At 30.8% G+C, this 115,343-nt stretch carries 105 protein-coding genes, 5 pseudogenes and 1 riboswitch (2 of these 111 only partly in view); of the genes and pseudogenes, 53 read left to right on the forward strand and 57 right to left on the reverse strand.

The annotated features are described in order from the left end of the window. The 13 genes and pseudogenes from PG912_RS05505 to metF form a co-directional block, all read left to right on the forward strand. Positions 1-1,784: the 3' portion of a nitrite reductase gene (locus PG912_RS05505; RefSeq protein WP_275688784.1), read on the forward strand. The gene continues 322 nt to the left of window position 1, outside the view; the window shows 1,784 of its 2,106 coding nt (coding positions 323-2,106); its start codon lies beyond the left edge, outside the window; the stop codon is at positions 1,782-1,784. After that, positions 1,777-2,553, forward strand: coding sequence for a uroporphyrinogen-III C-methyltransferase (cobA, locus tag PG912_RS05510; RefSeq protein ID WP_260585826.1), 777 nt, complete (start codon positions 1,777-1,779; stop codon positions 2,551-2,553). The genes PG912_RS05505 and cobA overlap by 8 nt, the downstream gene beginning before the upstream one ends. A 14-nt stretch (positions 2,554-2,567) precedes the next feature. After that, positions 2,568-3,152, forward strand: a complete 585-nt coding sequence (locus PG912_RS05515; protein ID WP_260585825.1) for an HPP family protein — start codon at positions 2,568-2,570, stop codon at positions 3,150-3,152. Positions 3,153-3,170: 18 nt separating this feature from the next. Next, entirely contained in the window at positions 3,171-3,749 is a 579-nt protein-coding gene (locus PG912_RS05520; RefSeq protein ID WP_275688785.1) for a precorrin-2 dehydrogenase/sirohydrochlorin ferrochelatase family protein, read from the forward strand. A gap of 94 nt (positions 3,750-3,843) precedes the next feature. Continuing rightward, a pseudogene (locus PG912_RS05525) lies at positions 3,844-4,898 on the forward strand (NAD(P)/FAD-dependent oxidoreductase). 20 nt (positions 4,899-4,918) lie between these two features. Continuing rightward, positions 4,919-5,248: a 2Fe-2S iron-sulfur cluster-binding family protein gene (locus PG912_RS05530; protein WP_260585822.1), complete on the forward strand. Its 330-nt coding sequence runs from the start codon at positions 4,919-4,921 to the stop codon at positions 5,246-5,248. 2 nt (positions 5,249-5,250) lie between these two features. Continuing rightward, a complete protein-coding gene (epsC, locus tag PG912_RS05535) occupies positions 5,251-5,997 on the forward strand; it encodes a serine O-acetyltransferase EpsC (protein WP_275688786.1) in 747 nt (248 codons plus the stop codon). Beyond that, on the forward strand, positions 5,994-6,884 hold the full coding sequence (cysM, locus tag PG912_RS05540; RefSeq protein WP_260585820.1) for a cysteine synthase CysM: 891 nt from the start codon (positions 5,994-5,996) through the stop codon (positions 6,882-6,884). The genes epsC and cysM overlap by 4 nt, the downstream gene beginning before the upstream one ends. A gap of 64 nt (positions 6,885-6,948) precedes the next feature. Next, positions 6,949-7,071: riboswitch (SAM riboswitch) on the forward strand. Between the two features lie 48 nt (positions 7,072-7,119). After that, a complete protein-coding gene (locus PG912_RS05545) occupies positions 7,120-8,118 on the forward strand; it encodes a homocysteine S-methyltransferase family protein (protein WP_275688787.1) in 999 nt (332 codons plus the stop codon). Between the two features lie 101 nt (positions 8,119-8,219). Beyond that, entirely contained in the window at positions 8,220-8,579 is a 360-nt protein-coding gene (locus tag PG912_RS05550; RefSeq protein ID WP_275688788.1) for a hypothetical protein, read from the forward strand. A gap of 16 nt (positions 8,580-8,595) precedes the next feature. After that, complete coding sequence (metH, locus tag PG912_RS05555) at positions 8,596-11,274, forward strand: methionine synthase (RefSeq protein WP_275688789.1); 2,679 nt, start codon at positions 8,596-8,598, stop codon at positions 11,272-11,274. A gap of 8 nt (positions 11,275-11,282) precedes the next feature. Then, positions 11,283-11,531, forward strand: a complete 249-nt coding sequence (locus tag PG912_RS05560; protein WP_260585816.1) for a hypothetical protein — start codon at positions 11,283-11,285, stop codon at positions 11,529-11,531. Between the two features lie 222 nt (positions 11,532-11,753). Further along, positions 11,754-12,710, forward strand: coding sequence for a methylenetetrahydrofolate reductase [NAD(P)H] (metF, locus tag PG912_RS05565; protein ID WP_275688790.1), 957 nt, complete (start codon positions 11,754-11,756; stop codon positions 12,708-12,710). A 2-nt stretch (positions 12,711-12,712) separates the two neighbouring features. Here metF and PG912_RS05570 read toward each other — a convergent pair whose 3' ends face one another. After that, entirely contained in the window at positions 12,713-14,275 is a 1,563-nt protein-coding gene (locus PG912_RS05570; RefSeq protein WP_275688791.1) for a hypothetical protein, read from the reverse strand. A 130-nt stretch (positions 14,276-14,405) separates the two neighbouring features. Between PG912_RS05570 and PG912_RS05575 the strand changes: the two genes are divergently transcribed. From PG912_RS05575 to PG912_RS05600, 6 genes and pseudogenes are all read left to right on the forward strand, one after another. Continuing rightward, complete coding sequence (locus PG912_RS05575) at positions 14,406-15,581, forward strand: 2-isopropylmalate synthase (protein ID WP_275688792.1); 1,176 nt, start codon at positions 14,406-14,408, stop codon at positions 15,579-15,581. Then, positions 15,581-16,963, forward strand: a complete 1,383-nt coding sequence (gene leuC, locus PG912_RS05580) for a 3-isopropylmalate dehydratase large subunit (protein WP_275688793.1) — start codon at positions 15,581-15,583, stop codon at positions 16,961-16,963. The genes PG912_RS05575 and leuC overlap by 1 nt, the downstream gene beginning before the upstream one ends. A 1-nt stretch (position 16,964) precedes the next feature. Continuing rightward, on the forward strand, positions 16,965-17,543 hold the full coding sequence (gene leuD, locus PG912_RS05585; RefSeq protein ID WP_275688794.1) for a 3-isopropylmalate dehydratase small subunit: 579 nt from the start codon (positions 16,965-16,967) through the stop codon (positions 17,541-17,543). Between the two features lie 11 nt (positions 17,544-17,554). Beyond that, a pseudogene (gene leuB / locus PG912_RS05590) lies at positions 17,555-18,669 on the forward strand (3-isopropylmalate dehydrogenase). 249 nt (positions 18,670-18,918) lie between these two features. Beyond that, positions 18,919-23,431 (forward strand): annotated as a pseudogene (gene gltB, locus PG912_RS05595) (glutamate synthase large subunit). A gap of 4 nt (positions 23,432-23,435) precedes the next feature. After that, positions 23,436-24,899 carry a glutamate synthase subunit beta gene (locus tag PG912_RS05600; RefSeq protein WP_275688795.1) on the forward strand — a complete coding sequence of 488 codons (1,464 nt, stop codon included), beginning with the start codon at positions 23,436-23,438 and terminating at the stop codon, positions 24,897-24,899. A gap of 71 nt (positions 24,900-24,970) precedes the next feature. Here PG912_RS05600 and argH read toward each other — a convergent pair whose 3' ends face one another. The 9 genes from argH to PG912_RS05645 all read right to left on the reverse strand — a co-directional run bounded on the left by argH (position 24,971) and on the right by PG912_RS05645 (position 34,028). Further along, on the reverse strand, positions 24,971-26,245 hold the full coding sequence (argH, locus tag PG912_RS05605) for an argininosuccinate lyase (protein ID WP_275688796.1): 1,275 nt from the start codon (positions 26,243-26,245) through the stop codon (positions 24,971-24,973). Positions 26,246-26,258: 13 nt separating this feature from the next. Then, the gene (locus PG912_RS05610) at positions 26,259-27,329 is read right to left on the reverse strand and encodes a M20 family metallo-hydrolase (RefSeq protein ID WP_275688797.1); all 1,071 of its coding nucleotides are present in this window, start codon (positions 27,327-27,329) and stop codon (positions 26,259-26,261) included. After that, on the reverse strand, positions 27,329-28,105 hold the full coding sequence (argB, locus tag PG912_RS05615) for an acetylglutamate kinase (RefSeq protein ID WP_275688798.1): 777 nt from the start codon (positions 28,103-28,105) through the stop codon (positions 27,329-27,331). Before argB ends, PG912_RS05610 begins: the two co-directional genes overlap by 1 nt. A 92-nt stretch (positions 28,106-28,197) precedes the next feature. After that, positions 28,198-29,133, reverse strand: a complete 936-nt coding sequence (locus PG912_RS05620) for a Rossmann-fold NAD(P)-binding domain-containing protein (RefSeq protein ID WP_275688799.1) — start codon at positions 29,131-29,133, stop codon at positions 28,198-28,200. A gap of 118 nt (positions 29,134-29,251) precedes the next feature. Beyond that, the gene (locus tag PG912_RS05625) at positions 29,252-30,382 is read right to left on the reverse strand and encodes an aspartate aminotransferase family protein (protein ID WP_275688800.1); all 1,131 of its coding nucleotides are present in this window, start codon (positions 30,380-30,382) and stop codon (positions 29,252-29,254) included. Then, positions 30,379-31,179, reverse strand: coding sequence for a pyrroline-5-carboxylate reductase (gene proC, locus PG912_RS05630; RefSeq protein WP_275688801.1), 801 nt, complete (start codon positions 31,177-31,179; stop codon positions 30,379-30,381). The genes PG912_RS05625 and proC overlap by 4 nt, the downstream gene beginning before the upstream one ends. A 72-nt stretch (positions 31,180-31,251) precedes the next feature. Then, complete coding sequence (gene argC / locus PG912_RS05635; protein ID WP_275688802.1) at positions 31,252-32,229, reverse strand: N-acetyl-gamma-glutamyl-phosphate reductase; 978 nt, start codon at positions 32,227-32,229, stop codon at positions 31,252-31,254. A 3-nt stretch (positions 32,230-32,232) separates the two neighbouring features. Further along, the gene (locus PG912_RS05640; protein WP_275688803.1) at positions 32,233-33,411 is read right to left on the reverse strand and encodes an argininosuccinate synthase; all 1,179 of its coding nucleotides are present in this window, start codon (positions 33,409-33,411) and stop codon (positions 32,233-32,235) included. Continuing rightward, positions 33,408-34,028: a GNAT family N-acetyltransferase gene (locus tag PG912_RS05645; protein WP_275688804.1), complete on the reverse strand. Its 621-nt coding sequence runs from the start codon at positions 34,026-34,028 to the stop codon at positions 33,408-33,410. The genes PG912_RS05640 and PG912_RS05645 overlap by 4 nt, the downstream gene beginning before the upstream one ends. An 870-nt stretch (positions 34,029-34,898) precedes the next feature. On the opposite strand from PG912_RS05645, the gene PG912_RS05650 reads away from it, so the two are divergent. From PG912_RS05650 to ilvA, 6 genes are read left to right on the forward strand one after another with little or no spacing between them, the layout of a single operon-like run. Continuing rightward, positions 34,899-35,786, forward strand: a complete 888-nt coding sequence (locus PG912_RS05650; protein WP_275688805.1) for a branched-chain amino acid transaminase — start codon at positions 34,899-34,901, stop codon at positions 35,784-35,786. Between the two features lies 1 nt (position 35,787). After that, entirely contained in the window at positions 35,788-37,467 is a 1,680-nt protein-coding gene (gene ilvD, locus PG912_RS05655) for a dihydroxy-acid dehydratase (RefSeq protein ID WP_275688806.1), read from the forward strand. An 11-nt stretch (positions 37,468-37,478) separates the two neighbouring features. Beyond that, positions 37,479-39,212, forward strand: a complete 1,734-nt coding sequence (ilvB, locus tag PG912_RS05660) for a biosynthetic-type acetolactate synthase large subunit (RefSeq protein ID WP_275688807.1) — start codon at positions 37,479-37,481, stop codon at positions 39,210-39,212. 2 nt (positions 39,213-39,214) lie between these two features. After that, positions 39,215-39,739 (forward strand): acetolactate synthase small subunit, encoded by a 525-nt coding sequence (gene ilvN, locus PG912_RS05665; protein WP_064966386.1) that lies wholly within the window; start codon positions 39,215-39,217, stop codon positions 39,737-39,739. Between the two features lie 3 nt (positions 39,740-39,742). Further along, complete coding sequence (gene ilvC / locus PG912_RS05670; protein WP_275688808.1) at positions 39,743-41,248, forward strand: ketol-acid reductoisomerase; 1,506 nt, start codon at positions 39,743-39,745, stop codon at positions 41,246-41,248. Positions 41,249-41,252: 4 nt separating this feature from the next. Further along, a complete protein-coding gene (ilvA, locus tag PG912_RS05675) occupies positions 41,253-42,515 on the forward strand; it encodes a threonine ammonia-lyase IlvA (RefSeq protein WP_275688809.1) in 1,263 nt (420 codons plus the stop codon). Here the strand turns inward: ilvA and PG912_RS05680 are convergent. Further along, positions 42,512-43,690 (reverse strand): aspartate aminotransferase family protein, encoded by a 1,179-nt coding sequence (locus PG912_RS05680; RefSeq protein WP_275688810.1) that lies wholly within the window; start codon positions 43,688-43,690, stop codon positions 42,512-42,514. The genes ilvA and PG912_RS05680 overlap by 4 nt on opposite strands. A 9-nt stretch (positions 43,691-43,699) precedes the next feature. Then, positions 43,700-45,358: an OstA-like protein gene (locus PG912_RS05685; protein ID WP_275688811.1), complete on the reverse strand. Its 1,659-nt coding sequence runs from the start codon at positions 45,356-45,358 to the stop codon at positions 43,700-43,702. A gap of 137 nt (positions 45,359-45,495) precedes the next feature. On the opposite strand from PG912_RS05685, the gene PG912_RS05690 reads away from it, so the two are divergent. After that, complete coding sequence (locus PG912_RS05690; RefSeq protein ID WP_275688812.1) at positions 45,496-46,923, forward strand: pyridoxal phosphate-dependent decarboxylase family protein; 1,428 nt, start codon at positions 45,496-45,498, stop codon at positions 46,921-46,923. Positions 46,924-46,938: 15 nt separating this feature from the next. Here the strand turns inward: PG912_RS05690 and PG912_RS05695 are convergent, their stop codons facing one another. The 4 genes from PG912_RS05695 to PG912_RS05710 all read right to left on the reverse strand — a co-directional run bounded on the left by PG912_RS05695 (position 46,939) and on the right by PG912_RS05710 (position 51,570). After that, positions 46,939-47,487: a DUF1572 family protein gene (locus tag PG912_RS05695; protein WP_275688813.1), complete on the reverse strand. Its 549-nt coding sequence runs from the start codon at positions 47,485-47,487 to the stop codon at positions 46,939-46,941. 42 nt (positions 47,488-47,529) lie between these two features. Then, a complete protein-coding gene (locus PG912_RS05700; protein WP_275688814.1) occupies positions 47,530-48,801 on the reverse strand; it encodes an adenylosuccinate synthase in 1,272 nt (423 codons plus the stop codon). A gap of 30 nt (positions 48,802-48,831) precedes the next feature. Then, a complete protein-coding gene (locus PG912_RS05705) occupies positions 48,832-49,281 on the reverse strand; it encodes a Fur family transcriptional regulator (RefSeq protein ID WP_218772295.1) in 450 nt (149 codons plus the stop codon). Between the two features lie 75 nt (positions 49,282-49,356). Beyond that, positions 49,357-51,570, reverse strand: coding sequence for a RelA/SpoT family protein (locus PG912_RS05710; protein ID WP_275688815.1), 2,214 nt, complete (start codon positions 51,568-51,570; stop codon positions 49,357-49,359). Between the two features lie 426 nt (positions 51,571-51,996). On the opposite strand from PG912_RS05710, the gene PG912_RS05715 reads away from it, so the two are divergent. The 3 genes from PG912_RS05715 to PG912_RS05725 all read left to right on the forward strand — a co-directional run bounded on the left by PG912_RS05715 (position 51,997) and on the right by PG912_RS05725 (position 54,459). After that, entirely contained in the window at positions 51,997-52,557 is a 561-nt protein-coding gene (locus PG912_RS05715; protein WP_275688816.1) for an RNA polymerase sigma factor, read from the forward strand. Continuing rightward, the gene (locus PG912_RS05720) at positions 52,538-53,332 is read left to right on the forward strand and encodes a hypothetical protein (RefSeq protein WP_275688817.1); all 795 of its coding nucleotides are present in this window, start codon (positions 52,538-52,540) and stop codon (positions 53,330-53,332) included. The genes PG912_RS05715 and PG912_RS05720 overlap by 20 nt, the downstream gene beginning before the upstream one ends. 65 nt (positions 53,333-53,397) lie before the next feature. Then, a complete protein-coding gene (locus PG912_RS05725; protein ID WP_275688818.1) occupies positions 53,398-54,459 on the forward strand; it encodes a hypothetical protein in 1,062 nt (353 codons plus the stop codon). A 17-nt stretch (positions 54,460-54,476) separates the two neighbouring features. Here the strand turns inward: PG912_RS05725 and PG912_RS05730 are convergent, their stop codons facing one another. Beyond that, positions 54,477-55,373 carry a sterol desaturase family protein gene (locus PG912_RS05730; RefSeq protein WP_275688819.1) on the reverse strand — a complete coding sequence of 299 codons (897 nt, stop codon included), beginning with the start codon at positions 55,371-55,373 and terminating at the stop codon, positions 54,477-54,479. A 122-nt stretch (positions 55,374-55,495) separates the two neighbouring features. Between PG912_RS05730 and rpsF the strand changes: the two genes are divergently transcribed. From rpsF to rplI, 3 genes are read left to right on the forward strand one after another with little or no spacing between them, the layout of a single operon-like run. Beyond that, positions 55,496-55,837 (forward strand): 30S ribosomal protein S6, encoded by a 342-nt coding sequence (rpsF, locus tag PG912_RS05735; protein WP_218772301.1) that lies wholly within the window; start codon positions 55,496-55,498, stop codon positions 55,835-55,837. Between the two features lie 3 nt (positions 55,838-55,840). Then, the gene (gene rpsR / locus PG912_RS05740) at positions 55,841-56,143 is read left to right on the forward strand and encodes a 30S ribosomal protein S18 (RefSeq protein ID WP_218772302.1); all 303 of its coding nucleotides are present in this window, start codon (positions 55,841-55,843) and stop codon (positions 56,141-56,143) included. 15 nt (positions 56,144-56,158) lie between these two features. Further along, entirely contained in the window at positions 56,159-56,608 is a 450-nt protein-coding gene (gene rplI / locus PG912_RS05745; RefSeq protein ID WP_260585782.1) for a 50S ribosomal protein L9, read from the forward strand. 254 nt (positions 56,609-56,862) lie between these two features. Here the strand turns inward: rplI and lysA are convergent, their stop codons facing one another. From lysA to PG912_RS05775, 6 genes are all read right to left on the reverse strand, one after another. Next, a complete protein-coding gene (gene lysA / locus PG912_RS05750) occupies positions 56,863-58,068 on the reverse strand; it encodes a diaminopimelate decarboxylase (RefSeq protein ID WP_275688820.1) in 1,206 nt (401 codons plus the stop codon). Positions 58,069-58,536: 468 nt separating this feature from the next. Further along, the gene (locus PG912_RS05755) at positions 58,537-59,307 is read right to left on the reverse strand and encodes a pentapeptide repeat-containing protein (RefSeq protein WP_275688821.1); all 771 of its coding nucleotides are present in this window, start codon (positions 59,305-59,307) and stop codon (positions 58,537-58,539) included. A 119-nt stretch (positions 59,308-59,426) separates the two neighbouring features. Further along, positions 59,427-59,702, reverse strand: a complete 276-nt coding sequence (locus PG912_RS05760) for an HU family DNA-binding protein (protein ID WP_218772720.1) — start codon at positions 59,700-59,702, stop codon at positions 59,427-59,429. 186 nt (positions 59,703-59,888) lie between these two features. Then, complete coding sequence (gene fmt, locus PG912_RS05765; protein ID WP_275688822.1) at positions 59,889-60,833, reverse strand: methionyl-tRNA formyltransferase; 945 nt, start codon at positions 60,831-60,833, stop codon at positions 59,889-59,891. Further along, the gene (locus PG912_RS05770) at positions 60,834-62,717 is read right to left on the reverse strand and encodes a RecQ family ATP-dependent DNA helicase (RefSeq protein WP_275688823.1); all 1,884 of its coding nucleotides are present in this window, start codon (positions 62,715-62,717) and stop codon (positions 60,834-60,836) included. A gap of 4 nt (positions 62,718-62,721) precedes the next feature. Beyond that, positions 62,722-63,252, reverse strand: a complete 531-nt coding sequence (locus PG912_RS05775) for an ATP-binding protein (RefSeq protein ID WP_275688824.1) — start codon at positions 63,250-63,252, stop codon at positions 62,722-62,724. 121 nt (positions 63,253-63,373) lie between these two features. Here PG912_RS05775 and PG912_RS05780 point away from each other — a divergent pair, with 121 nt between their 5' ends. The 6 genes from PG912_RS05780 (at position 63,374) to PG912_RS05805 (ending at position 68,418) form a co-directional block, all read left to right on the forward strand. Then, on the forward strand, positions 63,374-63,655 hold the full coding sequence (locus PG912_RS05780) for a DUF493 family protein (RefSeq protein WP_275688825.1): 282 nt from the start codon (positions 63,374-63,376) through the stop codon (positions 63,653-63,655). 46 nt (positions 63,656-63,701) lie between these two features. Further along, positions 63,702-64,559 (forward strand): hypothetical protein, encoded by an 858-nt coding sequence (locus tag PG912_RS05785; protein ID WP_260585775.1) that lies wholly within the window; start codon positions 63,702-63,704, stop codon positions 64,557-64,559. Then, complete coding sequence (locus PG912_RS05790; protein ID WP_260585774.1) at positions 64,522-65,901, forward strand: peptidylprolyl isomerase; 1,380 nt, start codon at positions 64,522-64,524, stop codon at positions 65,899-65,901. Before PG912_RS05785 ends, PG912_RS05790 begins: the two co-directional genes overlap by 38 nt. 106 nt (positions 65,902-66,007) lie before the next feature. Then, entirely contained in the window at positions 66,008-66,961 is a 954-nt protein-coding gene (locus PG912_RS05795; RefSeq protein WP_275688826.1) for an AAA family ATPase, read from the forward strand. After that, positions 66,961-67,413, forward strand: coding sequence for a YybH family protein (locus tag PG912_RS05800; protein ID WP_275688827.1), 453 nt, complete (start codon positions 66,961-66,963; stop codon positions 67,411-67,413). Before PG912_RS05795 ends, PG912_RS05800 begins: the two co-directional genes overlap by 1 nt. 12 nt (positions 67,414-67,425) lie before the next feature. Then, on the forward strand, positions 67,426-68,418 hold the full coding sequence (locus tag PG912_RS05805; protein WP_275688828.1) for a TlpA disulfide reductase family protein: 993 nt from the start codon (positions 67,426-67,428) through the stop codon (positions 68,416-68,418). 75 nt (positions 68,419-68,493) lie between these two features. Here PG912_RS05805 and PG912_RS05810 read toward each other — a convergent pair whose 3' ends face one another. Together PG912_RS05810 and PG912_RS05815 are read right to left on the reverse strand one after the other, a co-directional pair. Beyond that, the gene (locus tag PG912_RS05810; protein WP_260585770.1) at positions 68,494-69,381 is read right to left on the reverse strand and encodes a 3-hydroxybutyryl-CoA dehydrogenase; all 888 of its coding nucleotides are present in this window, start codon (positions 69,379-69,381) and stop codon (positions 68,494-68,496) included. 15 nt (positions 69,382-69,396) lie between these two features. Beyond that, entirely contained in the window at positions 69,397-70,362 is a 966-nt protein-coding gene (locus PG912_RS05815; protein ID WP_275688829.1) for a Gfo/Idh/MocA family protein, read from the reverse strand. 178 nt (positions 70,363-70,540) lie between these two features. On the opposite strand from PG912_RS05815, the gene PG912_RS05820 reads away from it, so the two are divergent. Next, on the forward strand, positions 70,541-71,182 hold the full coding sequence (locus tag PG912_RS05820; protein WP_275688830.1) for a protein-L-isoaspartate(D-aspartate) O-methyltransferase: 642 nt from the start codon (positions 70,541-70,543) through the stop codon (positions 71,180-71,182). 54 nt (positions 71,183-71,236) lie between these two features. Here PG912_RS05820 and PG912_RS05825 read toward each other — a convergent pair whose 3' ends face one another. From PG912_RS05825 to rlmD, 9 genes are all read right to left on the reverse strand, one after another. Further along, positions 71,237-71,398 carry a hypothetical protein gene (locus PG912_RS05825; RefSeq protein ID WP_260585767.1) on the reverse strand — a complete coding sequence of 54 codons (162 nt, stop codon included), beginning with the start codon at positions 71,396-71,398 and terminating at the stop codon, positions 71,237-71,239. Positions 71,399-71,416: 18 nt separating this feature from the next. After that, on the reverse strand, positions 71,417-72,277 hold the full coding sequence (locus tag PG912_RS05830) for a substrate-binding domain-containing protein (protein ID WP_275688831.1): 861 nt from the start codon (positions 72,275-72,277) through the stop codon (positions 71,417-71,419). Next, a complete protein-coding gene (locus tag PG912_RS05835) occupies positions 72,278-73,147 on the reverse strand; it encodes a nucleoside phosphorylase (RefSeq protein WP_275688832.1) in 870 nt (289 codons plus the stop codon). After that, entirely contained in the window at positions 73,148-74,092 is a 945-nt protein-coding gene (locus PG912_RS05840; RefSeq protein ID WP_275688833.1) for a DUF1835 domain-containing protein, read from the reverse strand. It lies immediately after the preceding gene. A gap of 144 nt (positions 74,093-74,236) precedes the next feature. After that, positions 74,237-74,560 (reverse strand): translation initiation factor, encoded by a 324-nt coding sequence (locus tag PG912_RS05845; protein ID WP_260585762.1) that lies wholly within the window; start codon positions 74,558-74,560, stop codon positions 74,237-74,239. Positions 74,561-74,564: 4 nt separating this feature from the next. Next, positions 74,565-75,512 (reverse strand): isopenicillin N synthase family dioxygenase, encoded by a 948-nt coding sequence (locus PG912_RS05850; protein WP_260585761.1) that lies wholly within the window; start codon positions 75,510-75,512, stop codon positions 74,565-74,567. Positions 75,513-75,572: 60 nt separating this feature from the next. Continuing rightward, on the reverse strand, positions 75,573-76,247 hold the full coding sequence (locus tag PG912_RS05855; RefSeq protein ID WP_333780700.1) for a DUF6048 family protein: 675 nt from the start codon (positions 76,245-76,247) through the stop codon (positions 75,573-75,575). Between the two features lie 3 nt (positions 76,248-76,250). Continuing rightward, positions 76,251-76,730, reverse strand: a complete 480-nt coding sequence (locus PG912_RS05860) for a DUF6452 family protein (RefSeq protein ID WP_275688834.1) — start codon at positions 76,728-76,730, stop codon at positions 76,251-76,253. 6 nt (positions 76,731-76,736) lie between these two features. Then, positions 76,737-78,188 (reverse strand): 23S rRNA (uracil(1939)-C(5))-methyltransferase RlmD, encoded by a 1,452-nt coding sequence (gene rlmD / locus PG912_RS05865; protein WP_275689016.1) that lies wholly within the window; start codon positions 78,186-78,188, stop codon positions 76,737-76,739. A gap of 172 nt (positions 78,189-78,360) precedes the next feature. Between rlmD and rocD the strand changes: the two genes are divergently transcribed. Further along, complete coding sequence (rocD, locus tag PG912_RS05870; protein ID WP_275688835.1) at positions 78,361-79,605, forward strand: ornithine--oxo-acid transaminase; 1,245 nt, start codon at positions 78,361-78,363, stop codon at positions 79,603-79,605. A 198-nt stretch (positions 79,606-79,803) separates the two neighbouring features. On the opposite strand, the gene PG912_RS05875 is transcribed toward rocD, so the two are convergent. The 3 genes from PG912_RS05875 to PG912_RS05885 all read right to left on the reverse strand — a co-directional run bounded on the left by PG912_RS05875 (position 79,804) and on the right by PG912_RS05885 (position 83,783). Further along, positions 79,804-81,063: a DEAD/DEAH box helicase gene (locus PG912_RS05875; protein WP_275688836.1), complete on the reverse strand. Its 1,260-nt coding sequence runs from the start codon at positions 81,061-81,063 to the stop codon at positions 79,804-79,806. Continuing rightward, positions 81,041-82,777: an AAA domain-containing protein gene (locus tag PG912_RS05880; RefSeq protein ID WP_275688837.1), complete on the reverse strand. Its 1,737-nt coding sequence runs from the start codon at positions 82,775-82,777 to the stop codon at positions 81,041-81,043. Before PG912_RS05880 ends, PG912_RS05875 begins: the two co-directional genes overlap by 23 nt. A gap of 289 nt (positions 82,778-83,066) precedes the next feature. Beyond that, positions 83,067-83,783, reverse strand: a complete 717-nt coding sequence (locus tag PG912_RS05885) for an RDD family protein (protein WP_275688838.1) — start codon at positions 83,781-83,783, stop codon at positions 83,067-83,069. A gap of 118 nt (positions 83,784-83,901) precedes the next feature. Here PG912_RS05885 and PG912_RS05890 point away from each other — a divergent pair, with 118 nt between their 5' ends. From PG912_RS05890 to PG912_RS05920, 7 genes are read left to right on the forward strand one after another with little or no spacing between them, the layout of a single operon-like run. Then, positions 83,902-84,879 (forward strand): stage II sporulation protein M, encoded by a 978-nt coding sequence (locus tag PG912_RS05890; RefSeq protein WP_275688839.1) that lies wholly within the window; start codon positions 83,902-83,904, stop codon positions 84,877-84,879. Next, positions 84,872-85,723 (forward strand): hypothetical protein, encoded by an 852-nt coding sequence (locus tag PG912_RS05895; protein WP_275688840.1) that lies wholly within the window; start codon positions 84,872-84,874, stop codon positions 85,721-85,723. The genes PG912_RS05890 and PG912_RS05895 overlap by 8 nt, the downstream gene beginning before the upstream one ends. A gap of 52 nt (positions 85,724-85,775) precedes the next feature. Beyond that, positions 85,776-86,462: a DUF4129 domain-containing protein gene (locus PG912_RS05900; protein WP_275688841.1), complete on the forward strand. Its 687-nt coding sequence runs from the start codon at positions 85,776-85,778 to the stop codon at positions 86,460-86,462. Between the two features lie 4 nt (positions 86,463-86,466). After that, positions 86,467-87,306, forward strand: a complete 840-nt coding sequence (locus PG912_RS05905) for a DUF4350 domain-containing protein (protein ID WP_275688842.1) — start codon at positions 86,467-86,469, stop codon at positions 87,304-87,306. Between the two features lie 36 nt (positions 87,307-87,342). Continuing rightward, a complete protein-coding gene (locus PG912_RS05910; protein ID WP_275688843.1) occupies positions 87,343-87,696 on the forward strand; it encodes a hypothetical protein in 354 nt (117 codons plus the stop codon). Positions 87,697-87,707: 11 nt separating this feature from the next. After that, positions 87,708-88,709 (forward strand): AAA family ATPase, encoded by a 1,002-nt coding sequence (locus PG912_RS05915; protein ID WP_275688844.1) that lies wholly within the window; start codon positions 87,708-87,710, stop codon positions 88,707-88,709. 2 nt (positions 88,710-88,711) lie between these two features. Beyond that, entirely contained in the window at positions 88,712-90,043 is a 1,332-nt protein-coding gene (locus PG912_RS05920; protein WP_275689017.1) for a DUF58 domain-containing protein, read from the forward strand. A gap of 2 nt (positions 90,044-90,045) precedes the next feature. On the opposite strand, the gene PG912_RS05925 is transcribed toward PG912_RS05920, so the two are convergent. The 4 genes from PG912_RS05925 to PG912_RS05940 form a co-directional block, all read right to left on the reverse strand. Beyond that, positions 90,046-90,735, reverse strand: a complete 690-nt coding sequence (locus tag PG912_RS05925) for a hypothetical protein (RefSeq protein ID WP_275688845.1) — start codon at positions 90,733-90,735, stop codon at positions 90,046-90,048. A gap of 80 nt (positions 90,736-90,815) precedes the next feature. Continuing rightward, the gene (locus tag PG912_RS05930; protein WP_275688846.1) at positions 90,816-91,142 is read right to left on the reverse strand and encodes a CCC motif membrane protein; all 327 of its coding nucleotides are present in this window, start codon (positions 91,140-91,142) and stop codon (positions 90,816-90,818) included. Between the two features lie 18 nt (positions 91,143-91,160). Further along, positions 91,161-91,454, reverse strand: coding sequence for a DUF2752 domain-containing protein (locus tag PG912_RS05935; RefSeq protein ID WP_275688847.1), 294 nt, complete (start codon positions 91,452-91,454; stop codon positions 91,161-91,163). Between the two features lie 7 nt (positions 91,455-91,461). Further along, the gene (locus PG912_RS05940) at positions 91,462-91,785 is read right to left on the reverse strand and encodes a YbaB/EbfC family nucleoid-associated protein (RefSeq protein ID WP_275689018.1); all 324 of its coding nucleotides are present in this window, start codon (positions 91,783-91,785) and stop codon (positions 91,462-91,464) included. A gap of 130 nt (positions 91,786-91,915) precedes the next feature. On the opposite strand from PG912_RS05940, the gene PG912_RS05945 reads away from it, so the two are divergent. The 3 genes from PG912_RS05945 to PG912_RS05955 all read left to right on the forward strand — a co-directional run bounded on the left by PG912_RS05945 (position 91,916) and on the right by PG912_RS05955 (position 95,686). Beyond that, positions 91,916-94,012 carry a S9 family peptidase gene (locus PG912_RS05945; protein ID WP_275688848.1) on the forward strand — a complete coding sequence of 699 codons (2,097 nt, stop codon included), beginning with the start codon at positions 91,916-91,918 and terminating at the stop codon, positions 94,010-94,012. A gap of 112 nt (positions 94,013-94,124) precedes the next feature. Further along, a complete protein-coding gene (locus PG912_RS05950) occupies positions 94,125-95,123 on the forward strand; it encodes a PLP-dependent cysteine synthase family protein (protein ID WP_275689019.1) in 999 nt (332 codons plus the stop codon). A gap of 128 nt (positions 95,124-95,251) precedes the next feature. Next, entirely contained in the window at positions 95,252-95,686 is a 435-nt protein-coding gene (locus PG912_RS05955; protein WP_260585742.1) for a hypothetical protein, read from the forward strand. A 71-nt stretch (positions 95,687-95,757) separates the two neighbouring features. Here the strand turns inward: PG912_RS05955 and PG912_RS05960 are convergent. The 6 genes and pseudogenes from PG912_RS05960 to PG912_RS05985 form a co-directional block, all read right to left on the reverse strand. After that, positions 95,758-97,987: pseudogene (locus tag PG912_RS05960) on the reverse strand (M1 family metallopeptidase). Between the two features lie 157 nt (positions 97,988-98,144). Further along, the gene (locus PG912_RS05965; RefSeq protein WP_275688849.1) at positions 98,145-100,265 is read right to left on the reverse strand and encodes a M1 family metallopeptidase; all 2,121 of its coding nucleotides are present in this window, start codon (positions 100,263-100,265) and stop codon (positions 98,145-98,147) included. A 66-nt stretch (positions 100,266-100,331) separates the two neighbouring features. Further along, positions 100,332-100,811, reverse strand: a complete 480-nt coding sequence (locus PG912_RS05970; protein WP_275688850.1) for a DUF6702 family protein — start codon at positions 100,809-100,811, stop codon at positions 100,332-100,334. Positions 100,812-100,843: 32 nt separating this feature from the next. Further along, positions 100,844-101,620 (reverse strand): carboxypeptidase-like regulatory domain-containing protein, encoded by a 777-nt coding sequence (locus tag PG912_RS05975; protein ID WP_275688851.1) that lies wholly within the window; start codon positions 101,618-101,620, stop codon positions 100,844-100,846. Continuing rightward, complete coding sequence (locus PG912_RS05980) at positions 101,613-102,440, reverse strand: carboxypeptidase-like regulatory domain-containing protein (RefSeq protein ID WP_275688852.1); 828 nt, start codon at positions 102,438-102,440, stop codon at positions 101,613-101,615. Before PG912_RS05980 ends, PG912_RS05975 begins: the two co-directional genes overlap by 8 nt. A gap of 4 nt (positions 102,441-102,444) precedes the next feature. Next, complete coding sequence (locus PG912_RS05985) at positions 102,445-103,224, reverse strand: carboxypeptidase-like regulatory domain-containing protein (protein WP_275688853.1); 780 nt, start codon at positions 103,222-103,224, stop codon at positions 102,445-102,447. A 70-nt stretch (positions 103,225-103,294) separates the two neighbouring features. Between PG912_RS05985 and pepE the strand changes: the two genes are divergently transcribed. After that, the gene (pepE, locus tag PG912_RS05990) at positions 103,295-104,002 is read left to right on the forward strand and encodes a dipeptidase PepE (RefSeq protein ID WP_260585735.1); all 708 of its coding nucleotides are present in this window, start codon (positions 103,295-103,297) and stop codon (positions 104,000-104,002) included. A gap of 38 nt (positions 104,003-104,040) precedes the next feature. On the opposite strand, the gene folD is transcribed toward pepE, so the two are convergent. The 7 genes and pseudogenes from folD to PG912_RS06025 form a co-directional block, all read right to left on the reverse strand. Further along, complete coding sequence (gene folD / locus PG912_RS05995) at positions 104,041-104,919, reverse strand: bifunctional methylenetetrahydrofolate dehydrogenase/methenyltetrahydrofolate cyclohydrolase FolD (protein ID WP_275688854.1); 879 nt, start codon at positions 104,917-104,919, stop codon at positions 104,041-104,043. A gap of 71 nt (positions 104,920-104,990) precedes the next feature. Beyond that, positions 104,991-106,319 (reverse strand): signal recognition particle protein, encoded by a 1,329-nt coding sequence (ffh, locus tag PG912_RS06000; RefSeq protein WP_260585733.1) that lies wholly within the window; start codon positions 106,317-106,319, stop codon positions 104,991-104,993. 163 nt (positions 106,320-106,482) lie between these two features. Continuing rightward, a complete protein-coding gene (locus tag PG912_RS06005) occupies positions 106,483-107,058 on the reverse strand; it encodes a DinB family protein (protein ID WP_275688855.1) in 576 nt (191 codons plus the stop codon). Beyond that, the gene (locus tag PG912_RS06010; protein WP_275688856.1) at positions 107,006-107,560 is read right to left on the reverse strand and encodes a DUF1572 family protein; all 555 of its coding nucleotides are present in this window, start codon (positions 107,558-107,560) and stop codon (positions 107,006-107,008) included. The genes PG912_RS06005 and PG912_RS06010 overlap by 53 nt, the downstream gene beginning before the upstream one ends. A 48-nt stretch (positions 107,561-107,608) precedes the next feature. Then, positions 107,609-108,075, reverse strand: a pseudogene (gene msrB / locus PG912_RS06015) (peptide-methionine (R)-S-oxide reductase MsrB). A 2-nt stretch (positions 108,076-108,077) separates the two neighbouring features. Next, a complete protein-coding gene (locus tag PG912_RS06020; protein WP_275688857.1) occupies positions 108,078-108,467 on the reverse strand; it encodes an alpha/beta fold hydrolase in 390 nt (129 codons plus the stop codon). Positions 108,468-108,542: 75 nt separating this feature from the next. Then, complete coding sequence (locus PG912_RS06025; protein WP_275688858.1) at positions 108,543-108,944, reverse strand: hypothetical protein; 402 nt, start codon at positions 108,942-108,944, stop codon at positions 108,543-108,545. Positions 108,945-109,074: 130 nt separating this feature from the next. Here PG912_RS06025 and PG912_RS06030 point away from each other — a divergent pair, with 130 nt between their 5' ends. Together PG912_RS06030 and PG912_RS06035 are read left to right on the forward strand one after the other, a co-directional pair. Next, entirely contained in the window at positions 109,075-109,884 is an 810-nt protein-coding gene (locus PG912_RS06030; protein WP_275688859.1) for a M48 family metallopeptidase, read from the forward strand. Positions 109,885-109,962: 78 nt separating this feature from the next. Beyond that, positions 109,963-111,258 (forward strand): MFS transporter, encoded by a 1,296-nt coding sequence (locus PG912_RS06035; protein WP_275688860.1) that lies wholly within the window; start codon positions 109,963-109,965, stop codon positions 111,256-111,258. Positions 111,259-111,260: 2 nt separating this feature from the next. Here the strand turns inward: PG912_RS06035 and PG912_RS06040 are convergent, their stop codons facing one another. The 3 genes from PG912_RS06040 to PG912_RS06050 all read right to left on the reverse strand — a co-directional run. Beyond that, a complete protein-coding gene (locus PG912_RS06040; protein ID WP_275688861.1) occupies positions 111,261-112,889 on the reverse strand; it encodes an RluA family pseudouridine synthase in 1,629 nt (542 codons plus the stop codon). A gap of 42 nt (positions 112,890-112,931) precedes the next feature. Further along, positions 112,932-114,704: an AMP-dependent synthetase/ligase gene (locus tag PG912_RS06045; RefSeq protein WP_275688862.1), complete on the reverse strand. Its 1,773-nt coding sequence runs from the start codon at positions 114,702-114,704 to the stop codon at positions 112,932-112,934. A 73-nt stretch (positions 114,705-114,777) separates the two neighbouring features. Continuing rightward, on the reverse strand, positions 114,778-115,343 hold the end of the coding sequence (locus tag PG912_RS06050) for an AMP-dependent synthetase/ligase (RefSeq protein ID WP_275688863.1). The gene runs 1,207 nt beyond the window's last position; only the last 566 of its 1,773 coding nucleotides appear in the window; its start codon lies off the right edge, out of view; its stop codon occupies positions 114,778-114,780.

Genomic DNA, 115,343 nt, shown 5'->3' on the forward strand with positions numbered 1-115,343 from the left:
GGGCGCAACTAGAAAAAGATGATATTACTTTAAGAGAAGCTTGTGGTAATGCAGTAAGAAATATTACAGCATCAGAAACAGCAGGGATTGATGTAAATGAGTCTTTTGATGTTTCACCATATGCAGATGCTACGTTTAAGTTCTTTTTAAGAAATCCTATATGTCAAGAAATGGGACGTAAGTTTAAAATGTCTTTTTCAGGAACAGATGATGATACTGCTATTAGTTTTATTCATGATCTAGGATTTATTGCAAAAATAAAAACTGAAAACGGAGTAACTAAAAAAGGATTTAAGGTTTTATTAGGTGGTGGTTTAGGATCACAGCCAAGACATGCAGATGTTATTTACGACTTTTTAGAAGAAGATGTTTTAATACCAACAATTGAAGGTGTTTTAAGAATTTTTGATCGATTTGGAGAGCGTGCAAAAAGAGCAAAAGCAAGATTAAAGTTTTTAGTTAAAGAATTAGGTGTTGAAGCTTTTTTACAATTAGTTTCTGACGAAGTTAATGCTTTAGAGAATAAAACATTTAAGGTAGATACAACTGAATTTGAGAAACCTACACTTTTTCAAGAAATAACAATTCCTTCAGTAAAAATTGAAGATGAGGAAGCGTATGATAAATGGAAAGAAACGAATGTAATTAAACAAAAACAAGAAGGTTTATTTGCAATTGGAATTAAAGTTCATTTAGGAGATTTTTACACTCCAAAAGCAAGGTTATTGGCTGATTTAGTTAAGAAATATGCAGCAAATGAAATTCGTTTAACATTACGTCAAAATATTTTAATTCGCCATATTAAAGAAGAATTGTTACCTTTTTTCTATGTAGAATTACAAAAATTAGGTTTTGCAAAAGCAGGTTATAATTCTACAGCTGATATTACAGCATGTCCTGGAACAGATACTTGTAATTTAGGTATTTCTAGTAGTACAGGAATTGCTGTTGAATTAGAGAAGGTATTAGAAGAAGAATATCCAGCATATTTAAACAATAAAGAAATAGCTATTAAAATTAGTGGATGTATGAATGCATGTGGGCAGCATAATATGGCACACATTGGTTTTCAAGGAATGTCTATAAAAGTAGGTAATTTACAAGTACCAGCGTTACAAATTTTAATAGGAGGAGGTATATTAGGTGATGGAAAAGGTCGTTTTTCTGATAAATTAGTTAAAATTCCAAGTAAAAAAGGACCAGAAGCATTACGTGTTTTGTTAAATAATGTTGCTGAAAATCAACAAGAAAAAGAAACTTTTTTAGAATATTACGACAGACAAGGAAAAACGTATTTCTACGATTTATTAAAAAAATTATCTGATACAAGCGATTTAGTGCCAAGTGATTTTATAGATTGGGGACATTCAGAAAACTACGTAAAAGCAATTGGAGTAGGAGAATGTGCAGGTGTTGTAATTGATTTAATAGCTACACTTTTATTTGAAAGTGAAGAGAAAATAACCAATTCAGAAGAAGCATTAAAAGAAGGTTTATTTTCTGATAGTATTTATCATTCATATACATCTTTAGTTAATACAGCAAAAGCATTATTAATTGCAGAAAATGTAAAAACAAATACACAAGCAGGTATTATTACTAGTTTTCAAGAGCATTTTATAGCTACAGATAAAGTTAGTTTAGAGACCAGTTTTGAAGATTTTGTATATCAAATAAAGAAAGAAGCACCAACAAAAATATTTGCAGAGAGCTATTTAAACGATGCGAAAGCATTTTATAAAAAGATTGATGCTTATAGAAAAACAGCCGTAAGTAATGTATAATAAGATTCCGAAATTAACCGTTGTTGGCGCTGGTCCAGGAGATGTAGATTTAATTACGCTAAAAGCTATTAAAGTTTTAAAAACTGCAGATGTTGTTTTATATGACGCCTTGGTTAATGAAGAGTTATTAGATTTTATAAATCCAAATGCAGAATTAATTTTTGTAGGAAAACGTAGAGGTTGTTATAAATATCAACAAGAACAAATAAACGAGTTGATTGTTGAAAGAGCAAAAACTTATGGACATGTAGTTCGTTTAAAAGGTGGTGATCCTTTTATTTTTGGAAGAGGTGCTGAAGAAATGGAATTTGCAGCAGGTTTTGGAATAGAAACAGCAATGGTTCCAGGTATTTCATCTTCTTTAGCGGTTCCAGCATATCAAAATATTCCTGTTACAAAACGTGGAAGTGCAGAAAGTTTTTGGGTAATTACAGGTACAACAAAAGAGCATAAATTATCTAACGATGTGGCTTTGGCAGCAAAATCTAATGCTACAGTAGTAGTATTGATGGGAATGGGAAAACTAGCTGAAATTGTAACACTATTTAAAAAAGAGGGTAAAAACGAATTACCTGTTGCTATAATTCAAGATGGAACAACTTCTAGAGAAAAGGTTGGTATTGGAACTGTAAATACTATTTTAGAGGTTGTAAATAAAAAAGAGTTAAGTAACCCTGCAATTATTGTTTTAGGAGAAGTTGTAAAACATAGAGAGGCTTTAAAAAAGGCGCAAAAAGAAGTCAATTTTAAAGAATTGTTGCAGTTGTAAAGATAATTTAGAGAATGGTAAAGCATAAAATTAATAGATCTATAAGAATAACAAAATATATTCTTTATAAAGAAACTACATTAGATTTTAAAGAAGGTTTTTGGTCTTTTATTGGTGCTTTTATCGGAATAGGAATTATTGCTTTTATACAATCTTTTTATTTGTCAAAAGTTGAGAATATTTTTTTAATAGGTTCTTTTGGAGCAACTTGCGTGTTAATTTACGGCGCAATTCAGAGTCCGTTAGCACAACCAAGAAATTTAATTGGTGGGCATGTTTTATCAGCTATAATTGGTGTTACAATAGCTAAATTTATGCCAGATGTTATTTGGATTACCGCACCATTAGCAGTTTCTGTATCAATTATATTAATGCAATACACAAAAACATTGCATCCACCAGGTGGCGCAACGGCTTTAATTGCAATAATAGGAACAGAAAAAATAAAATTATTAGGGTATATGTATGTTTTTTCGCCAGTTTTAAGTGGTGTACTTATTTTATTTGTGGTGGCTTTAATAACAAATAATATGACTAAAAATAGAAGTTACCCGACGAATAAAAAATATACAAGAATATTTAGAAAAGTTAAGCGTTGATTTTTTAAAAAGAAGAAAATGAGTGAGGGGAAAAATAGTTTATATCCAATTTTTTTAAAAACTGAACAGTTAGAAATTTTAATTGTTGGTGGAGGTTTTGTGGCTTTAGAAAAATTATCTTTTTTATTAAAATCGAGTCCAGATGCTAAAGTAACTATGGTTGCTCCTTTTTTTAGAGAAGAAACAAAAGAATTGGCAAAAGAGTTTACGGTAAATATGATTGTTGATAGCTACAATGAATCGTATTTAAATAACCAGAATATAGTTATAGCTACAACCGATAATGTAGAGGTAAATATACAGGTTTATAAAGATTGTAAGCAAAATAATATTTTAGTAAACGTTGCAGATAATCCACCATATTGCGATTTTTATATGGGCGGAATTGTAACCAAAGGAAATGTGAAAATTGCAATTTCTACCAATGGAAAATCACCAACAACAGCTAAAAGATTACGTCAGTTTTTTGAAGAAGTAATTCCGGAAGATATTAATGAATTGGTAGAGAATTTAAATAAATATAGAAAAACTATTAAAGGGAATTTCGAAAAAAAAGTAGAAACATTAAACAAACTCACCGCGAGTTTAGTGAAATAAATTAAAAAACGTCATTTAGAACAACATAAGTTATCTAATAAACTATAAAAAGATTGCTTTGTTACTTTTCTTTGTAATGACAAAAATGAAGAATATGATTACAACAGATATATTAATTATAGGCGCAGGATCTACAGGATTATTTACCATTTTTGAAGCAGGATTGTTAAAATTAAAATGTCATTTAATTGATGCTTTGCCACAACCAGGAGGGCAATGTTCAGAAATATATCCGAAGAAACCTATTTATGATATTCCTGCATATCCAGAAATTTTAGCAGGTGATTTAACCGATAAATTAATTGAACAAACTAAGCAGTTTGAACCTGGTTTTACTTTAGGAGAGCGCGCAAATACGATTGAAAAACAAGAAGACGGAACTTTTATAGTAACTACTAATAAAGGAACAAAACACCAAGCGCCCGTTGTAGCTATTGCAGGAGGTTTAGGAAGTTTTGAACCACGTAAACCGCCGATTCCTAATATTGCTGATTTTGAAGATAAAGGAGTGGAATATATTATTCGTGATCCTGAGTTATATAGAGATAAAAAAGTGGTGATTTCAGGAGGTGGAGATTCTGCTTTAGATTGGGCAATTTTTTTATCAGATGTAGCATCCGAAGTAACATTAATACACCGAAGAAATGAGTTTAGAGGAGCTTTAGATAGTGTAGATAGAGTACAAGAGTTAAAAAATTTAGGAAAAATTAATTTAATTACTCCAGCTGAAGTAAAAGGGATTTTAGGTAAAGAGCATGTAACAGGAGTTGCTGTTGAGAAAAAAGGAGAAGCTCCTTTTATTATAGATACAGATCATTTTATACCGTTATTTGGGTTGTCACCAAAATTAGGCCTATTGCCGATTGGGGATTGGAAATAGAAAAAAATGCCATTAAAGTTAACAATGCTTTAGATTATCAAACAAATATTCCTGGTATATTTGCAATTGGAGATGTAAATACATATCCAGGGAAATTAAAACTAATTTTATGTGGTTTCCACGAGGCAACTTTAATGTGTCAGAGTGCTTATAAAATAATTCATCCAAATAAAAAGTATGTAATGAAATATACTACAGTAGGAGGAGTTGAAGGTTTTGATGGTACTAAAAAAGAGGCACCAAAAGCAGTTGTAAAAGCAATTCAATAAAACAATTTAATAAGAATAGAATGTCAGATATCAACATAAAAATAACAGATAGAGAAGGAGTACTTCATGAAATTTTAGCGCCAACAGATATGGCAATGAATTTAATGGAAGTAATTCGTTCGTACGAACTAGCAGAAGAAGGTACTATTGGTGTTTGTGGTGGTATGGCAATGTGTGCTTCTTGCCAATGTTATGTAAAATCTGAACATGAATTACCTGAAATGGGAGTTGATGAAGATATGATGTTAGCAGAAGCTTTTCATGTTGAGGATAATAGTCGTTTAGGGTGTCAAATTCAAATGAAACCAGAGTTAGAAGGATTAGAAGTACAATTAGCGCCTGAAATGTAATTATGCCATTAAAAAATTACACACTCACATTAAAAGATACGGTAGAAACGTTTACAAAAAAACTATTTTACGCTCTTTTTGATGAGCAGTATTATAAAGAGAATATAAAAATAATAGAAAGTTTATTTATTGAAGTAACCCAAAAATTGCAGGTAAAAGAGTCAATAATTATTTGGGAACTTTATAAAGTAAGGTTTAACGAAATTCGTGTAAAACTAGATTTAGATGCTATTGCTTTTGAAGAAACTGATCCTGCAGCTAAAAGTTTAGCTGAGGTATATTTAGCATATCCAGGGTTTCATGCGATAGCAGTATATCGATTAAGTCATGAGTTAGTAAAATTACATGTACCTACTTTACCAAGAATGATGAGTGAATATGCACATGGAATAACAGGTACAGATATTCATCCAGGAGCAACAATTGGGAATTCATTTTTTATAGATCATGCTACCGGAATTGTTATCGGAGAAACGACATTGATCAAAGAAAATGTAAAAATTTATCAAGGAGTTACCTTAGGAGGAATTCAGGTTAAAAAAAGTTTAGCAGAAACAAAAAGGCATCCAACGATAGAAAATAACGTAACTATTTATGCAAATGCTACTATTTTAGGAGGTGACGTTGTAATTGGTGAAAACAGTATTATTGGAGCTAATGTATGTGTTACAGAATCAGTGCCATCTGAATCGTTAGTAATTTATCAATCAGAAAATAAAATTGTTTCAATAGAAAAAAATAAATTATGAAGGCAAAAAAAATAACAGACTTTGTTGGAAATACACCACTTATAGAAGTGAGTAATATTCTTAATAAAGAGGGCGTACGTTTGTTTTTAAAGTTAGAAGGAAACAACCCAGGAGGAAGTGTAAAAGATAGGGCTGCATATAATATGATTTTAGAGGCTTTAAATCGAAGAAATATAAAAAAGGGTGATCATTTAGTTGAAGCAACTAGTGGAAATACAGGAATAGCACTTGCTTTTATATCAAAAGTATTAGGATTGCATATGACTTTGGTAATGCCCGAAAATGCTACCGAAGAGCGTGTAAAAACAATGAGAGCTTACGGAGCAGAGGTATTGTTAACGCCGAAAGAAGAAGGTATAGAAGGTGCCAGAGATTTAGCACAAAAATTACGCTATAAGGAAGGTTATTTTATGTTAAATCAATTTGAAAATAACGACAATTGGAAAGCACATTATAAAACTACTGGACCAGAAATATGGAAAGATACTGAAGGAGAAGTAACTCATTTTGTATCTGCCATGGGAACTACAGGTACCATTATGGGAGTTTCTACCTATTTAAAAGAACAAAATTCAAAAGTTCAAATAATTGGAGCGCAACCAACTGATGGATCAAGTATTCCAGGAATAAGAAAATGGTCGAAAGAATATTTACCAAAGATTTTTGATAAATCAAAAGTTGATGAAATTATTGAAGTAAGTGAAAATCAAGCACGAAACATGACACGTAAATTAGCTAGTCAAGAAGGTGTTTTTGGAGGAATGAGTAGTGGTGGAGCGGTGCATGTAGCATTACAAGTCGCTGAAAAAATAGAAAAAGGAATTATTGTAGCAGTTATTTGCGATATAGGAGATAGATATTTATCATCTAACTTATATAATTATTAATAAAGATGTTGTAAAAACAAAAAAAGTTTGTTTATTTGTACTTTAGTTCATTAACTTAATACGAATGTTATCAAGAAAGGCGGAGGGATTAGACCCTGTGAAACCTTAGCAACCCTATGTGCAAACAAAGAAGGTGCTAAATTCTACTTAAATATTGTGATGAAACAATTTTTAAGAGAGATAACGGAAAGACTTTCCTCTTTTCCTGATAACTTCTACTTATAAAATATCAGGAATGTCAAACATTTATACAGAAATACAAAAAAGAATACTCGTACTCGATGGAGCAATGGGAACTATGCTTCAGGCTTATAAATTTACTGAAGAAGATTTTCGAGGAGAACGTTTTAAAGAATATCCAACTCCGTTACAAGGAAACAACGATTTACTGTCTATAACACAGCCAGAAGCCATCAAAACAATTCATGCAAAGTATTTTGAGGCTGGAGCAGATATTATAGAAACCAATACTTTTTCGGCAACTACCATTGCAATGGCAGATTACCAAATGGAAGATTTGGTGTACGAGTTAAATTATCAATCGGCAAAAATAGCCAAAGAAGTTGCTGATGAGTTTACAGCAAGAGAACCTCATAAACCACGATTTGTTGCAGGATCAATTGGACCAACGAACAGAACAGCAAGTATGTCGCCAGATGTAAATGATCCTGGTTATAGAGCGGTTACTTTTGATGAATTACGTATTGCTTATAAACTACAAGTAGAAGCTTTATTAGATGGCGGTTCAGATATTTTATTAGTTGAAACTGTTTTTGATACCTTAAATGCAAAAGCTGCATTATTTGCCATAGAAGAAGTAAAAGACGAACGTAAAATTGAGGTTCCAATAATGTTAAGCGGTACAATTACCGATGCAAGTGGAAGAACTTTATCTGGGCAAACTGCCGAGGCTTTTTTAATATCCGTATCTCACATTCCGTTATTATCTGTTGGATTTAACTGCGCTTTAGGAGCCAATTTATTACAACCTCATTTAGAAGCGATTGCCTCGAAAACTGAGTTTGCTATTTCGGCACACCCAAATGCCGGTTTACCAAATGCATTTGGTGAGTATGATGAAACAGCCGAAGAAACAGCCGAACAAATTGAAGAGTATTTAAAGAAAAACTTAATAAACATTGTAGGTGGTTGTTGTGGTACTACTCCAAAGCATATTAAAGCAATTGCTGATTTAGCGCTAAAATATTCACCTAGGCAGTTAAAAACGATATAAGTAATGAAAAGTATAATTCAATTAATCTTGGTTGTAGTTCTATTAATTTCTTGTAATAAAACTACCGATTCTGTAAAAGAAGAAAAAAAGAAACTCCAAAATTGGCTTTGCAAGGTACTTGGAAACTTATTTATGGTGAGGTTAAAGAAAATGATTCGGTAAAAGTTAAAGATTTATCTAAAGCAGAATTTATTAAAATTATAAACAAGAGTCATTTTGCTTTTTTTAATCAACCAAAAGCAAGAGCAGAAGGGTTTTATGGAGGCGGAGGTAGTTATACGTTAAAAGGTAATAATTACAAAGAAACGTTAAACTATATTTCGGTTGATGCTGTTAGAGGTCACGTGTTTCCTTTTACTGTAAAAATAGTAGGAGATACACTAATTCAATACGGATTAGAAGAGGTAAAAGAAGCAGGAATTCATAGAGATATTATTGAAAAATATATCAGAATTAAATAAGTAGCATTATTAAAAGATGAGTATAAAAAACAAAAAATACATGAAACTTTCAGGTTTAGAGCCTTTAGTTTTAAGTGAACATACTAACTTTATTAATGTTGGAGAGCGTACAAACGTTGCGGGATCTCGTAAGTTTTTACGGTTAATAAAAGAAGAGAAATTTGATGAAGCATTAGCAATAGCAAGACATCAGGTTGAAGGAGGAGCTCAAATTATCGACATAAATATGGATGATGGTTTGATTGATGGAAAAGAAGCCATGGTTCGTTTTTTAAACTTAATTGCAGCCGAACCTGATATATGTAGAGTTCCGCTAATGATAGATAGCTCTAAATGGGAAATCATTGAAGCCGGATTACAAGTTGTACAAGGAAAATCGGTTGTAAATTCAATATCATTAAAAGAAGGAGAAGAAAAATTTATTTGGGAAGCTACTCAAATTAAAAGATATGGAGCTGCAGTAATTGTAATGGCTTTTGATGAGGTTGGGCAAGCCGATACTTACGAAAGAAGAATTGAAATTGCAGAACGTTCGTACAGAGTTTTAGTAGATAAAGTATGTTTTGCATCCGAAGATATTATTTTCGATTTAAATATTTTTCCTGTTGCAACCGGAATGGATGAGCACAGAAAAAATGCCATCGATTTTATTGAAGCAACACGTTGGGTACGAGAAAACTTACCAAATGTAAGTGTAAGTGGAGGTGTAAGTAATGTATCTTTTTCATTTAGAGGAAACAATACGGTTAGAGAGGCAATGCACTCTGTTTTCTTGTATTATGCAATTCAGGCAGGAATGAATATGGGAATTGTAAATCCGGCAATGTTAGAGATTTACGATGATATACCGAAAGATTTATTAGAGCATATTGAAGATGTTGTTTTAGATAGAAGGGACGACGCAACAGAACGTTTGTTAGATTTTGCAGAAACCGTAAAAGGTGTTAAAAAGCAAGATGAAACAAAAGTATTAGAATGGAGAAGTTTGCCTTTACAAGAAAGAATTACACATTCTTTAGTAAAAGGAATAGATATGTTTATTATTGAAGATGTAGAACAAGCAAGGCAAGAATCAGCAAAACCAATTCAAGTAATAGAAGGTCATTTAATGATTGGAATGAACGTTGTTGGAGATTTATTTGGAGCCGGAAAAATGTTTTTACCTCAAGTAGTAAAATCTGCTCGTGTAATGAAAAAAGCTGTAGCTTATTTAAATCCATTTGTTGAAGCAGAAAAAGGAGAAAAACAACAAGCTTTAGGTAAAGTTTTAATGGCAACCGTAAAAGGAGATGTACATGATATTGGTAAAAATATAGTGAGTGTTGTATTAGGTTGTAATAATTACGAGATTGTTGATTTAGGTGTTATGGTAGCTCCAGAAAAAATTATTGAAGCTGCTAAAAAAGAGAAAGTAGATATTATTGGGTTATCAGGTTTAATAACGCCTTCGTTAGATGAAATGGTGTATTTGGCTAAAGAAATGGAACGTCAAGATTTTACTGTACCATTATTAATTGGTGGCGCAACAACTTCAAAAGCACATACGGCTGTAAAAATAGATCCTCAATATAAAAATGCTGTGGTTCATGTAAACGATGCATCAAGAGCGGTAACTGTTGTAAGTGATTTATTAAATAAAGAAACTAGCAACGCTTATGTAGCAAAGTTGAAAAAAGACTACGATAAGTTTCGTGAAAAATTCTTAAAAAGAGGTAAAACAAAAGCCTATATTTCTATTGAAGAAGCCCGAGAACGTAAGTTTAAAATTGATTGGGAAACAAGTTCAATCTTTAAACCAAAAGAGTTAGGAATTCAAACTTTAGAACAAGTAAGTTTAAAAGAATTATTACCATTTATTGATTGGAGTCCATTTTTTAGAAGTTGGGATTTACACGGTAGATATCCAGATATTTTAACTGATGAGGTAGTTGGAGAGCAAGCAACACAGTTATATGAAGATTCTAAAGTGATTTTAGATGAAATTATTACCAAACAATTACTAAAGCCAAAAGGAATATTTGGTTTGTTTGAAGCAAACACCGTTAATGATGATGATATTTCAATTCAGAAAAAGGGAGAAGAAATAGCCATTTTTAGAACCTTACGTCAGCAATTAAAAAAGCGAGCAGGAAAACCAAGTTTTGCTTTGTCAGATTTTATAGCGCCAAAAGAAGCTAAAAAACAAGATTATATGGGGGCATTTTGTACGGCTATTTATGGCGCCGATGAATTAGCCAAAAAATATAAAGAAAAAGAAGACGATTATAATGCAATTATGGTACAAGCAATTGCCGATCGTTTTGCCGAAGCTTTTGCAGAATATTTACACCACAGAGTAAGAACCAAACATTGGGGATATGCATTTGATGAAACATTATCTAATGAAGACTTAATTAAGGAAACCTATAAAGGAATTCGTCCGGCACCAGGATATCCAGCATGCCCAGATCATTTAGAAAAAGAAACGATTTGGAGTTTACTAAATGTTGAAGAAAAAATAGGCGTAACGTTAACAGAAAGTTTAGCAATGTGGCCAGCAGCTGCAGTTTCTGGATATTATTTTGGAAACGAAGAAGCTAAATATTTTGGATTAGGAAAAATTACAGACGATCAGGTGCGTGATTTTGCTAACAGAAAAGGAATAACATTAGATAAAGCTCGTAAATGGTTGCATCCAGCGATAGCTGATAATTAAAAAATAGAATGAGTCAGAAATTTATAGAATTACATCTTAAAAATCATATTATTTCTCATGGTTATGATGAAAATAATGAGGAAATAACGGTTGAGGTTATTGCTGAAAATTTTTCTCCTAAAACAATTGCCGTTAGTAGAATTAAATCTTTGAGTGATAAATATATTTTAACCGATTATATAGAAGGTAGATGGATTTATTGGGAATATAAAGAGTCGTACGAATCGGTTAAAAATCAATTATTAAAACAACTATAAAACATAAAAAAAAGTGCGTATTTAATTAACAATAAATTATCTTTTAGGTAAAATGTAAACTTAAAAACGATTGTAATTTTGAACTGTAAAAATTCATAAAAACTGTAACAAGTGAAAAAGTATCGTTTAGAAATTAAGTTTATAATTCAATTACTGGTAATGTTTACAATATCATTATTAATAGCATCATTTATATAATTAAATATGCCTTTGTAGTAACTTATGAAGGTAACAGATCACATTAAAAAAGCAAACGGAAAAACATTGTTTTCGTTTGAAATCATTCCGCCAAAAAAAGGAAATAATATTCAAGATTTATATAACAATATAGATCCTTTAATGGAATTTAATCCGCCTTTTATTGATGTAACCACATCAAGAGAAGAACATTTATATATTGATAAAGGAAATGGATTATTAGATAGAAAAATAACCAGAATGCGACCAGGAACGGTTGGTATTTGTGCAGCAATAAAGCACAAATATGATGTAGATACGGTTCCGCATGTTTTATGTGGTGGTTTTACCAAAGAAGAAACAGAGTATTTATTGGTAGATTGCCATTATTTAGGCATTGAAAATGTAATGGCTTTGAGAGGTGATGCGATGAGTCATCAAAAATATTTCGAACCTACAAAAGGAGGTCATCAATATGCAACAGAATTGGTAAGTCAAATTCAGGGTTTAAATACTGGAAAGTATTTACACGATGTAATTGAAGCCAACCATAAAGCTGATTTTTGTATTGGAGTTGCTGGTTATCCTGAAAAACATTTAGAATCACCATCTTTACAAACAGATTTAAAGCGATTGAAAGAAAAAATAGATGCAGGTGCTGATTATGTGGTAACTCAAATGTTTTTTAACAATCAAAAATATTTTGAATTTGTAGATGCAGCAAGAAAAATAGGAATTACAGTACCTATTATTCCAGGAATTAAGCCAATCTCGGTTAAACGTCATTTACAATTATTACCACAAGTCTTTAAAATAGATTTACCAGAAACTTTAATAAAATCAATAGATAGTTGTAAAAATAATAAAGAAGTAAGACAAATAGGAGTAGAATGGTGTATTGAGCAATCTAAAGAGTTACTTGCTGCAGGAGTACCTTTATTGCATTATTACTCTATGGGAAAAAGCGATAATGTTAAAGCGATTGCAAAGGCATTATTTTAAAATTAGCGTTTGTTTTTAGCTATTTTTTCTTTTATAATTAGTGCAACTGGCTTGTTTTCTATTTTAGATTCTAGCCACGACAATATGTCTAAATATAAAAAAGCTCTTTTTTCATAAGGGTGATTTTCGTAAATTTTTAAACGGTCATATATTTTTTTAAATTCCTTTTTAATTTGATGAGGAAATACGTCACCTAGCGCTTTTATTGATGAAATAAATTCTTTCTGAACTTCCTGAAGGTTTTCCATTTTTAATAAAAAGCGATAGGTGTCTTTAAATTGTCGCTCAAAATCATAATCTAAACCACATTCATAATGCGCAATTAAACTTAAAATTCGGGCAAAGCATTGTAAGTCTTCTGCAACATGAATTATTTTAGATTTAATAATTTTATCTAAATATAAAATACATTCTTTGTTTTTACCCATACCAAAGTATAAACAAGCAATTTTATAATACATAACCACAATATGATGGTTGTCTAATCGGTCTTTATAAACATTAATTTTATTATTGATGGTTTCTACCAAATATTCACCTTCAGAAAAACTACCATTTAAAAAATGCAAGTGTAATTTATTTGCATAATAATATTGAAAAATTAAAATTTCAGTATTACTATTTTGTGGAATTACGTTGTTTTTAATCTCTTCATCAAAAAGAGTCAGTTCTTTTTTAAATAAGGTATAATGTTTAATGAAAAATAAACTTTCTAATAAGTAATTTTTCCCTTTTAAGTAAAAAACAGGGTGAATTTGGATGTTTTTAGGTTCGTTTTTAAATAAATCAACCCATTTATTGGCGTATTTATAACTTTGTAAAAAATCTTGTGTTAAAAAACTATGCCATAAATTGGCTTTATATAACCAAAGTTTTTCTCTAAAACCTAAATTTCCGTATTCATAATTAGGTAATTTTAAGTTAAAATAAGAGTTTACTTTTTTTAATTCAGTGTCATTTTTTACATAGCCAGTTTTTAATAAAGTACCGTATAATTGTAATGATAAATTAGATAATTTACTAGTAATTACATTCTGCTGACTTAATTCTTTAGCTTGAATTGTTAACTCATCAGCTCTAGTGCTAATACTTCTGGTAATGTATTGACTTTCAATAACTTTTTCTAGTTCAACAATTTCATAAGCAATATTTTTTTCCTGATTATCAATTGCCGTATTTTTTGCTTTATCAAGTAATTTTAAACTTTGTTTATACAAGCCTTTTTGATATAAAATTGTAGCAAAATCTAATAATTCTCGTATTTGAATTCGAATATTTTTATGCGCAGGATTCATTCGTAAACTAATTAAAATTTGTTTGTACAAATGCGCTTTTAAATTTGATAATTGTTGTTTACTTACAATACCTGTTTTTATAATACCTTTTTCGTCGTACTTCTTTTGCTTTTCTAAAAATTTAAAAAGAGAAAAAAATTTAGCATCATTATTACCGTCTAAACGACCAACATAAAGGTTAAATTGACGTTTTTCAGACTTAGATAAAGACTTTATCAAAACAAACAGCATATCGTTTTGTTGATTGGATGATGTAATTGATTTATTCATAATTAGCTGTTTTTTAGTCTTTTGTGTTTTTTTTACACCTTTTTAATATCGTAAGTAACAAATAGAATAAAGCGTGTAAAGAAAACCAATATATACATTTGATTTATATAATGACAATTATTTTAAATTAATGAATAACGATAAAGTCCAAATTTTCGACACCACTTTACGAGACGGAGAGCAAGTTCCTGGATGTAAATTAGATACAACGCAAAAACTAATTATAGCTGAAAGACTTGATTTTTTAGGTGTTGATGTTATTGAAGCTGGTTTTCCGGTTTCTAGCCCAGGAGATTTTACTTCGGTAAACGAAATTGCAAAAATTGTAAAAAACGCAACCGTTTGTGGTTTAACAAGAGCCGTTAAAAAAGATATAGAAGTAGCAGCTCAAGCTTTAAAATACGCTGTAAAACCAAGAATTCATACAGGAATTGGAACAAGTGACTCACATATAAAGTATAAATTTAATTCATCACAAGATGAAGTAATAAGAAGAGGTAAAGAAGCAGTTTCTTATGCTAAAAATTTTGTAGATGACGTAGAGTTTTATGCAGAAGACGCAGGAAGAACAGATAATGTTTTTTTAGCCAAAGTTTGTGAAGAAATGATAAAAGCTGGCGCTACTGTTTTAAATATTCCAGATACAACAGGTTATTGTTTACCTGAAGAATACGGAGCAAAAATTAAGTATTTAAAAGAGCATGTAAAAGGAATTGAAAATGTTATAATTTCTTGTCACTGTCATAACGATTTAGGATTAGCAACCGCAAACTCTATTGCAGGTGCAATTAACGGAGCAAGACAAATAGAATGTACGATTAACGGAATAGGAGAGCGTGCAGGAAATACTGCTTTAGAAGAGGTTGTAATGATTTTAAAACAACACCCGTATTTAAATTTACAAACCGATATAAATACTCAATTGTTATACGATACAAGTATCATGGTTCGTGAAAGTATGGGAATGCCAGTACAACCAAATAAGGCAATTGTTGGTGCAAATGCATTTGCACACAGTTCTGGAATTCATCAAGATGGTGTAATTAAAAACCGTGAAACTTACGAAATTATGAATCCTGCCGATGTAGGAGTTACCGAAAGTGCCATTGTACTAACCGCAAGAAGTGGTAGAGCAGCATTGGCTTATAGAGCAAAAAAAATAGGGTATGAGTTAACCAAAATACAATTAGATTCAGCCTATAAAACTTTTTTAAATTTTGCTGATAAACAAAAAGAAATAATAGACGACGATTTGCATTTAATAATGAAAAAAGTAAACAAAATATCTAAAATAGCAATTGCCTAATGGGAAAAACATTATTTGACAAAGTATGGGATGCTCATGTGGTAGATACAGTTAAAGACGGACCACAAGTTTTATATATAGATAAACATTTAATTCACGAAGTTACCAGTCCGCAAGCTTTTAATGAGTTAAAAGAACGTAACATTCCTGTTGCGCGACCAAATAAAATTGTTGCAACGGCAGATCATAATACACCAACAGTAAATCAACATTTACCTGTTAAAGATGAGTTGTCTAGAAATCAGTTAGAACAGTTAACAAAAAACTGTAAAGAAAACGATATTACTTTATATGAGTTAGGACATGAAAATAACGGAATTGTACACGTTATTGCTCCTGAATTAGGAATTACACAACCAGGAATGACCATGGTTTGTGGAGATAGTCATACCTCTACTCACGGTGCTTTTGGTACCATCGCTTTTGGTATTGGTACCAGTCAAGTAGCACAAGTATTTGCAAGTCAATGTTTATTGTTACAAAAACCTAAAAGTTTACGAGTTTCTGTAAATGGAAAATTAAAAAATGGGGTATCTCCTAAAGACGTTATATTATACATTATTGCTCAATTAGGAACCAATTCGGGCACAGGATATTTTTGTGAATATGCAGGAAATGTATTTGAAGAAATGTCTATGGAAGGCCGTATGACCGTTTGTAATATGAGTATTGAAATGGGTGCAAGAGGCGGAATGATTGCTCCTGATGAAACTACTTTTAATTATGTAAAAGATAGAGAGTTTGCACCAAAAGAGAGTGAATTTGATAAAAAAGTAGCTTATTGGAAAACATTACCATCAGATGCTGATGCTAAGTTTGATCAAGAATATAGTTTTAATGCAGAAGACATTGAACCAATGCTTACCTATGGTACAAACCCAGGAATGGGAATTAAAATATCTGAAAATATTCCTACAGATAATGACGCATCGTTCGAAAAATCATTAGCCTACATGAACTTTAAAAAAGGAGAAAGTCTTATTAACAAAGAAGTTAATTATGTGTTTATAGGTAGTTGTACTAATTCTAGAATAGAAGATTTTAGAGAAGTAGCTAATTATGTAAAAGGAAAGCAAAAAGCAGGAAATGTAAATGCTTGGTTAGTACCTGGCTCACAAAAAGTAGCGCAACAGATTCAAAAAGAAGGCTTGCAAACTATTTTTGAAGCAGCAGGATTTGAATTACGTCAACCAGGTTGTTCAGCTTGTTTAGCAATGAATGATGATAAAATTCCTGAAGGAGAATATTGTGTTTCTACGTCTAACAGAAATTTTGAAGGAAGACAAGGACAAGGGGCAAGAACCATTTTAGCGAGTCCGTTAATGGCAGCAGCAACAGCAGTAGAAGGGAAAATTATTGACATAACGAAACACTTAAATTAAGATGGAAAAATTTGTAAAATTAATTGATACAGCGGTTCCATTAACAACTGAAAATGTAGATACAGATCAGATTATTCCAGCTCGTTTTTTAAAGGCAACCGATAAAAAAGGGTTTGGCGATAATGTGTTTAGAGATTGGCGTTATCATAAAGATGGAAGTGTAAATGAGAGTTTTATTTTAAATAATAAAAATTATAAAGGAAGCATATTAATTGCTGGCGATAATTTTGGCTGCGGATCAAGTAGAGAACATGCAGCGTGGGCATTAGCTGGTTACGGTTTTAAAGTAGTAATCAGTAGTTTTTTTGCCGATATATTTAAAGGAAACGCATTAAATAATGGCATTTTACCAGTGCAAGTATCTGAAGAGTTTTTAAATAAGTTACTTGAAAGAGTGGCACAACAACCAGATACGATTATAATTATCGATTTAGAAAACCAAATAATTAAAACACCAGTAGGAACCAGCGAATTTGAAATTAATTCCTATAAAAAGCTATGCTTAATTAATGGGTATGATGATATTGATTTTTTAGTAAGTAAAAAAGATAAAATAGAAGCTTTTGAAGCGTCATTATAAAAGATAAAAAAATGAAATTTAATATAGCAGTTATCCCCGGAGATGGTATTGGCCAGAAGTAACCCTACAAGCGCAAAAAGTTTTAAATGCAATTGCAAATGTATATGAACATACATTTATATTTAAAGAAGCCTTAATGGGTGCCTGTGCTATTGATAAAACAGGTAATCCGTTACCAGATAAAACAATTTCTTTATGTAAAAAAAGTGATGCTATTTTATTTGGTGCAATTGGCCATCCTAAATATGATAATGATCCAACGGCTAAAGTGCGTCCAGAACAAGGATTGTTAAAATTAAGAAAAGAATTAGGATTGTTTTGTAACGAACGCCCTGTAAAAGCATATCAGCAATTAATAGAAAATTCTCCTTTAAAAAGAGAAATTATTGAAGGAACTGATATTACAATTTACAGAGAGTTAACTGGCGGAATTTACTTTGGTATTAAAGAACTTAGTGATGATAAACAAATTGCTTTTGATGGATGCTCTTATTCAGTAGAAGAAATAGAACGTATTGCTCATTTAGCATTTAAAGCAGCACAAAAGAGACGTAAAAAACTAACATTGGTTGATAAAGCAAATGTTTTAGAAACATCTAGATTATGGAGAAAAACAGTTACTGCTTTGGCTAGTAATTATCCTGATGTAACGTTAAATTTTATATTTGTAGATAATGCTGCAATGCAGTTAATTTTAAACCCAAAACAGTTTGATGTAATTCTTACCGAAAATTTATTTGGCGATATTTTATCAGACGAAGCAAGCGTTATTGGTGGTTCTATAGGTTTATTAGCATCCTCATCAATAGGAAAAGAAAACGCATTGTTTGAGCCAATTCACGGTTCTTTTCCGCAAGCAACAGGTAAAGACATCGCAAATCCTTTAGCCTCTATCTTATCAGCAGCAATGCTATTAAATCATTTAGGTTTAGATGAAGAAGCAATAGTTATAGAAAAAGCAGTAGAAAAATCATTAGAATTAGGCATTACCACAGAAGATATTAATTCTGATAAAAACTTCGGAACAAGCAAAGTGGGAGATTTTATTGCAGATTATATATACAATCAAGAAGATAGTGACATGAATTTTAATAATATTCACGCAGGTCAGAGCACAATTATCTAGCCTAAATTCACATATTTATAAAACACCATTGTAGTTTCTTTACCAAAAGAAATTACAATGGTGTTTTTTGTTGATTCTTTTTAAGTTTATAAAAGTGTTTTGTTTTTACTAAAGAAGTACTTTGATTATTGATTTGTTATTAAAATTCAATAAAAACAAGTTGTTCGTATGTTTAATTGTGTTTTTTATCCATTTTGTTGATTTATTTTTATTAAAAAAGCTATTTTAGTAAATATAATATAATTAACAATGAAAAAACAAGGCTTATACTTACCCGAATTTGAACATGAAAATTGCGGTGCAGGTTTTATCTGTAATTTGAATGGAGAAAGAACGAATAAAATTATACATGATGCGTTAGAAATATTAGTAAAATTAGAGCATAGAGGAGGTGTTAGTTCTGATGGAAAAACGGGAGATGGTGCAGGTTTGTTAATCGATATTCCGCATGCTTATTTTAAACGAGTTTGTGATTTTTCTATTCCAAATCAAAGAGAATATGCAGTAGGAATGGTGTTTTTACCTAAAAATTTAAATCAATATATTTTTTGTAAAACAACTTTCGAAAAAGAGCTAGTATCTCAAGGGCTTTCTATTTTAGGGTGGAGAGAAGTACCTGTAGATTCTACCCAATTAGGTGAAATAGCATTAGCATCAGAACCTAATATTGAACAACTTTTTATTCATAAAACAAAAGGGATAACAGAAGCCGATTTTAAAGCAAAATTATATGTGGCACGTAAAATAGCAGAGCATATTATCAGAAAATCTAAAATTTCTGAAAGTGCCTATTTTTATGTTCCAAGTTTATCAATAACTACTATTATTTATAAAGGTGTTATTATGCCTGAAGATATTGGGCCTTATTATAAAGATTTACAAGAAACAGATTTAGTTACGCGTTTAGCCTTAGTACACCAGCGTTTTTCTACCAATACAATGCCAACTTGGGAACTAGCACAGCCTTTTAGGCATATGTGTCAAAACGGAGAAATAAACACTTTACGTGGTAATGTAAGTAGAATGCGAGTTCGAGAAGAAATTATGAAAAGTGATGTTTTCGATCCGCAAATAGACAAATTATTCCCTATAATTTTACCAGGAAAATCTGATTCTGCTTCTATGGATATGGTGGTAGAATTATTAACGCACACAGCGCGTTCTTTACCAGAAATTATGATGATGATGATTCCTGAAGCTTGGGAAAAACACAAAACCATGTCAGAAGAAAGAAAAGCTTTTTACGAATATAATGGTTGTATTATGGAGCCTTGGGATGAAGCCAGCATCAGTACCTTTTACGGATGGAGATTATATTGGCGCTTTGTTAGATAGAAACGGATTAAGACCTTCAAGGTATACAGTAACAAAGAGTGGAAACTTAATTATGTCTTCAGAAATTGGTGTGGTTGATGTAGCGCCAGAAGATGTAAAAGAGCATGGAAGATTAGAGCCAGGAAAAATGTTTTTGGTGGATATGAATGAAGGTAGAATTATTGAAGATGAAGAAATAAAAAGTAAAATTGTTTCAGAAAGACCTTATCAAGAATGGTTAAATAAAACACGTTTACATTTAAAAGATGTTCCTTATACAAGCGAAACTTGTCCGATAGAATCTATCGATATAAAAACACGTCAGCGTTTATTTAATTATACTTTCGAAGATATTCAAGAAGTAATAACACCAATGGCAATTGTAGGTAAAGAAGCGTTAGGGTCGATGGGAATTGATACACCGTTAGCAGTTTTATCAGACCAACCTCAATTAATTTCAAGTTATTTTAAGCAATTATTTGCACAAGTAACCAATCCGCCTTTAGATGGTATTCGTGAAGAAATTGTAACAGACATTAGTTTAAATTTAGGAAAAGACAGAAATATTTTTAGCATTACCGAAAGACAATGTAGAAAATTAGAAATCCAAAATCCTGTAATATCTAACGATGATTTAGAAAAAATAAGAAACATATCGGTAGAAAGTTTTAAAGCTGAAACGATAGAGATTTTATACAAAAAATCAGAAGGACTTAACGGGTTAGAAGATGCTTTAGAAGCTATTATTGTTCAGGTTGAAAAAGCATTAACAAGAAAAACAAACATTATTATACTTTCTGATAGAGGTGTAAATAAAGAGTTTGCACCCATACCAGCTTTATTAGCGTGTTCGTTTGTAAATCACCAATTAAACAGATTACGTAAGCGTTCTTTTTTCGATATTATTATTGAATCGGCAGAACCGCGTGAGCCACATCATTTTGCCACTTTATTTGGGTATGGTGCAAGTGCTATTAATCCGTATATGGTAAATGAAATTATCCGTTCTCAGGTAAAAGAAGGTTTTATTACTGGAATGGATGAGCAAAAAGCAGTTGATAATTTTAATACCGCTATCGGAAAAGGGATTTTAAAGGTGATGAATAAAATAGGAATCTCAACTTTACATTCGTACAGAGGTTCTCAAATTTTTGAAATTGTTGGTTTTAACTCACAATTTGTTGAAAAATATTTTCCATATACCGCCTCAAGAATTGAAGGTATAGGTTTGTATGAAATAGAAAAAGAAATAGATAAACGTTATAAACAAGCGTATCCAGATAAAGAAATAGATAAAAATTTAAGTTTAAATATTGGAGGTAATTACCGATGGAGAAGAAATGGAGAGCGTCATTTATTTAACCCAACTACAGTTGCAAAATTACAACAAGCTGTAAGGTTAAGCGACCCGGATAGTTATAATGTATATGCAAAAGCGATTAACGAGCAGTCAGAAAGTTTAATGACCATTCGTGGTTTGTTTGAATTTAATAATTTAGATCCAATTCCTTTAGATGAAGTAGAACCTTGGACAGAGATTGTGAAACGTTTTAAAACAGGAGCCATGTCTTACGGATCTATTTCTCGTGAAGCTCATGAAAACTTAGCCATTGCTATGAACAGAATTGGCGGAAAATCTAATTCAGGAGAAGGTGGTGAAGACAGAAAACGTTTTCAAAAAGATGTAAATGGTGATAGCAGGAACTCAGCAATTAAACAAGTTGCATCTGGGCGTTTTGGAGTAACTTCTCATTATTTATCAAGCGCAAAAGAGATTCAAATAAAAATGGCACAAGGCGCAAAACCAGGAGAAGGAGGTCAGTTGCCTGGTGAAAAAGTATTGCCATTGATAGCTGCAGCAAGAAATTCAACTCCTTTTGTAGGATTGATTTCTCCGCCGCCACACCACGATATTTACTCAATTGAAGATTTAGCACAATTAATTTATGATTTAAAAAATGCTAATAGAGATGCAAGAATAAATGTAAAATTAGTATCAGAAGTAGGTATAGGTACCATTGCAGCAGGTGTTGCAAAAGCAAAAGCTGATGTAGTTTTAATTTCTGGTTACGATGGTGGTACAGGAGCTTCACCGCTTACCTCATTAAAACACGCTGGTTTACCTTGGGAACTTGGTTTGGCAGAAGCACAACAAACACTGGTTTTAAATAAATTAAGAAGTAGAATCGTTGTTGAGTGTGACGGACAGTTAAAAACAGGTAGAGATGTAGCAATTGCTGCCTTATTAGGAGCCGAAGAATTTGGTTTTGCAACTGCACCATTGGTGGCATCTGGGTGTATTATGATGCGTAAATGTCATTTAAATACGTGTCCGGTTGGTATTGCTACGCAAGACAAAGAGTTGCGTAAAAACTTTAAAGGAACTCCAGAGCATGTAATTAATTTCTTTTATTATATAGCTGAAGAATTAAGACAAATAATGGCGCAACTTGGTTTTAGAACTTTAGCCGAAATGGTTGGTCAAACAGATAAAATAAACGCAAATAAAGCAATTAAGCACTACAAAGCTAAAGGATTAGATTTGTCAAGTATTTTGTACAGACCTGCTACTTATAAGAGTATGGTGCTTAAAAATACAGAAACTCAAGAGCATAATTTAGAAAACGTATTAGATTTTATGATCCTTAAAGATTCTCACAGAGCTTTATATCGAAAAGAAAAAATGAATCTTACGTATCCGATAAAAAATACAAATCGTACTGTCGGGGCAATAGTGAGTCATGAAGTGTCAAAAATTTATGGGCATTTAGGTTTACCAGAAGATACATTGAATCTTAATTTTACCGGTTCTGCAGGGCAAAGTTTTGGTGCCTTTGGTGCACATGGATTAACTTTTACAGTGGATGGTAATACGAATGATTATTTAGGAAAAGGTTTATCTGGAGCTAAATTAATCGTAAAAAAACCAGATAAAGCCGATTTTATAGCAGAAAATAACATCATTGTAGGTAATGTTTGTTTATTCGGTGCTGTAGAAGGGCAAGCTTATATAAACGGAATTGCAGGCGAGCGTTTTGCGGTTCGTAACTCTGGTGCAACAGCGGTTGTAGAAGGTGTTGGAGATCATTGTTGTGAGTATATGACAGGAGGTAGAGTTGTTGTTTTAGGTAAAACAGGAAGAAATTTTGCCGCTGGTATGAGTGGAGGAATTGCGTATGTTTTTGATGCGAAAAATAAATTTACAAATGGATTATGTAACACAGAAACAATCGATTTTGAAGCGGTTTTAAATGAAGATGCTGTAGAATTAAAAACGATTATTGAAAAACATGTTTTATATACTGGTAGTAAAAAAGGTGCTGCTTTATTAGCCGATTGGGATGCGAGTTTAAAAAACTTTGTAAAAGTAATGCCAACGGAATACAAGCGTGCTTTAGAGCGTATAAAAACAGCAAAACCAATGTTTGAAGAATTAACAATAGCATAATGTCATGGGAAAAGTAACAGGATTTAAAGAGTTTGAAAGACAAGATGAAACGTACACAGCTGTAAAAGATCGTGTAAAAAATTACAAAGAGTTTACCGTTGCGCTTTCAGAAAAAGATTTAGAAAAACAGGGTTCTCGCTGTATGGATTGTGGTATTCCTTTTTGTCATAGTGGTTGCCCGCTAGGAAATTTAATTCCAGATTTTAATCATATGATACATCAGGGAGAATGGAAAAAAGCTTCGTGGTTATTACATTCAACAAATAATTTTCCTGAGTTTACAGGACGGTTATGCCCTGCTCCATGTGAAAAAGCATGTGTATTGGGTATTATTGAAGATCCAATTTCTATCGAAAATATTGAAAAAAATATAGTTGAACGTGCATTTAAAGAGGGATGGATAAAACCACAGCCACCAAAAAATAGAACTCAGAAAACGGTTGCCGTTGTAGGTTCTGGACCTGCTGGTTTAGCAACAGCGCAACAATTAAATAGAGCCGGCCATACGGTTACTGTTTTTGAAAGAGATGATGAGGTAGGAGGATTATTACGTTACGGAATACCTAATTTTAAATTAGAAAAAGGAATTATTGATCGTCGTGTAGCAATTTTAAAAGCTGAAGGTATTTTATTTAAAACCAATGTAAATGTTGGTGTTAATTATAATGTAGAAGATTTAAAAGATTTTGATGCAGTGGTTTTATGTGGTGGTGCTACCGAAAGACGTAGTTTACCAACAACAGGTATCGAGGCAAATGGCGTTGTACAAGCCATGGATTTTTTAACCCAACAAACTAAAGTAGTTTTAGGAAAAGATGTTGAAAACCAAGTTTTAGCTACTGATAAAAATGTAATTGTTATTGGAGGTGGAGATACAGGATCTGATTGTATTGGTACTTCAAATCGTCAAGGTGCAAAATCGGTTGTAAATTTCGAAATTATGCCAAAACCACCAGGGCACCGTTCACCAACTACACCATGGCCTTATTGGCCTTTACAATTAAAAACATCTACTTCTCATAAAGAAGGTGTAGAAAGAAATTGGTTAATAAATACCAAAGAGTTTGTTAAAGATAAAAACGGAAATTTAACTGCTTTAAAAACAGTAAATGTAGAATGGAAAATGGTTCATGGACAACGACCTCAGCTTATTGAAATTGAAGGGACAGAAAAAACATGGCCTTGTGATTTGGCTTTGTTAGCGTTAGGTTTTACAGGTCCGGAAAGTACTTTAGCGGATAAATTAGGTATTGAAAAAGATGTTCGTTCTAATTATAAAGCAACTTATGGAAAATACCAAACCAACATTCCGAATATTTTTGCGGCAGGAGATATGCGTCGAGGGCAATCATTAATTGTTTGGGCAATTTCAGAAGGTCGAGAAGCAGCAAGACAAGTTGATATTTATTTAATGGGAAAATCAGAATTACCTTCTAAAAATGCGAGTGGAGATTTAGTAGGGATTTAATAAAGAATTGAATTTTTTTGAAAAAGGGAAGTTTTGAGAGTATGATTTTGGCAAAATCATACTCTTATTTTTTACTTCGGAAACTTGGCTTTAATTTTATCTAAACTTAAATTATGAATACTACCTACGTGTGTATGTTTTTTTGAAGTATCTGGCTTATATGTTCCATCTTCAACTTTAGCGCCAATATTTTTATAGGCATCTCTATAGGTCATCCCGTTTTCTACCAATGTATTCATATTATCAACTGTAAATAAAAATTTGTATTTTTCATCATTCGGATTTACTTCTTTAACAATAATTTGTTTGATAGAAAAATTGAAAATTTCTAAAATACTCTTCACTTCTTCAAAAGCAGCAATCATATTTTCTTTTAATAATTGAAAATCTCTATGATAACCACTCGGTAAATTATTGGTAATTAAAATCATTTCAGTTTGCAATGCCTGTATTTTATTACATTTTCCTCTAATCAATTCAAATACATCTGGATTCTTTTTATGAGGCATAATACTACTTCCTGTGGTTAACTCATCTGGAAAGGAAATAAAACCAAAATTTTGACTCATATACAAGCAAATATCCATCGAAAAACGAGCTAAGGTGTTACATAATCCGCCCAAAGCCGCTGCAATTGTTCGTTCACTTTTACCTCTGCTCATTTGTGCAGCAACAACATTGTATTTTAACGTAGAAAAATTCAACTCTTGTGTTGTGAAAGCTCTATCAATCGGAAAAGAACTTCCGTAACCAGCAGCAGAGCCCAAAGGGTTTTGATCAACCACTTTAAAAGCGGCTTCTAATAAATATACATCGTCAATTAGTACTTCTGCATAAGCAGAAAACCATAAGCCAAAAGAAGATGGCATGGCTACTTGTAAGTGTGTATAACCAGGTAATAAATTGTTTTTATAAGTTTCTGATAACTCTAATAAAGTATCAAATAAAGTATTCGTTTGTTGAATTACGTCAGCTATGTTCTGTTTGTAATATAAATGTAAGGCAACCAAAACTTGATCGTTTCTAGAACGTGCGGTGTGAATTTTTTTACCAACATCTCCATGTTTTTTGGTTAATTCAAATTCAATTTTAGAGTGTATATCTTCAAAGTTATTTTCAATTACAAACGTGTTATTTTGGATTTGATGTTTCATTTCATCAAGCCCTTCTTCTAATTTTTGTAATTCATCTGAATTGATTATTTCAATTTTATGCAACATTTTTGCATGTGCTAAAGATGCTTGCACATCGTATTTTGCGATATGCATGTCAATCTCTCTATCGTTCCCTACTGTAAATTGTTCTATTTTTTTGTCTATGGTTAATCCTTTATCCCAAAGTTTCATATTATCTTATTTTTTAAACGATTACTTTATTTAATACATTAATATAAATTTCAATTCCCTCTTCAATTTCTTGTAAATAAATAAATTCATCGGCAGTATGAGAACGTGTGCTGTCACCAGGACCTAATTTTAAAGAAGGACAACTTAATACGGACTGATCTGATAGGGTAGGAGAGCCATAAGTTTTTCTTCCTAAAGAAATACCTGCTTTTACTAATTCGTGATTTACTGGAATTGAAGAAGAACTTAATTTTATTCCACGAGGTTCAATAGTATCACAAGGCGACTCTTGTTGTAAAATAGCTACAATTTCTTGATTTGTATATTTATCATTAACACGCACATCAACAACTAATTTTACTTCTGAAGGTATTGCATTATGTTGCTTACCTGCATTTATTTGTGTAATGGTCATTTTTACATCGCCTAAAGCATCCGAAGATTTTTTAAATTGATAATTTTCAAACCATTTTAAAACATCAATACTGTTATAAATGGCATTATTTGTATTAGGATGCGCAGCATGACTTGGCGTTCCTTTTACTACTGCATCAAAAACAACCAACCCTTTTTCTGCAACTGCTAAATTCAATAAAGTTGGTTCGCCAACAATGGCAACATCAATATTAGGAATAATAGATAGCATACTATTTAAACCATTATCGCCACTACTTTCTTCTTCAGCAGAGGCAACAATTACTAAGTTATATTTTAGTTTTTTTTGATTATAAAAATGAGTAAAAGTAGCGAATAACGAAACTAAGCAACCACCTGCATCGTTACTTCCTAAACCATATAGTTTTCCATCTTCAACAATGGCTTTAAAAGGATCTTTGGTATAACCATTATTAGGTTTTACGGTATCGTGATGTGAATTTAAAAGTAAGGTAGGTTTGCTTTCATCAAAATATTTATTGGTTGCCCAAATATTATGAACATTTCTTTTAAAAGGAATAGTATTACTAATAAACCAGTTTTCTATAAGCAGTGCTGTTTGGTTCTCTTCTGATGAAAAAGAAGGCGTTTCTATTAAGTTTTTTAATAATTCGATCGCATCAAGCGTTAATTCTTGTTGTGTTTTCATTAAGCTTGTATTGTTGTGAATTTTGAATTCTGATTATATAGCATTTCTGATTTTCCGATACAAACTTTATGTACGTTTTGGTTAATTGCATGAAAGCAATTATTCATTTTTGGTAACATTCCGTCTGCAATTATTTTGTTGTTTAACAACTCTTTATATTTTTTTGTGTTGATGTTTTCTATGACAGAATCATCATTGTTTACATCTAATAAAACGCCGTTTTTTTCAAAGCAGTAATACAATTCTGTTTGATGTTTCTTAGCAAAACCAATGGCTAATTCAGCGGCAATAGTATCGGCATTGGTATTTAATAATTGCCCATTATTATCATGAGTAATGGCGCAAAAAACAGGAGTAATATTAGCACTTAATAAACTTTCTAAAACAGTAGTGTTTACATTAACTATATCGCCAGCAAAGCCATAATCTATTTCTTTTACGGGTCTTTTAATAGAGGTAATTGTATTACCATCTGCCCCCGTAAAACCAAGAGCATTGTTTGATTTTTGTTGTAAAGAAGCCACAATATTCTTGTTAATTTTACCAGCGTAAACCATCGTAATTATATCTAAAGTTTCTGCATTGGTTTTTCTTCTTCCGTTAACCATTTCAACTTTTACATTCATTTGTTGCGCTAGTTTTGTGGCCAATTTACCGCCACCATGTACTAATATTTTTGGCGCTTCAATTTTAGAAAACTCCATAAGAAAATTATCTAATGCTGCTGGATTTTCTATAATATTTCCTCCTATTTTTATAATTTTTAATGTTTTCATATTTAAATTTTTACATCGTTAAGCAGAGCTTGATTCAGCTTCTCATTATTATATGTATGAGATTCTGAAATAAATTCAGAATGACGTTTTTTTTAAAGATTCTCTATTATTTTTTTTAACACAACCTGAGCTGCGTAGGTTCTGTTATTAGCTTGATGAATTACCACAGAATTGTTACTGTCTAGCACACTATCTTCAACTACTATATTTCTTCTAACAGGTAAACAATGCATAAATTTAGCTGTACCTAATTTTTCTTTTGTAAGCATCCAATTCGGGTCTTGAGAAGTAATTTTTCCATAATCAGTATAGTTACTCCAGTTTTTTACATACACAAAATCAGCATTTCTAAGAGCTTCTTTTTGATTATGATTAATAGGCGTGTTTTTTGTGATTTCAGGATTCAATTCATAACCTTTCGGATGGGTAATAGAAAAATCAGCATTTATATTTTGCATCATTTTTACAAATGAGTTTGCAACTGCATGTGGTAAAGCTTTTGGGTGTGGAGCCCAAGACAATACAACTTTTGGTTTTTTTATAGTTTTTAATTCCTCAATAGTAATTGCATCAGTTAAAGCTTGTAAAGGATGCGCTGTTGAACTTTCCATGTTTACAACTGGAACTGTTGCATATTTTATAAAGCTATTTAATATAAATTCAGACTCATCTTTTTCTTTATTTTTTAAGGATGAAAATGCTCTTATGGCTATAATGTCTGCGTATTGAGAAATTACTTGAGTAGCCTCCTTTACATGTTCAGATGAATTTAAATTCATAACTGTACCATCTTCAAATTCTAAATTCCAAGTATCATTAACATTTAATATCATTACTTGCATACCTAAATTTTTCGCCGCCTTTTCTGTACTTAACCTTGTTCTTAAGCTAGAATTGAAAAATAACATTACAAGTGTTTTATGTTTTCCTAAATTTTCAAATAGAAAGGGGTTTTCTTTTAATTGAATTGCTTCTTGAATAATTTTAGAAACATTTTTTATATCGTTTATATTGGTATATTTTTTCATACTATAATTCTATAGGTCTCGACAAACTGCGTTTGCTACTTTCAATTAAAAAACATTTTAATTTCAGTAATGATCAATCAGACAAATCAATGTCTCCTCGAGTGCAGTCGAGCGGTTTTTAATTACTCAATTCCTTTTTTAAAGCTTCAAAAAACTGATCAACATGTTGTTTCTTGATGGTTAACGGCGGAAGAATTCTTAGTAAATTAGGATTTTTAGCACTTCCTGTAAAAATATGATGTTTAAAAATTAGTTCTTTTCTTAACGATGCAATTGGAAAATTAAATTCTATTCCAAGCATTAAACCTCTCCCTTTTATTTTTTTAATTGCTGGAACCTCTGCTGCTTTTTTAATAAAGTATTCAGAAATAATACTTGCATTTTTTAGTAATTTTTCCTCCTTCAAAACAGTTAAAACAGTTAAAGAAGCCACACAAGCTAAATGATTTCCACCAAAAGTGGTTCCTAATAAACCATAAGAAGCTTCAATTGAAGGATGAATTAAAATTCCGCCAATAGGAAAACCATTTCCCATTCCTTTAGCCATTGAAATAATATCTGGGGTAATATTGTGTTTTTGAAAAGCAAAGAAATTACCTGTTCTTCCAAAACCAGATTGTACTTCATCGGCTATAAACAAAGCTTTGTATTGTTTACATAATTTATCTAAACTTTGATAAAAAGTAGTAGTACTTTCATCTAAACCACCAACTCCTTGAATACATTCAATAATTACAGCACAAATATCTTTTTTTTGTAAAGCTTTTTCTACAGATTGTAAATCACCTAATTCGAAAAATTCAACCTCTTGTTGTGCATTAATTGGCGCAACAATTTTAGTGTTATCTGTAGCAGCAACCGCAGCAGATGTTCTACCATGAAAACCATTTTTAAAAGCAATAATTTTCTTTTTATTGGTATGAAAAGAAGCTAGTTTTAAAGCGTTCTCATTTGCTTCAGCTCCTGAATTGCATAAAAACAATTGATAATCGTTACAATTAGATTGCTTTATTAACTCATCAGCTAATTTTGTTTGTAACGGATTTTGAATTGAGTTACTGTAGAAGCCCAAATTACTTACTTGATTACTGATATTCTTTACATATGTTGGGTGAGAATGTCCAATAGAAATAACAGCATGCCCTCCGTATAAGTCTAAATATTCTGTACCATTTTCATCATACACATTAATATCTTTTGCTTTTACGGGAGTAATATCAAAAAGTGGATATACATTAAATAAACTCATAATTGCTCAGTTTTTATGGTGTTAATTTTATTATATGAGGTAACCATTCCTTGTATTAATGAAGAACTCAATCCTTGATGTTCCATTTCATTTAACCCTTCAATAGTACAGCCTTTAGGCGTTGTAACTTTATCTATTTCTTGTTCTGGATGATTTCCTGTTGTAATTAATAAGTTTGCAGCACCATCACAAGTATACATGGCTAATTCTTGTGCTTCTTTGGCATCAAAACCTAATTGAATAGCAGCCTGAGTAGTTGCTCTTATCATCCGCATCCAAAAAGCAATTCCGCTTGCACAAACTACGGTTGCAGCTTGCATTTTAGATTCTGGAATAACAATAGAAGTACCTAATCTGTTAAAAACAGCTTCGGCTACTTTTATTCTTTCCAATCCTTTGGTGTTTCCACACAAACAAGTCATCGATTTACCAACGGCAATTGCAGTATTAGGCATTGCTCTAATAATAAAATTATGAACTCCAACAACCTCTTCAATTTGAGTAATTGAAAAACCAGTAATGGTAGAAATAATAATGTGATTCTCTTTTAATAGAGGCTTAATATCATTTAAAATTTGTTTTAAATGTGCTGGTTGAACAGCTAGAATAATGATATCTGAATTTATAACAGCTTCAGAGTTATTAGTTGTTAAACTAACATTTTTATATCCTTCAAATTCTTTAATAGTATCTAGTTTTCTTCTTGTTAAATACAAAGAAGTTATAGCATTGGTTGTTATTAATCCTTTTGCAATAGATTTTCCTAAATTCCCTGTACCTATAATTGCTATTTTCATGTTTTATGTTTTTTGTGGCTTTTCGAGCACAGTCGAGAGTTCTCAACTCCGCTCGAATTGACATTTCGTTTTCTAAAAATAAGTTGCTTTTAAATTTAGTCCTGCTGTTTCCTCAAAACCGAACATCAAATTCATGTTTTGTACTGCTTGCCCAGAGGCTCCTTTTAATAAATTATCAATAACACTTGTTATGAGTAATTTATTTTCATGTTTGTGTAAGTGAATTAAACACTTGTTGGTATTTACCACTTGTTTTAAATGTATTTGACTGTCAGATATATATGTGAATTTTGCTTCTTTATAAAACTCTTTATACAAGGTTTCAGCCTCTTCTAAAGTTCCTTTAAAATTGGTGTAAGCCGTTGCAAAAATTCCTCTAGAAAAATCCCCTCTATTTGGCATAAATACAATTTGAGAATCAAAATTAGTTTGTAAACTTTTTACAGATTGATTGATTTCTCCTAAATGCTGATGCGTAAAAGGTTTGTAATATGAAAAATTATTATCTCTCCAAGTAAAATGAGTAGTTGCAGATAATGACGTACCTGCGCCAGTAGCACCTGTTACAGCATTTACATGTATATCGTTCGTAACTAAATTTTCATTAGCTAATGGAAGTATTGCTAATTGAATTGCAGTAGCAAAACAACCAGGGTTTGCAATGTATTTTGCTTTTTTAATTTTGCTTTTTTGTAGCTCAGGCAAACCATAAACGAAGTTTTTTTCTTGAAAAAAAGTATCTTTTTTTAATCTAAAATCATTTCCTAAATCGATGATTTTTGTAGCATCAGAAAAAGTATTACTTTCTAAAAACTTCTTAGAATTTCCATGACCTAAACATAAGAACAATACATCAATATTCGAATTAATTGTATTGGTGAATTTTAAGTTTAGAGTACCAACTAAATCTTGATGAATGTTACTTATTTTATTTTCTGCATTAGAGGTACTAAAAACGAAGTTAATTTCAACCTTTGGGTGATTTATTAATAATCTAATTAACTCGCCAGCTGTATAACCAGCGCCTCCTATAATTCCTGCTTGTATCATTTTTTAAGAATTAACTTGTTGATATATTTTATTTTGATTTCCTAGAATTTTAATAAAACCTTTTGCATCATTTGCAGTCCAAGCTTTATTTTCTTCTCCATAACTTCCAAATTCTGGATTCATTAAATCATGTTTTGAAGTAATACCATCTAACTGAAAATGATATGGTTTAAGAGTTATAGATACTTCACCTGAAACTTTAGCTTGACTATTTTCTAGAAAAGCTTCGATATCTCTCATAACAGGATCTGAATATTGGCCTTCGTGTAAATGCATTCCGTAAAAACTAGACAAATATTCTTTATGTTGTAATTGCCATTTAGTAAGGGTGTGTTTTTCTAATAAATGATGTGCTTTAATTGAAATTAGCGCGGCTGCAGCTTCAAAACCAACTCTTCCTTTAATTCCAACAATGGTATCACCTACATGAATATCTCTACCAATAGCATATTTAGATGCTAATTCATTTAATTTTTGAATGTTATTTTGTGGTGAATCAATTATAGCGTTTATAGCAATGAATTCGCCATTTTTAAAAGTCATTTTTACTTTTTCCTCTCCGTTTTTTTCTAATTGAGATGGATATGCTTTTTCAGGTAATGCTTTAGCAGAAGTTAACGTTTCTTCTCCGCCAACACTTGTTCCCCATAAACCTTTATTTACCGAGTATTTTGCTTTTTCCCAAGACAAGTCAATTCCATTATCTTTTAGGTATTGTATTTCTTCTTGTCTAGAGAGTTGTTGATCTCTAATTGGTGTGATAATTTCAATTTCAGGAGCAATAGTTTGAAAAATCATATCAAAACGTACCTGATCATTTCCTGCTCCAGTACTTCCGTGAGCAATATATTTTGCATTAATACTTTTAGCATATTTTGCAATTTCGATTGCTTGAATAATCCTTTCTGCACTTACAGATAAAGGATATGTATTGTTTTTTAATACATTTCCGTAGATTAAATACTTTACTACTTTTTGATAAAATGTAGCTACAGCATCAATATTCTGATAAGTAGTAACTCCCATTTTATAAGCATTTTTTTTAATATCTTGAATTTCGTTATCTGTAAATCCACCTGTATTTACACTAACAGCATGAACTTCATATCCAGCTTTTGATAAACTAACGGCACAATATGATGTATCTAAACCTCCGCTGTATGCAATGACTAATTTTTTCATTTTTTATATTTTTTTAAGAAAAGGCTTTCTTTAATTCTCTTTAATCTTTGAAAAACTTTCTCTTTAATTTTTATTTTAGTGTTGTTTTTTTCTTTGATTGATGGATCGTATAACATTCCTGTACATAAACACATTTGTTGTTTTGTTCTTTGTAAAACATCATAGTTTTTACAGGTTTGACAGCCTTTCCAAAAAGATTGATCATTTGTTAATTCTGAAAAAGTAACAGGTTTATAACCTAAATCGCTATTTAATTTCATTACAGGTAAACCTGTTGTTATTGAAAATACTTTCGCTGAAGGAAATTTTGTTCTCGAATGTTCAAAAACGGTTGCTTTTATTCTTTTAGCTAGTCCTTGTTTTCTGAAATTAGGATGTACAATTAAGCCTGAATTAGCAACGAATTTTCCATGTCCCCAAGATTCTATATAACAAAATCCAGCAAATTGCTCATTCTCTAAAGCGATAACAGCATTGCCGTTTTCTATTTTAGTTATGATATATTCAGGTGTACGCTTAGCAATTCCTGTACCTCTAACATTAGCAGATTCGGCAATAGTGTCACAGATAATTTTTGCGTATATACTATGTGATTTATTAGCAATAACAATTTCCATTGTTCTTGATTTTAAATAATACCAATATGAATTTAGTAAACACTTAAGTGTTTGATAGGTATTGTGTTATTTGAAATAAATTGATTGTTTGAAAAGAAGAACCGGACTCACCTAGGTTCAATAAATTAGATAGCACCCAAAGGGCGACGGCGGAAAATAGGGCGTACAACTGCGGGGCTATTCGAAAGAATAACTACAGATACTATTGATATGAATTTGAAATTGTACAAAGAATAAAAAATAAAAGTTACGTATAAAGAAATATTTGTTTGCTTTTAGCTGCGACGGCGAAAGCGAACAAATGTACTGGGAGCAGTACTACGTATTTTATTTTTTTGTGTAATCATATTGCAAACATATAAATTAATTTTAAATTATTAGAAATAAATTTGGATAATTAAAAAATAAATTTCAATATTTGTGTATCAGTTTTTATATAAGCTGAATTAAAACAAAAAATGAATAAACAAATTTTAAATATTATTTCTATTGTAGTCATTGTAATTATTTTACAAGGATAAAGGAAGCATATTTTAAAAAAAAATAAATATTATAAGGCTTCCTAAATTTTTAGGAAGCCTTTTTTGTTACAAGAATATGAATCAGTTTTTTAACATTATCGCATTAATTATTGTCATTATTATCTCACCACCGAGTTGATACAGATGTTTATTGCTATACAATAAAAAACCTGTGTCAATTATGATACAGGTTTTTTTTATGCCTTTGAATAGTATATATGAGTATTTTTAATTTACTGATAATTAATTGATTAGTTTATTTTTTTATCAAATAGACATCGTTTTTATAATAGTTTAATAGAATTGATAATAAAGTAATGAAATAATTTTGAATATAAAAAAAGAAAAAATGTATTACAACGAAGAGAGTGTAATTTTTTACGATGGAGAATTTATCAAAGCAAAAGATGCTACGTCAAATCCATACAGTCAAAGTTTACACTATGGTAATGGTGTGTTCGAAGGAATAAGAGCTTATAAAACGAGTGAAGGCACTAGAATATTTAAATCAGAAGAACATTATAAACGACTTAAATACGGAGCCCAAGTAATGAGTATTGAGTTTAATTATACCGAAGAAGAGCTTACACGATTAACATATGAGTTGTTAGAAAAAAATAATTTACAAGACGCATATATCCGACCTCTAATTGTAGCAGGTGAAAATATGGGGGTCTTTTCAGCTAAAGATTCTCAATTAATTATACAATGTTGGGAATGGGGTAAATTAATGGGGAATAAACTATTAAGAGTTAAAACATCTAAATTTCAACGTCCAAACCCTAAATCATGCTTTGTTGAAGCAAAAGTAACAGGGCATTATACCAACTCTATTTTAGCATCAAATGAAGTAAAAGCGGTAGGTTATGATGAGGCTTTGTTATTAGATATGAATAATAATGTTGCTGAGTGTTCTGGAGCAAATATATTTATGGAGAAAGATGGGAAATTATATACACCTCCTAAAGGCCATATTATGGCAGGTATTACACGATCAACAGTAATTGATTTATGTAAGGAGAACGGAATTCCACTAGAAGAAAAGCATGTCACTTTAGAAGAATTAAAAGATATGGATGCTTGTTTTTTTACAGGAACAGCAGCAGAAGTTGTAGGATTAGAATCATTAGATGAGTATCATTTCCCATTAGCATGGGAAAAATCACACGGATATCAATTAATGAAATTATATAAAAATGAAGTATTAGGATTACGTAATAAACGTAAAGCAAGTTAAAATGAAATTAAACAAACACAGTAGTAGGTTAACACAAGATGAATCTCAACCAGCATCACAAGCAATGTTATATGCAGTTGGTTTAACAGATGAAGACATGAGTAAAGCTCAAGTTGGTATTGCAAGTACTGGCTATGATGGGAATCCATGTAACATGCATTTAAACAATTTAGCTGCAGAGGTTAAAATTGAGACTAAAATTGCAAATTTAGTTGGTTTAGGATTTAATACAATTGGAGTCTCAGACGGGATTTCAATGGGAACTTCTGGAATGAATTACTCATTGGCTTCAAGAGATATTATTGCCGATTCTATAGAAACGGTTATGAATGCACAAAGTTATGATGCATTAATATCTGTAGTTGGTTGTGATAAAAATATGCCAGGAGCAGTAATAGCAATGTTACGTTTAAATCGTCCATCAATTATGATGTATGGAGGAACAATTGCTTCTGGAAACTACAAAGGAAAGAAATTAAATATTGTTTCTGCTTTTGAAGCTTTAGGCCAAAAAGTAGCAGGAGAAATAGAGGAAGATGAATATAGAGAAATTATAAAAAGAGCAATTCCTGGTGCTGGAGCATGTGGTGGTATGTATACTGCAAATACAATGGCATCAGCAATAGAATGTATGGGGTTTGCATTACCATATAATTCATCAATACCAGCAGAAAATCCTAATAAATTATCTGAAGCAGAAAGAACAGCTTTGGCTATTAAAAATTTATTAGAGTTAGATTTAAAACCTTTAGATATTATATCTAAAAAGTCTTTAGAAAATGCAATGGCATTAGTAAATGCTTTAGGAGGTTCTACCAATGCGGTATTACACTTTTTAGCAATAGCACATGCGGCTGATATAGATTTTACTTTAGAAGATATTCAAAAAGTGAGTGATAGAACTCCATTAATTGCTGATTTAAAACCATCAGGAAAATATTTAATGGAAGATGTTCATTCAATAGGAGGTACACCTGCTGTTATGAAATATTTATTAGATAATGGTTATTTACATGGTGATTGTTTAACTGTTACAGGAAAAACATTGGCTGAAAACTTAGCAAATGTTGAGGCAATGGAGTTTGATGATCAAGATGTAATACATCCAAAAGATAAAGCTTTAAAAACATCAGGAAACATTCAAATAATCTATGGGAACCTAGCTACTGAAGGAGCTGTTGCAAAAATATCAGGAAATGAAGGATTGCTTTTTGAAGGAAAAGCAGTTGTATATGATGGAGAACAGGCAGCAAATACAGGTATTTCTAACGGAGAGGTAGAAAGAGGTGATGTGGTTGTAATTAGATATGTTGGATCAAAAGGAGGACCTGGAATGCCAGAAATGTTAAAGCCAACTTCGCTTATTATGGGAGCAGGTTTAGGAAAATCTGTAGCATTAATTACTGATGGTCGTTTTTCTGGAGGAACTCACGGATTTGTAGTTGGGCATATTACACCTGAAGCACAATCTGGAGGAGCAATTGGTTTACTTAAAACAGGAGATAAAATTAGAATTAGTGCAGAAGACAATTCTATAAATGTATTACTTTCTGATGAGGAATTAGCAGAAAGAAAAGCACAATGGGTAGCACCTGCATTAAAGCATAAAAAAGGAATATTATACAAATACGCAAAAACAGTAGCGTCAGCATCTAAAGGGTGTGTAACTGATGCATTTTAATAGCTGAAATTATGAATACAAAAACGCAAACAAAACCTGAAACAGTGTCAAAGCAGAAAATACATATCTCTGGAGCAGAAGCTGTTGTTAAATGCTTACTTGAAGAAGGAGCAGATTTAATTTACGGATATCCTGGTGGGGCAATTATGCCTGTATACGATGAGCTATACAAATACCAAGATAAAATTAATCATGTGCTTACTCGCCATGAGCAAGGAGCTACGCATGCAGCACAAGGATTTGCAAGAGTAACAGGTAAAGTGGGTGTAGCAATAGCAACATCAGAGCCTGGAGCTACGAATTTAATTACCGGTATTGCAGATGCTCAAATAGATTCTACACCGATGGTATGTATAACAGGTCAGGTAGCTTCTCATTTATTAGGGTCGGATGCTTTTCAAGAAACTGATATAGTTGGTATTTCAACTCCTGTAACTAAATGGAATTATCAAATAACAAAAGCTTCTGAGATTCCAGAAATTTTTGCAAAGGCATTTTATATAGCAAAATCAGGTAGACCAGGCTCTGTATTAATTGATATTACAAAAGATGCTCAGTTTGAAACTTTTGATTTTGAATATGAAAAATGTACTTCAGTACGTAGTTACCAAGCAAAACCAGCAATTAATATAACTGAAGTAGCAGCAGCTGCATTATTAATTAATAACGCAAAAAAACCAATGATTGTTTTTGGACAGGGTGTTATTTTAGGAGAGGCAGAAACCGAATTTAAAGCATTTATTGAAAAAGCTGGGATTCCATCTGCATGGACAATTTTAGGATTATCAGCATTACCAACAGAACATGAATTAAATGTTGGTATGGTTGGAATGCATGGTAATTATGCGCCTAATAAATTAACCAACGAGTGTGATTTGTTAATTGCTGTAGGAATGCGTTTTGACGATCGTGTTACGGGAGATTTAAGTAGATATGCTAAACAAGCAAAAGTAATTCACTTTGAAATAGATCCTGCTGAAATTGATAAAAATGTAAAAGCAGATGTTGCTGTTTTAGGTGATGTTAAAGAGAGTTTAGCACAAATATTACCGTTAATCAACCAAAATAAACATAATCAGTGGTTAGAGGAGTTTACAAAACTAGAAGCTATTGAATATGAGAAAGTAAAGAAAGAAGATTTATATCCAACCAAAGATGGTTTAACAATGGGGGAGGTTTTAAAGGAAATAAATATAGCTTCAGGAGGAGATGCTATTATTGTTTCTGATGTTGGTCAACATCAAATGTTTGCTTGTCGTTACGCTAAATTTAACAAAACTAAAAGTAATGTTACTTCAGGTGGTTTAGGTACAATGGGCTTTGCATTACCAGCTGCAATTGGAGCTAAAATGGGAGCTCCAGAGAGAGAAGTTGTGATGATTGCTGGAGACGGAGGTTATCAAATGACAATTCAAGAATTAGGAACCATTTTACAAACGAAAGCAGCAGTTAAAATTGTTGTTTTAAATAATGAGTTTTTAGGAATGGTACGTCAATGGCAACAATTGTTTTTTGATAAACGATATGCGTCAACAGAAATGACCAATCCAGATTTTGTAGCGATTGCAAAAGGTTACAGTATAGATGCAAAAAGAGTTACCAAAAGAGAAGATTTAGCAAGTACTGTTAAAGAAATGATGGAATCTAAAGATGCATATTTTTTAGAGGTTTGTGTTGAGAAGGAGAATAATGTATTTCCGATGATTCCAACAGGAGCATCAGTTTCAGATATAAGATTAGCATAATTATGGAAAATAAACAAACATTTACCGTTTCGATTTACACAGAGAATAACGTAGGTTTATTAAATAGAATTTCAGGAATCTTTTTAAGAAGACATATAAATATAGAGAGCATGAATATTTCTAAATCAGAAATAAAAAGTGTGTCTAGATTTACGTTGTTAGTTAAAGTAACAGAAGAACAAATAAAAAAAATTATAGGTCAAATAGAAAAGCAAGTAGAAGTTATAAAGGCGTATTATCATACAGATGAAAATACCGTATATCAAGAATCATGCTTGTTTAAATTGAGTTCTAATTTATTAACAGAAAATAACGAAATTCAAACTATAATAAATAGCAGTAAATCTAGAGTAATTAATATAAATAAAGACTTTTTTGTACTTGAAAAATCAGGAGCTAAAGAAGAAATAGAAGAATTATATCATACGTTAGATCAACATGGTATTATGCAATTTGTCAGATCAGGGCGAATTGCAATTACTAAAGACGAAATGAAAATATCAACATTATTATCAACAAACAACTAAAAAATGGCAACAAATTATTTCAATACATTATCATTAGCAGGAAAATTAGAACAATTAGCAAAATGTAGATTCATGGACTCATCAGAATTTACTGATGGAGTAAAAGCATTACAAGGAAAGAAAATTGTTGTTATTGGTTGTGGAGCTCAAGGATTAAACCAAGGTTTAAACATGAGAGATTCAGGATTAGACGTTTCTTATGCTTTAAGAGCTGCTGCAATTGAAGAAAAAAGAGCTTCTTTTAAAAATGCATCAGAAAACAATTTTAACGTAGGTACTTTTGAAGAGTTAATTCCTACTGCAGATTTAGTATTAAACCTTACACCTGATAAACAACACACAAGAGTTGTAAACACGGTAATGCCTTTAATGAAAAAAGGAGCTACATTATCTTATTCTCACGGTTTTAATATTGTAGAAGAAGGAATGCAAGTTCGTGAAGACTTAACGGTTATTATGGTTGCACCAAAATGTCCTGGTACAGAGGTAAGAGAAGAATATAAAAGAGGTTTTGGTGTACCAACTTTAATAGCAGTACACCCAGAAAATGATCCTGAAAACAAAGGATGGGCGCAAGCAAAAGCATATGCCGTTGCAACAGGTGGTCATAAAGCAGGGGTATTAGAATCATCATTTGTTGCTGAGGTTAAGTCTGATTTAATGGGAGAGCAAACTATTTTATGTGGTGTGTTACAAACAGCTTCTATTTTATCATTTGAAAGAATGGTTGAAAAAGGAATTGAACCTACATATGCATCTAAATTAATCCAATACGGATGGGAAGTTATTACCGAAGCTTTAAAGCATGGAGGAATAACAAATATGATGGATCGTTTATCAAATCCAGCTAAAATTAAAGCATTTGAAATTTCAGAAGAATTGAAAACTATTTTAGCGCCATTGTTTACAAAGCATATGGATGATATTATGTCAGGTCATTTTTCAAGAATAATGATGGAAGATTGGGCTAATGATGATGTTAACTTATTATCATGGAGAGCTGCTACAGGAGAAACTTCTTTTGAAAAAACAACGGCTACAGAAATAGAGTTTAACGAACAAGAATATTTTGATCATGGTACTTTAATGGTTGCTTTTGTAAGAGCAGGTGTAGAGTTAGCTTATGATAACATGGTAGCATCAGGTATTAAGGCTGAGTCAGCTTATTACGAATCTTTACACGAATTACCATTAATAGCGAATACCGTAGCAAGAAAGAAATTATATGAAATGAATCGTATTATTTCTGATACAGCTGAATATGGATGTTATTTATTTGATCATGCTGCTAAACCATTGTTAGTTGATTTTATGAAAGACGTTGATACTTCTGTTATAGGTAAATCATTTACATCTTCTAATGAAGTAGATAATTTAGATTTAATTGCTGTAAATAATACAATTCAAGGACATCCAATTGAAGCTATTGGTAAAACATTAAGAGCGTCAATGACCGCCATGAAAACAATAGATCAAGAAGAAGAAAAAGAAGCAGTAGTTTTTCATTAATAATATGCAAGTAAATACCACATATTCACCAACAATAAAGGCAATTAAGGAGGCTGTAGCTACACTAAAAGGTGTAGCTATAGAAACTCCTTTATTTAAAAATTATATTTATTCAGAAAAGTTTAAGGCAAATATTTTCCTTAAAAGAGAAGACTTACAGCAGGTTAGATCTTATAAAATTAGAGGAGCTTATAATAAAATTAGTTCGATAACTGAAGAACAACGACGTAATGGAATTGTTTGTGCAAGTGCTGGAAATCATGCGCAAGGAGTCGCTTTTGCTTGTAAGAAGTTAAAAATTCATGGTACTATTGTAATGCCAGCACCTACACCAAAACAAAAAGTAGAACAGGTTAAAATGTTTGGTGGAGATTATGTTGATATTGAATTATCTGGTGACACTTTTGATGATGCTTATAAGTTTGCAAAACACGTGTGTGATACTTTAGGTAAAACATTTGTACACCCTTTTGATGATGAAAAAATTATAGAAGGGCAGGCAACAGTTGGTTTAGAAATGATAAACCAATCTAAAGAGGATATAGATTATGTATTTGTTCCTGTAGGAGGAGGAGGATTAGCTTCAGGGCTATCTAGTGTATTTAAATTACTGTCTCCAAACACAAAAATAATAGGAGTAGAGCCAGAAGGAGCTCCATCTATGAAAACATCTATTTCAGCCAATAGAAATGTTAAGTTAGAAAAAATAGATAAGTTTATTGATGGTGCAGCAGTACAACAAGTAGGGAATTTAACTTTTAATATTTGTAAAGAAAATTTGCATGATATGATAACGGTTCCTGAAGGAAAAGTATGTCAAACGATTTTAGATTTATATAATAGAGAAGCTATTGTGGTTGAACCTGCTGGCGCTTTAACAATAACAGCGCTAGATTTTTTTGCAGATGAAATTAAAGGTAAAAATGTTGTTTGTGTTATAAGCGGTAGTAATAACGATATAACAAGAACTGCCGAAATTAAAGAGCGTGCATTATTATATGGTAAATTAAAGCACTATTTTATCATTCGTTTTCCGCAAAGAGCAGGAGCATTAAAAGAATTTGTAATAGACGTTTTAGGAGAAAACGATGATATTACATATTTTGAATACTCAAAGAAAACGAGTAAAGAAAATGCACCAGCTGTAGTTGGTATTGAACTTGTTAAAAGTGAAGATTTAGCACCTTTAATGGCTAGAATGAAAGCACTTAATTTTTACGGTGAATACTTAAATGATAAACCAAATTTATTTGAATTTTTAGTTTAAATATTATTTAATTCATTTAAAATAAGATCACATCCTTCGTTAATTTCTTTATCAGAAATGGTTAATGGAGGAGTGATTCTTATAGCACTACCTTCAAAAAGCAACCAAAATAAAATTAAGCCCTTATCTAAACAATTTAAAATAACTTTTGAAGCAATTTCAGGAGAACCAACTAATAAAGCAAGCATTAATCCACGTCCTCTAATTTCTTTAATCGCAGGATGATTTTTAAATTTAGTTCTAATTAACTTCTCTTTTCTAAGTGTTTCTTCGATGAGGTTTGATTCAGTAACTTCTTTTACAGTAGCCAAACCAGCACTTGCAATTACAGGATGTCCACCAAAAGTTGTAATATGTCCTAACTTCGGATTTTCTTTTAGGCAATTCATAATTTCAAAAGAAGCAATAAAAGCACCAATTGGCATTCCGCCACCTAAACCTTTACCGGTTATAATAATATCAGGAACAACATTGTAATTTTCAAAACCCCAAAATTTTCCGGTGCGCCCAATTCCTGTTTGAATTTCATCTAAAATTAATAAAGCACCAACTTCTTCACAACGTTGCTTTATTTTAGTTAAATAATTATTTTTTGGTTCAATAAAACCAGCACCACCTTGAATCGTTTCTAAAATAACACCTGCTGTTTTTGTAGTGATTTTTGCTAAATCGGCTTCGTTATTAAATTCAATAAATTTAATACCAGGAACCAACGGACGAAATGCGCGATTTTGTTGTTCGGCACCACAAACACTCATTGCGCCTTGGGTATTACCGTGATAACTGTTTTTAGCGGCTATCATTTCATCTCTGCCTGTAAAACGTTTTGCTAGTTTTAAGGCACCTTCAGTAGCTTCAGTTCCTGAATTAACGATGTAAACAGAAGATAAGTTTTCTGGTAATGTTTTTGCTAGTGCTTTACACAATTCTAGTTGAGGTTTTTGTATAAATTCACCATACACCATAACATGTGTATAAGAGTCTAATTGATTTTTTATAGCATTAGTAACTTTGGGGTGATTATGTCCCAATGTATTTGCAGATACACCAGCAACAAAATCTAACATTTTTTTTCCGTTAGTATCGTATATATAGCTTCCGCTAGCATGTGAAATTTCAATAGCTAAAGGATGAGGTGTTGTTTGCCCTTGATATTTTAAAAAATCGTTTTTCACTAGTTTTTATTATTTTAAACGTTTTATTTTTAATAGCGATTTAACCTCCCCTGATTTTTTTAAGCTTTGTTTTTTTGTAGTTTCTTTAATGAATAATTTTTTTGCTTTTTTTATTGCAGAATCATTCTTTTTAATAGTAGGAGTACTACTATTTTTTTTGTTTTTCACAAAGATGTCTTCAACCTTTTTTGGTTGTTCTTCTTCTCGCCAAACAAAGTCTTTAAACTTTTTTTCTTCGGAAGGAAATTCAGAAGGAGGGTATGTTTTTCCTTCAGATTTTTTAAAATATTTTGTTTGAATAATCTCGTTGTTTTCTAACAGAAATTCAATATCACTAGCAATCTCTTTAGTGATTGTTTCTAGTTTTTGAGATTCGTCATTTCTATTAAAATATAACGATTCGGCGTTCCCTTTAACAAGCATGGTCCTTAAATCATTATTTTCAAACTTACCATAAATATTTCGACCTTTTATTTGATTGTAATCATCTTCTGATAAAGAATCTTTTTGAATCATAAAGGCGTTTTGCAAGACTCTTAACGAATCGAGTTTATTTGTTTTTTTATCAGTAATAAATTGAATGCTATCTCCTGTAATCTGACTTTTTCCAGACCACAAAATAGGGTTGTTAAACATTCTTGTTAATCCAGTATTCTGACTTGTATGAATAGAATCACATTTTCCTTGTAAATCAGATTTAAAAATTTTTACATTCTTAAAAATTCTAACAATTCGTTTTTCTAGCTTACCAGTTAATAAGATTTTGTCACCCGCAACATACATAGAATCTTTATCTAATACAGAAATTGCGACAGCTCTGTTGATGATAAACAGCGAATCTTTCTTTTCATATAATTCTGCATAATTACCTTTGGTAACCATGTTTTGTAATGTGTCTATCACTTTTATTTTATTCGTAGCAGAAGCAAAACCTTTGCGTTTGTCATAGTATAAACTATCAGCTAAAATGGTGCGTTCTTTTAAAAAAAGCTTTGCATTTTTTACAAAATAAGATATGTCTGTATTGGTATCATAAAACCCTCTTTCAGAGTAAACTTTGGTACTATCTTTTAAATTAGTAACCGTACTAGGCTCGTATAAATACGCTAAATTTGAGTTTGTATAATAATCTAAATGGTCAGATTCTAAATTACTTTCAGAATTTACTACCGTAACTTTAGATTTCGCTGTGAATTTTTTATCCCTTAAAAAATAAGTTCCTTTAATACTTTTTAGTGTGTTTTTTTTATCGCGGATAGTTCCGCCGCTAGGGTAATATAAAATTTGATTTAGTCTATCAAAATGAAGTGTATCTGTGCTAAGTTTCATTTCTTTATCATGAATTTCTACATCTCCCCAAGATTTTGCTTTTTTAGTATTTCCGTTATAAATGGCAAAATCACTATACTGAATAATACTATCACCTTGCTCGATTATAACTTCTCCAAGCGCTTTAAAAATGTTTTCTTTTTTATAAAGAAGTGCTCTTTGGCAATCTAAAGTAGCACCTTCATGTTCCATTTTTACTTTACCTATAAGTATTGTTGCTCCAGGATATTTTTCTTCATCCGCAGTGGCTTGTTGAGTAGAAAGTATTTTTATTTTTTTTGCTTGGGAAAAACTTCCAAAAGCGTACAATAAAAAACTAAAAAAAAATATTTTTTTCAAAGTAACAGTGTTTAGCCAACAAAAATAATGAAAAGAACCTGCGATATTTCTTAATAAATCAATAAAATTATAACTATTAAAAGTGAGTGTCGCTTTTTTAATGATTATTTTTGTAGAAATATTAAAAAAAGAATTTTATGAGCGCCCATTTTGATTTATCTCTAGAAGAAATGAAGTCTTATGGCTATAAAATAGTAGACCTAATTGCTGAGCATTGGGATACTTTAAAAGATAAAAACCCTGTTACATCTGCGACCCGTAAAGAAATGGATAACCTATTTTTACAAGAAGCTCCTGATAAAGGGATGAAAGCAAACGATGTTTTAGACTTTGTGATGGATAATGTAATACCAAATAGTACTGTTATTTCTCATCCAAAAGCATATTCTTTTGTGCCAGGACCTAGTAATTTTATTAGTACAATGGCCGATAGTTTGGCTACAGGATTTAATGTTTTTTCTGGTGGGTGGGTAGCATCACCAGCAGCTGCTGAGTTAGAAATAGTAACCATGAACTGGCTGTTAAAAATGTTTAATTTTCCTGTTGAAAAAGGAGGAGGTATTTTTACAAGTGGTGGATCAATGGCTAATTTAACAGCATTGGTTACTGCACGTCGTATTAAATGTGGGGATGATTTTTCGAAAGCTGTTATTTACTTATCTGATCAGGCACATTCTTCTAATATTAAAGCAATTCGTGTTTTAGGGTTTAAAAAAGAACAAATCCGAATTTTACCAACAGATATCGAATTTAGGATAAGTATAAACAAACTTAAAAATGCCATAGCAAAAGATAGATTAGAAGGTTTACAACCTTTTTGTTTTATAGCTTCTGCAGGAACCACAAACACCGGAACAGTAGATCCGTTAGATGAAATTGCTGATATTTGTGAAGAAGAAAATTTATGGTTTCATATTGATGGCGCTTATGGTGGAGCCGCAATTTTATCAAAAAAAGGGGCAAAAGCTTTGCGAGGAATCGAAAGAGCAGATTCTTTAACTGTTGATCCGCATAAATGGTTTTATCAACCATATGAAATAGGTTGTTTATTGGTAAAAGATTCTTCTTGGTTGAGTAGTACTTTTAGTGAATCTCCAGAGTATTTAAGAGATATTGAAGGAAATGAATCTGAAATAAATTTTTATGATTACGGTATTCAATTAACACGTAGGTTTAGAGCTTTAAAATTCTATATGTCAATAAAAACGTATGGTTTAGATACTTTTAAAGAAGCAGTAAGCTATAATATTCAGTTGGCAGACAATGTTGAAAAAGTGTTACGAAAGAGTAGAACCTGGGAAATTATTTCTCCTGCAACTTTGGCAGTTATCAACTTTAGATACAATCCTATTGGATTAAATTTATCAGAAAAAGAAATTGATAGTTTAAATCAAGAGATTTCTAAAAAGGTAATGGACTCTAAAGAAGCACTTTTAGTAACTACTATTTTGAATAAACAAGTAGTGTTACGAATGTGTTTAATAAACCCGAAAACGACAATTGATGATGTAAATGAAACATTAACTTTGTGTCATAAATTCGGACAAGAAATTTTAAAGAAGTAAATATAAAGGGAGTTCTTAAAGAGCTCCCTTTTTTATTTTTGAATTTTCTTGAAACTGTTGTTTCATGTACCCTTTTGATTTTCCTTTGGCAATAGAAGCTGTTTGCCATTTATCATTTAAAATCATTTTACCCACATAAGTTATCTGACTAATATGATACGGGTAATGAGCTATTTGTCTAGTAATACTTTCTATAAGTTTATGCTTTTTATTTCTGATATAAATAGGTTGCTCGAAATTAGTTTCATTTAACGAATTCAAAGCCGTAAAAAGACAGTTCCATCCATTTTCCCATTTAGTTAATAATTCATCTTTTGATAAATTTTGAGTTTCAAACTCAGCATCCCTATCTCTAGAATCTTTTTCTCCATCCGAAGTAAAAAAATCTGTCCAACGTGATAACATGTTTTCAGAAAGATGTACAATAATAGAAGCAATGCTGTTACTTTCTTCATTATACTTAAAATGCAATTCTTTTTCTTGTAATTGATCTATAGTTTTATCGGCGACCTCTTTATAAGATTTAAATTGCTTGGTTATATTCTGTAAATATTCTTCTATCATAAAGCACAAAAAAAGGAGCTCTTTATGAGCTCCTTTTTAAATTTATCTATCAATTGTTTGTTTTCTATCGGGTCCTACAGAGACTACTGTTACCGGAACTCCTGTTTCTTTTTCAATAAAAGCAACATACTCCAATAAGTTCTTAGGTAATTGATCTGCTGCAGTCATTTTTGTTAAATCATCTTCCCATCCTTTAAATTCAGTATAATTTACTGAAATGTTTTCAGGTTCGATATTATAAGGTAAGTGTGTTATCTTTTCACCTTTATAGTTATATGATGTACATATTTTTAAGGTATCAAAACCAGAAAGTACATCTCCTTTCATCATCATTAACTTTGTAACACCATTTACATCAACAGCATATTTTAAAGCAACTAAATCTAACCAACCACATCTTCTAGCACGACCTGTAGTAGCACCAAATTCGTGACCAATTCTTGCCATTTCCTCACCATCTTTGTCGAATAATTCGGTAGGAAAAGATCCAGAACCAACACGTGTTGTGTACGCTTTAAATATACCAAATACATCACCAATTCTGTTAGGCGCAATACCTAAACCAGTACAAGCACCAGCAGCAGTTGTATTTGAAGAAGTTACAAACGGATACGTTCCGAAATCGATATCTAATAAAGATCCTTGAGCACCTTCAGCTAAAATTGTTTTTCCTTCTTTTATTGCTGAGTTTAAATATTCTTCAGAATCTATAAACTGTAAAGTTCTTAATTTTTCGATACCTAAATCAAATTCAGCTTCTAATTCATCTAAATCATATTCAACCTGAACATTAAAATAATCAAGCATACTTAAATGCTTCTTAGTTAACGCTCTGTATTTATCTTTCCAGTTGTCTAACTCTAAATCTCCAACACGCATTCCGTTTCTACCGGTTTTGTCCATATAAGTTGGGCCAATTCCTTTTAAAGTAGATCCGATTTTTGCTTTTCCTTTTGAAGTTTCAGAAGCCGCGTCTAATAACCTGTGCGTAGGTAATATTAAATGCGCTTTTCTAGAAATTAATAATTTAGAAGTATAATCGATGTTGTGAACATCTAAATTTTCTAATTCTTTTTTAAAGATAACAGGATCAATTACCACACCATTACCAACTACGTTTAAAGCGGTTTTGTGAAAAATTCCAGAAGGAATTGTGTGTAAAACATGTTTGTTACCATCAAAAATTAAGGTGTGACCAGCGTTTGGACCTCCTTGAAATCGTGCAATAATATCGTAATTACCTGTTAATACATCTACGATTTTACCTTTTCCCTCGTCTCCCCATTGTAATCCGAGTAATAAATCTACTGCCATTTAGTGTGTTATTAAGTGTATTTGTTGTTGTTATTTTGTGTTTCGTTTTGTTCCGTAGAAATAAAGAGAGTGGTTGTGAATATCAATATCAAAAACATCTTCAATTGTTTTTTTGATGATTTGAATTCTTGGGTCGCAAAATTCTTTTACTTCGCCAGAGTCTGTCATAATTAAATGATCGTGATTCTTATCGAAATAACTTTTTTCATAACGAGCCATTGATTGCCCATCGAATTGATGTTTACGAACCAATCCACAGTCTAAAAGTAAATCCATCGTATTGTAAAGCGTTGCTCTACTAACACGATAGTTTTTGTTTTTCATTTTAATATATAAAGATTCAATATCAAAATGTTCTTCAGCAACATATATTTCTTGTAAAATAGCATAACGCTCTGGCGTTTTACGATGCTTGTTTTCTTCTAAAAAAGTAGTGAAAACTTTTTTTACAATTTCTTGATTTTCGGCTGAATTACTCATTATGATTTAAAAATTTACGGACGGACAAATTTACAGTTATTTATTGATAAAAAAACAAGGATATTAAAATGATATTTACAATGTATTAACACGCTCTACTTTTTGTACGCCTTCTAGTTTTTTCATGCTATCGATTAGCTTATTTAATTGCGATTTATTTTGAACGTTTAAGGATAGTTTTCCTTCGAAAACACCATGATCACCAGAAATATTAATACTATTTATAAAAACGTCCATACTATTAGAAATAATTCGTGTAATACTATTTACAATTCCTTTATTATCTATTCCTGATAGAAGTATAATTGCGGTAAACTCTTGTTTTGTAGAGTCTATCCACTTGGCAAGCATGATTCTGTAGGCGTAATTAGATTGTAAAGATATTGCATTGGGGCAATCGTTTTTATGTACTTTTATACCTTCGTTAATGGTTACAAAACCAAAAACTTTATCTCCTGGAATAGGAGAGCAGCATTTTGCTAAGGTATAATCTAAAGTTTGTTCGTCTTTACCAAAAACTAATGCATCATATTTATGGGTAACTTCTTCTTTTCCTGAAATTCCACTAGAATTACGGCGAAAAGTATTTTTAATAAAGCCCATTATTAAACCACTTCGTTGGGCAACAAACTCTTTTAGTTGTGTGTTGTCTATAGCGCCATTACCAATTCTAAAAAATAAATCGAAACTGGTTTTTAAACCGAAATAACTAGCAAGTTCATTAATTATTTTTTCACCAGAACCAATTTTTAAATGGCGTAGTTTTCTTAATAAAATAGCCTTTCCTTCTTCAGCAATTATTTTTTCTTCTGCTTTTAAGGCTGATTTGATTTTTGTACGTGCTCTAGCGGTTAAAACAAAATCTAACCAACGTACATTAGGTTTGTTGTTACTAGCTGTAAGCACTTGTACTTGATCTCCACTTTTTAGCGTATAACTTAAAGGTACTAATTTACCGTTTACTTTGGCTCCTCTACATTTTAAACCAACATCGGTGTGTACAGAAAAAGCAAAATCTAAAGCAGATGCTCCTTTCGGTAAGGATTTTAAATCGCCTTTAGGCGTAAAAACATATATTTCTTTAGCGTATAAATTAAGCTTAAAATCTTCTACAAAATCTACTGCATCTGCACTGTGGTTTTCTAAGGTTTCTTTTAAACGATTTAACCAACCATCAAGTCCATTTTCTTGCACTTTACCTTGTTTGTATTTAAAATGTGCAGCATAACCTTTTTCAGCAATTTCATCCATTCTTTCAGAACGGACTTGTACTTCTACCCATCTTGCTTGTGCACCAATAACTGTAATATGTAAGGCTTCATAACCTGTTGATTTAGGTTGGGAAATCCAATCTCGCAAACGCGCAGGGTTTGGTTTAAAGAAGTCGGTTACGATAGAGTATATCTTCCAAGCATCAAATTTTTCATCACCAGATGTTGGTTCGTAAATAATACGGATAGCAAATTTATCATATACTTCATCGAAGGTTACATTTTGTTTTTGCATCTTTCTTCTAATAGAAAAAATGGATTTAAAACGTCCTTTAATTTCATATTTAAAACCTTCTTTATCTAAAGCTTCGTTAAGTATTCCTGTAAAAGTATCAATATATTTCTGTTGGTCGTCTTTACTATCTTTTATTTTAATTAAGATGTCTTTGTAAACTTCAGGTTCTGTATATTTTAAACCTAAATCTTCAAGTTCTGTTTTAATGTTGTACAAACCTAAACGGTGGGCTAAAGGCGCATATATGTACAATGTTTCAGAAGCTATTTTTACTTGCTTATGAGGTGGCATTGCATCCATTGTTTGCATATTGTGCAAACGGTCGGCAATTTTAATTAAAATCACTCTTACATCATCATGTAGAGTAAGCAACATTTTTCTGAAATTTTCTGCTTGTATAGAAAAATCTTGTTCTTTTTTTAAGCTAGATATTTTGGTAAGTCCGCTAACGATACGTGCAATGTTTTCACCAAATAAACGCTCCATATCATCAATGGTGTAATGCGTGTCTTCAACAACATCATGAAGTAGCGCAGCAGCAATAGAAGTAGCTCCTAAACCTATTTCGTAAGCAACAATTTTAGCAACAGCTATTGGATGAAAAATATAAGGTTCACCAGTTTTTCTACGTTGTTCTGAATGTGCTTCTACAGCAATATCAAAAGCTTTACGTATTAATTTTTTATCCTCGTCGGATAGGGTTTGATAGGTTCCTTTTAATAAATCTTTATATCTGTGGGCTATTTCTTTATTCTCTTCTTCTATCGTTGCATTATAACTCATACGCTTAAAGCTCTTTTGTTAGATGTGTTTCAAAATAAAAATAGTGTAAAGAATTTTACTGAGCAAGTTTTAAAGAGAAATGTTTAAGACTAATTTATGAATGATAAAAACTTAGCGTTTGTTTTTTTGATTGGAAGTTTACTTCATCTTTTTTTAAGTAAAGTATATAAAAGAATAAAAAACATTAAAGTTATAAATATCAGGTGGTTTTCCTACAAGTTATATTAATTTAAAAAGATACATTTGTTGTATAATTCAGAGGTAATAAGGCTTTAAAACATGTAAGTCCCCCTGAAATATCATTCAATATGATATTTGAATCTCCGACTTTTTTATAAAGTCGGAGATTCTTTTTTTACTTTCAGGCAACCTTTTTTACAATCTTCTAGTCTTTATATTTGTAGACAAGTAAATTAACTATTTGAATTGAAAATTATCCAGTTACATAAAAAAGAAGCTGTACTAATAAAAAGAGCAAGCGAGCAAAACAGAGAAGCTCAGCAATTATTGTTTGAACAGTATTCACCTAAAATGTTAGGTGTTTGTAGGCAATATGTAAAAGATATGCATCATGCAGAAGATTTAATGCTTTCAGGGTTTTTAAAAGTATTTACAAAATTACACACCTTTAAAAATGAAGGAAGTTTTGAAGGTTGGATTCGTAAAATAATAGTAAACACTTGTCTTACATATCTAAATAAAAAAAATCCTATTCAATTAACAGATGAAGAATTTGTTTTTAATGATGCGGCTACTGAAAGTTTAGAGAATACTTCGGTAGATGATATTCAAAAATTGATAGACAAATTACCCGAAGGATACAAACTAGTTTTTAATTTATATGCTATCGAAGGATACAAACATGCTGAAATATCAAAAAAATTAAATATTTCAGAAGGTACCTCTAAATCGCAATTGTTTAAAGCTAGAAAATGGTTGCAAGAAAGTTATATAAAAACAAATCAGATTGAAAATGCAGAAAAATAATATAGATACACATTTTGCTGATAAGTTAAAGGATAGAGAAATAAATCCATCAATATCAGCCTGGGAACGTTTGAGTGTTCAGTTAGATAAAGAGCAGCAAAAGAAAAAAAGGAAACGATTTATCTATTTAAGTTATGCAGCTAGTATTGCGGTGTTAATTAGTATTAGTTTTTTTTACGAAAGCAATGATAATATTGTAAATATCGAAAACACCATAGTTAATGCTTCTTTAGATACGCTAAAAATAAAGGATATTAATTTACATGAAATATCACCAATTGAAGAAGCTACTGTTAATAAAGATAAAACAGTTATAGATAACGAAACTCCATCAAAAAGCATTGAAAAACGAGCAGTTAAGAAGTATAGAAGAGCTACAGAAAGTGTAATGGCAATTGTAGAAAAGACTCCTTTAGATAAAGAAAAAGATGCTTTAATAGATGAGGAAAGAGAAGTTATATCAGTTGTAAATATTCAAAAAAATAAAGTTGCAAGACCAAGAATAAAGGTTAATAGTGATGATTTATTGTTTGCTGTAACGCACTCAAAACAAGAAGTAAAAGAATATTACGCTGCCTATAAAATAAAAAGAAAAGATATGTTGGATACGATTCAAAAAGAATTGATAAGATCTAACTTAAAAATAAATCCTGAAACAATTTTAGCAGAAGTAGAGTACGACATTGAAGAGGCAGATTTTAAGCAAAACTTTATGCAGAAATTCAAATCAAAAATGTCAGATGTAATTGTTGCAATTGCAGATAGAAATAAATAAGCGCTTACTAATTATCGATAATTAGAATCACCCAATTTTACCGTTTAATTTAAAATTTAAAAACCATGAAAAGAATACTACTATTAGTGTTGTTAGTAACAACTATAGCCCAGTCTCAAGTAAAAACATTTGAAAATGAAGTGCAAAAAATATCTAGAAAAATTGATAAAATAACAAAAGAGCAAAAAGACTCATTAAAGGTTAAAATAAAAGAAATTAATTTTAAGCTAACAGAAAATGAGCTTACAAATGCTGAAGCCACTTCCTTAAAAAAGGAAGCTGCAGTATATCATGCTTCTCAAATTGAAAAAAGTGTAAGTTTTCAAGAACAAATGTTGCAACAATTAGTACAAGATAAAACCGAAGGAAAAGTTGTAAGTAATGATGATATTGAAGAAGAAAATACTTTTAAAATAGGAGGAACCACTTTTAAATTAAGTTTGTCAGAAAAAGATAAAAAGAAGAAAAAGTACCGAGAAAGTAAGCGAACAACTACTCAGTTTGTTTTTGCATTGGGTGTAAATAATGTTCTAACAAATAACGAATTTAACTCATTAAATAATTCGGATTATAAGTTTTGGCAATCGCATTTTTATGAAGTTGGTTTTACCTGGAAAACGCGTATTTCTAAACAACCCTCAAAAACATATTTTAAATACGGACTTTCTTTTCTTTGGAATAATTTAAGAGCTGAAAATAACGAATACCATACTATAAATGGTAAGGAAACGGTTTTAAGTGAGCACGTAAATAAGTTAAGCGAAAGTAGGTTGCGTCATGTACAAATGACTTTTCCGATGCACTTAGAATTCGATTTTTCAAAAAACAAAAAATACGCTGACAATAAAGTTGTTGATAGAACACATGAAGCTATTCGTTTCGGACTAGGAGGTTTCTTTGGTTTTAAATTAGGAACTCGACAATATTTAGAATACAAAAATGCAGAAGGAGTAAGTGTAGAAGAGCTTCAAAAAGCAAGTTTTAATACAAATACTATTAATTATGGCTTAAGTGCTTATTTTGCTTATAAAGGTTGTGGGTTATACGCAAAATATGATTTGAATCCGTTGTTTAAAAATACAGAAACAAGAAATCTTTCATTAGGATTGCGATTTGATATTAATTAACAAAAAAAGGAGAAGTTTTAAACTTCTCCTTTTTTGTTTTCTTCCCATTCTTGGCGTAAATCACCAGAAAGTTTTCCTGTTCCATCGTGTTTCCATCCAGGAGGTTTTAAAAAGTATAAAATTCTTTTACCTAAAGATGTTTTGCTAGTAAAAACATCTTTTAATAGGTTATACCATTCTATATATGCTATTTTAATAGGATTGTGAGTATTAATGTTGGTAACCAATCCGTATACAGGTTTTTCAACTTCAGGTTCAAAAGTACCAAAGAGTCTATCCCAAATAATAAAAATTCCAGCATGATTTCTATCTAAATACTGCGGATTCGTAGCGTGATGTACTCTGTGATGACTTGGCGTATTAAAAATAGCTTCAAACCATTTCGGTAATTTTTTAATAAGCTCGGTATGAATCCAATATTGATATAATAAGCTAATACTCATTTGCGTTAAAATCATTAACGGATGAAACCCAATAAGCGCTAACGGAGCCCAAAAAATAAACGTATAAAAGCTCCCAGACCAAGTTTGGCGTAAAGCAGTACTTAAATTATATTTTGTAGAGGAGTGATGCACTACGTGACTTGCCCAGAACAACCTGCTTTCATGTGCGATTCTATGATTCCAATAATACACAAAATCTTCAGCAAATAATAAGATAATCCACGACCACCATATAAAAGGTATTGTAAACACTCTGTAATTGTATAATAAAGTAAAAATAGCAAATACAACACCTTTGGTAAATAAACCAATAGCTACATTGCCTAAACCCATTGTTATAGAAGTAGCAGCATCTTTAAATTCGTAACCTTCTAACTTTACTTTTACTGTAATTATTACTTCAATAATAACCGTTAGTATAAAGAAAGGAATAGCGTAGTGAATTAAGTTAGGGATTTCAGGAATTTGCATACAAATAGTTTAATTACAATAATACATAAAAAAACATATATTATTTTTAGCAACAAGAGATTGTTTACCCAATGAAAAACAGTATATTTGCAAACTTAAAATAAATTTTAAACAATTTAATTATGAATCATTACGAAACTGTTTTCATTTTGAATCCCGTTTTATCTGAAACTCAGATAAAGGAGACAGTAAAGAAGTTTGAGGACTACTTACTATCTAAAGGTGCAGAAATGATTTCTAAAGAAGATTGGGGCTTAAAAAAATTAGCTTACCCAATTGAAAAGAAAAAAAGTGGATTTTACCACTTATTAGACTACAAAGTAGCTGGAGATGCTATTACTCCTTTTGAATTAGAATTCAGAAGAGATGATAGTGTTATGCGTTATTTAACTGTAAGGTTAGACAAGCATGCTGAAGCGTGGGCTGAAAAAAGAAGAGAACGTGTTAAATCTGCAAAAAAGTAAGAAATGGCGTCAACTACAATAGAACAACAATCAAAAGGAAATAAGCAAGGTGAAGTACGTTACTTAACTCCGCTTGATATCGAAACAAAAAAAGAAGCTAAGTACTGTCGTTTTAAAAAGAACGATATTAAGTACATCGATTATAAAGATGCAGACTTCTTAATGTATTTAGTAAACGCACAAGGTAAAATTTTACCAAGACGTTTAACAGGAACATCATTAAAATATCAACGTAAAGTTGCACAAGCTATTAAAAGAGCTCGTCATTTAGCTTTAATGCCATACGTTGGTGATTTATTAAAATAATAAAGAAGTAGAGACATGGAATTGATACTAAAACAAGACGTAGAAAATTTAGGTTTTAAAGACGATGTTGTAACTGTAAAGAATGGTTATGGTCGTAACAGCCTAATTCCTAAAGGGTTTGCAATATTAGCTACTTCTTCAGCTAAAAAAGTATTAGCTGAAAATTTAAAGCAACGTGCTTTTAAAGAAGCTAAATTAGTAGAAGACGCTAGTAAAGTGGCTGAAACTATTAAAGGATATGAATTAAAAATTACTTCTAAAGTAGGTTCTGGTGATAAGTTATTTGGTTCAGTAAACAACATTAATGTTGCTGAAGCTTTAACTAAAGCTGGTACTGTAATTGATAAGAAATATATCAAAGTTACTGGAGGTAGTGTAAAAAGATTAGGTAAATATAACGCTGCTGTACGTTTACACAGAGCTGTAGTTGCTGATATCGTATTTGAAGTTGTTGCTGAAAAGTAAGACTTTAAAATAGTTATAATAAAAAGCCTACTCAACGAGTAGGCTTTTTTATGGTTAAAACTCTTTGATGTAAAGAGTTAAATAGCTGTGTTTGTTGAAAAAAGGGGGTTTACCTACCTTTTTAACTGAAAATAAGTGCCATATTTGTAGTGTAATTGAAGTTAGGGGACTTTATTACAGTACTTTAAAATATAGTCTATTGAGGGGTTGATTATATTTTAGATAAACTCTGATCTGTTAAGATCAGAGTTTTTTTATAGTTTAATATCTTCTTGATTTCTAAGAATATCTTCTATAGTCTCTCTTTTTCTTATCAAATAATCTTTGCCTTTGTAAATCATAACTTCCGCTGGCTTAAATCTTGAATTGTAATTAGAAGCCATTGAGTAACAATATGCACCAGCATTGTGGAAGCATAAAATATCTTCTTCAGAAATTTCATTAATTCGTCTGTTAGACCCAAAAGTATCAGTTTCGCATATATAACCTACAATGCTATAAAAACGTTCTCTCCCTTTCGGATTAGATAGGTTTTCTATATAATGGTATGAATTATAAAGCATCGGACGTAATAAGTGATTCATTCCACTATCAATACCTGCAAAAACAGTAGAAGTTGTTTGTTTTATAACATTTACTTTTGCTAAAAAATATCCACATTCACTTACTAAAAACTTACCTGGTTCAAACATTAAGGTAACATTTTTACCGTATTCTTTACAAAATTTATTAAATCGATCAGATAATTTTTCACCTAATTCAACAATATCAGTAGAAATATCATCTTTTTTATAGGGCACTTTAAAACCACTACCAAAATCAATGAAATCGATATTTTTAAATTGCTTAGCAACGTCAAATAAAATATCAGAAGCTCTAATAAAGGTGTCAATATCTAAAATATCAGATCCTGTGTGCATGTGAATACCGTTAATACGCATTCCTGTATTTTCAACAACTCTTTTTATATGCGGAACTTGGTGTATTGAAATTCCGAATTTAGAATCTATATGTCCAACAGAAATATTACTATTTCCACCAGCCATTATATGTGGGTTTATACGAATACAAACAGGAACCTTAGGATGTTTTTGTCCAAATAATTCAAGTATCGACAAATTATCAATATTAATTTGAATTCCCAATTTAGCCACTTCTTCAATTTCTTGTAAAGAAACACCATTAGGAGTATAAATTATATCCTTAGGGTTAAACCCTGCATGCAAGCCTAGTTTTACTTCTTGAATAGAAACAGTATCTAATCCACTTTTTAGTGTATTAAAAACCTTTAAAATATTAACATTAGATAATGCTTTAACAGCATAATTTAATTTTAAACTTTTAACCTTAGAAAAAGCTGCTGTTATATTTTTATACTGATGTATTATTTTTTCAGTATCGTATACATAAAGTGGAGAACCATACTTGTTGGCTAAATTTAATAATTCTTCTCTATTCATTTTTATCTATTATTTGAAGTGTCAAATGTAACGAAGCATTGTTTTTTGTGAAATTATTTATAAGAAATATACAAATCTTGTTTTTTTGTAGAAAAAAAGGTTGTTATCAGAATTTTAAAAGGTGGTTTTCCTAAACAAAGAATTTTAAAAATGATACATATTTGTAGTGAAATAAAAATAAGGGGATTTATTTCAATTTAGATGATATTTTCTGTAAGGGGATAAAATATCATTATAAACAAAGCTCTAGTGTGTAACACTAGAGCTTTCGTTTGTTTTTTATCTTGTTCTGTTTTATAAAAGGTGTTTTTCCTTTGAATTATATACCAAAAAAGTGTCATTTTTGTAATGAAATAAAAAGTTAAGGGGTTTTATTTCAATCTTTATGATATTTTCTATAGGGGTAGATAATATCATAAAAAAAACTCTAGCTAATGCTAGAGTTTTTTTTGAGATATTATAAACTTACTATTTATTTTCTATTGAATGTTTGCTAAAGCTTTTTCCGTTTACTTTAGTGTACTTAGAGTCTATATCATAAGCAACATCCATATTAGTAATATTAAAATCACCAGATACTTTAGCATATTTTATATTTAAATCTTCGTTAAACTTTGCATTTTTAAAAGAAACTCCATTATTAAACTCGGTGTATTTAAAAATAGCACTTTCATTAAAAACTGAATTAGCAAAACTTACATATTGTTTAAAATTGACATATTTAAATGTTGCAGGTTCCTCAAAGAAAGTATTTTTAAAAGAAATACCTCTCTCGAACTTGGCATATTTAAAAGTAGAGTCATCGTTGAATTTAGTATTTGAAAAATCAGTATTTCTTTCAAAATCAGAATATTTAAACATGGCTTTTTGTTTAAAAGTACAGTCCTTAAATATTACTTCGTCTTCAAAATTTGCAATAAATGTATAACCACTTTTTTCATGAGGAATATATGCTAATACATCATCATTAAAAGTGCAATTAACAAATGATACTTTATTAGTAATTTGTTTTTCTATAGTATTAGAGCCACCGTTATTCCACCAGCTTTTCCTTTTTGGTAATTTAGGTAGCGCTTCATTCATAAAAGTAAAGTCTAACACGCCTTTAATAGTAGCGTTAGAAATAGTTACTGATTTACCATTTTTTACATCTTTAATAATATCCGAAGCATTTACTATTTTTTGCGCATAGGTAGTTAAGCATAATAAAACGGCAATAAATGTAATTGTATTTTTCATGTTTTTGTTTTTGTAGTATACTTAATAGACAAATATTTGTTTTACTTGTGACACTATTATAAAGAAAAACAGCATTTAGTTGCCTAAATGCTGTTTTAAATATGTTTTTAAGAAAAGTTTTAGTTGTTTACTGAATCACTTAAGCCAGCACCCGCTTTAAACTTTACTACGTTTTTAGCAGCAATTTGAATTTCTTTTCCTGTTTGAGGGTTTCTACCAGTTCTAGCAGCTCTTTCAGAAACAGACCAAGTTCCCCATCCAACTAATGCAACTTTGTTACCTGACTTTAAAGACTTAGTAACGTTAGAAGTTAAAGAGTCTAATGCAGCTTTAGCATTAGCTTTAGAAATTCCTGCGTCAGCAGCCATTGCATCGATTAAATCTGATTTGTTCATAATTTTAATAAGTTTTAAAAATTAATTATTTGTTTTTCGCTAAATAGCTCAACAAATATAGTAGGAATGCGGTACCATGCAAGTTTTGACTCTGAAAAAAAGCTTATTTGTTAATAAGTAGGTTGCAATTGTTAATAACCACGGTCGTTTTTTACCATAAAACGTTAAAACCTTATAAATAGAGGGCTACAGCGCTTTTGCTTCTTTATCGAATTGAAAACCGTTTAACAAACTTTTAGCATCCATTAATTTTTTACCAGAAATCTTAATTTCATCAACAATAAGAAAACCATCTTTTACAGCAATTTTTAATTCCTTTTTAGAAGTAATAACTGTTCCGTTTGTAAATTCATGGGCAGAAAATTCTTTTGTTACTCCATATATTTTAGCTGAAATTTCTTCTTCACCGTTTTTTATAGTTGTCCAAGCAGCAGGGTATGGGTTTAAGCCACGAATATGATTGTAAATATCGTTTAAAGATTTATCCCAATCTATTTTACAATTATGAGGAAACAGTTTATGAGCAGGTTTCTCCTCTAATTCGGGCTGTTTTGTGGTATTTACATCTCCAGTGGCTATTAAGTCTAAAGTATCAGCAACTAAGCCTGCACCTAGATGCATTAATCGGTCGTGTAACTCACCAACAATTTCATTTTCTTTAATAGTCACTTCTTTTTGTAAGATAATTTCACCAGTATCAATTTTATCATCAATAAAAAAAGTAGTAACACCTGTTTTGGTTTCTCCATTAATAAGTGCCCAGTTAATAGGAGCAGCTCCACGGTATTCAGGTAATAAAGATGCATGTAGATTAAAAGTACCATATTCCGGCATTGACCAAACAGCTTTTGGTAACATTCTAAAAGCAACCACTATTTGTAAATTAGCATTCCAATCTTTTAAAGCATCCTGAAATTCTTCATTTTTTAAATTGGTAGGTTGAAGAATAGGAAGGTTTTGAGACAACGCATACTTTTTTACCGCAGATTGATTAAGCTTACGACCTCTACCAGCAGGTTTATCTGCAGCAGTAATTACACCAACTACATTATAATTATTTTCGATAAGGTGTTGTAAAATGGTCACTGCAAAATCGGGTGTTCCCATAAAAACGATGCGTAAATCTCTCATTTATAAAAAGTATTTATTATTAATAGCGTTTATTTTTTCTTCGGATAAAAGCGTGCGCAAAAGTATTAAAATGTTTGCTTCTTTTTCGTTTAGATGTGTACTGATTTCGTATGCTGTTAAGGTTTTATATTCTTGCAATAAATTAAGAATATCAGCCGGTTTTATAACAATGTTTTGTTTTGCTTGCAAGCAAATATCGCAAATACCGCATTCTTTATTACTAGTTTCATTAAAGTAATGTAACAATTGTACACTTCTGCAAACGTTATTTTTTTTAATAAACGCTAATAAATCATCATTTTTTTGTTTTTTTTGACCTAAATACAAACGGATGTTTTTAGAAACACGATTTACAGTTGTATCGTCTTCTCTAGGATGCAGAAAAAATAATTCTGAATTATTGGTTGCTTGGTTGTATTCAAGCATTTCTTTTTCAGCCATTCGTTCTAATTCCTCAATAACACGCGAAGAAGTAACACCTACTTTTTTAGCGATATAAAACTCATCAATTTTTACCAGGTTTTCAAAAACACCACCATACAAGCGTAATAATGTTTGTACAAAGTTTTTAGAAGATGGATTTTGTTGAGAGTACAGCAAAATTTGTTTACTTGAAACTAAAAATTGAATGGTAGATTTTTGTTGAAAATTAGAATTTAATTCTATGATTCCGTTACTATTTAATATCTGTAAAGCGTTGTAGGTTTTATTAGGAATTAACTTGTATTTACTGCAAAATTCTAAAAAGTTAAAATCGAAAGCAGTTTCTATAAGTTCTCCTTTGGCAATTTGAAAATGTTGATATAACTTTCGATGTACCAGTTTTATATCTTCAATAATAGGTAGCGATTTCTCTAATAACTCTTTACTAAGTTTAATATCGTTATCATTTGTTAGAACAACAGAAAAAGCTTTGTTACCATTTCGTCCGCCACGACCAGCTTCTTGAATATAATTTTCTATAGATCCTGGAAGGTTTAAGTGAATAACAACCCGAACATTGGGTTTGTCTATTCCCATACCAAAAGCGTTTGTAGCAACAATAATTGGTGTTTTTTCGGTCATCCAACTATCAAAAGAAAGTTGTTTTTCTAAACTTGTTAATCCGCCGTGATAAAAAGTGCTTTTAAAACCATTTGCATTTAAATAAGCACTAATTTCTTTGGTTTTAATTCTAGCGTTTACATAAACAATTGCTGGTGCTTTTGTTTTAGTAAAAATCTGATGTAGTTTACGGAGTTTGTCATCCGTTTTAAAAATTTGATACGCTAGATTTTCTCTATAAAAAGATTTTTTAAAAACCGTAGGATTTTCTAAGCCTAAAGAAACTATAATATCATCAATAACTTTTTTGGTAGCTGTTGCTGTTAAAGCAATAATATTTGTTGTTGGATGTAGTTCTTTTAAAAGAGCTATATGCTGATAAGAAGGACGAAAATCGTGTCCCCACTCAGAAATACAATGCGCTTCATCAATTGCAATTAAATTTACCTCTAATTGCTTTATTTTTTCTTGAATAAAACGAGATTGTAAGCGCTCGGGAGAAATATATAAGAACTTTATTTTTCCGAAACGGATATTATCAAAAAGTGTAATAATATCATCTTGGGAGCTTCCAGAAGGAATAACGGTAGCTTTTACGTCTTTAGCAACAAGACTTTCTACTTGGTCTTGCATTAATGCTATTAATGGCGAAATAACAATACAAACACCATCATTTATTAAAGCAGGAACTTGAAAACAAATAGATTTACCGCCACCTGTGGGTAATAAAGCGATGGTATCTTTTTTTTCTAATACAGCCGCTATAATTTCTTGCTGCGGAGCTCTAAAAGAAGTGTGTCCCCAATAATGTTTTAATATGTTTATGGATGCTTCATACATCGTTTTATAACGATTGTAAAATAAAATCGCAACGTTTTTTTATAGTTCCGAAAGGAACATTTATAATTTCATATCCTATTTCTTTATAGGCAGCTTTTAAATAAGTATCAATTTTTACAGCTTGTTCGTAGCTTTCGTAGCGCTCATTATCTGATCTGTAAATTTTCTGCCATGGAGCACACATAAATACTTTCGTATATAAATATTGATCACTTTTTTCTCTGTAAATAGGAGGGTATTCATTTCCTAAATAATTCATGTATGCATGTACGTCAGGAATCCCTCTATCAAAAAAAACAATATCGGTATTACTTTTTTCAGCTTCTAAATATTGTTGTTCTCTACCTTCTAATAACATTTGACTAAAAAGCAAGGGTTGTTCTAAAAACAATTGATCTATTCCTTCTTTTTGAGCTTTAAGTATTACTTCTCTCGAAATTTCAGGCATACAATTATATCCTTGATTTATAAGCTCTCTTAAAATTGAAGATTTCCCCGTACCTGATCCTCCTATTAAAACTATTTTTTGTTGCATGATGCAAAAATATAAGTTTCAAACTATAAATGTAATAAATAGTGTAATTTTGTGCTGTATCATTTTAAGGTTGCCTTAATTGATGCATATTATTTTTTAGAAAAAAGATTTATAAAGCATTATGTCAGATAGAGAAGCATTTTATATTAAGTTAAAAGGTCAGTTAGAAGATACCACTACATTCCCAAGTAAATATTTATATAAATTTATTGTGCCAACAGATGAAAATCAGGTAGAAGAGGTAAAGAACTTATTTGATAAAGGTGGTGCCGTTATTGAGACTAAAAAATCTAAAACAGGTAAATACAATAGTCTTTCTATTTTTTTAAATGTAAAAAGTGCTGACGAAGTAATTGCTTATTACAAAAAAGCAGACGTTATTAAAGGAATTATTTCTTTATAAAAAGAACAAGATATTTTAAATTTAAAAACATTTAATCAATAAAAAAGTGAGAAAAATAATCTTTTTATTAATAAGTATTTTAATTGTTTCGTGTGATTTAATTAGTTTAAAAACTAAAAAAGTAACACAACACAGGCCTATTGCGACTGTTTATAACAAAAACCTTTATAAAAAAGATATTGAAGAGTTACTACCAAAAGGTATTAGCAAAAAAGATAGTTTAGTTATTGTAAAAGGACTTATTAACTCTTGGGCAAAAAAACAATTATTACTCGCTAAAGCGGAAGAAAATATATCTGGTGTTAATAGTACTAAGATTGAAAAATTAGTAAATGATTATAAGAAAGGCCTTTATATAAATGGTTACAAAGAGCGTTTAATAAAACAGCAGTTAGATACGATTGTAAATCCGCAAGAAATTGAAGTGTATTATCAAAAAAATAAAGATAATTTTAAGCTAAATGAAGAATTATTACAGTTTGAATATATTCACTTCGGAAAAGATTTTTTAGACAAAGAAGAAGTAATCAAAAACTTTGAATCTTCGAAGGAAGAAGACAAAGAAGATTTAGAAAGGTATTTATTAAACTTTAAATCTTATCGATTACAAGATTCAACTTGGGTCTCATTTTCTTACTTACAAGAAAAAGTTCCGCCTTTTCAGGCAGAAACGAAGCAAAGTTTGTTAAAAATTTCTAAATACATACAAAAAGAAGATAGTTTAGGAGTATATTTGGTCGCTGTAAAAAAGATGTTGCAACAAAACGCCACAGCACCTTTGTTATTTGTAAGTCCGAGGATTAAACAAATAATTTTACACAAAAGAAAATTAGAATTAATTAGAGAGATAGAAAAAACGCTGATAAATGATGCAATTCAAAACAAAAACTTTAAAGAATACTAGTCTATTATTCACCTTTTTCTTAGCTAGTTTAGGGGCTGTAAATGCACAAGAAACTAAAATAGATGGAGTAGCAGTAGTAATTGGTAAAAACATTGTTTTAGATTCTGATATAGATAAGTTTAAGCAAGAGGTTGAGCTAAGGAGTGAAGGGAAAGTTAAAATTTCTAATTGTGAAATGTTAGAAGAGTTAATGGAGCAAAAATTATTAGCACACCATGGTGTTATTGATAGTGTTGTTGTTGCTCAATCAGATATTGATAGTAAAGTAGCAAGAAGTATTGCTTACTTTACAAACGAATATGGTAGCGAAGAAAAAGTAATTAAAGCCTATGGTTTTAACGATATTGAAGATTTAAAGAAAGAGCTAGCAAAAGTTCAAAAAGAAAACCTTCTTATCGAAAAAGAACAGCAAAAAATTACAGGAGATATAGATGTAACTCCAGAAGAAATACGTGTGTATTTTAAAAGTTTAGCAGATAAAAAAGAATTGCCAGAAATTCCTGCTGAAGTGAAAATAGCACAATTAGTTTTAAAAGCTACACCTACAAAAGATGAAAACGATCGTATTATAAACAAGCTTACTGAAATTAAAAAGCAAGTTGAAGCTGGAGCTAGTTTTAAATTAAAAGCGATTATAAACTCTGACGATCCTAGTGTTTCTCAAAATAGTGGTAATATGGGGGTCATAACCAAAGAAACAGGTTTTGTAAAAGAATTTAAAGAAATCGCATTTTCTCTAGAAGAAGGTCAAATATCAGAACCTTTTAAATCTCCTTTTGGTTATCATATTATTTTACTGAATAAAGTGAGAGGTAACGGACGTGATGTTTCACACATATTAATGCAACCAGAAATAGCAGATGAAAAGTTGAAAGAAACAAAAGACGCTATTGAAAAAATTAAAAAAGATATAAAAGAAGGAAAAATTACTTTTGAAGAGGCTGTAAAAAAATATTCAGAAGAAGAAGAGACTAAAAGTAATGGAGGATTATTGATAAATCCATATACACAAGAAACTACTTTTGAGTTAACAAGAATGGCACCAGATTTATTTGGTAGAATTAGCGAACTTAATAAAGGTGATTTATCGGATGTTTTTTATGATGAAACTCGTGAAGGTGAAAAAATGTATAAGGTAATCTTGTTAAAAGATAAAACAGAAACACATACAGCCGATCTTGTTGAAGATTACGTAAGAATGCAACAGTTTGCTTTGGTTAAGAAAAAAGAAGAGACCATAACAAAATGGACAAAAGAAAAAATCCAAGAAACCTACATAAAATTAGGAAGCGATTATAAAGATTGTACTTTTAAGAAAGATTGGAAAAAAGAAAACAAATAAGAACTAATAATTTTAGTATATTGTGATTCCCGCGTTTAGCGGGAATCTTAGTTTACAATAGTTTGTAAATTAAGATTTTTGAAAAAGAAAATTTAAAATTTAATCTATGTCAGACGTAGCTGCTGTAAACAGTTTAGTAAAGAAATTTGGTCTTTTACAACAAGAGATAAGTAAAGTTATAATTGGGCAGCAAGAGGCTGTTAACTACACCTTATTATCGGTTTTATGTGGTGGACATTCCCTTTTAATAGGCGTACCTGGATTAGCAAAAACCTTATTAGTAAATACAATTTCAGAAGTATTGGGTTTACAATTTAGTCGTATTCAATTTACACCCGATTTAATGCCTTCTGATATTTTAGGAAGTGAAATTTTAGATGAAAACCGTCAGTTTAAATTTATAAAAGGACCCATTTTTTCTAATATTATTTTAGCGGATGAAATTAACCGTACGCCACCTAAAACACAAGCAGCTTTGTTAGAGGCAATGCAAGAAAAATCGGTTACCATTTCGGGTAATCATTACAAGTTAGATTTACCTTTTTTTGTGTTAGCTACCCAAAATCCTATAGAGCAAGAAGGTACGTATCCTTTGCCAGAAGCGCAGTTAGACCGTTTTATGTTTTCTATTCATTTAGAATATCCAACCTTTGAAGAAGAAGTAGCGGTTGTAAAAAATACAACATCAACAATAAATCAAAAAGTAAATGCAGTTCTTTCATCACAAGAAATTATAGAATTACAAAAATTGATTCGAAAAATTCCTGTAGCTGATAATGTAGTGGAGTATGCTGTTGGTTTGGTTGGTAAAACGCGCCCGAAATCAGATAAATCAACCGAGTTAATACAAAAATATATTGATTGGGGAGCGGGACCAAGAGCTTCACAAAACTTAATTTTAGCTGCGAAAGCACATGCAGCGATAAACGGAAAATTTTCTCCAGATATTGAAGATGTGCAAGCAGTTGCTATTCCTATATTATTACACAGAATCGTTAAAAATTATAAAGCGGAAGCTGAGGGAATTACAATTAAAGAAATTGTAAAATCATTATTTTAATGAAAAAATTACTCGTATTTAGTGTGCTATTTTTAGCTATAATAGTTTCTTGTAAAAAAGAAATTGTTACAGTTGATGTATCAGAAGAAACAGAAAAAAAGGAAATTTTAGCTATAATGAAAGCTCAAGAAAAAGCGTGGTCTAATCACGATTTAGAAGGTTTTATGCAAGGCTATTGGAAAAGTGATTCTTTAAAGTTTTATGGAAGTAACGGAATTACTTTTGGATGGGATAAAACGTTAGCAAACTATAAAAAAGGCTATCCAACAAAAGATCATTCGGGTGAACTTAAGTTTAAGGTAAATGATATTTCAAAAATAAATAGTGGAGCTTATTTTGTGATGGGAGCATATCATTTAACAAGAAAAGTAGGCAATGCAAATGGCGTGTTTATGATTATCTTTAAAAAGATAAATGGTGAATGGAAAATTATAGCAGATACTTCTTGTTAATAAAATAAATATATGAATAAAATAATTTTAGCATTAATTACTTTAATGATTGTTTCTTGTAACAAGGAAAACAAAAATCAATTTTCTTTAAAAGGAAAAACAAAAGATATTAAGAATGAAACTGTCCTTTATTTGGATTTAGGAAATAAAACAATTGATTCTACTTTAGTCATAGATAACTCATTTGTTTTTAAAACAAAACTATCAGATTATCCTTTACAATTAATTTTAAGAACAAAAAATTTCTCTCAGTTTAGGCCTTTTTGGGCAGGTAATAATTCAATGACTTTTGATGCTATTGAAACTGATTTTAGAAATGCTAAGATTTCAGGTTCTGAAGATGAAAATTTAAGTTTTAATCTTAGTCAGAAAATTGATCAGTTGTCATACAATGAAAGCCAAAAAATAGAAATGGCTTTTGTTGAAAATAATCCAAATAGTATTGTAAGTGCTTCTATGCTTTCTGTTTATGCTACTACTTGGGGTAAAGAAAAAGTGGAAAAACTTTTTGAGCAATTTTCGAATAATAATAGAAATTCAAAATTTGGAAAAAAGATAACCAGATATATTGAGTTAAATAAAGACCCTAAAGTTGGAGATTCATTTCCTGATTTTGAAATGCAAAATATAAATGGAAAATTTAAAAAATTATCAGAAGTAAAAGAAAAACTTATTCTTCTTGAATTTTGGGCTTCATGGTGTGATCCATGTTTAAAAGAGAATCCTAACCTCGTGAAAACGTACAAGAAATTTAATTCAAAAGGGTTTGAAATATTTGCAGTCTCTTTAGATGAAAATAAAAAGAGTTGGATACAAGCAATAGAAAAAGACAGTTTGAACTGGGAACACGTTACTGATTTAAAAGGCCAACAAAACAAAGCTTCTTTAATCTATGGAGTTAATGCAATTCCTGATAATTTTTTAATCAATGAAGAAGGAAAAATAGTTGGTAGAAATTTGAGAGGAGAGAAATTGAATGAAAAAATAAAAGAGCTATTAGAGTAATAATATATAAAGTGTAAATAAAAAAGAGGCAATTTCAATTAAAATTGCCTCTTTTTTATTATATAAAAAATATTTTTAAGAAAACATCTTCGCTACTTTTTCAGCTTTTCTACTTTCGCTATAATCGTAAAAACCTTCACCTGATTTTACACCTAATTTACCTGCATTTACCATGTTTACTAATAACGGACATGGAGCATATTTAGGGTTTTTAAATCCTTCGTACATAACATTTAAAATAGATAAACAAACATCTAATCCAATAAAATCTGCTAATTGTAAAGGTCCCATTGGGTGCGCCATACCTAATTTCATTACCGTATCAATTTCAGCAACACCAGCAACACCGTTGTATAATGTTTCGATAGATTCGTTAATCATTGGCATTAAAATACGGTTGGCTACAAAACCAGGGTAATCATTCACTTCAACAGGTGTCTTACCAATTTTTTTAGATAAATCAACCGTAAAATCCATTACTTCATCAGTGGTGTTATAACCTCTAATAATTTCAACCAATTTCATGATTGGCACCGGATTCATAAAGTGCATTCCAATTACTTTTTCAGGTCTGTTGGTAACCGCAGCAATTTGTGTGATAGAAATAGAAGAAGTATTGGTAGCTAAAATGGTATCTTCAGGACAAACTTCATCTAAGTTTTTAAATATTTTTAATTTTAAATCAACATTTTCAGTAGCAGCTTCAATAACTAAACTTGCGTATTGAACTCCTTCTTTAATTGATGTATAAGTAGAAATGTTGCCTAAAGTTGTATTTTTATCTTCTTCAGATATTTTTTCTTTAGTAACCATTCTATCTAAATTCTTAGTGATAGTTGCTAAACCTTTGTCTAAGGCAGTTTGCGATATATCAATAAGTTGAACGTTGTATCCAAATTGAGCAAATGTATGCGCAATTCCGTTACCCATAGTTCCTGCTCCAATTACAGCGATATTTTTCATTTTGTGTGTGTTTTATTATTTTTTAAAGCAATCAATAATCATGTGGGCAACTCGTAAAGCTTCGGTTCCTTGACTTAATGATACGATTGGTGTTGTGTTATTGTTTATTGCATCCGCAAACGATTCTAACTCATCTAAAATAGCATTATTTTCAACGACTTCAGGATTATCGAAATAAATTTGTTTTTTAACACCTTCAGCATTTTGAAGAATCATAGCAAACTCATCCGGATTTTCAGGAACATCTTTCATTTTAACGACTTCTGATTTTTTTTCTAAGAAATCAACAGAAATATAGGCATCCTTTTGAAAAAAGCGACTTTTACGCATGTTTTTCATTGAAATTCTACTAGAAGTTAAGTTGGCAACACAACCGTTTTCGAATTCAATACGAGCATTGGCAATATCTGGCGTGTCAGAAATAACTGAAACTCCGCTTGCATGCACATTTTTTACTTTAGATTTTACTACTGATAAAATAATATCAATATCATGAATCATTAAATCTAAAACAACAGGTACATCAGTTCCTCTAGGATTAAATTCGGCTAATCTATGTGTTTCGATAAACATTGGTGTGTCTATCATATCTTTTACAGCAGTAAAAGCAGGGTTGAAACGCTCTACATGACCAACTTGACCACGAATATGGTTTTGACTAGCTAAAGTTCTTATAGCTTGCGCTTCTTGTAGGGTATTTGTAATTGGTTTTTCAATAAAAATATGTTTCCCTTTTTCAATGGCTTGCTTTGCGCAATCAAAGTGAGATAATGTAGGTGTAACAATATCTACAACATCTACAGCATTTATTAACTCATCAATAGAATCGAATAATTTATATCCAAATTCTTCCGCCACTTTTTGAGCATTTTCAGTAAAAGGATCGTAAAATCCTACCAATTCATATTTTTTAGATTGTTGTAACAAACGCAAGTGAATTTTACCTAAATGACCTGCCCCTAAAACTCCAGCTTTTAACATAGTATGTTTGATTTTGTATGGTTATTTTTAATAGAAGAAAATTTTAAAATTTATCTTTAAAATGACGTTGTTTTTAACCGATTTATCTTTTCTTTTTTAAATAGAAAAGCAATGCTAACAAAGATACACTTTTATACAGATTTATTACTATTTTTGACTTGCTGAAATTTTACCATTTGTGATAGATACTACCAAACATCAAGGACTTAGAAATCAATTAGCTACTGTTTTACAGGCTAAAGGCATTGTAGATAATAATGTGCTAAACGCTATTCGTAAAATACCAAGGCACCTGTTTATAGATAGTAGTTTTGAGGCACATGCTTATCAGGATAAAGCATTTCCTATTGCTGCAGAGCAAACTATTTCTCATCCGTATACGGTAGCGTTTCAATCTCAAGTTTTGGAAATTAAACCAGGAGATAAAGTACTTGAAATAGGTACTGGATCAGGATATCAAACAGCTGTTTTATTAGAGTTGAAAGCGGAAGTGTATTCGATAGAGCGCCAGCATGAATTGTTCAAGAAAACGTCAAGGTTTTTACCTAAAATAGGATATAGACCTAAGCGATTTATTTTTGGTGATGGTTATAAAGGCTTGCCTGAAGAAGCACTTTTTGATCAGATTATAGTAACAGCCGGAGCTCCGTTTGTGCCTAAAGCATTATTAGGACAAATAAAAGTAGGAGGTAAGTTGTTGATTCCTGTTGGAGATAAAGAACAGATAATGACATTATTTGTAAGAAAATCACCAAAAGAATTTGAAAAACACGAATTGGGTGATTTTAAGTTTGTACCAATGCTAGAAAGTAAGAACTAAAAAATCCGCCTAAGAAAAGCGGATTTATTGAATTTGAATAAAAGAAACATCAATTTATTCAGCAATCTCAGTTGCATCAGCAACAATAATTTCTGATTGATGTTGGTTTTGTTTTGTTTGGTCAACTTTAGATAAACCACAAGGTGCTGTACTTCCACAAGAAGAAAAACCTATTAAACTAACAACACAAATTGCAATAAATACTACTTTTTTCATTTTTTTGGTTTTAAAAAATCAAATATACATATTTCTAATTAATTCATTAGAATCTTTCTTCGAATCAATAACGTTAAAGCCTAGCATTTTATTTTGTATGCCAGTAATTAAATTTTCTGTGACAGGTTTACCATCAGTCCATTCGGTAATAGATAACCATTCTTGAATGTCTTCTAATTGCTGTTCGTATCTGATAGCTAAAGTTTTATCAATATTTTCGATATTTTTAAAATCACTAGTACAGCTATTAACAATGTCCAAAACTTTTTTTACTTCTTCAAAATTGTTTTCTAAAACTTCATTACGAACCGCTACAACAAAACATGGCCATGGAGTAGGGCAATCTCCTAAACGCCTAAAAGTATTATTATCAACCAAAGGCTTTGTTGTAAAATGCTCCCACATAAAATAATCTGCATCTCCGTTTGTTAGTGCGTCAATACCACCTTGTAAATCGCCAACAACTTTAAATTTTAGTTTATCAATATTCCAGCCATTATTATGAGCATTTACAATTGCCATTAAATGTGAGCCAGAACCAAAACGACTTATAGCTACAGTGGCATTTTCTAAATCTTCAATTTTTTTAAATTTAGATTTATGACCAACATGAATTCCCCAAATTAAAGGGCTTTTTACAAAGGTTTGTGTTATTTTAGATGGATTACCATTAATGATATCTTTAATAATTCCTTCGGTTAACACAATGGCAATATCCACATCACCAGAGCGCAATGCTTTACACATTTGACCAGTACCACCAGGATAATCTTGCCAGCGTAAATTGATATTTTGGTTTGTGAATTCTTTGTTTTTTAAGGTAATATACCAAGGGTAATTAAAGTGTTCTGGTACGCCACCGATTTTTAAATTTAGCATTTATTCTACTAATTTATCTAATGTATATGTAATTAAGTCAGCAACAACTTTGCTAGGATCTTCGCTAAAAGTACCATTTGCTCTATTAGCAATTATAGCATTCATTGAAGCGGCATTATGACCTAATAGTTTTGATAGACCATATATAGCAGAAGTTTCCATTTCTAAATTGGTAATTCTGTTTTCATTATGACTAAAGCTATCTATTTTTTTATTTAAATCTCCATCTTGTAAAGCTAAACGTAACACACGACCTTGTGGTCCGTAAAAACCACCTGCAGTTGCAGTAATACCTTTAAAAACCTTGTTAGATATTAATTTTTCTTCTAAGTTTTTTCCGTTTGAAACAACTAAAGGATGTGATTTTTTAGCACTCCAATTAGTATGTGTTATAAAAGCTTTCTCAATTTCTGGATGAGCAACTTCTGCAGTTTGATATGATAATAACATTCCGTTTAAATCGATCGCATGAGAGCTTAGTAAAAAACTATTTACAGGAATATCAGCTTGTAAAGAACCTGAAGTTCCGATACGTGTAATATTTAATTGGGTGTGCGTTTCTTTTATTTTGCGTGTTTTTAAATTGATGTTAACCAGCGCATCTAATTCATTTAAAACAATATCAATATTATCAGGTCCAATTCCGGTAGAAATTACGGTTAATCGTTTTCCTTTATAAGTTCCTGTAGTTGTTTTAAATTCACGTTTTTGAGTAGTAAATTCTATGGTATCAAAATGCTGGGTAACTTTATCTACTCGGTATTGATCACCTACAAAAATAATATCGGTAGCAATATGTTCTGGTCTTAAATTTAGATGATATATGCTTCCATCAGGATTTAAGATAAGCTCAGAATGTTGAATATTCATTTATGATGTAATTTTTAGCAGCCTATTTGTAGTATTTACATATAAGTAGCTATATTTTTTAGCCCCGCCAAGATACGAAAAATCAGAACGTATTTTACCATAATAATTTGTTTGTTGATGTAATACTTGTTTACCTACTTTACTTAGTTTAACAGGATTAAAAGAGGTGAACATTTTTTTTAATTGATCAACTTTATTAAAATATTGAGAATCACTAAATCCGTAATTTTCTTGATTGATTAGCAGTTCATTAACCAGTTGGTTTTTACTTTTAAATTGATTGTTTTTTACTGTTTTTAAAATGTTATTTTCAACATGATTTAATCCGTTTTCAATTGATGGAAAGCGTAATAGGTGATTTTTTATAGCTTCTTCTAAATAACTGAAAGTTGTATTTGTGTGTAGTTTGTAAGCGTTTTCTAACTGTAATGGACTGTCAGAACAGTACAGTTGCCAAATATAATCGGCATATTCAATATCGTCTTTAGTTAGTGTAATTTTATTTGTGTAGTGTTCTTTTAGTTGTGCATCAGAAAGCTCTCCTAAACCTAATAATTTATCTTGATTTTCAACTTTACCGCTACACACTAAAGATATCTGACGGTCTTTTCTATAACGTTTTAGCCAACTAATTACAGCAAGCATGTTTACTTGACAAAATAAATCGTACTCAAACCATAATATAATTTCATCTTGTGCTTTCTCATTACAAAGATTACGATATTCTTTTACCGTATAATCTATAAATTTTTGTTTAGAAATTTTATAGGAAGATTTTAAAAAGTCGAAACGTGTTCTCCAAAAATTTTCACTACCAACATCAACAGTCGTTTTTCCTTCACATAACATTTCGCGCCATGTAATTATTTTGCCGTCTAAGTTTAAATTTTGAAGTCTTTTAGTAGTAATATCTCCGTTTGTAATATGTAATTTAGGGGAAGCCATATTGATAGGAATTTAGTTAAATGTTTGATTTTCTATATAATAACGTTCATTTGATGACGTTATTATTAATTAATTGTTTTTTTACATTTTTTTATAAAAAACAAAAAATGTCAAGAATTTAAATCCTTGACATCTTTATTGTTGTTAACCTCCAACGCGTTTTACATTAAAGCCTTTATCTTTTAATATTTGCATTATTTTATCACGATAATCTCCTTGAATAATTATTTTATCGTCTTTAAAACTTCCGCCAACACTTAGGGTTGTTTTAATTTCTTTGGCTAGTTTTTTAAAATCTTGCGTAGCGCCTGTATAACCATCTAAAATCGTAATTGGTTTTCCTTTGCGTTTTTCATATTTACAAAGTATTGGGTCATCTTGTAACCAAATTTCTGATTTCTCTGCTACCTTTACTTCCGTTTCTTTGTGTTCTGGAAATAAATTTTTTAATTGATCGTGTAAATCCATTGTATTATTTTTTCAATCCTAATTCACGTAAACGTTCATCTAAAAATTCACCTGCTGTAATATCATCAAATTTCTTCGGATTGTTTTCATCGATACAATTTTCTAAAACATCTAATTTCATTTCAGAAACTGGGTGCATAAAAAACGGAATTGAGTAACGAGAAGTTCCCCATGATTCTTTAGGAGGATTTGTAACTCTATGTATCGTAGATTTTAATTTATTATTACTGTGACGAGATAACATATCACCTACATTAATCATTAATTCATCCGGTTGTGCAACAGCATCAATCCAATCTCCTTTATGGTTTTGAACTTGTAATCCTTTTCCTTGTGCTCCCATTAATAAAGTAATTAAATTAATGTCTCCATGGGCAGCAGCTCTTTCAGCTCCTTTAGGCTCTGATTGAATAGGAGGATAGTGGATTGGACGTAAAATGCTATTTCCGTTCTTAATATAATTGTCGAAATAAGTTTCATCTAAATTTAAATGCAAAGCTAAAGAACGCAACACGTATTTTGCTGTTTTCTCTAACATTTGATAGGTCATTTTACCTACTTCATTAAATTTAGCAAGTTCTTCAACGTTTACATTATCAGGATATTCGTTTGCATATTTAGAAGCAGCGTCTACATATTGTCCGAAATGCCAGAATTCTTTTAAATCGCCTTCTTTTTTTCCTTTAGCACTTTCTTTACCAAAAGACACGTAACCTCTTTGGCCGCCAATACCCGGAATTTCATATTTCTCTTTTACATTTGTAGGTAAGTCGAAAAAGTTTTTTATTTCGGTATATAAATTATCAACTAATTCGTCGTCTAAGAAATGTCCTTTTAAAGCAACGAATCCGATATTCTCATAAGCGTCACCAATCTCATCGATGAATTTTTGTTTTCTATTTTTATCATCTGATAAAAAGTCTGCTAAATTTACGCTTGGAATTTTATTCATTGTTAATAAGTTTGATTATTTAAAGTGTAAAGTTAGTGAAACCAACTGTAAGCTCTAAAATTACTTATTAACAAAAGGTATTAGGTATGAGATTGTATAATTAAACCCAAAACCGGTATTACTTTCAAAAACACGATTAAAACCAGGTGCGTATAATGTTTTAAAATTCTTTTGATCGTCTAGACTTAACATTACTTTGTAAGAAAATCCACCACTTAAAAATAAGTTTTTTAAAACCTCGACTTTTATACCTAGTTGAAATTCAGTCCAATGAGCGGTTAATCCTGTTTCTGTAATTGGAGCTTCAATAGTGTTAGACGGAAAATAAGTACTACCTACGTTTGTTTTGTAGCTATTTAAAGTCTGATCGAAAAGAGCAAAACCATAACGCATACCTACATAAATTTCGTTATTCATGTCTAACCAATTCTGGTAAGCATTAAAGTTGGCACCAAGTCTTATAAAGCTTCCTTTTGATGTTGATTTGGTAAAATCTTCAAAGGTTATTTCCTCTTCATAACCAAGCTCGGTAGCTACATACCATTTTTTAGAAATGCGATAATCCGCTACCAATTCTAATCCGCTATAACTTTTATCAACGATTGCTAATACAGGTCTGCTAATATCAACACCTAAACGTAATCCGTAACCTGTTTTATAAGTTATACTATCCTTTTTAGCTTCAGAAGTTTCTTTTTTTGTGAATACCCATTTGCATAAACCATAACCAAACAGAGACTAATAATATACTTGTACATGCGCTTTTGTTTGATTATTAATATTTGTAATTGTTGAAGTAGATAAATTATCAATCCAACTTGTATGTGTTAGTTCTACATCATTAAAAATAACTCTATATCCGCAAGAACGAGAAATATAATCGTCTTCTGGAGTATATTTTATAGTAAGTATTGCTATTTTATTATTGATGGCTAAATTATCTGTCTCATTCATTTTTAAAGTATAAATAGTTTCTGTGGCTAAACTATTTAACGGAATTGCGATACTATCGGTAGTTTGATTTGTAAAAAGACTATCCGTTTTACCTTGTGCAATTATAGAGAATCGTTGTACCTGCTTTAATTGAAAAACATCGTCTTTATCGTAAAAACGCAACACTAAATTGGGTGTTACAGGATTTTGAACACAGAAATCATCTTTTTCGCAAGATGAAACTCCTATTAAAAGAAGAATGAAAGGAAAGATGTATTTTTTCATAGCGGTTTATTTTTCAAATAAAACAACAGTTTCAATATGTGCTGTATGTGGAAATTGATCTACTAAACTAATTTTTTTAATAGTATAACCAGCTTCCATTAATTGTTCTGTATCACGAGCTTGTGTAGCAGGGTTACAAGAAACATAAACCATTCTATCAGCATTTAATCGAATGATTTTTCGTAATGTTTTTGGCGCAATACCAGCACGAGCAGGGTCTAAAATTATTGTTTTTATTTTATTCTGATATTGTGGGTGTTCTAATAAAAACTTACCAACATCCGCAGCATAAAACTGTAAACCTTCAATATTATTTCGTTTGGCGTTCTTTTTTGCATCTTCAATTGCTGAAGCTACAATATCTACACCAACTATTTTCGCATTTTCGCTTCTTGAAGCTAAAATCTGACCGATTGTTCCCGTACCACAAAACAAGTCCATAACCACAGTATTATCAATGGCTTCTTTATTTTCTAAAGCATAATCGATAACTTTAGTATACAGTTTTTCGGCAGATTTAGGGTTTGTTTGAAAAAAGCTTTTCATGCTTATTTCAAAATTTAAACCTAATAACTCTTCTACAATTTTATCTTTTCCAGTAACTAGTTCTATACTTCCAGATGTAGCGATTGTTCTATCACCAATTTCATCGTTTATAGTGTGTAATAAACCTGCTAAACGTTCTCCAAAAATATCTTTTAAGAATGCAGAAAATGCTTGCATGTCAAATTTTGGTAAATCGTAAGAAGTGGTAACTAAGTTGAATAATAATTCGTTTGTTTTGTATGATTTACGTACTACAAAATACCTAAAAAAACCTTCTTTTTTAGGTCCATGCCAAGGTGCTAAACCAGTTTTTTCGCAATATTCGCGAATCACTTTTAAATTGTCTTCTACTTGCGCGTCGAATAATCCAGAATCCTTGTTTAAATTGTCACCCATCCACCAAACACCACGACGTTTAAATCCTAAGGTAAAAAAGTCAGCATCTGTTTTATTTGCTCTGTCGTAACCAATAGCAGAAAAACCATACTCCATTTTATTTCGGTAGTGAAATACATTTGGCGAAGTAATAAATTCATCAAATAAATCTTCAATATTTTCAACTTTACCAATACGTTTAAATAAAGATAACGTACTTTCTTTTTTATATTGATGTTGCAAATCGATAGGTAATTGAATATAAGGCGCACCAGGAATGTCTTGAAACGGAACTTCAACTTCATCTTCAGAAGGTTCTAAAACATCTATTAATTTTGCTTCAGCATATTTTTTACTCGATTTACTAATCTGAACTTTTACCAATTGGCCTGGTAATGTATTAGGAACAAAAACAACAAAGCTTCCTTCTTCAGAATGAATTCTTGCAATTCCTTTTCCGCCAAAGGCATAATTTTCAATTTTTAATTCTAAAACTTGATTTTTCTTAACAAACTTATTTCGTTCTCTACGTGGCATTGTAAACTCTAATTTATGGTTGGCAAAATTAAGGAAAGATATTTTATATTTAGTAAATTGCAGCAATTTTAGGGATGATTTCTTTCCCACGCTGAATTTCCGACACTTTTCGGAAGGATAAAGGTAGATAAGGAATGGATTTTATATTCATTAATTAAAAACTTATTTTAAAATGGCTGTTTTAGACCAATTAACTTCGCAGCAAGCGATTGAACTAGAGAACAAATACGGAGCACATAATTATCACCCGCTACCAGTAGTACTAAGTAAAGGTGAAGGTGTATATGTGTGGGATGTAGAAGGTAAAAAGTATTATGACTTTTTATCGGCATATTCTGCAGTAAACCAAGGGCATTGTCATCCAAAAATTGTTGGAGCAATGGTAGAACAAGCAAAGACACTTACTTTAACTTCTCGTGCATTTCATAATGATATGTTAGGTAAGTATGAAAAATTTGCTACAGAACTTTTTGGTTTTGATAAATTATTACCAATGAATACTGGTGCAGAAGCGGTTGAAACAGCTTTGAAATTATGTAGAAAATGGGCATATGAAGTAAAAGGGATTAATGAAAATGATGCACAAATAGTAGTTTGTGAAAACAATTTTCATGGGCGTACGACAACGATTATTTCTTTTTCAAATGATCCTGTAGCTCGTAAGAATTTTGGGCCGTTTACAAACGGATTTATCAAAATAGAATATAATAACTTAAAAGCTTTAGAAGAAACTTTAGAAAGTGATAAGAATATTGCTGGTTTCTTAGTAGAACCAATTCAAGGTGAAGCTGGAGTATATGTTCCTTCTGAAGGATATTTAGCAGCAGCAAAAGCATTGTGTGCAAAACATAATGTATTGTTTATTGCTGATGAAGTGCAAACAGGAATTGCACGTACAGGTAAAATGTTAGCGATTGACTATGAAAATGTTAAAGCGGATATTTTGATTTTAGGAAAAGCTATTTCTGGTGGAGCATACCCTGTTTCAGCTGTTTTAGCAGATGATAGCATAATGAATGTTATTAAACCAGGAAATCATGGTTCTACTTTTGGAGGGAATCCAATTGCTGCAGCAGTAGCAACAGCTGCTTTAGAAGTTATACAAGATGAAAATTTAGCAGCGAATGCTGAAAAATTAGGAAAAATTTTTAGAGCTGAATTAGCAGAATTTGCAAACGAATCTGATTTAGTAATATCAGTAAGAGGTAAAGGATTACTGAATGCTGTTTTAATTAACGACACTGAAGAAAGCTCTACCGCTTGGGATATTTGTATGAAATTACGTGATAATGGATTATTAGCAAAACCAACACATGGTAATATTATTCGTTTTGCACCACCTTTAGTAATGACGGAAGCGCAATTAATGGAGTGTATTGATATTATTAAGAAAACAATTTCTGGGTTTAAAAAATAATCCTTAAATTTTTGAATATAAAAGAGGAACGATTTTAATCGTTCCTCTTTTTTTGTGTTTTTGTTTTCTAAAGGATAAAAAAGGTTTTATAGCTAAAGACAAAACTTAATAAATAGGCTTAGCCCCGATTGTAGTATTTGTTTGAGCTCCTCGCAGAGAGCGAGTACGGAAAGCGGGAAACAGCTTCAAATAAATATTTTAACTCACCGTTTCGTAAATATTTAAATGCTTTTTTAAAATACCTGAGGGTGTGTTTTTTGTCTCATCAAAAATTCGAGTATCACCGAATAAAATAAAGCTTTCTTTGGCTCTAGAAACGGCTACATTTAACATATTTGGCTTGTTGTCTTTTTCGAAAAACATAGTACCTTCATCTTCGTTAGAATATACCGAACTAAATAATATAATATTTCTTTCAGCACCTTGTAAAGCATGTACGGTACCTAATTTTATATTATTTACCTTAAATCCGGCTTCGGTTAATGCTTTTGATAATTCACCTTTCTGACTTGCAAATGGCGTAATGATACCTAAAACACTTTCGATCGTTTCAACATTATAGGCTTCTTGTATCTTTTCTTTATTTTGTTGCAGCCAAGTTATAATGGCTTTTACTTCGTTTATATTGCAACGGCTGTTAAATTTACGTTCGCTAAAACCTTCTACATGATATGCCATCATTGATGGGAAAACTTGGTTGTCTTTTGCTTTTCCCTTCATGGGTTTTAAAATACCGTTGTAAGCAAGTTCGTTGCAAAAACTAATAATTTCATCGTTACATCTTCGGTGTTCTAATAAGACCAATCCTTGTTCTTTTTCAGTAGCTAAAGGTGTTTCGAACTCACAGGCATTTTGTGCCATTTTCATAATGCTACCGCTTGATGCTAAAAAGCCCATTTTTGTTAAATAATCTTCATCATTTTCATTTTGAAGTATGTTTAAACTGGTTAAATTACCAACATCAATTTTTTGAGGAATAGACCAAATAGGTTCGATTTGCTTTAAATCACCTATGACAAAAGCTTTTTGAGCCAATGAAAATACAGGAATACTAACTTCGGGAGTTACCTGACCGGCTTCATCAATAATTAAAAGATCTAAGAAATTGTATAAGGGCAAATACTCGAAAATAGGTTTTCCGTTTTCATCTTCTCCTTGAAATTGACTGTATAAAAAATGACTAGGAGCCATATAAAAAGTAGCCACAAAACAAGGTGTTAACATTGCTCTGCGCTTCCATTTATTCTTAATAGCATTTTCTCCTGTTCCTTTTTCGGTATTGTTTTCAAAAGCATCTTTTGTGGCTAATAACCAACGCGCTTCCCAATAATGAACTGCTAATAAAAAAGCTTTATGACGTAATTCCATATCAATTTCATCATAAAAAAAACGCTGTGAATTATCCTTAGAGCTTATCTTTTCATATTCATTGTATTCACATTTGTTCTTCTGAAACAAAAGGAAATCCTTTAATTTTGTTTTCTGCTTTCCAGTTTTTTAATTTTAGATTTGCTTGTAGCGCTAAGTTTAAATTAGCGATGCATTCTTTAATAAAAGCAATTGTTTTGTCGTTACTAGCAATGATATCTTCAGTGATTTTGAAAATAAAACTCTCATTATTTTCAGAAGTATCATTTTTAAAATATTTTTTTACTTGATCAATAAAATCGGCTTGTTTTGTGGCTGATTTTAAATTGGTAAGTATGGTTCGCCATTCTTTAAGACTTCCTATTTTAAAAGCATCTTTTTGAATGTAATCGGCTTCTTTTATAAGAATGTTATTAATGTAATTGATGGAAGTTATATAGTCGGCAGAAAACTGAACTCCGTCAATTAATTTATCTTCAATGGTAATAATTTCGTTTTGTAATGCATCGCAAACATCTTCTAAAGAATTTGTTTCTGCATTAAAGTAATTGCAATAGTTTGTTAAAAAGTAATATTCGGCTTCGTTTAAGTATTTTTCATCTTCTAGATTACATAAAGTACCTTCATTACCAAACATATTTCCTTTTAAGAAGTTGATGTTTTTTAAGGCTTTTTCACTTTTAGAGTTAGAAGGCAAATAGGTTGCGTATCCGTTAAAATCAGGAATCCAACGTGCTGCTAATTCTTCCATCGAGCTTTCAGAATTAACAAAACTATCAATAATATTGGTAACTGCTTGGTTGTTGTTAGAGCAAGCTAAAATTACAGGAGCATCTTGCCCTGCAATTGCCGCTTTTACAAATTCGGTAGCTACTAAACTTTGTAAAAGTGTTGTTTTTCCGGTTCCCGGAGATCCGTTTACCGCAGTAACCGCATTTTCTTCGGCGGTTAAATAAGAGAGCAACGTTTTACGCTGACTTACAGATAAAGGAAACTCATTAGACATTTGACCTAAATGCAAATGGTTGTAATTTAAAAAACCAGTATCGGTAACAGCTTCAATTCTGTTTTTTGCAGTAGGATCTATTATTTTTGATAAAATTGGTAATTCTTCTTCGTTTTTCAACAAGTTTTCATACAAGAAAAGAATACTTTTTGCTGTTGAAATTTTAGAACTAATGGCAAAATAAGTAAGTTGATATTTTGTCGTGTATCTTTCTATTTGATAATTATTTAAGTTACTATTGGTAATTGCCGAAAAGATATCGTTTATATAATTCCAGTATTCATCCCAAGGTACTATTTCATCGTCGTATTCAGTATATGGAGTTTCAAGTTCTTTGGCATCTAAAACAGTATCAATTTCAGAAAAAATAAAATCATTTTTAACATCGGCAACCGGCGTTAAATAATTACGAACAATTAAAGGAAACAATTCTTTAGGAGCTGATAATTGTCCTGAACGATTTACAACGGCAGTAATCCAAAAAGGGTGTATTGGGCGTTGTTTATACGTAGTATTATCCGTTTGATATTCTAAATGAAAAGGAGAGATAAGTATTTTAGTTTCTTCAACTTTATACCACTTGTTACTGTCTTTTTTGGTGATTCCTTTTAAACGATTTATACGGCGTTCCTCGACATCTAATAATTCATTTGCTTGTTTAGAGTTGATGAGCGCATTCCTTAAATCTGAAGATTGTTGGTGAAATAAGTTCTTGATTTTAGAAATATCAATAGCCAGGTTTTCACTATCAGACAAGCTGTTTTTATAATATTGTAACCAGTTTTTTTCGTTTTTCATGCGCTGAAGAAATCCTGAATTTATAGATTGATAAGGAAGGCGAAAATAGTATATTAATCAACTTAAAAATGACTTGCCATTGTCTTTTTATCAACCAAAAATCAACAATTTTTTAACTGATTCGTATTTAATGAAATAACAAATTGTTTTTTAAAGCTGAAGAACATATAATAGTCTGTTCGAGTGCAGTCGAGAATTTTTAGGTTCTTAAAAAAGAGGCCTAGACTACGCTCGACCTGACCTTGAATGAAGTAAAGTTGAATACTTTTATCTAATAGTAAAAAGCTATTTACTGCTGCGCGAAATAATGATAATCTTTAATAACGGTGTCTATAAAATCCATCGGATTTTGGTCGGTAGTAATATTCGTTAACTCCTTAACCTTTAAATGTAATTTTAGAATTACTTGATGGTTTCTTTTCTTTTTAGCGTCGTTATATACTTTTTTAATGGTATGAATATCACTATCGGTAAGTAAGGTAACTTGTGAGTAAAGAGGTACGTAATTATCGTCAATATCATTGGCGATAGTATCTTTTAAGGTAATTCTTTTCTTTTCAGAAATAACAGTAGTTGCTGCTGCTAAATCACCCAAACGTTGCCCTTTTCCGTTTAAAAGAATAGTTAAAACAGCAACAGATCCACCAGCTAAAGTAAAATCTATAATACGTAATAACCAGCGTATTAAATAACTACCAAATGTTGGTTTTGATCCGTCTATTTTTACAACTCTGGTGCTATTAAAATATTTACCAGGTGTTTGTCCGTTCATTAAAACTTCAAAAAGTAAACTGTAAAAAAAAGCAGGTAAGCCTAATAGCATATATATGCTCATATATTTCATACTAGGAGCCATATTTAGCATTGCCATTATAAAAAAAAGAATGATATAATAACCTGCAATAAATAAAGCGTCTATTAAGTAAGAACCAATTCGGGTAGTAATATGTGCTACATTTTGATTTATTGAAATATTTTGAGCAGTTTCTATTTGAAAATTATCCATGAATTAGTTTTTCAATTTTTTATTGATTGTTCTTTCAACTTTTTTTAGTTTAGCGAAGATAAAAATATTCTATGATTAGAGACGTTTCTCTTAAAATTTGCTATAATTTTTTTTCTGAATGAGAGAAGCTGCCTTTGTAAAAAAAAATAAGGAGAAGTGGCAATTGTTTGAAGATGCTTTGTACAAGAAAACAAGCCTTTCTCCAGATAAATTATCTGACTTATATGTTGAGTTGACTGACGATTTAAGTTATGCCAAAACCTTTTATCCGAACGGAAATACAGTGGTGTATTTAAATTCGATAGGATCTGTAGCGCATCAAAAAATTTACAAAACTAAAAAAGAAAGTAAAAATAGGTTCATCAGTTTTTTTAAAACGGAGTTTCCTTTATCATTTTACAAACATCAAAAACAGTTGTTCATAGCCTTTGGTGTGTTTGCTTTTTTTAGTATGGTTGGTGCTTTTTCTTCTGCTAATGATGTTGATTTTGTTCGCCTTATTTTAGGTGACAGTTATGTAAACATGACGTTAGAAAATATTGAAAAAGGCGATCCGATGGCAGTTTATAAAAAAGCCAACGAAGTAGATATGTTTATTGGTATTACCATCAATAATATAAAAGTAGCCATGTTTGCTTTTGTTTTAGGAATACTGTTTTCTGTTGGAACTTTATATATAATGATGCAAAACGGTATTATGTTAGGTTCGTTTTTGTACTTCTTTTACGATAAAGGATTGTTATGGGAATCGTCTCGTACGATTTGGATTCACGGTACCATAGAAATATCAGTAATTGTAATTGCAGGTTGCGCAGGTTTGGTGTTAGGAAACGGATTATTATTTCCCGAAACCTATTCTCGATTAGAGTCTTTTAAACGAAGTATGAAAGACGGATTAAAAATTATGGTAAGTACGATTCCGTTTTTTATCATCGCCGGATTTTTAGAAGGTTTTGTAACGCGTCATACCGAAATGCCAGATTGGTTAGCAATCACTATTATTTTAGTATCCTTAGCAAGTATTATATTTTACTATGTAATATACCCAATTCAACTACATAAAAAATCAATTATCAATCAATCAACTTATGAATAAAGAATACATACAATTTAAAAAAGAACGAGATTTAGGAGCCATTATCACCGATGCTTTTAAGTTTATACGATTAGAAGGGAAACAATTCTTTTTAACGATATTAAAAACAGCAGCAATTCCTATTTTAATAGCAGTAGCAGCAATGATATATTATATGATGTCTATCTCGTCATTAATGTCGCAAGATACAAGCGGGGTTGTAGGAATGTTTGCAGCTATTTTAATAATGATGGTTGCATATTTAGTAGCATTTGTGTTTATCAATTTAGCAGGTATGCACTATATAAAATCATATATTGATAATAACGGAGCTGTAAATCAAGAAGAAATTTCGCGTAACACCAAAGAACGTTTTTGGTCTTTTATGGGGTTTGGTTTCTTGTCAGGGATTATACTTTTTATAAGTGTAATGTTATGTGTTTTTCCGATGTTTTATACATGGACGGTTTTATCTTTAGGAGCGTCGATTTTAGTATTTAAAAATGAATCAGCAACTGATACAATCGGTAAATGTTTTAGTTTTGTAAGCGGACATTTTTGGGAAACTTTCGGAGTTATTATTGTTGTTAGTCTTTTAGTTGGAGTGCTAGGTTATATTTTTCAAATTCCAGCCGTGATATATCAATTTATACAAATGGGAATCGGGCTTAATAGCCAAGATCCAACAGCTATATTTGGTTTATTTAGTGATCCTATTTATTTGCTGCTAAATTTAGTTTCTATCGTAGGGCAATTAATGTTTTATGCTATCACTTTAGTAACCAACGTGTTTTTATATTTTGATATTAACGAACAGAAAAATTTAACAGGAACCATTGAAACAATTGATAGTTTAGGTCAATAATATTTTGAAACAGATTCTTTTTTACATACTATTCTTACTGTTTTCTCTTCAGGTGTTTGCACAAACATCTGAAGAGAAAACGGTTCAGTTTGACACTGAATTTATCGAATTGAAAAAATTCGACAACAAAAAAATTGAGGCTTATAAAAAGCAAGATGCTTTTATATATGTTGTAGAAAAACGCGAACCTACTATTTTAGAAAAAGCATGGAATTGGTTTAAACGAACAATTAAAAAAATATTGTCTTACCTTTTTGATGATATTTCGCCAGCCATGGGTTTTTTTAAATGGATTTTAAACGTTTTACCTTATGTAATTGCAGGTTTAGTATTGTTTTTAATTATTAAGTTTTTCTTAAAAGTAAATGCACGTAATATTATTGATGGTAAAAAAGCACCATCTATTGTAAACTTATCTGATGAAGAAGCGCTAATAAAAGAAAAGGATTTACCTGCGTTAATTAAAACGGCAATAACCAATGGGAATTTTAAATTAGCAACGCGTTATTACTATTTATTGTTACTGAAAAAATTATCAGAAAAAGAGCTGATTTCTTGGCAGCAAGAAAAAACAAATGAAGATTATATAAAAGAATTAGCCACAAATAAAAGTTTGTATAAAGAGTTTGAAACACTAACTCATTTATACGATTATGTTTGGTATGGAGAATTTTTAATTGATAAAGAAAAGTTTTTAAAAGCAGAAATGAACTTTAAAAAAGTGATTGCTAAAATTTAATAAGTTGGATAAAAAACTAAAAGTATATATTGGTTTATTGGTATTTATACTGCTTGGTATTGTATATATCGAGTCTATAAAACCAAAAGAAATTAATTGGTTTCCGAGTTATGATGCGAAACATAAAATTCCTTACGGAACCTATGTATTGCATAAACAAATGCCAGCATTATTTGCTGATAAAAAAATAAGAGATGTTTATCAATCTCCCTATTTATTTTTAAAAGATTCCACCAATAAAGGAACTTATTTTTTTGTTGATGGAAAGCTAAATTTTGGTAAAGAGGAGTTTAACGAATTACTAAAATTTGTAGCAAGAGGAAATGATGTTTTTATAGCGACCAACGGTATTCATATTGACACACTTAATGTTAAAACAAAACAATTAAGTACTACGGCTTTTGAAGAAAAGGTATACCAAAAACTCGTAAATAAAAATTTAGATACAAAAGAATATCATTTTGATAGAGATTTCTCGAAAGCGTATTTTTCTAAAATAGATACCTTAAAAACAACTATTTTAGGCGAGTTATTAATCAGAAATGAAAAAGATTCCGTTGTAAGTCGTAAACCAAATTTTATTAAAACCAAATTCGGAAAAGGTGCTTTTTATTTGCATACATTTCCGCAGGCATTTACCAACTACAACATGCTTTTAGATACTAATTACACCTATGTAGCAAGTGTATTATCGTATTTGAATGTTAATAAGAATAATAGTTCAAGCAGAAACTCAAGAACTAGTAATAGCGCTACAATTCTTTGGGATGCGTATTATAAAACAGGAAAAAGCGGAATTTCATCACCAATGCACTACATTTTAAGCTCTAAACATTTAAAATGAGCCTATTATATAGCATTAATAGGCGTTTTGTTTTTTGTGATTTTTAAAGGAAAAAGAAATCAGCGATTAATTCCTGTAATTACACCTTTAAAAAATCAGACTTTAGCATTTACACGTACTATTGCGAACATGTATTATGAAAAATCAGATCATAAAAATATAGCTACGCATAAAATAAATTACTTTTTAGAATATATAAGAATTACACACCGATTATCAACCTTAAAAATTGACGCTATTTTTTATAATAAACTAGCAAGCAGAAGTGGTAATTCAGTAGAAAAAGTTGAGGAGTTATTTAAAAATATAGATAGCATAAATACTAAAGATAAAATTTCAGAAGAAGAGTTGATTGCTTTAAATAAAGCAATTGAAGAGTTTAAAGCATAAAAAATAAAAACATGAATACAGAAAATAATCCAACAGAAGAAAGTGAACTATTTTCAAGCAGAATAGATTTATCAAAATTAAAAGAAGCAGTTGGTAAAATAAAAGAACAGTTAGCAAAAGTAATTGTTGGTCAAGAAGATTTTATTGAATTGTTATTGGTTTCGTTATTAGCAGACGGACATGTATTGATTGAAGGTGTGCCAGGAGTTGCAAAAACAGTTACTGCAAAGTTACTAGCAAAAACCATAGCTACCGATTTTAGTAGAATTCAGTTTACGCCCGATTTAATGCCTTCGGATGTATTAGGAACGTCTATTTTAAACATGAAAACATCTAATTTCGAATTTAAAAAAGGCTCTATCTTTTCAAATATTGTATTGATTGATGAGATAAATAGAGCGCCTGCAAAAACACAAGCAGCGTTGTTTGAGGTGATGGAGGAAAAGCAAATTACGATGGATGGTGAACGTTATGTTATGAATCCGCCATTTATGGTTTTAGCAACTCAAAACCCAATAGAGCAGGAGGGAACATACGCGTTGCCAGAAGCACAGTTAGATCGTTTTTTATTCAAAATAAATGTTGGATATCCGAATTTAGAAGAGGAGATTAAAATAATCACTGCTCATAATGACAGAAAAGGAGCATTACCACAATCTAAAATCGAAGCTGTTTTAACAGAAACGGATTTATTAGAATACAGAAGCAAGGTTTTTGAGGTATTGGTAGAAGAAAAAATTATAAAATACATCGCGCAACTAATTTCAAATACACGTAACAATGCACATTTATATTTAGGAGGTTCGCCAAGAGCAAGTATTGCCGTTTTAATGGCTTCAAAGGCTTTTGCAGCAATTAACGGACGTGATTTTGTGATTCCTGAAGATGTAAAAAAGAGTATTTATCCGGTATTGCGTCATCGAGTTATGTTAACTCCCGAACGTGAAATGGAAGGGATGACAACAGATAAGGTTATTGAGATGATTGTTCAATCTGTAGAAGTTCCGAGATAGTGATTAAATTCTTTAAATCCATATACATTCACAGTCGCTTTTTTAGTTATATAAGCGTGCTTTCGGCATTGTTTTTACTGTCGTTTTGGTTTCCGGTTATTTACAATGTAACATGGGTATTGGTATGGCTGTTTTTAATAACGATGTGTATCGATTTAGCTATTTTATATCGATTTAAAAACGGATTTTCATCAAAGCGTGTAGTTTCAGATAAATTATCAAATTCTGATGAAAATGAAATTGCAATTACTTTAGAAAATAATTATCCGTTTCAGGTTTTTATTGGCTTGGTAGATGAATTGCCAAAGCAGTTTCAAAAGAGAGATTTCGATTATAAAACAACGTTACAATCCGCAGAAAAATCAACGTTTACGTATAGTGTTCGCCCAGTAGAAAGAGGCGCTTATATATTCGGAAATGTACATGTTTTTGTTTCTTCAGCTTTACAAATGTTCTCAAGAAGATATACTTTTTCAGATGATAAGGAAGTAAAAGTATATCCGTCTTATATTCAGATGAAGAAATACGAGTTTTTGGCGATGCACAATAACTTAACGGAATTCGGAATGAAGAAAATCCGACGTATCGGGCAAACAATGGAATTTGAACAAATTAAAAATTATATTCCGGGTGATGATGTACGTAACGTAAATTGGAAAGCAACAGCCAAAAGAGGTGAGTTGATGGTAAACCAATATCAAGATGAAAAATCACAACCTATTTATTCAATTATCGATTTGGGGCGTGTTATGAAAATGCCTTTTGAAGGTTTGAGTTTATTAGATTATGCAATAAATTCAACCTTAGCGTTTTCAAATATTGCATTGTTAAAAAACGACAAAGCAGGAATACTAACGTTTTCTAAAAATGTAGAAAAAATTATAGCAGCGAGTAATAAGAAAACAAATCTATCAGTAATTAACGAAGAACTGTATAATATAACAACCGATTTTACCGATGCTAATTTCGCGTTATTATACGCAACCATTAAAAGAAAGATTAATCAACGAAGTTTACTAATTTTATATACAAACTTCGAACATATTTCAGCTTTAAAAAGACAGCTGCCTTATTTAAAGGCAATTGCTAAAAAACACTTGTTAGTTACTGTTCTCTTTGAAAACACAGAGTTAGATAGTTTGATAAACGAGAATTCAGAAGATTTACAGAGTGTGTATCATAAAATAATAGCAGAGAAATATGCATTTGAGAAGCGTTTAATTGTAAAAGAACTAGAGCGAAATAGTATTCATGCTATTTTAACAAAGCCACAGCAATTATCGGTTAATGTGATAAATAAATACCTAGAGTTTAAAGCAAAAGGAATGATATGATACTATAATTTAGTAATACCTATGTTTAAAAAATTAGAAGTTAATGTGCTTCCACCAGCATTAATAACGTATCTAATATTTACACGATCGTTTTGATTTAAAGCATACATTAATGTGCCTGTGGTTCCCCAAAAATCTTGAGAAGGTAAAGAAGCAAAACCTCTAGATAAATAACCTCTTCTAACATCATTAATAAATACAGCTAAAATAAATTTGGTATCACCAGAAGGCATATTTGTAAGAGATATTTCACCTGAAATTAAATAATTACCATCTTCTAGTACTCTAATTTCAGAATCTCCTACAATAGAATAATACGAGGTGTTTATAAACTGTATTTGAGGGATGTTTAAGGGAAGGTCGTAAAAAGTGTTTGTAGTATTACTTAAAGTAACAGCACTTTCTCTATTCAAAATAACAGTTTTACTATCTGTATTTGGTGTTAATAGTATTTTCCAACCATCAACATCGTCCCAAATTTTAGTAACTGTCGGTGTAATACTAGTATCAAACCAAATATCATTTTCTACAGGATCTGTAGGTTGAGTATTTAATGTTGTTACTTTATTGTTGTTAACCTTTATAATAGTCCCTTTATTATTTATAGCTCTAACTTCTTGAGCGTTTAATGACAAGGGTATAATTATAAAGAATAATATTAAATTTAAACGATTTTTTAAATTATAAAACATTTTAATGAATTATAGATTAGTTTAATGTTGTAATAAAAAAGCGACCAAATTGGTCGCTTTTTATGTAATAGAGTAATCTATTATTGTAAGTTTTCTAATGACTCTCTAAATAATTCCGGATTCTGTATTGTTTCTAAACCAAAGAAAGCAATCATACCTATTATTAAAATAAGATATATAGCGCTTAAAATAATACCAACAATCGCTAAAATTTTACCTGTTTTAACATTTTTAATTCCGTTATAATCTTCAGGGTTGTTATTATGTAAAGTAGTAGCTTTTTTAGCTAAAACTAAAGCAACGATTCCTAAAATTAATCCGATGAAACCATAACAGCAGCATGTTAATATTGAAAGAATTCCTAATACTAAAACACCTGTTGAATTTGGTAATTTTTGTTTTTCCATAGTTTTTTTTAATAAAGTTTAAATTAATTGATTCATTTTTATAAAGTAACTTATTACAATAATAAGTACATTAATAATAGCTAAAATACTTATAATTTTTTGAGAATTTTTAACTTTGTAAAAGAAATTTATCACAATAAAAAAAGCTAAGATTAATAAAGTATATATAGCAGGATACATTTTAAAGGCAGCAACAAATTCTCCGTGAATTAATAAGCTTATAGCACGTTGTATACCACAACCTAAGCAATCAACTCCAAAGAGTTTTTTGTTTAAACACGGTAGCATGTAATCATCTAATTGTAAAAACATTTTTCATTTATTTAAACATATTCATTCCAGGAATATTTGGCATTCCATCTTTTGCAGCAATTGCTAATTCGTGTTCGTTAATATCACGCGCTCTTTTTAAAGCTTTGTTTATGGTTAGTATTAAATAATCTTCTAATTCTTCTTTATCTTCTAATAAAGATTCATCAATAGAAATTGCTTTAATTTGACTATTAGCAGTCACTGTAATTTTTAAAGTTTCATTAGTGGTAACTTCATCAATTAAAACGGTATTTAAACGTTTTTTAGTTGCTTCAACTTTTTGTTGAGCATCTTTCAATTTACCCATCATTCCAGAAATATCTCCAAACATCTTTTTTAATTTATTTTCAAACAAAAATACCATTTTAGAAGGGATTTAATCAATCTAAAATAAAATGAAAAAAATAATGTTCCGTGCTATATCTTTTAGCCTTATTTTTGCTCCCTGCAAAAAACAAGAAATGAAGAAAGATATAATAGCTCCAGTTGCTGAAAAGCAACCAACAACTTTAGAAAAACATGGAGACATACGTACTGATGATTATTTTTGGATGCGTTTAACTGATGCTCAAAAGAATGCAGAAGTTAAAGACGAACAAACTCAAAAAGTATACGATTATCTAACAGCTGAAAATTCTTTTTATGAAGATAAAACGAAAGAAACGAAAGGGTTTCAAGAGCAGTTATTTGAAGAAATGAAAGGTCGTATTAAAGAAGATGACGAATCTGTACCTTATAAAAGCAATGGGTATTTTTATATTTCTCGTTATGAAAAAGGGCAACAATATCCTATTCACAGCCGTAAAAAGAGCAATTTAGAGGCTGAGGAAGAAATTATGTTTAATGTAAATGATGAAGCAAAAGGGCATGATTATTTTCAATTAGGTGGTTTAAGTATTTCGCCTAATAATAAATTAACAACTTTTGCGACAGATACGGTAAGTCGTCGTCAGTATTTTATAAAAATTAAAAATTTAGAAACAGGAGAAATTTATCCTGATAAAATAGAAAACACTACAGGAGGTGCTGTTTGGGCAAACGATAATAAAACGTTGTATTATACTAAAAAAGATCCAGACACATTACGTAGTTCACAAATTTATAAGCATGTTTTTGGAACAGATACTGCTGAAGATGAATTAATTTTTGAAGAAAAAGATGAAACTTTCGGAACTTTCGTTACTAAAACAAAATCTAAAAAATATATTGTAATCGGTTCATATAGTACGGTTTCTAACGAATACCAAGTGCTAGAAGCTGATAATCCTGACGGTGATTTTAGAATGATTCAAACTCGTGAACGCGATTTAGAGTATGACATTGCACATTACGAAGATCATTTTTATATTAAAACAAATAAAGACGGTGCAACCAACTTTAAGTTGATGAAAACTCCGGAAGGTAAAACGGAGAAAGAAAACTGGGTAGATGTAATTCCGCATAGAAAAGATACCTTATTCGAAGATTTTTCAATATTTAAAGATTATTTAGTTTTAGAAGAAAGAAATAATGGGTTGAATAAAATCCGTATTAAACGTTGGGACAATACCGAAGATTATTATTTACCTTTTGATGAAGAAACGTATTCAGCAGGTGTGCATGGAAATCCGGAATTTGATACCGATGTAATTCGTTATTCATACAATTCTATGACAACTCCAAGTTCGGTGATTGATTTCAATATGAAAGATCAATCAAAAGAAGTCAAAAAAGAACAAAAAGTTTTAGGAGGTAAATTTGATAAAAATAATTATGTAAGTGAGCGTATTTGGGTTACTGCTCGAGATGGGAAAAAAGTGGCGTTATCAATTGTACACCATAAAGACACAAAGTTAACAAAAGATACTCCAATTTTACAATACGCATACGGATCATACGGATATACGATTTCAGACGGATTTTCAACAACACGTTTAAGCTTGTTAGATAGAGGTTTTGTGTATGCTTTAGCGCATATTAGAGGAAGTGAATATTTAGGACGTGATTGGTATGAAGATGGAAAAATGTTGAATAAGAAAAACACCTTCAACGATTTTATTGATTGCTCAAAATATTTAATAGACAACAATTACACATCACCAAAACATTTATACGCCATGGGCGGATCTGCAGGTGGTTTATTAATGGGAGCTATTGTAAATATGAATCCTGAATTATATAACGGAATTATTGCTGCGGTACCTTTTGTTGATGTAATTTCAACGATGTTAGATGATACAATTCCGTTAACGACAGGTGAATATGATGAATGGGGAAATCCGAACGATAAAGAATATTACGATTATATTAAATCATACTCTCCGTACGATCAAGTAACAGCAAAGGCATATCCGAATATGTTAATTACAACAGGACTGCATGATAGTCAAGTACAATATTGGGAACCAGCCAAATGGATAGCGAAATTAAGAGAAGTAAAAACCGATGATAATAAGTTGTTTTTGCATACAAATATGGAAGCTGGTCACGGAGGAGCTTCTGGTAGATTTGATTCCTTAAAAGAAACTGCCGAAGAATATAGCTTCTTTTTGATGTTAGAGGGTAAGTTAGAAAAATAATTATATTTTTGCACTCGGTTTGAGTGTAAGCGTCATTGTAAAATTACGAATAATCTCAAACAGATATATTCGCAGTCATTTTACAATGACGTTTTCTTATTTTATAACAGCAATGAACAGACATAAAGGTATTACCAATTCAATTTTAGATTTAATAGGGCAAACCCCTATGGTAAAGTTAGCTAAAATAACAAAAGGTCTTTTAGGTACATATTATGCAAAAATAGAAGCTTTTAACCCTGGGCATTCTGCAAAAGACAGAATTGCATTACATATTATAGAAAGCGCTGAGAAAAAAGGGATTTTAAAGCCAGGGGATACTATTGTTGAAACGACTTCAGGTAACACAGGTTTTTCAATAGCTATGATTAGTGTTATAAAAGGCTATAAATGTATTTTGGCAGTAAGTGATAAATCATCACAAGATAAAATAGATATGTTAAAATCAATGGGAGCACAGGTACATGTTTGTCCTGCATATGTTCCTGCTGATGATCCTCGTTCGTATTATGAAGTAGCAAAAAGGTTACACAAAGAAAATCCAGGATCTATTTATATCAACCAATATTTTAATGAGTTAAATATAGAGGCTCATTATAAAAGCACTTACTCTGAGATTTGGAAACAAACAAAAGGTAGGGTAACTCATGTTGTTATTGCCAGCGGAACAGGAGGAACAATTTCTGGAACAGGTAAATACTTAAAAGAAAAGAACCCGAATATAAAAGTGTTGGGAGTAGATGCTATTGGTTCCGTTTTAAAAAAATATCATGAAACAGGTGAGTTTGATGAAAATGAAATAGCACCTTATAAAATTGAAGGGCTAGGAAAAAATTTAATACCTACAGCAACCGATTTTGATGTAATTGATGTTTATGAAAAAGTATCGGATAAAGAAGCAGCACTTAAATCAAGAGAATTGGTTAAAGCAGAAGGTTTATTCTGCGGATATACTTCAGGTGCGGTTGTATTAGCTACGCAACAATATGCGGCGAAAGGCTATTTTGATGAAAATAGTGTTGTTGTGGTTGTTTTACCAGATCATGGTTCGCGTTACATGAATAAAATTTATTCTGATACTTGGATGAAAGAACAAGGTTTTTTAGAGTAGTACTTTATTGGTTTAATTTAAGTACCTTTTGTTTCTGTATCAATACATAATTTTTTATTTATTAAAACGTTATTCTTTTTAATTAGAATCAAACTATATTTATAGCAAACTTTTAAACCTTAATATTTATGAAAAAACTATTTTTTATAGCAACATTATTTCTTTCTGTTGCTTCGTATTCTCAAATTGAATTAATTGAAACAGCAAGAGTTGAAATTGTTGGTAGAGTAGAATTTGTTTATTTAGAGAAAATAGGAGATGAAGCGTATAATTTATTTTATAAAAACATCAATAATCCTATAAATGAATATGTGTCTTTTACATTTAAAAACGTAGATAACGATGCAGATAAGTTACACCAAATTATGGTAAGAGGTTTTGAAGAAGCTGCAGGAAGTAAATACCAAATTAAAGCAAATGGAGATGTTGTTTATTTGAAATATGAAAGAGATGAAGGAGTAATTAAATTGCAAATAGAACAATATGTTAGTAGAGAACCAGATGTGCTTACAGAATCTAAATTATTAACATTAGATGAAATTAATAAGTTATTTAGAAAGTAGTAAATAACTTACAAAAATAAAAAACCCGCTTTTATAGCGGGTTTTTTGTATATATAAACGAAAGTAAATTACTAATTTTTTACTTTATTCTTAAATTTATCAAACTTGTTAGCGGTTTTCTTAGGCCAGCTATTGTTAGAAGTATCAACATCTGCAGTTTCAAAATCTGGATCTACAGTAATGTTTGTAACTTCTTTAGCAGAAGAAAATACTCTGTATACTTTATTGTCATTGTTCATCCAAATTTGAGCAGGAAACGTTTCACGTTTTTTAGTACCATCTGCATAGGTTAATTCAACGATAATAGGCATTGGTATTCCACCAGGCTTTTCAAATTCAACTTGATACATAAACTTAGGTAATGTTTTTAAATTTGCTTTTTTATCAGCAGATAAACCATTAATATATGTTTCTACATCAGAAGAATTCGCTTCTTCTTTGTTGGTTGTTAAGAAAATTAATTTACCTAAACGTGCAAAGTAACCAGGGTATTGCTTTTGTAATTTTTTTGTTCTTTCGTTTGGTTTATCAGTTAAATACATAGGTTTAACTTCTTTTATACCAATATCAGTATAATCAGTTGTGTAAAACCAAGCTCTCCAAAACCAATCTAAGTCCATTCCCGAAGCATCTTCCATTGTTCTAAAGAAGTCAGCAGGAGTTGGGTGTTTAAACATCCATCTTTTAGAGTAAGTTCTAAAAGCATAATCAAATAATTCATGATCCCATAATTGTTTTACGTAACATATATAAACCAGCAGCTGGCTTAGAGTATGCATTTGATCCGAATTGCTTTACGTAATCTCCTTGAGACATAATTGGAGAGATATTACTTTGATCTCCGCCCATATATCTTGTAATATCTTTTGCAGGGTTTGAAGCAAATAATACAGGATCATATACATCTTCAGCTAAAATTTCAACAAAAGAGTTTAAACCTTCATCCATCCAAGTCCACTGACGTTCGTCTGAGTTTACAATCATTGGGAAAAAGTTGTGTCCAACTTCGTGAACAATAACCCCAATCATTCCTTTTTTAGTTCTATCAGAATAAGTTCCATCAGGGTTTGGTCTACCAAAGTTGAAACAAATCATAGGATATTCCATTCCTTGTCTTTCTGAATGTACAGAAATTGCTTTAGAATACGGATAGTCGAACGTTAATTTAGAATATTCAACAAGTGTTGTAGCAACTGCTCTTGTAGAATGTTCTTCCCATAATGGGTTTCCTTCTTTAGGATATAAAGAAATAGCCATTACTGTTTTTCCGTTAATATTGGTTGCCATGGCATCCCAAATATATTTTCTTGAAGAAGCAAAAGCATAATCACGTATACTGTTTGCTTTATAATGCCAAGTTTTTGTTTTTGTAGCACGACCTTTTTCAGTTACTTCAGCTTCAGCTTGCGTAACAATCATTACTGGATCTTTAAAAGATTTTCTTGCTTTTTCAAAACGCTTACGTTGTTTTTTAGTTAAAACTTCTTTTTCGTTTTGTAATTCACCTGTAGCTTCCATAATATGATCTGCAGGAACTGTAATTTTAACATCATAATCTCCAAATTCTAAAGCAAATTCAGAACGACCCCAAAACTGCATGTTTTGCCAACCTTCAACATTATCATAAACTGCTAAACGAGGAAAAAACTGTGCTATAGTATAGTTTTTGTTTCCATCAGGAAATTTTTCTAAACCAGAACGACCTCCGTCTGCATTAATATCATTAATTAAATAATTCCACTTAATTTTAAATTTAAAAACTTCACCAGAAGCCAAAGGCGTTGGTAAATTAATACGCATCATAGTACGATTAATAGTATGAGATAAATCTGTACCATCTGCATTTTTAACAGCTTCAATTTTGTATCCAAAATCTTTTGCTTTATCCATATTACTGCTTACAAACTGCTTTGGTGTTTGAAAACCGCTAGCTCCTTTAGATTTTGCTAATGGAGTTTTAGAATCTGGAGCACGCATATTTTGGTCTAACTGCACCCATAAATATTCTAGAACATCTTTAGAATTATTATGATATGTAATTGTTTCATTACCATAAATTCTGTCATTTTTTTCGTCTAAACGAATATCCATTACATAATCAACTTTTTGTTGCGTGTATTGGTGTCCAGGAGCTCCAGAAGCAGTTCTTTGATCGTTTGGAGTAGCCAAAACGTCTTTTAGTTGACGAAATTTGTTTTGATCGGTATGACCTTTTTGAGGCTCTTTTTTTGGTGCTTCTTGTGCAAATATTGATGCAGAAACAAAAAGGGCTGAAAGTAATAGCGTAGCGTATTTTTTCATTTTTGTTTGATTGAGTTAAAAATATGTGGAAAGTTACTGAATTTTGATAACTAGAAAACAGTGTTTGTTAAAATTTTAACAAACTTTTATACAATTTAAGTACAAAAAAAAGCGGTACAATTACCTTGTACCGCTTTTAACTTTAAATATATTTATTTTAACCTTTAACCTTATTCTTAAATTTATCGAATTTAGTTGCGGTCTTTTTAGGCCAACTGTTGTTAGAGGTATCTACATCAGCAGTTTCTAAATCAGGATCAATTGTAATACTTTGTACTTCTTTTGATGAAGAAAATACTTTTGTAACTTGCTTATCATTATACCTCCAAATTTGTGCAGGATATGTTTTCTTTTCTTTTGTTCCGTCTTTGTAAGTAAACTCAACAATAATAGGCATTACTAAGCCACCAGGTTTGTTGTAGGTAATTTCGTAATGATATTTACTTTGTTTTTTAGAGAAACCTAAACCTTTAGAAGTATCTTCAATAAAGTTTACTGATGCATCTTTATTTTTAGTTGTATAGAATTTTTTAACACCTTTTACACCAATATCAGTAACATCTGTTGTGTAAAACCATCCTCTCCAAAACCAATCTAAATCCATTGCCGAAGCATCTTCCATCGATCTAAAGAAATCAGCAGGAGTAGGGTGTTTAAATTTCCATCTTTTAGAGTAGGTAGCAAATGCATGGTCAAATAATTCTTTTCCCATAATGGTTTCTCTTAAAATCCATAAGGCAGTTGCAGGTTTACCGTAAGCGTTGTTACCAAAACTATACACATTATCTCCTTTAGACATAATTGGGGCAATTCTGGCTTGATTACCACTCATATATTTTACAATATTCTTTGGATAACCTCTTGTAATAGGGAAATCTTTGTCGTAATCTAATTCTGCTAACATTTCCATGTAAGAGTTTAAACCTTCATCCATCCATGTCCATTGGCGTTCATCAGAATTTACAATCATCGGGAAAAAGTTATGTCCAACTTCGTGAATTGTAACTTTTACCATTCTATATTTTATTCTATCAGAATAACCTCCATCAGCAAGATCAGGTCTTCCTGGATTGAAACAAATTTGTGGATATTCCATTCCCATTTGTCCGTCAACAGAAATTGCTTTGTGGTACGGATAATCAAACGTATATCTCGAATATGTTTTTAATGTTTGTGCTACAGCTCTGGTAGAATGATCTCCGTATAACGGATTTGCTTCTTTAGAGTATAAAGATTCAGCCATTACTGTTTTACCATTAATATCAACAGCCATTGCATCGAAAATAAATTTTCTTGAAGTAGCAAAAGCATAATCTCTTACATTGGTAGCTTTAAATTTCCAAGTTTTTGTTTTTTTAGAACGTCCTTGCTCAATTTTCTCAGCTTCTTTTTGAGTTCTAATAATAACAGGTTTGTCGAAAGTTTTTCTTGCTTTTTCAATTCTTTTTAATTCAGTTTTAGAAAAAACATCTTTTTTATTTAACAACACACCTGTTGCACCTAACATATGATCTGCAGGAACAGTAATGTTTACATTAAAATCTCCAAATTCTAAAGCAAATTCACTTCTTCCCCAAAACTGATCGTTTTGCCAGCCTTCAACATTATCATACACACATAATCTTGGGTAAAATTGTGCGATTACATAATTGTTATTATTGTCTTTAGGAAAATGTTCGTAACCAGATCTACCACCTTGAGTTCTGTGGTTATTGATGTTGTACCACCAGTTAATATTAAACTTAAATGTATCGCCAGAGGCTAATGGTTGCGCTAAATTAATACGCATCATTGTTTGATTAATGGTGTGCGATAATTTTGTTCCGTCTGCATTGGTAACACTTGTAATTTTAAATCCACCATCAAAAGCTTTTTCAGGAAAAGCTCTGTCATAAAAACGTTTAGGCAATTTTTCACGAATTTTAGTAGGAGCGATGTCTGGAGTTTTAGAATCTGCTGCTCGCATATTTTGATCTAATTGCACCCATAAATAAGTTAATTCGTCGGTAGAATTATTATGGTATGTAATAGTTTCATTACCTGTAATACTTTGTTTATCGTCATTCAATACGATATCCATTGTATAATCAACTTTTTGTTGTGTATATTTTACACCAGGAGCCCCCGAAGCCGTATGTTGGTTATTTGGCGTTGGTAATTCTTGCTTTAATTGTCTGAATTTGTTTTGATTCGTATGTCCTTCTTTAGTAATTTGCTGAGCAAAAGCAGTAGTTGCTACCAAGAAAAGAGAAAAAACGAATAAAATAGTTTTCTTCATTATATTTAAGTTGTTGTTTAAGTAAATTTAAAAGTAATGATAAGTGATAGATATTGTTAAAGAATGTTAAAAATTTAACAAACCTTTATCATTTTTTTTGTCTAAAAATAAGCTCTTGTGAGCTGTTTTTATTAAGTTTTGTTGTTCAGGAAAATGGTTTACTAATACATCATTTTGTATTTCAATGGAGTTTAAAGTTTTTATGTTTTCTACTTCTAAGTAAAAATAAACAATATCACCATCGTATTCCTTTCCTATAAAATTATAAGTTACATCGTTATTATTAACTTTAATTTTAAAGTGTTTTTGCAAGTAATTTAAGAAAAGTTCATCAACTTTTTTAAACTCATCTTTTGTAGTTAATTGTAAATCTACATTATAGTCTTTATTAATAGCAGTTTCTATATCATCAATAAAAACATTCATAATCATTTGAACAGATTGTGTTTTTTCTTTGTATTCGATTTCAGTTAAAGAAATATAGTATTTGTGAACACTAAAAGAGAATAGTGGAAGGATAAATAATAGGATAAATATTTTTTTCATAATTCTTAAAGACCAATTATTGCGCCAAAATACTAATTATAATTGTTTGAATGTAATTTTTTAAATACTTCGGATTTCTTTTTTAAAAAAAGAATCATATTTATATCACCTGAATTATAAACCTGATTAAAATGTTCATCCGCAGTACAAAAATAAATAAACTTATAAACGTCTGATTCTTTGATTTGATACTCTTTTACAATGTGTTTAGAATACGTGTTTTTTAAATTTTTTACTTTTACTTCTAAACTTTCAATAGTTTTAAGTTTTCGAAGTTTGGTTATTCGTCCCGAAATACTGTTAATTATGTAATCTATAGAGAGTAAATTTCTTCCGCCCATTGCTGTATATAACCTTCTTTCGGCTGGTGTAAGAATTCTAGATCCAGCATAAGGAAGTTTTAGTGTTTTAGCATCTATTTTTTTCTCGATTTTTATGTTCTTGCTATCTGAAGTTAAATAACCTAATAAATTATTTTTCTTAATTGATATTTCATCTAGCTCAAATGCTGTTTTTACTAATTCGAAAGTGTTTTTTTGTATTCCGAAATGATGTAAATTAACAATTAAAAGGGTTGATTTATAACCAACGAAAGATATTTGTAAAGAATCGTGCTGTTTTGCTAAAATTCTAAATTCACCGCTTTCATTGGTGAAAGTTCCTTGTTTTGTGTTTAAGTTAACCACATGTGCATTAAAAACATGGCCAACTTTATCTTTTACATCAGCATACAAAAACTTTCGGTTTTCTTGAGATTGAGCTTTTAAAAAAGAAATTAATAAAACAAGAAAGAGTAACCGTTTATTCATTCGGTAAATTTATAACTTTTAAATAGCTTTCACTTTCTTGTCGTATTATTTTTATCACTTCTAATATGTTGCCTTTTTTATATAAATTTTCTATAGCTAACGGATTACAGTATGCTAAAAAATGATGATATTTTTCTTTTGGAATTTTTAAATCTACAAAGAAGAATTTTTCACCAAATTCTGATATTAACATTTCAGGGAAATTTTCTTTATATTTAATCTCTTTTCGAAGCCTTCTTTTTTCTGCAGCATGTTGATCAATGCCTTCACTAAAACCACCGCCTACACCTGCAAATTTTGCAGTAGGATCAGTTTGTTTTTGCATGTCAGGTGCTTTAGAACGATCTATAACATCAATTTTATTAGTTGTAATTTTTTCAAAATCTATATTTTTTATGCCATTAACTAAATTGGCAACTATTTTATTAATTTTATTTTCAGGAGTTTGTTTTATATCTATTGATAAAACACCTTCTAAATTGTGTTTTTTTAAAATAATTTCATCTAATTCAAGCGTTTCTTTTTCTAAATAAATATTGTTTTTAAACATTCCGAAATGTTTAATTTTTACAATTAAAAAGGTTGTTTTATAACCAACAAATGATATTTGTAAGGAATCATTAACTTTTGCTAAAATTCTAAACTCTCCCTCTTCATTAGTATAAGTTCCTTGGTTTGTTTTTTTGTTAATGATGTGTGCGTTAGCAACTGCTCCGACTTTATCTTTTATAGTAGCATATAAAAATTTCCGGTTCTCCTGAGAAATGATTTTAAAAGTAACAGTTAAAAAAAATAAAAGCAAGAGTAGTTGTTTTTTCATAGATTTATTTTTGAGTAACTCGCGTGTTTTCTTTATGTAAAAGATACGGAGAGTTTTTACTATTATCCAATAAAACAGTGGTAAGTTCTAAAAATTTATCTTTTCTATATAAATTAATAATACCTTTTGAGATGCAAAATTCTAAAAACGGATTGATGTTTTCTTTTGATATTTTCAGCTGATGAATAAAGAAGCCATCGGTAAAATGCTTTCTTATTTTAACAATGTTTTTATCTTCTATTTTTAATTTTTTTAATACCTTTTTTTGTTTTATTTTTCCGTTTAAAGTATTTAGAAGACCATCTATATTAACAGCTACACCAGACTTAATAGCTATCGTTTTTTCATTTTTAATTTTCTTGTTTTTGGCGTAGGGTAACTTTAATGTGTGTGCATTAACAATTGGACCTTTGTATATTAGTATGTCTTTGTCGACTTCAAAAATCCCTTTCTTTTTTTTAAGAACAATTTCATCTAACATATAAGTTTTACTATCTAAATGAATATTAATCTCTTTCGATTTTAAATCATCCTCTGTAATAACATGTTCTTTATATTCGAAGTTTAAATGAGAAATGATTAAAACATCACCTTTTGCAGCAAGAATTTCAAAACGTCCTTTTTTATTAGAAATCGAACCGATGTATAATTTCGGGTTGATAATATGTACGTCTTCTAATGCTAAACTATCTAAATAGATGGTTCCAGAAACAATTTTAGTATTGTTTTGAGCAACCATAATTAGTGATGTTAAGTAACATAATAAAAATAGAATCTTCTTCATTTTACAAAGAAACCACCTACTTGTCTTAAAAATGTTTTAAAAGGATGGTAAATTTTTGTTAATTTGAGGTATGAAAAAAATTATTATAGCTAGTACATCAACGATTCACGGAAGCGGATATTTAGAATATATATTACCAACGCTTGCTACTTTTTTTAAAGAAGCGAAAACTATTTTATTTATTCCTTATGCAAGACCAGGCGGAATAAGTTATGACGAGTACACAGCTATTGCTAAAAAAGCTTTTGCTACGATTGATAAAAAAGTAAAAGGGATTCACGAATTTGATAATCCGAAGGAAGCACTAAAACAAGCTGAAGGAATTTTTACAGGTGGAGGAAATACTTTTGAATTGGTGAATCAATTATATAAAAAGGATGTAATTACAGCATTAAAACAAGCTGTAGAAAGCGGAATACCGTATTTAGGAACTAGTGCAGGAAGTAATATTTGCGGAGTTACAATGATGAATACTAACGATATGCCAATTGTATATCCGCCAAGTTTTAAAACGTTAGCGTTTATTCCTTTTAATATAAATGCTCATTATTTAGATCCGATAGAGGGCTCTACACATATGGGCGAAACTAGAGAAACAAGAATAAAGGAGTATCATGTGTTTAACACGACTTCGGTTTTAGGCTTACGAGAGGGGAGTTGGTTAGAGGTAAGTGGAGATTCAATAATTTTAAAAGGAAGTTTATCTGCACGTTTATTTCAAAAAGATACAACACCTATTGAATTGGCAACAAATAAAGAGATAAGTATTTTATTTTAAAAAAAACTCCAAACATTTGTTTGGAGTTTTTTTACTTATTATAAATCATTTCTTTTACAGGCGAGTAAGGTGTTTTTTAACAACATTGCTATTGTCATTGGACCTACACCTCCAGGAACTGGAGTTATAAATGCTGATTTTTCGGCAACTTCATTAAAAGCAACATCACCAACTAAACGAAAACCTCGTTTTTTAGAAGAGTCAGCAACACGGGTAATTCCAACATCAATAACAGTAACATTATCTTTAACCATATCGGCTTTTAAAAACTCAGGAATACCTAAAGCAGCAATAATAATATCAGCTTGTAAAGTAATTTCTTTTAAATTCTTTGTTCTACTATGTGTTAGAGTAACTGTTGCGTTTCCTACTTTTCTTTTTTGAGCTAACAAAATACTCATTGGGCTACCTACAATATGGCTTCGACCAATAACGACAACATTTTTACCACTAGTTTCTACCTTATAACGATCTAACAGTTCTAAAATTCCAAACGGAGTAGCCGAGATAAATGTAGGTAAGTTTAAGGCCATTTTACCAACATTAGTTGGATGAAATCCGTCTACATCTTTATCTGGGTTTACAGCCATTAATACTTTTTGTTCATCAATATGATCGGGTAGTGGAAGCTGTACAATAAAACCATCAATATCATTGTCGATATTTAAAATAGCAATTTCATTAAGTAATTCTTCTTCGGTTGTTTCTTTAGGAAGTCTAATTAAAGAAGATTCAAAACCTACACGATCACATGCTTTTACTTTTGCGTTAACGTAGGTTAAACTTGCGCCATCATTACCAACAATAATGGCTGCTAAATGAGGTGTTTTTTTATCGTTGTTTTTTAACTCTAATACATCAAGAGCAATTTCTTCCTTAATGTCTGCGGATGTTTTTTTACCGTCTAGTAAAATCATTGTGTTGTTGTGTTGTGATTGTTGTTAGTACCTATATGTAAAAAAAAGAGAAGCCACAGCTTCTCTTTATATTATTTCATTCCTTTCATCATTTGCATCATTTTTTTTCCGCCACCACCTTGCATCATTTTCATCATTTTGCTCATCTGATTAAATTGCTTCATTAACTGGTTTATTTCTTGAACAGAGGTACCAGAACCTTTCGCTATTCTCTTCTTACGACTTGCGTTTATGGAAGAAGGCGTACTTCTTTCTAGCGGAGTCATAGATTGTATGATGGCTTCGATACCTGTAAAGGCATCATCTTCTATTTCGACATCTTTAAGGGCTTTTCCTGCACCAGGAATCATACCTACAAGATCTTTCATGCTACCCATTTTTTTGATTTGTTGTATTTGACTTAAAAAGTCATCAAAACCAAATTGATCTTTAGCAATTTTCTTTTGTAATTTTCTAGCTTCATCTTCATCATATTGTTCTTGAGCACGTTCTACTAAAGAGATAACGTCTCCCATACCCAAAATACGATCTGCCATACGATCTGGATAGAATACGTCAATAGCATCCATCTTTTCACCAGTACCAATAAACTTAATTGGTTTATTTACTACCGATTTTATCGATAAAGCAGCTCCACCACGTGTATCACCATCTAATTTGGTTAATACAACACCGTCGAAGTTTAAAATATCATTAAAAGCTTTTGCTGTATTTACAGCATCTTGCCCTGTCATTGAATCTACAACAAATAATGTTTCTTGCGGATTAACAGCTTTGTGAATGTTAGAAATTTCATTCATCATTTCTTCATCAACAGCTAAACGACCAGCAGTATCAATAATAACTACATTCTTACCGTTTGCTTTTGCATGCTTAATTGCATTTAAAGAAATTTCAACAGGATTCTTATTTTCTACTTCTGCATATACATCAACGCCAATTTGTTCTCCAACAACTTGTAACTGATTAATAGCGGCAGGACGATACACATCACAACCTACTAATAATACTTCTTTAGATTTTTTAGTTTTTAAGAAATTAGCCAATTTACCAGAAAAGGTAGTTTTACCAGATCCTTGTAAACCAGACATTAAAATTACACTAAGAGAACCGCCTAAGTTAACACCAACAGTATCACCTCCCATTAATTCAGTAAGTTCGTCTTTAACCAACTTTACCATTAATTGCCCAGGATTTAACGTAGTTAATACGTCTTGACCTAAGGCTTTTTGCTGTACTCTTTTAGTAAAATCTTTAGCTATCTTAAAGTTAACATCGGCGTCTAATAAAGCTCTACGAACTTCTTTTAGCGTTTCTGCAACATTAACTTCAGTAATTTTTCCGTGTCCTTTAAGCGTATGTAACGCTTTATCTAACTTTTCACTTAAATTATTAAACATGTATCGGCTTCATTTTTAGAGGCACAAATATAGTAATTAGACTTTAGATGTTAGACTTTAGATGCTAGATTTTTAGTCTTTTTTAAAGAAAAAATAATTGATAAATAAAATTAAGTAGTTTTTTTAGCCTGTAATTTTTTAAGAATTATAAAGGTTGAATTTATTAATGCTTCTCTTTTAAAATAGTAGTGTGATGCTCGGTATGATATCCTGTCCACATAATAATTTCTCTAATAGGCATTTTACCCATTAATGGATGAGGAAGAATTAGGGAATTTAAATCCTTGTCTTTCCAACGTTTCGTTTTATGTTGTAGTTTTTTGTTTTGTACTTGAAGTGTTACTAATAATTGGTTAAAATTAGCTTTGGAAGGAGTTTTTACTTCAATATTAAATTTCTTGGCTCTTTCTTGATTTTTAGAAAGCTTCTCTTGATAACGTTTTGCAACTTCTTCATAAGAACGAACTTCTCTATTTGCGCTACCGAATTTATACTTCAATAAAAATTTAGGGTAACTCAACGCTTTGTTTACTTGTTTTATTGAATCTACTAAATGAACAATATGTTGTCCTGTAGTCCATTTACCTTCAGAGCCTTTTTCAAAAGAATTTTCAGATTGTTGATGTATCCAATTAAATAATTCTTGATGTTTTTCTTCTAATAAAGTAACGATTTCTTTTTTTCCATTATAAGTTTTCAGTAAAGTGTTTGCGTGATTTTGTTTTGCTAAATTTCTCATCATTGTATGCTTTTGAATTTCCTTTAGCTACAGATAAATTTTGCCATTCATCAATTACTAACAATTTACCTAAAAAAACAATTTGACCTATATGATAAGAATAATGACAAAGTTGACGGTTTATAGCTTCAGTAATTGAATGCCCTTCATTTCTGATATAAATAATGGTATCAAAATTTTTTTCAGTAATTGTATTTAAAGCATCAAATAAAACTTTCCATCCTGTTTCCCAATAAGCAATAACTTCTTCTTTAGTTGTAAATGAGTTTATAAATTCACTGTCTCTATCTCTCCATTCTTTTTCACCATCCTCCGTTAAAAAGTTTGTCCAGCGAGAATGCATATTGCCAACAATATGTTTAATTATAATAGCAATAGAATTATTGTTTTTATTTGGTAATTCAAAAAACTGATCATTATTTAATTGAATAAAAGTTTTATCACCTAAAGATTTATAGTATTCAAATTGTTTTTTTATACTTGATAAATAGGATGTTTCCATTAAAAAGAGCTGATTTTAGTCAGCTCTAAGTTACAATATTTTAATGAGTTATTTCTTTGGGATAAAATCTAAAGCAGCGCCGTTAATACAATGTCGTTTACCAGTAGTTTCTCTTGGCCATCGTTAAAAGCATGTCCTAAATGACCACCACAGGTGTTGCATTTTAATTCGGTACGAGCATATCCTATTTTATAATCAATATCTAATTCAACATTCTTTTTTATGGCTCTATCAAAAGCTGGCCACCCTGAACCGGATTCGTATTTATGTTCAGATTTATATAATGGAGTCTTACAAGCAGCGCAAACGTATGTACCTTTTTTATAGTTTTTGTTTAACGAGCTTGAATTTTGACGCTCAGTACCAGCTTCTCTAAGAACATAATATTGTATTGGCGTTAAAAGAGATTTCCATGTTGTATTTGTTTTTGAAACCTTGTATATTTTTTTATTTTGAGCGTTTCCTGAGTAATTAACAAGTGTAATTAAAATGAGGGCAAATACTATTTTTTTCATATTTATTGAATAATAAAGTCTACAATTTCAGAAGTTACTTTTTTATTACGAAGTATTTTAGTGTGTCCTAAACCTTTGGTAATTAAAAGTTTTCCTTTTGATATGTTTTGACGAATATTTATAGCACAACTTACAGGTACGTCTCCATCATTAGAATCGTGCACAATTAAAGTAGGAATATTTATATTTTTAGCAACAATACTTGACGAATGAGAATCGATATCCATTTTCCATTGCTTATCAAAAATATTTTTCATTTTTCGAGCAACAATCGGTTTAACTTCTAGGTTTTTTGTGAAATTTAAAATAACATCAGAAATTTTATCAGCAGCACCAACAGTTACTAATTTATTAATTTTAAAATCGGTTGCAACGCTATTGTATAAACACATACCACCAAAAGAATGTCCTACAGCAGCTTCAAAAGGCCAAATTGTTTATCTATTTCTGTAATAGCATCTAAAAACTCAGGCATCATCGTTGTTTTTCCTTCTGATTTTCCGTGGGCTGAGTCCATCAAAAGAAATTACCATGTATCCTTTTTCTAAAAGTTTATCAGCAATCATAAACAACTGAGTGCTTCTTCCTGCCCAACCGTGTACAAGTAAAACTTTCTTTTTTGAATATCCATAAGATAATATTTCTACTTTTTTAGAAATATTAGGTATGGTTATTGTCTTCTTCTGTGCGCTTTTTAGCATTACTTTTTCCCTTTCAGGAATTGAGAATTTTATAGGTGTAATAAAGAGTTTAGTTCCAAATTTAGCAGTTAAACCAGTGGATAAAAATTGAATCGATTTAGCTAAAAATATAATAGGTTTAGGTATAAGTAAGCTAGGGGAGAATAAAATAGAACTTTTAAAATTCATGAAATTTATTTTTAAGATAAAGATAGAATTTGTAAATTTAAAACATACAATTTGTTTACTACTTTTGTGACAATATATTTTTTAGTGTGTCTTAACTAAAACAATCAATAATAAATAAAATCAATAATAAATGAAAAGAATTATAGCCTTAGGAATTGTAGCAATATTTTTAATACAATGTAGTACAGTGCCTATTACGGGAAGAAAACGACTTAACTTTGTGAGTGATGCACAAGTACTACCTGCTAGTTTTGCACAGTATAAAGGATTTTTAGCAGAAAATAAATTATCTAAAGATGTGTCTAAATCTAACGAGATTAAAAAAGTAGGTAAAAATATTTCAGAAGCTGTAGATCGTTTTATGAGAGCAAACGGAATGAAATCTGAAGCAGATTCTTATAAATGGGAATTTAATTTAGTAGAAGATAAAACTGTAAATGCATGGTGTTTGCCAGGAGGTAAAGTTGTTTTTTATACCGGTATTTTACCAATTTGTGCTAATGAAGATGGTATTGCTGCGGTTATGGGGCACGAAGTAGCACATGCTTTTGCAAAGCATGGTCAAGAACGTATGTCTACTGGGCAATTACAACAATTAGGTGGAGCAGCAGTAGCTTTAGGTACTAGAAATAGTAAAAATTCAGCTATTTTTAATACTGCTTATGGTTTAGGAACTCAAGTAGGTGTAATGTTACCTTTTAGTAGAAGTCACGAAACAGAAGCAGATAAATTAGGTTTAGTGTTTATGTTAATGGCAGGTTACAATGGTGCAGAAGCTGCCGAAGTTTGGGTAAGAATGAGCCAAAGAACAAAAGGACAAAAAGCTCCAGCAGAATTTATGAGTACGCACCCTTCTAATCAAACACGTATTAAAACACTTAGAGCGTATTTGCCAGAAGCAAAAAAATTAGCAGCAAAATTTAATGCACCTACAAAATAATAAGAGGGTAAATTATTTTATATTATATTGCAAACCGTTCATTTTATGAGCGGTTTTTTATTATAAGATATTTCACATATGCATAAGAGAGGAGATAAGAAATTAATTAATGCATGGGCATTTTACGATTGGGCTAATTCAGTATATTCATTAGTAATTAGTACTGCTGTTTTTCCGTTGTATTATAGTGCAATTACAAAAGGTAAAACCGTTCGCTTTTTAGGAATGGATTGGGAACACCCAGATAGTTTGTATAGTTATGCATTGTCGTTCTCTTTTTTAGTGGTGGCGCTTATTTCTCCAATTTTATCAGGAATTGCTGATTATACAGGAAGTAAGAAAAAGTTTATGAAATTTTTCTGTTGGCTTGGAGGTTTGTCTGTAATAGCGTTGTATTTTTTTGATGGTATAGATACTGTGTGGATTGGTATTTGGTTTACCATTTTAGCAAGTATTGGTTTTTGGGCAAGTTGGGTTTTTTATAATGCTTATTTACCTGAAGTAGCTTTGCCAGAGCAACAAGATAGAGCTAGTGCAAAAGGTTTTATCTACGGATATATTGGATCAGTTATTTTATTGATAATAAATTTAGGAATGATTATGTTTCCTGAAACATTAGGCATCACATCTGGTATGGCATCTCGACTTTCTTTTGTTATGGTTGGTATTTGGTGGATTGGGTTTGCACAAATTACTTTTAGAAGACTACCAGGAGATATTTATAATAAACAACCAGACAATGATTATATATGGAAAGGATATAGAGAGTTACAAATTGTATTTAAAGAAGTGTTAAATTATCCTACATTAAAACGATTTTTATTGGCTTTTTTCTTTTTGAGTATTGGTGTGCAAACTATCATTTTAATGGCGGCTATTTTTGGTTCTTCAGAATTGGGTTTAGAATCTACCAATATGATTGCAACCATTTTGTTAGTACAAATTGTAGCTATTTTCGGTGCCTTAATTTTTTCTAGAATTTCAGGCAAATACGGAAATTTTAAAGCTTTAAAATTAACTATTGGTATATGGATGCTTGTTTGCTTTTTTGCATTTTCATTAGATAAATCTCAAGAAAATGTAGCGCTATATTTTTACGGATTAGGAGGTTTGTTAGGATTAGTACAAGGAGCAATACAATCGTTAACACGATCTACGTATTCTAAACTTTTACCAGAAACAGAAGACCATGCAACGTACTTTAGTTTTTATGATGTGGTAGAAAAAATAGCAATCGTTTTGGGAACTTCTGTATACGGAGCATTGTATGCAATTACCGATTCTATGCAATGGTCGGTATTATGTTTGGCAATTTTCTTTTTAATATCGTTTATCATCTTAAACACATTAAAGAAAACGAAATACGTAGCCTAATTTTAAAATGGAGCAGGAGAAGTAAATTGTACTTCTTTTTTGTTAATTGGATGCCTAAAAAGGATGCTTTCTGCATGTAAATGTAATCTGTTAGCTTTCATTCCATACAAATCATCACCTGCAATAGGTGTGTTTAAACCTAAATTGTGTGCAGCATGTACTCGTAACTGATGTGTACGACCTGTAATAGGGTAAAAATATACTTTTGTTTTGTTATCTATAACTTCAATAGTTTCCCATTTAGTAAGCGCTTTTTTACCGTGTTCGTAACATACTAATTGTTTAGGTCTGTCATCTAAATCAACTCTTAACGGTAGGTTTATTTTGCCTTCTTTTTCTTCAAAAGTACCATCTAATAAAGCAATGTAGCGTTTTTTTATAGTTCTATTGATAAACTGCGCTTGTAAAGATTTATGAATGATTTCGTTTTTAGCGATCAACAAAATGCCAGAAGTAGACATGTCTAAGCGATGAACAATCAATGATCCGGTAGCATTTGGATATTCCTTTTTAATTCTACTATACACCGAATCTTTAACTTCTTTTCCCGCTACAGATAATAATTCATGTGGTTTGTTGATTACAAGCAGATACTCATCTTCAAATATAATTTCAATTTCTTTTTTCGTTTGAAGTTGTGCCATTAGCGGATTCTCATAAACAGTTAATCCCTGTAACATATGATGCAAGATAGGTTTACATTTACCTGTACAGGCAGCATAGTACTGTTGGTGTTTTCGAATAGCAGTAGCCGATGGTTTACCCCACCAAAATTCTGCCATGCAAATAGGAGTAAAGTTGTTTAAAAAAGCATATTGTAACAATTTAGGGGCGCAACAATCACCAGCACCAGCAGGAATATTTTGGGTAGAATCTTTAAAAATAGTTAATAGATTTTCCTTTTCCTTTTCCTTTTTAGCGTTTAAGAATTCATATTGTTTAAATATTTCTTGTTGACCAGCTGCAGAAAGCTCTTTTCGTTCTTGTTTTAATTGCTGTATTTGTAGTAGGTAATTAGTATATTTATCTTGTATAGAAGTTATTTGATTGTTTAAATATACTTCGTATTCACGTAAATAAAACTCCTCATTAATATTAAGTTGATTGTCTTGTTTAGAAAGCTCTTTTCTTAATTTTCTGCGTGCTTTAATTATCTTTTTTTCTTCACTTAAAAGAATTTCATTTTTTGATACCCTTTTTAAATATGATTTTTTAATTTTTAAATAATCAATATTACTTTCTAATTTAGAAAGTTGAAGATTAATTTGATTGTTTTTCTCTTCTGTTTTTAAGAATACTCCGTTTTTAACTAAAACATCGTATACTGGTGGTACGAATTTTTTATGATGATTCGTTCCAGCAATTTTACCTGAAAAAGCAGCTAGATATCCTAATTCACCATCATTTTTTTTAACAACTAATACTCCAAACATTTTACCCAAAGCATCTTTGTCTTTCTGATTTTTTATGCCAAAGTTATGTGTAAAATCTGTTTGATTTTTTAAGTACTCTTGTAATTCTTTAGTAGCTATTTTAGCTAAAGAATGTGGTGTATAGTTATGCGGATAATCAAACTTATTGGGTAAAGATATAGTATTTATTTTAGTAGTAAACGATAAGAATTTATCCATAATAAAAAGAAAAAGTGTTGCTTTCACAACACTTTTTAAAAATTAACAATTATATATTTTATCGTATAAATCTTTATAAATTTCTTTGATAATTTTACGTTTCATTTTCATAGTAGGTGTAAGGTGTCCTCCATCTATAGACCATTCTTCTGCCGTTAATTCAAAACGCTTAATCATTTCCCATTTTCCAAATTTAGAGTTACAAAGTGTAACTTCTTCTTGAATACGTTCAATTACTTTTGCGTTATTAATTAAATCAGTATTATTTTCGAATTTAAGATTATGTCTTTTTGCCCATTCTCTTACAAAATCGAAATTTGGTTGAATAAATGCAGCTGGCATTTTTTCTCCTTCTCCAACTACCATTACTTGTTCTATAAAACGTGATTGTTTTAACTCTCCTTCTAATAATGGCGGAATAACATATTTACCACCAGAGGTTTTAAACATTTCTTTAGTACGACCAGTAATTTTTAAGAATCCATCTTTATCAAGTTCTCCTTTATCACCAGTATAAAAATAACCATCTTTTAAAACTTCAGCAGTTTTTTCAGCATCTTTATAATAGCCTAACATTACGTTAGGTCCTTTTACTAAAATTTCACCTGTTTCAGCAAATTTCAGTTCTAATCCGTCAATTAATTTACCTACGGTTCCAGCTCTAAATCCGCCATTTCTAACATCATTTACTGTAATTACTGGAGAAGTTTCAGTAAGACCATAACCTTCCATTACAGGCATTCCTGCGGCAGCAAAAATTCTTGTTAAACGTGGTTGTAAAGCAGCAGAACCTGAAACCATTAATTTTAAATCACCTCCTAAAGCAGCTTGCCACTTCGAGAAAATTAATTTACGGGCAACACTTAATTGCTTTTCATACCACCATCCGTTAGCTCCGTATGGTTTGTATTTTAAACCTAAATCGATTGCCCAAAAGAACAATACTTTTTTGATACCTGTTAAGTCAGCTCCTTTGGCATAAATTTTATCATAAATTTTTTCATATAACCTAGGAACAGCTGTCATTACATGAGGTTTTATTTCTTGTGCATTTTCACTTAGCTTATCTATCGCTTCAGCAAAATAAATAGAAACGCCACAATATTGATATAAGTACAATATCATGCGTTCAAAAATATGACAGATAGGTAAAAAACTCAATCCGCGTTCTTCTCCATATAAAAGCGGTACTCTTTTTTCACTAGCTAACACGTTAGATACAATGTTACCATGAGAAAGCATTACACCTTTTGGTCTTCCCGTAGTACCAGAAGTGTAAATTAAAGTAGCTAAACTATCAGAAGTAACTGCATTTTTACGTTCTTCGACTTCATTTTGATTATCGGTGTTTTTACCTAATTCTAAAATTTCTTTCCAACTTTTTTCATTGGTAATATCATCAAAAGTAAAAACGTCTTTAAGGCTTGTATTTCCTTTAATCTGATTTAGTTTTTCTAAAACAGTTTCATCAGAAACGAAACAATAAGTAGCACCTGAGTGATTTAAAACATATTCGTAATCTTCCTTCGATATTGTAGGATAAATAGGTACATTTTGCGCACCTGTTTGTAAGATACCAATGTCACAAATATTCCATTCTGTACGGTTGTTTGTTGAAATTACAGCTATCTTATCATTAGGTTGTACTCCTAAACGCAATAAACCCCTACTAATAGTATTGGCTTTGTTAATATATTCGTTGGTAGAGATTGACTCCCATTTACCATTATATTTGGTGGTAAAAGCTTTTTCTAAATTATAAGTTTCTTGTTGATAATAAGGAAAATCAAAAAGACGGGTAATTTCAATCGACATAAATTTCATTTTTTTGCGTCTTGCAAAGTAGGGAAAATAGCTTGATTGTACAAGTTTCACCTTAATGGTTGATTTATTGTTGATTATATATTTTTTTATATAAATTATTGTATTTTTCTAAGATAACTTTACGTCTCATTTTCAATGTAGGTGTTAAATGCCCTGCATTAACTGTCCATTCATCTGTTGTAATTTCGAAACATTTTACTTGTTCCCATTTCCCGAATTTTAGATTGTAATAATCTATCTCTTTTTGAATTCTTTCAATTAGTTTTTTATCTGTGGAAACATTATTAACCGTATACTTGTGTCTTTTTGCCCATTCCTTCACAAAATCAAAAGAAATTTGGATAATTGCTGCGGGCATTTTTTCACTTTCTCCAATGACCATTACTTGTTCTATAAAGCGTGATTTTTTTAATTCGCTTTCTAGTACCGCAGGAGCAATATATTTACCTCCAGAAGTTTTAAAAATTTCTTTTTTTCTATCTGTAATTTTTAAGAAACCTTCTTCGTCTATTTCTCCGATATCTCCGGTATGTAAATACTCGTTTATAATAGTTTTTTTGGTTTGTTCGGGGTTTTTATAATAGCCCATCATAATGTTAGTTCCTTTGACTAAAATTTCACCATCATCAG

This window comes from Tenacibaculum retecalamus, assembly GCF_027941755.1.
Taxonomy (GTDB): domain Bacteria; phylum Bacteroidota; class Bacteroidia; order Flavobacteriales; family Flavobacteriaceae; genus Polaribacter; species Polaribacter haliotis_B.

Coding starts and splice junctions, on each gene's coding strand:
- cobA (WP_260585826.1), top strand. CDS start 1,777: ATGTATAATAAGATTCCGAAATTAACCGTTGTTGGCGCTGGTCCAGGA.
- PG912_RS05515 (WP_260585825.1), top strand. CDS start 2,568: ATGGTAAAGCATAAAATTAATAGATCTATAAGAATAACAAAATATATT.
- PG912_RS05520 (WP_275688785.1), top strand. CDS start 3,171: ATGAGTGAGGGGAAAAATAGTTTATATCCAATTTTTTTAAAAACTGAA.
- PG912_RS05530 (WP_260585822.1), top strand. CDS start 4,919: ATGTCAGATATCAACATAAAAATAACAGATAGAGAAGGAGTACTTCAT.
- epsC (WP_275688786.1), top strand. CDS start 5,251: ATGCCATTAAAAAATTACACACTCACATTAAAAGATACGGTAGAAACG.
- cysM (WP_260585820.1), top strand. CDS start 5,994: ATGAAGGCAAAAAAAATAACAGACTTTGTTGGAAATACACCACTTATA.
- PG912_RS05545 (WP_275688787.1), top strand. CDS start 7,120: ATGTCAAACATTTATACAGAAATACAAAAAAGAATACTCGTACTCGAT.
- metH (WP_275688789.1), top strand. CDS start 8,596: ATGAGTATAAAAAACAAAAAATACATGAAACTTTCAGGTTTAGAGCCT.
- PG912_RS05560 (WP_260585816.1), top strand. CDS start 11,283: ATGAGTCAGAAATTTATAGAATTACATCTTAAAAATCATATTATTTCT.
- metF (WP_275688790.1), top strand. CDS start 11,754: ATGAAGGTAACAGATCACATTAAAAAAGCAAACGGAAAAACATTGTTT.
- PG912_RS05570 (WP_275688791.1), bottom strand. CDS start 14,275: ATGAATAAATCAATTACATCATCCAATCAACAAAACGATATGCTGTTT.
- PG912_RS05575 (WP_275688792.1), top strand. CDS start 14,406: ATGAATAACGATAAAGTCCAAATTTTCGACACCACTTTACGAGACGGA.
- leuC (WP_275688793.1), top strand. CDS start 15,581: ATGGGAAAAACATTATTTGACAAAGTATGGGATGCTCATGTGGTAGAT.
- leuD (WP_275688794.1), top strand. CDS start 16,965: ATGGAAAAATTTGTAAAATTAATTGATACAGCGGTTCCATTAACAACT.
- PG912_RS05600 (WP_275688795.1), top strand. CDS start 23,436: ATGGGAAAAGTAACAGGATTTAAAGAGTTTGAAAGACAAGATGAAACG.
- argH (WP_275688796.1), bottom strand. CDS start 26,245: ATGAAACTTTGGGATAAAGGATTAACCATAGACAAAAAAATAGAACAA.
- PG912_RS05610 (WP_275688797.1), bottom strand. CDS start 27,329: ATGAAAACACAACAAGAATTAACGCTTGATGCGATCGAATTATTAAAA.
- argB (WP_275688798.1), bottom strand. CDS start 28,105: ATGAAAACATTAAAAATTATAAAAATAGGAGGAAATATTATAGAAAAT.
- PG912_RS05620 (WP_275688799.1), bottom strand. CDS start 29,133: ATGAAAAAATATACCAATATAAACGATATAAAAAATGTTTCTAAAATT.
- PG912_RS05625 (WP_275688800.1), bottom strand. CDS start 30,382: ATGAGTTTATTTAATGTATATCCACTTTTTGATATTACTCCCGTAAAA.
- proC (WP_275688801.1), bottom strand. CDS start 31,179: ATGAAAATAGCAATTATAGGTACAGGGAATTTAGGAAAATCTATTGCA.
- argC (WP_275688802.1), bottom strand. CDS start 32,229: ATGATACAAGCAGGAATTATAGGAGGCGCTGGTTATACAGCTGGCGAG.
- PG912_RS05640 (WP_275688803.1), bottom strand. CDS start 33,411: ATGAAAAAATTAGTCATTGCATACAGCGGAGGTTTAGATACATCATAT.
- PG912_RS05645 (WP_275688804.1), bottom strand. CDS start 34,028: ATGGAAATTGTTATTGCTAATAAATCACATAGTATATACGCAAAAATT.
- PG912_RS05650 (WP_275688805.1), top strand. CDS start 34,899: ATGTATTACAACGAAGAGAGTGTAATTTTTTACGATGGAGAATTTATC.
- ilvD (WP_275688806.1), top strand. CDS start 35,788: ATGAAATTAAACAAACACAGTAGTAGGTTAACACAAGATGAATCTCAA.
- ilvB (WP_275688807.1), top strand. CDS start 37,479: ATGAATACAAAAACGCAAACAAAACCTGAAACAGTGTCAAAGCAGAAA.
- ilvN (WP_064966386.1), top strand. CDS start 39,215: ATGGAAAATAAACAAACATTTACCGTTTCGATTTACACAGAGAATAAC.
- ilvC (WP_275688808.1), top strand. CDS start 39,743: ATGGCAACAAATTATTTCAATACATTATCATTAGCAGGAAAATTAGAA.
- ilvA (WP_275688809.1), top strand. CDS start 41,253: ATGCAAGTAAATACCACATATTCACCAACAATAAAGGCAATTAAGGAG.
- PG912_RS05690 (WP_275688812.1), top strand. CDS start 45,496: ATGAGCGCCCATTTTGATTTATCTCTAGAAGAAATGAAGTCTTATGGC.
- PG912_RS05695 (WP_275688813.1), bottom strand. CDS start 47,487: ATGATAGAAGAATATTTACAGAATATAACCAAGCAATTTAAATCTTAT.
- PG912_RS05700 (WP_275688814.1), bottom strand. CDS start 48,801: ATGGCAGTAGATTTATTACTCGGATTACAATGGGGAGACGAGGGAAAA.
- PG912_RS05705 (WP_218772295.1), bottom strand. CDS start 49,281: ATGAGTAATTCAGCCGAAAATCAAGAAATTGTAAAAAAAGTTTTCACT.
- PG912_RS05710 (WP_275688815.1), bottom strand. CDS start 51,570: ATGAGTTATAATGCAACGATAGAAGAAGAGAATAAAGAAATAGCCCAC.
- PG912_RS05725 (WP_275688818.1), top strand. CDS start 53,398: ATGAAAAGAATACTACTATTAGTGTTGTTAGTAACAACTATAGCCCAG.
- PG912_RS05730 (WP_275688819.1), bottom strand. CDS start 55,373: ATGCAAATTCCTGAAATCCCTAACTTAATTCACTACGCTATTCCTTTC.
- rpsF (WP_218772301.1), top strand. CDS start 55,496: ATGAATCATTACGAAACTGTTTTCATTTTGAATCCCGTTTTATCTGAA.
- rpsR (WP_218772302.1), top strand. CDS start 55,841: ATGGCGTCAACTACAATAGAACAACAATCAAAAGGAAATAAGCAAGGT.
- rplI (WP_260585782.1), top strand. CDS start 56,159: ATGGAATTGATACTAAAACAAGACGTAGAAAATTTAGGTTTTAAAGAC.
- lysA (WP_275688820.1), bottom strand. CDS start 58,068: ATGAATAGAGAAGAATTATTAAATTTAGCCAACAAGTATGGTTCTCCA.
- PG912_RS05755 (WP_275688821.1), bottom strand. CDS start 59,307: ATGAAAAATACAATTACATTTATTGCCGTTTTATTATGCTTAACTACC.
- PG912_RS05760 (WP_218772720.1), bottom strand. CDS start 59,702: ATGAACAAATCAGATTTAATCGATGCAATGGCTGCTGACGCAGGAATT.
- fmt (WP_275688822.1), bottom strand. CDS start 60,833: ATGAGAGATTTACGCATCGTTTTTATGGGAACACCCGATTTTGCAGTG.
- PG912_RS05770 (WP_275688823.1), bottom strand. CDS start 62,717: ATGTATGAAGCATCCATAAACATATTAAAACATTATTGGGGACACACT.
- PG912_RS05775 (WP_275688824.1), bottom strand. CDS start 63,252: ATGCAACAAAAAATAGTTTTAATAGGAGGATCAGGTACGGGGAAATCT.
- PG912_RS05780 (WP_275688825.1), top strand. CDS start 63,374: ATGTCAGATAGAGAAGCATTTTATATTAAGTTAAAAGGTCAGTTAGAA.
- PG912_RS05790 (WP_260585774.1), top strand. CDS start 64,522: ATGATGCAATTCAAAACAAAAACTTTAAAGAATACTAGTCTATTATTC.
- PG912_RS05795 (WP_275688826.1), top strand. CDS start 66,008: ATGTCAGACGTAGCTGCTGTAAACAGTTTAGTAAAGAAATTTGGTCTT.
- PG912_RS05800 (WP_275688827.1), top strand. CDS start 66,961: ATGAAAAAATTACTCGTATTTAGTGTGCTATTTTTAGCTATAATAGTT.
- PG912_RS05805 (WP_275688828.1), top strand. CDS start 67,426: ATGAATAAAATAATTTTAGCATTAATTACTTTAATGATTGTTTCTTGT.
- PG912_RS05810 (WP_260585770.1), bottom strand. CDS start 69,381: ATGAAAAATATCGCTGTAATTGGAGCAGGAACTATGGGTAACGGAATT.
- PG912_RS05815 (WP_275688829.1), bottom strand. CDS start 70,362: ATGTTAAAAGCTGGAGTTTTAGGGGCAGGTCATTTAGGTAAAATTCAC.
- PG912_RS05825 (WP_260585767.1), bottom strand. CDS start 71,398: ATGAAAAAAGTAGTATTTATTGCAATTTGTGTTGTTAGTTTAATAGGT.
- PG912_RS05830 (WP_275688831.1), bottom strand. CDS start 72,277: ATGCTAAATTTAAAAATCGGTGGCGTACCAGAACACTTTAATTACCCT.
- PG912_RS05835 (WP_275688832.1), bottom strand. CDS start 73,147: ATGAATATTCAACATTCTGAGCTTATCTTAAATCCTGATGGAAGCATA.
- PG912_RS05840 (WP_275688833.1), bottom strand. CDS start 74,092: ATGGCTTCCCCTAAATTACATATTACAAACGGAGATATTACTACTAAA.
- PG912_RS05845 (WP_260585762.1), bottom strand. CDS start 74,560: ATGGATTTACACGATCAATTAAAAAATTTATTTCCAGAACACAAAGAA.
- PG912_RS05850 (WP_260585761.1), bottom strand. CDS start 75,512: ATGAATAAAATTCCAAGCGTAAATTTAGCAGACTTTTTATCAGATGAT.
- PG912_RS05860 (WP_275688834.1), bottom strand. CDS start 76,730: ATGAAAAAATACATCTTTCCTTTCATTCTTCTTTTAATAGGAGTTTCA.
- rlmD (WP_275689016.1), bottom strand. CDS start 78,188: ATGCCACGTAGAGAACGAAATAAGTTTGTTAAGAAAAATCAAGTTTTA.
- rocD (WP_275688835.1), top strand. CDS start 78,361: ATGGCTGTTTTAGACCAATTAACTTCGCAGCAAGCGATTGAACTAGAG.
- PG912_RS05880 (WP_275688837.1), bottom strand. CDS start 82,777: ATGAAAAACGAAAAAAACTGGTTACAATATTATAAAAACAGCTTGTCT.
- PG912_RS05885 (WP_275688838.1), bottom strand. CDS start 83,783: ATGGATAATTTTCAAATAGAAACTGCTCAAAATATTTCAATAAATCAA.
- PG912_RS05890 (WP_275688839.1), top strand. CDS start 83,902: ATGAGAGAAGCTGCCTTTGTAAAAAAAAATAAGGAGAAGTGGCAATTG.
- PG912_RS05895 (WP_275688840.1), top strand. CDS start 84,872: ATGAATAAAGAATACATACAATTTAAAAAAGAACGAGATTTAGGAGCC.
- PG912_RS05915 (WP_275688844.1), top strand. CDS start 87,708: ATGAATACAGAAAATAATCCAACAGAAGAAAGTGAACTATTTTCAAGC.
- PG912_RS05925 (WP_275688845.1), bottom strand. CDS start 90,735: ATGTTTTATAATTTAAAAAATCGTTTAAATTTAATATTATTCTTTATA.
- PG912_RS05930 (WP_275688846.1), bottom strand. CDS start 91,142: ATGGAAAAACAAAAATTACCAAATTCAACAGGTGTTTTAGTATTAGGA.
- PG912_RS05935 (WP_275688847.1), bottom strand. CDS start 91,454: ATGTTTTTACAATTAGATGATTACATGCTACCGTGTTTAAACAAAAAA.
- PG912_RS05940 (WP_275689018.1), bottom strand. CDS start 91,785: ATGTTTGGAGATATTTCTGGAATGATGGGTAAATTGAAAGATGCTCAA.
- PG912_RS05945 (WP_275688848.1), top strand. CDS start 91,916: ATGAAGAAAGATATAATAGCTCCAGTTGCTGAAAAGCAACCAACAACT.
- PG912_RS05950 (WP_275689019.1), top strand. CDS start 94,125: ATGAACAGACATAAAGGTATTACCAATTCAATTTTAGATTTAATAGGG.
- PG912_RS05955 (WP_260585742.1), top strand. CDS start 95,252: ATGAAAAAACTATTTTTTATAGCAACATTATTTCTTTCTGTTGCTTCG.
- PG912_RS05965 (WP_275688849.1), bottom strand. CDS start 100,265: ATGAAGAAAACTATTTTATTCGTTTTTTCTCTTTTCTTGGTAGCAACT.
- PG912_RS05970 (WP_275688850.1), bottom strand. CDS start 100,811: ATGAAAAAAATATTTATCCTATTATTTATCCTTCCACTATTCTCTTTT.
- PG912_RS05975 (WP_275688851.1), bottom strand. CDS start 101,620: ATGAATAAACGGTTACTCTTTCTTGTTTTATTAATTTCTTTTTTAAAA.
- PG912_RS05980 (WP_275688852.1), bottom strand. CDS start 102,440: ATGAAAAAACAACTACTCTTGCTTTTATTTTTTTTAACTGTTACTTTT.
- PG912_RS05985 (WP_275688853.1), bottom strand. CDS start 103,224: ATGAAGAAGATTCTATTTTTATTATGTTACTTAACATCACTAATTATG.
- pepE (WP_260585735.1), top strand. CDS start 103,295: ATGAAAAAAATTATTATAGCTAGTACATCAACGATTCACGGAAGCGGA.
- folD (WP_275688854.1), bottom strand. CDS start 104,919: ATGATTTTACTAGACGGTAAAAAAACATCCGCAGACATTAAGGAAGAA.
- ffh (WP_260585733.1), bottom strand. CDS start 106,319: ATGTTTAATAATTTAAGTGAAAAGTTAGATAAAGCGTTACATACGCTT.
- PG912_RS06005 (WP_275688855.1), bottom strand. CDS start 107,058: ATGAGAAATTTAGCAAAACAAAATCACGCAAACACTTTACTGAAAACT.
- PG912_RS06010 (WP_275688856.1), bottom strand. CDS start 107,560: ATGGAAACATCCTATTTATCAAGTATAAAAAAACAATTTGAATACTAT.
- PG912_RS06020 (WP_275688857.1), bottom strand. CDS start 108,467: ATGTGTTTATACAATAGCGTTGCAACCGATTTTAAAATTAATAAATTA.
- PG912_RS06025 (WP_275688858.1), bottom strand. CDS start 108,944: ATGAATTTTAAAAGTTCTATTTTATTCTCCCCTAGCTTACTTATACCT.
- PG912_RS06030 (WP_275688859.1), top strand. CDS start 109,075: ATGAAAAGAATTATAGCCTTAGGAATTGTAGCAATATTTTTAATACAA.
- PG912_RS06035 (WP_275688860.1), top strand. CDS start 109,963: ATGCATAAGAGAGGAGATAAGAAATTAATTAATGCATGGGCATTTTAC.
- PG912_RS06040 (WP_275688861.1), bottom strand. CDS start 112,889: ATGGATAAATTCTTATCGTTTACTACTAAAATAAATACTATATCTTTA.
- PG912_RS06045 (WP_275688862.1), bottom strand. CDS start 114,704: ATGTCGATTGAAATTACCCGTCTTTTTGATTTTCCTTATTATCAACAA.